General features: G+C 66.0%; 101 protein-coding genes (1 of these 101 running past the window's edge). 67 read left to right on the plus strand and 34 right to left on the minus strand.

All coding sequences use genetic code 11. The annotated features are described in order from the left end of the window. Positions 1-297 precede the first annotated feature (297 nt). A complete protein-coding gene (locus IEY58_RS28735; RefSeq protein WP_189051612.1) occupies positions 298-1,524 on the plus strand; it encodes a molybdopterin molybdotransferase MoeA in 1,227 nt (408 codons plus the stop codon). Between the two features lie 46 nt (positions 1,525-1,570). Here IEY58_RS28735 and IEY58_RS28740 read toward each other — a convergent pair whose 3' ends face one another. Together IEY58_RS28740 and IEY58_RS28745 are read right to left on the minus strand one after the other, a co-directional pair. After that, positions 1,571-2,812: an MgtC/SapB family protein gene (locus IEY58_RS28740; protein WP_189051613.1), complete on the minus strand. Its 1,242-nt coding sequence runs from the start codon at positions 2,810-2,812 to the stop codon at positions 1,571-1,573. A 73-nt stretch (positions 2,813-2,885) separates the two neighbouring features. Further along, complete coding sequence (locus IEY58_RS28745; RefSeq protein ID WP_229744025.1) at positions 2,886-3,608, minus strand: helix-turn-helix domain-containing protein; 723 nt, start codon at positions 3,606-3,608, stop codon at positions 2,886-2,888. 164 nt (positions 3,609-3,772) lie between these two features. On the opposite strand from IEY58_RS28745, the gene IEY58_RS28750 reads away from it, so the two are divergent. The 9 genes from IEY58_RS28750 (at position 3,773) to IEY58_RS28790 (ending at position 16,092) form a co-directional block, all read left to right on the plus strand. After that, positions 3,773-6,517, plus strand: a complete 2,745-nt coding sequence (locus IEY58_RS28750) for a nitrate/nitrite transporter (protein ID WP_308422457.1) — start codon at positions 3,773-3,775, stop codon at positions 6,515-6,517. Beyond that, on the plus strand, positions 6,514-10,254 hold the full coding sequence (locus tag IEY58_RS28755) for a nitrate reductase subunit alpha (RefSeq protein WP_189051615.1): 3,741 nt from the start codon (positions 6,514-6,516) through the stop codon (positions 10,252-10,254). The genes IEY58_RS28750 and IEY58_RS28755 overlap by 4 nt, the downstream gene beginning before the upstream one ends. Before the next feature lie 11 nt (positions 10,255-10,265). Continuing rightward, complete coding sequence (narH, locus tag IEY58_RS28760) at positions 10,266-11,795, plus strand: nitrate reductase subunit beta (protein ID WP_189051616.1); 1,530 nt, start codon at positions 10,266-10,268, stop codon at positions 11,793-11,795. Further along, positions 11,795-12,454 (plus strand): nitrate reductase molybdenum cofactor assembly chaperone, encoded by a 660-nt coding sequence (gene narJ / locus IEY58_RS28765; RefSeq protein WP_229744026.1) that lies wholly within the window; start codon positions 11,795-11,797, stop codon positions 12,452-12,454. The genes narH and narJ overlap by 1 nt, the downstream gene beginning before the upstream one ends. A gap of 4 nt (positions 12,455-12,458) precedes the next feature. Further along, on the plus strand, positions 12,459-13,163 hold the full coding sequence (gene narI, locus IEY58_RS28770) for a respiratory nitrate reductase subunit gamma (RefSeq protein WP_189051618.1): 705 nt from the start codon (positions 12,459-12,461) through the stop codon (positions 13,161-13,163). Further along, complete coding sequence (locus tag IEY58_RS28775; protein WP_189051619.1) at positions 13,163-13,939, plus strand: peptidylprolyl isomerase; 777 nt, start codon at positions 13,163-13,165, stop codon at positions 13,937-13,939. The genes narI and IEY58_RS28775 overlap by 1 nt, the downstream gene beginning before the upstream one ends. A gap of 10 nt (positions 13,940-13,949) precedes the next feature. Beyond that, positions 13,950-14,462: a molybdopterin-guanine dinucleotide biosynthesis protein B gene (mobB, locus tag IEY58_RS28780; RefSeq protein ID WP_189051620.1), complete on the plus strand. Its 513-nt coding sequence runs from the start codon at positions 13,950-13,952 to the stop codon at positions 14,460-14,462. Next, complete coding sequence (locus IEY58_RS28785; protein WP_189051621.1) at positions 14,459-15,649, plus strand: NnrS family protein; 1,191 nt, start codon at positions 14,459-14,461, stop codon at positions 15,647-15,649. The genes mobB and IEY58_RS28785 overlap by 4 nt, the downstream gene beginning before the upstream one ends. 116 nt (positions 15,650-15,765) lie before the next feature. Beyond that, positions 15,766-16,092 carry a DUF1476 domain-containing protein gene (locus IEY58_RS28790; RefSeq protein ID WP_189051622.1) on the plus strand — a complete coding sequence of 109 codons (327 nt, stop codon included), beginning with the start codon at positions 15,766-15,768 and terminating at the stop codon, positions 16,090-16,092. Positions 16,093-16,104: 12 nt separating this feature from the next. Here IEY58_RS28790 and IEY58_RS28795 read toward each other — a convergent pair whose 3' ends face one another. Together IEY58_RS28795 and IEY58_RS28800 are read right to left on the minus strand one after the other, a co-directional pair. Continuing rightward, entirely contained in the window at positions 16,105-16,635 is a 531-nt protein-coding gene (locus IEY58_RS28795; protein ID WP_189051623.1) for a flavin reductase family protein, read from the minus strand. Positions 16,636-16,735: 100 nt separating this feature from the next. Then, on the minus strand, positions 16,736-17,329 hold the full coding sequence (locus IEY58_RS28800) for a 2OG-Fe(II) oxygenase (protein WP_229744027.1): 594 nt from the start codon (positions 17,327-17,329) through the stop codon (positions 16,736-16,738). Positions 17,330-17,668: 339 nt separating this feature from the next. On the opposite strand from IEY58_RS28800, the gene IEY58_RS28805 reads away from it, so the two are divergent. The 12 genes from IEY58_RS28805 to IEY58_RS28860 all read left to right on the plus strand — a co-directional run bounded on the left by IEY58_RS28805 (position 17,669) and on the right by IEY58_RS28860 (position 27,071). Continuing rightward, entirely contained in the window at positions 17,669-18,523 is an 855-nt protein-coding gene (locus tag IEY58_RS28805; RefSeq protein ID WP_189051625.1) for a universal stress protein, read from the plus strand. Between the two features lie 39 nt (positions 18,524-18,562). Continuing rightward, the gene (locus IEY58_RS28810) at positions 18,563-18,847 is read left to right on the plus strand and encodes a hypothetical protein (RefSeq protein WP_189051626.1); all 285 of its coding nucleotides are present in this window, start codon (positions 18,563-18,565) and stop codon (positions 18,845-18,847) included. A gap of 36 nt (positions 18,848-18,883) precedes the next feature. Beyond that, on the plus strand, positions 18,884-19,540 hold the full coding sequence (locus IEY58_RS28815) for an OmpW/AlkL family protein (protein WP_189051627.1): 657 nt from the start codon (positions 18,884-18,886) through the stop codon (positions 19,538-19,540). A 169-nt stretch (positions 19,541-19,709) separates the two neighbouring features. Next, positions 19,710-20,732: an alcohol dehydrogenase AdhP gene (adhP, locus tag IEY58_RS28820; protein ID WP_189051628.1), complete on the plus strand. Its 1,023-nt coding sequence runs from the start codon at positions 19,710-19,712 to the stop codon at positions 20,730-20,732. A gap of 74 nt (positions 20,733-20,806) precedes the next feature. Beyond that, positions 20,807-21,523, plus strand: coding sequence for a CBS domain-containing protein (locus IEY58_RS28825; protein ID WP_189051629.1), 717 nt, complete (start codon positions 20,807-20,809; stop codon positions 21,521-21,523). 51 nt (positions 21,524-21,574) lie between these two features. Then, entirely contained in the window at positions 21,575-21,745 is a 171-nt protein-coding gene (locus tag IEY58_RS28830) for a hypothetical protein (protein ID WP_189051630.1), read from the plus strand. A gap of 5 nt (positions 21,746-21,750) precedes the next feature. After that, positions 21,751-23,313 (plus strand): cytochrome ubiquinol oxidase subunit I, encoded by a 1,563-nt coding sequence (locus IEY58_RS28835; protein ID WP_189051631.1) that lies wholly within the window; start codon positions 21,751-21,753, stop codon positions 23,311-23,313. Between the two features lie 7 nt (positions 23,314-23,320). After that, positions 23,321-24,460, plus strand: a complete 1,140-nt coding sequence (gene cydB, locus IEY58_RS28840; protein WP_189051632.1) for a cytochrome d ubiquinol oxidase subunit II — start codon at positions 23,321-23,323, stop codon at positions 24,458-24,460. Positions 24,461-24,470: 10 nt separating this feature from the next. Continuing rightward, positions 24,471-24,605 (plus strand): cytochrome bd-I oxidase subunit CydX, encoded by a 135-nt coding sequence (gene cydX, locus IEY58_RS28845; RefSeq protein WP_189051633.1) that lies wholly within the window; start codon positions 24,471-24,473, stop codon positions 24,603-24,605. Next, positions 24,605-24,853, plus strand: coding sequence for a cyd operon YbgE family protein (locus IEY58_RS28850; protein ID WP_189051634.1), 249 nt, complete (start codon positions 24,605-24,607; stop codon positions 24,851-24,853). Before cydX ends, IEY58_RS28850 begins: the two co-directional genes overlap by 1 nt. Before the next feature lie 27 nt (positions 24,854-24,880). Further along, complete coding sequence (locus IEY58_RS28855; protein WP_189051635.1) at positions 24,881-25,891, plus strand: CBS domain-containing protein; 1,011 nt, start codon at positions 24,881-24,883, stop codon at positions 25,889-25,891. A gap of 58 nt (positions 25,892-25,949) precedes the next feature. Further along, positions 25,950-27,071 (plus strand): alpha/beta fold hydrolase, encoded by a 1,122-nt coding sequence (locus IEY58_RS28860; RefSeq protein WP_189051636.1) that lies wholly within the window; start codon positions 25,950-25,952, stop codon positions 27,069-27,071. 23 nt (positions 27,072-27,094) lie between these two features. On the opposite strand, the gene IEY58_RS28865 is transcribed toward IEY58_RS28860, so the two are convergent. The 5 genes from IEY58_RS28865 to IEY58_RS28885 all read right to left on the minus strand — a co-directional run bounded on the left by IEY58_RS28865 (position 27,095) and on the right by IEY58_RS28885 (position 31,099). Beyond that, positions 27,095-27,769 (minus strand): helix-turn-helix domain-containing protein, encoded by a 675-nt coding sequence (locus IEY58_RS28865; RefSeq protein ID WP_189051637.1) that lies wholly within the window; start codon positions 27,767-27,769, stop codon positions 27,095-27,097. Between the two features lie 127 nt (positions 27,770-27,896). Then, positions 27,897-28,253: a response regulator transcription factor gene (locus tag IEY58_RS28870; protein WP_189051638.1), complete on the minus strand. Its 357-nt coding sequence runs from the start codon at positions 28,251-28,253 to the stop codon at positions 27,897-27,899. 142 nt (positions 28,254-28,395) lie between these two features. After that, a complete protein-coding gene (fixJ, locus tag IEY58_RS28875) occupies positions 28,396-29,007 on the minus strand; it encodes a response regulator FixJ (protein ID WP_189051639.1) in 612 nt (203 codons plus the stop codon). Beyond that, positions 29,004-30,527, minus strand: coding sequence for a PAS domain-containing sensor histidine kinase (locus IEY58_RS28880; protein WP_229744028.1), 1,524 nt, complete (start codon positions 30,525-30,527; stop codon positions 29,004-29,006). The genes fixJ and IEY58_RS28880 overlap by 4 nt, the downstream gene beginning before the upstream one ends. A 95-nt stretch (positions 30,528-30,622) precedes the next feature. Further along, the gene (locus IEY58_RS28885) at positions 30,623-31,099 is read right to left on the minus strand and encodes a hypothetical protein (RefSeq protein ID WP_189051641.1); all 477 of its coding nucleotides are present in this window, start codon (positions 31,097-31,099) and stop codon (positions 30,623-30,625) included. 107 nt (positions 31,100-31,206) lie between these two features. On the opposite strand from IEY58_RS28885, the gene IEY58_RS28890 reads away from it, so the two are divergent. Next, complete coding sequence (locus IEY58_RS28890) at positions 31,207-31,959, plus strand: Crp/Fnr family transcriptional regulator (protein WP_229744029.1); 753 nt, start codon at positions 31,207-31,209, stop codon at positions 31,957-31,959. Positions 31,960-31,980: 21 nt separating this feature from the next. Here IEY58_RS28890 and IEY58_RS28895 read toward each other — a convergent pair whose 3' ends face one another. After that, positions 31,981-32,892 (minus strand): universal stress protein, encoded by a 912-nt coding sequence (locus IEY58_RS28895; RefSeq protein ID WP_189051642.1) that lies wholly within the window; start codon positions 32,890-32,892, stop codon positions 31,981-31,983. A 148-nt stretch (positions 32,893-33,040) separates the two neighbouring features. Here IEY58_RS28895 and IEY58_RS28900 point away from each other — a divergent pair, with 148 nt between their 5' ends. Genes IEY58_RS28900 through IEY58_RS28915 form a run of 4 tightly spaced genes read left to right on the plus strand, consistent with a single transcriptional unit; the run spans position 33,041 to position 36,522 of the window. Continuing rightward, a complete protein-coding gene (locus tag IEY58_RS28900; RefSeq protein WP_189051643.1) occupies positions 33,041-33,442 on the plus strand; it encodes a hypothetical protein in 402 nt (133 codons plus the stop codon). Between the two features lie 30 nt (positions 33,443-33,472). Beyond that, positions 33,473-34,312, plus strand: a complete 840-nt coding sequence (locus tag IEY58_RS28905) for a universal stress protein (protein ID WP_189051644.1) — start codon at positions 33,473-33,475, stop codon at positions 34,310-34,312. A 55-nt stretch (positions 34,313-34,367) separates the two neighbouring features. Further along, entirely contained in the window at positions 34,368-35,321 is a 954-nt protein-coding gene (locus IEY58_RS28910; protein ID WP_189051645.1) for a phosphate acetyltransferase, read from the plus strand. Beyond that, positions 35,314-36,522, plus strand: a complete 1,209-nt coding sequence (locus tag IEY58_RS28915; RefSeq protein ID WP_189051646.1) for an acetate/propionate family kinase — start codon at positions 35,314-35,316, stop codon at positions 36,520-36,522. The genes IEY58_RS28910 and IEY58_RS28915 overlap by 8 nt, the downstream gene beginning before the upstream one ends. A 37-nt stretch (positions 36,523-36,559) precedes the next feature. On the opposite strand, the gene IEY58_RS28920 is transcribed toward IEY58_RS28915, so the two are convergent. Beyond that, the gene (locus IEY58_RS28920; RefSeq protein ID WP_189051647.1) at positions 36,560-37,843 is read right to left on the minus strand and encodes an NAD(P)/FAD-dependent oxidoreductase; all 1,284 of its coding nucleotides are present in this window, start codon (positions 37,841-37,843) and stop codon (positions 36,560-36,562) included. A gap of 174 nt (positions 37,844-38,017) precedes the next feature. On the opposite strand from IEY58_RS28920, the gene IEY58_RS28925 reads away from it, so the two are divergent. The 3 genes from IEY58_RS28925 to amaB all read left to right on the plus strand — a co-directional run bounded on the left by IEY58_RS28925 (position 38,018) and on the right by amaB (position 42,091). Then, positions 38,018-38,914, plus strand: coding sequence for a LysR family transcriptional regulator (locus IEY58_RS28925; protein WP_189051648.1), 897 nt, complete (start codon positions 38,018-38,020; stop codon positions 38,912-38,914). A gap of 152 nt (positions 38,915-39,066) precedes the next feature. Continuing rightward, on the plus strand, positions 39,067-40,494 hold the full coding sequence (hglS, locus tag IEY58_RS28930; protein WP_189051649.1) for a 2-oxoadipate dioxygenase/decarboxylase HglS: 1,428 nt from the start codon (positions 39,067-39,069) through the stop codon (positions 40,492-40,494). A gap of 28 nt (positions 40,495-40,522) precedes the next feature. Beyond that, complete coding sequence (amaB, locus tag IEY58_RS28935) at positions 40,523-42,091, plus strand: L-piperidine-6-carboxylate dehydrogenase (protein WP_189051650.1); 1,569 nt, start codon at positions 40,523-40,525, stop codon at positions 42,089-42,091. Positions 42,092-42,203: 112 nt separating this feature from the next. On the opposite strand, the gene IEY58_RS28940 is transcribed toward amaB, so the two are convergent. Continuing rightward, a complete protein-coding gene (locus IEY58_RS28940) occupies positions 42,204-43,118 on the minus strand; it encodes a LysR substrate-binding domain-containing protein (RefSeq protein WP_189051651.1) in 915 nt (304 codons plus the stop codon). A 134-nt stretch (positions 43,119-43,252) separates the two neighbouring features. On the opposite strand from IEY58_RS28940, the gene IEY58_RS28945 reads away from it, so the two are divergent. Then, a complete protein-coding gene (locus IEY58_RS28945; RefSeq protein ID WP_189051652.1) occupies positions 43,253-44,509 on the plus strand; it encodes an aromatic ring-hydroxylating oxygenase subunit alpha in 1,257 nt (418 codons plus the stop codon). Continuing rightward, positions 44,499-45,587: a hybrid-cluster NAD(P)-dependent oxidoreductase gene (locus IEY58_RS28950; RefSeq protein ID WP_229744030.1), complete on the plus strand. Its 1,089-nt coding sequence runs from the start codon at positions 44,499-44,501 to the stop codon at positions 45,585-45,587. The genes IEY58_RS28945 and IEY58_RS28950 overlap by 11 nt, the downstream gene beginning before the upstream one ends. A gap of 81 nt (positions 45,588-45,668) precedes the next feature. Here the strand turns inward: IEY58_RS28950 and IEY58_RS28955 are convergent, their stop codons facing one another. After that, positions 45,669-46,133, minus strand: a complete 465-nt coding sequence (locus IEY58_RS28955; protein ID WP_189051654.1) for an Lrp/AsnC family transcriptional regulator — start codon at positions 46,131-46,133, stop codon at positions 45,669-45,671. A 142-nt stretch (positions 46,134-46,275) separates the two neighbouring features. On the opposite strand from IEY58_RS28955, the gene IEY58_RS28960 reads away from it, so the two are divergent. Then, complete coding sequence (locus IEY58_RS28960) at positions 46,276-47,541, plus strand: MalY/PatB family protein (RefSeq protein WP_189051655.1); 1,266 nt, start codon at positions 46,276-46,278, stop codon at positions 47,539-47,541. A 15-nt stretch (positions 47,542-47,556) separates the two neighbouring features. Here the strand turns inward: IEY58_RS28960 and IEY58_RS28965 are convergent, their stop codons facing one another. The 5 genes from IEY58_RS28965 to IEY58_RS28985 form a co-directional block, all read right to left on the minus strand. Beyond that, a complete protein-coding gene (locus IEY58_RS28965; protein ID WP_189051656.1) occupies positions 47,557-48,600 on the minus strand; it encodes a quaternary amine ABC transporter ATP-binding protein in 1,044 nt (347 codons plus the stop codon). Further along, positions 48,593-49,480 (minus strand): ABC transporter permease, encoded by an 888-nt coding sequence (locus tag IEY58_RS28970; protein WP_189051657.1) that lies wholly within the window; start codon positions 49,478-49,480, stop codon positions 48,593-48,595. Before IEY58_RS28970 ends, IEY58_RS28965 begins: the two co-directional genes overlap by 8 nt. Before the next feature lie 94 nt (positions 49,481-49,574). Further along, positions 49,575-50,645, minus strand: coding sequence for an ABC transporter substrate-binding protein (locus IEY58_RS28975; RefSeq protein WP_308422458.1), 1,071 nt, complete (start codon positions 50,643-50,645; stop codon positions 49,575-49,577). A gap of 20 nt (positions 50,646-50,665) precedes the next feature. Next, positions 50,666-51,460, minus strand: a complete 795-nt coding sequence (locus IEY58_RS28980) for a pyrroline-5-carboxylate reductase family protein (RefSeq protein ID WP_189051659.1) — start codon at positions 51,458-51,460, stop codon at positions 50,666-50,668. A gap of 28 nt (positions 51,461-51,488) precedes the next feature. Next, entirely contained in the window at positions 51,489-52,118 is a 630-nt protein-coding gene (locus tag IEY58_RS28985) for a TetR/AcrR family transcriptional regulator (protein ID WP_189051660.1), read from the minus strand. A 144-nt stretch (positions 52,119-52,262) separates the two neighbouring features. Between IEY58_RS28985 and IEY58_RS28990 the strand changes: the two genes are divergently transcribed. The 3 genes from IEY58_RS28990 to IEY58_RS29000 all read left to right on the plus strand — a co-directional run bounded on the left by IEY58_RS28990 (position 52,263) and on the right by IEY58_RS29000 (position 56,352). Further along, positions 52,263-54,299, plus strand: a complete 2,037-nt coding sequence (locus IEY58_RS28990) for an NADH:flavin oxidoreductase (RefSeq protein ID WP_189051661.1) — start codon at positions 52,263-52,265, stop codon at positions 54,297-54,299. A 31-nt stretch (positions 54,300-54,330) separates the two neighbouring features. Continuing rightward, a complete protein-coding gene (locus IEY58_RS28995; protein WP_189051662.1) occupies positions 54,331-54,930 on the plus strand; it encodes a dimethylsulfoniopropionate lyase in 600 nt (199 codons plus the stop codon). A gap of 126 nt (positions 54,931-55,056) precedes the next feature. Further along, a complete protein-coding gene (locus IEY58_RS29000) occupies positions 55,057-56,352 on the plus strand; it encodes a M24 family metallopeptidase (RefSeq protein ID WP_189051663.1) in 1,296 nt (431 codons plus the stop codon). A 163-nt stretch (positions 56,353-56,515) separates the two neighbouring features. Here the strand turns inward: IEY58_RS29000 and IEY58_RS29005 are convergent, their stop codons facing one another. Next, entirely contained in the window at positions 56,516-57,385 is an 870-nt protein-coding gene (locus IEY58_RS29005) for an AraC family transcriptional regulator (protein ID WP_229744032.1), read from the minus strand. Between the two features lie 198 nt (positions 57,386-57,583). On the opposite strand from IEY58_RS29005, the gene IEY58_RS29010 reads away from it, so the two are divergent. Together IEY58_RS29010 and IEY58_RS29015 are read left to right on the plus strand one after the other, a co-directional pair. Continuing rightward, a complete protein-coding gene (locus IEY58_RS29010) occupies positions 57,584-58,375 on the plus strand; it encodes an SDR family NAD(P)-dependent oxidoreductase (RefSeq protein WP_456057535.1) in 792 nt (263 codons plus the stop codon). A gap of 8 nt (positions 58,376-58,383) precedes the next feature. Continuing rightward, complete coding sequence (locus IEY58_RS29015) at positions 58,384-59,343, plus strand: SDR family NAD(P)-dependent oxidoreductase (RefSeq protein WP_189051665.1); 960 nt, start codon at positions 58,384-58,386, stop codon at positions 59,341-59,343. A 77-nt stretch (positions 59,344-59,420) separates the two neighbouring features. On the opposite strand, the gene IEY58_RS29020 is transcribed toward IEY58_RS29015, so the two are convergent. Then, positions 59,421-60,329, minus strand: coding sequence for a LysR family transcriptional regulator (locus IEY58_RS29020; RefSeq protein ID WP_189051666.1), 909 nt, complete (start codon positions 60,327-60,329; stop codon positions 59,421-59,423). A 112-nt stretch (positions 60,330-60,441) separates the two neighbouring features. Between IEY58_RS29020 and IEY58_RS29025 the strand changes: the two genes are divergently transcribed. After that, positions 60,442-61,941, plus strand: a complete 1,500-nt coding sequence (locus IEY58_RS29025; RefSeq protein ID WP_189051667.1) for a CoA-acylating methylmalonate-semialdehyde dehydrogenase — start codon at positions 60,442-60,444, stop codon at positions 61,939-61,941. 132 nt (positions 61,942-62,073) lie between these two features. Here the strand turns inward: IEY58_RS29025 and IEY58_RS29030 are convergent, their stop codons facing one another. Genes IEY58_RS29030 through IEY58_RS29040 form a run of 3 tightly spaced genes read right to left on the minus strand, consistent with a single transcriptional unit; the run spans position 62,074 to position 66,209 of the window. Then, entirely contained in the window at positions 62,074-63,183 is a 1,110-nt protein-coding gene (locus tag IEY58_RS29030) for an NAD(P)-dependent alcohol dehydrogenase (protein WP_189051668.1), read from the minus strand. A gap of 52 nt (positions 63,184-63,235) precedes the next feature. Then, positions 63,236-65,368 (minus strand): acetate--CoA ligase family protein, encoded by a 2,133-nt coding sequence (locus IEY58_RS29035; protein ID WP_189051669.1) that lies wholly within the window; start codon positions 65,366-65,368, stop codon positions 63,236-63,238. 10 nt (positions 65,369-65,378) lie between these two features. Continuing rightward, the gene (locus IEY58_RS29040) at positions 65,379-66,209 is read right to left on the minus strand and encodes a p-hydroxycinnamoyl CoA hydratase/lyase (RefSeq protein WP_189051670.1); all 831 of its coding nucleotides are present in this window, start codon (positions 66,207-66,209) and stop codon (positions 65,379-65,381) included. A 225-nt stretch (positions 66,210-66,434) separates the two neighbouring features. On the opposite strand from IEY58_RS29040, the gene IEY58_RS29045 reads away from it, so the two are divergent. Then, positions 66,435-66,974, plus strand: coding sequence for a MarR family winged helix-turn-helix transcriptional regulator (locus IEY58_RS29045; RefSeq protein ID WP_189051671.1), 540 nt, complete (start codon positions 66,435-66,437; stop codon positions 66,972-66,974). Between the two features lie 4 nt (positions 66,975-66,978). On the opposite strand, the gene IEY58_RS29050 is transcribed toward IEY58_RS29045, so the two are convergent. The 8 genes from IEY58_RS29050 to IEY58_RS29085 all read right to left on the minus strand — a co-directional run bounded on the left by IEY58_RS29050 (position 66,979) and on the right by IEY58_RS29085 (position 78,573). Then, positions 66,979-69,411 carry an efflux RND transporter permease subunit gene (locus tag IEY58_RS29050; protein ID WP_189051672.1) on the minus strand — a complete coding sequence of 811 codons (2,433 nt, stop codon included), beginning with the start codon at positions 69,409-69,411 and terminating at the stop codon, positions 66,979-66,981. Next, positions 69,408-70,520, minus strand: coding sequence for a WD40/YVTN/BNR-like repeat-containing protein (locus tag IEY58_RS29055; protein WP_189051673.1), 1,113 nt, complete (start codon positions 70,518-70,520; stop codon positions 69,408-69,410). The genes IEY58_RS29050 and IEY58_RS29055 overlap by 4 nt, the downstream gene beginning before the upstream one ends. 87 nt (positions 70,521-70,607) lie before the next feature. Next, entirely contained in the window at positions 70,608-71,960 is a 1,353-nt protein-coding gene (locus IEY58_RS29060; protein WP_189051674.1) for a DUF1329 domain-containing protein, read from the minus strand. 14 nt (positions 71,961-71,974) lie between these two features. After that, the gene (locus IEY58_RS29065; protein ID WP_189051675.1) at positions 71,975-73,771 is read right to left on the minus strand and encodes a DUF1302 domain-containing protein; all 1,797 of its coding nucleotides are present in this window, start codon (positions 73,769-73,771) and stop codon (positions 71,975-71,977) included. Between the two features lie 162 nt (positions 73,772-73,933). Further along, the gene (locus IEY58_RS29070; protein ID WP_189051676.1) at positions 73,934-74,662 is read right to left on the minus strand and encodes an alpha/beta fold hydrolase; all 729 of its coding nucleotides are present in this window, start codon (positions 74,660-74,662) and stop codon (positions 73,934-73,936) included. Positions 74,663-74,673: 11 nt separating this feature from the next. Then, the gene (locus IEY58_RS29075; protein ID WP_189051677.1) at positions 74,674-76,146 is read right to left on the minus strand and encodes a benzaldehyde dehydrogenase; all 1,473 of its coding nucleotides are present in this window, start codon (positions 76,144-76,146) and stop codon (positions 74,674-74,676) included. Between the two features lie 429 nt (positions 76,147-76,575). Next, positions 76,576-77,793 carry an NAD(P)/FAD-dependent oxidoreductase gene (locus IEY58_RS29080; RefSeq protein WP_189051678.1) on the minus strand — a complete coding sequence of 406 codons (1,218 nt, stop codon included), beginning with the start codon at positions 77,791-77,793 and terminating at the stop codon, positions 76,576-76,578. Positions 77,794-77,808: 15 nt separating this feature from the next. Then, the gene (locus IEY58_RS29085; RefSeq protein WP_189051679.1) at positions 77,809-78,573 is read right to left on the minus strand and encodes an HpcH/HpaI aldolase family protein; all 765 of its coding nucleotides are present in this window, start codon (positions 78,571-78,573) and stop codon (positions 77,809-77,811) included. Positions 78,574-78,672: 99 nt separating this feature from the next. Here IEY58_RS29085 and IEY58_RS29090 point away from each other — a divergent pair, with 99 nt between their 5' ends. The 18 genes from IEY58_RS29090 to IEY58_RS29175 all read left to right on the plus strand — a co-directional run bounded on the left by IEY58_RS29090 (position 78,673) and on the right by IEY58_RS29175 (position 98,463). Next, a complete protein-coding gene (locus IEY58_RS29090; RefSeq protein WP_189051680.1) occupies positions 78,673-79,563 on the plus strand; it encodes a 2-hydroxy-3-oxopropionate reductase in 891 nt (296 codons plus the stop codon). Positions 79,564-79,567: 4 nt separating this feature from the next. Then, a complete protein-coding gene (locus IEY58_RS29095; RefSeq protein ID WP_189051681.1) occupies positions 79,568-80,374 on the plus strand; it encodes a shikimate dehydrogenase family protein in 807 nt (268 codons plus the stop codon). Beyond that, positions 80,375-81,184, plus strand: a complete 810-nt coding sequence (locus IEY58_RS29100) for an SDR family NAD(P)-dependent oxidoreductase (RefSeq protein ID WP_189051682.1) — start codon at positions 80,375-80,377, stop codon at positions 81,182-81,184. Continuing rightward, a complete protein-coding gene (locus IEY58_RS29105) occupies positions 81,177-81,542 on the plus strand; it encodes a RidA family protein (protein ID WP_229744034.1) in 366 nt (121 codons plus the stop codon). The genes IEY58_RS29100 and IEY58_RS29105 overlap by 8 nt, the downstream gene beginning before the upstream one ends. Positions 81,543-81,602: 60 nt before the next feature. After that, on the plus strand, positions 81,603-82,391 hold the full coding sequence (locus IEY58_RS29110) for a FadR/GntR family transcriptional regulator (RefSeq protein WP_189051683.1): 789 nt from the start codon (positions 81,603-81,605) through the stop codon (positions 82,389-82,391). Positions 82,392-82,695: 304 nt separating this feature from the next. Beyond that, the gene (locus tag IEY58_RS29115; RefSeq protein ID WP_189051684.1) at positions 82,696-83,409 is read left to right on the plus strand and encodes an SDR family oxidoreductase; all 714 of its coding nucleotides are present in this window, start codon (positions 82,696-82,698) and stop codon (positions 83,407-83,409) included. A gap of 10 nt (positions 83,410-83,419) precedes the next feature. Further along, complete coding sequence (locus tag IEY58_RS29120) at positions 83,420-84,169, plus strand: SDR family NAD(P)-dependent oxidoreductase (protein WP_189051685.1); 750 nt, start codon at positions 83,420-83,422, stop codon at positions 84,167-84,169. An 86-nt stretch (positions 84,170-84,255) separates the two neighbouring features. Next, positions 84,256-85,200 (plus strand): LysR substrate-binding domain-containing protein, encoded by a 945-nt coding sequence (locus tag IEY58_RS29125; RefSeq protein ID WP_189051686.1) that lies wholly within the window; start codon positions 84,256-84,258, stop codon positions 85,198-85,200. A gap of 73 nt (positions 85,201-85,273) precedes the next feature. Continuing rightward, the gene (locus tag IEY58_RS29130) at positions 85,274-86,308 is read left to right on the plus strand and encodes an amino acid ABC transporter substrate-binding protein (RefSeq protein ID WP_189051687.1); all 1,035 of its coding nucleotides are present in this window, start codon (positions 85,274-85,276) and stop codon (positions 86,306-86,308) included. 108 nt (positions 86,309-86,416) lie between these two features. Further along, positions 86,417-87,538 carry an ABC transporter permease subunit gene (locus tag IEY58_RS29135; protein WP_229744035.1) on the plus strand — a complete coding sequence of 374 codons (1,122 nt, stop codon included), beginning with the start codon at positions 86,417-86,419 and terminating at the stop codon, positions 87,536-87,538. Positions 87,539-87,541: 3 nt separating this feature from the next. Further along, the gene (locus IEY58_RS29140; protein WP_189051689.1) at positions 87,542-88,615 is read left to right on the plus strand and encodes an amino acid ABC transporter permease; all 1,074 of its coding nucleotides are present in this window, start codon (positions 87,542-87,544) and stop codon (positions 88,613-88,615) included. 10 nt (positions 88,616-88,625) lie between these two features. Next, the gene (locus IEY58_RS29145; RefSeq protein WP_189051690.1) at positions 88,626-89,390 is read left to right on the plus strand and encodes an amino acid ABC transporter ATP-binding protein; all 765 of its coding nucleotides are present in this window, start codon (positions 88,626-88,628) and stop codon (positions 89,388-89,390) included. 60 nt (positions 89,391-89,450) lie between these two features. After that, a complete protein-coding gene (locus IEY58_RS29150) occupies positions 89,451-90,854 on the plus strand; it encodes an FAD-binding oxidoreductase (RefSeq protein ID WP_189051691.1) in 1,404 nt (467 codons plus the stop codon). Positions 90,855-91,074: 220 nt separating this feature from the next. Continuing rightward, positions 91,075-92,742 carry a thiamine pyrophosphate-dependent enzyme gene (locus IEY58_RS29155; protein WP_189051692.1) on the plus strand — a complete coding sequence of 556 codons (1,668 nt, stop codon included), beginning with the start codon at positions 91,075-91,077 and terminating at the stop codon, positions 92,740-92,742. Continuing rightward, positions 92,739-94,835 carry a hydantoinase/oxoprolinase family protein gene (locus IEY58_RS29160; RefSeq protein WP_189051693.1) on the plus strand — a complete coding sequence of 699 codons (2,097 nt, stop codon included), beginning with the start codon at positions 92,739-92,741 and terminating at the stop codon, positions 94,833-94,835. Before IEY58_RS29155 ends, IEY58_RS29160 begins: the two co-directional genes overlap by 4 nt. Continuing rightward, positions 94,832-96,451, plus strand: coding sequence for a hydantoinase B/oxoprolinase family protein (locus tag IEY58_RS29165; RefSeq protein ID WP_189051694.1), 1,620 nt, complete (start codon positions 94,832-94,834; stop codon positions 96,449-96,451). Before IEY58_RS29160 ends, IEY58_RS29165 begins: the two co-directional genes overlap by 4 nt. Then, positions 96,448-97,650: a pyridoxal phosphate-dependent aminotransferase gene (locus IEY58_RS29170; protein ID WP_189051695.1), complete on the plus strand. Its 1,203-nt coding sequence runs from the start codon at positions 96,448-96,450 to the stop codon at positions 97,648-97,650. Before IEY58_RS29165 ends, IEY58_RS29170 begins: the two co-directional genes overlap by 4 nt. Positions 97,651-97,653: 3 nt before the next feature. Next, entirely contained in the window at positions 97,654-98,463 is an 810-nt protein-coding gene (locus tag IEY58_RS29175; RefSeq protein WP_189051696.1) for an NAD-dependent epimerase/dehydratase family protein, read from the plus strand. A gap of 213 nt (positions 98,464-98,676) precedes the next feature. On the opposite strand, the gene IEY58_RS29180 is transcribed toward IEY58_RS29175, so the two are convergent. Together IEY58_RS29180 and IEY58_RS29185 are read right to left on the minus strand one after the other, a co-directional pair. After that, complete coding sequence (locus IEY58_RS29180; RefSeq protein WP_189051697.1) at positions 98,677-100,110, minus strand: NAD-dependent succinate-semialdehyde dehydrogenase; 1,434 nt, start codon at positions 100,108-100,110, stop codon at positions 98,677-98,679. 180 nt (positions 100,111-100,290) lie between these two features. Further along, positions 100,291-101,019: a FadR/GntR family transcriptional regulator gene (locus tag IEY58_RS29185; RefSeq protein ID WP_189051698.1), complete on the minus strand. Its 729-nt coding sequence runs from the start codon at positions 101,017-101,019 to the stop codon at positions 100,291-100,293. Between the two features lie 252 nt (positions 101,020-101,271). Between IEY58_RS29185 and IEY58_RS29190 the strand changes: the two genes are divergently transcribed. Genes IEY58_RS29190 through ggt form a run of 9 tightly spaced genes read left to right on the plus strand, consistent with a single transcriptional unit; the run spans position 101,272 to position 111,151 of the window. Next, positions 101,272-102,408 (plus strand): ABC transporter ATP-binding protein, encoded by a 1,137-nt coding sequence (locus IEY58_RS29190; protein WP_229744036.1) that lies wholly within the window; start codon positions 101,272-101,274, stop codon positions 102,406-102,408. Further along, entirely contained in the window at positions 102,405-103,289 is an 885-nt protein-coding gene (locus IEY58_RS29195) for an ABC transporter permease (protein ID WP_189051699.1), read from the plus strand. Before IEY58_RS29190 ends, IEY58_RS29195 begins: the two co-directional genes overlap by 4 nt. Further along, positions 103,286-104,077 (plus strand): ABC transporter permease, encoded by a 792-nt coding sequence (locus IEY58_RS29200; protein WP_189051700.1) that lies wholly within the window; start codon positions 103,286-103,288, stop codon positions 104,075-104,077. Before IEY58_RS29195 ends, IEY58_RS29200 begins: the two co-directional genes overlap by 4 nt. 24 nt (positions 104,078-104,101) lie before the next feature. Then, entirely contained in the window at positions 104,102-105,154 is a 1,053-nt protein-coding gene (locus IEY58_RS29205) for an extracellular solute-binding protein (protein ID WP_189051701.1), read from the plus strand. 23 nt (positions 105,155-105,177) lie between these two features. Further along, positions 105,178-105,531: a cupin domain-containing protein gene (locus tag IEY58_RS29210; RefSeq protein ID WP_189051702.1), complete on the plus strand. Its 354-nt coding sequence runs from the start codon at positions 105,178-105,180 to the stop codon at positions 105,529-105,531. Between the two features lie 28 nt (positions 105,532-105,559). Then, positions 105,560-106,840 carry an NAD(P)/FAD-dependent oxidoreductase gene (locus IEY58_RS29215; protein WP_189051703.1) on the plus strand — a complete coding sequence of 427 codons (1,281 nt, stop codon included), beginning with the start codon at positions 105,560-105,562 and terminating at the stop codon, positions 106,838-106,840. Further along, positions 106,840-108,153: an NAD(P)/FAD-dependent oxidoreductase gene (locus IEY58_RS29220; protein WP_189051704.1), complete on the plus strand. Its 1,314-nt coding sequence runs from the start codon at positions 106,840-106,842 to the stop codon at positions 108,151-108,153. The genes IEY58_RS29215 and IEY58_RS29220 overlap by 1 nt, the downstream gene beginning before the upstream one ends. Positions 108,154-108,174: 21 nt before the next feature. Continuing rightward, complete coding sequence (locus tag IEY58_RS29225) at positions 108,175-109,554, plus strand: aspartate aminotransferase family protein (RefSeq protein ID WP_189051705.1); 1,380 nt, start codon at positions 108,175-108,177, stop codon at positions 109,552-109,554. A gap of 13 nt (positions 109,555-109,567) precedes the next feature. Beyond that, positions 109,568-111,151 carry a gamma-glutamyltransferase gene (gene ggt / locus IEY58_RS29230; RefSeq protein WP_189051706.1) on the plus strand — a complete coding sequence of 528 codons (1,584 nt, stop codon included), beginning with the start codon at positions 109,568-109,570 and terminating at the stop codon, positions 111,149-111,151. 232 nt (positions 111,152-111,383) lie between these two features. Here ggt and IEY58_RS29235 read toward each other — a convergent pair whose 3' ends face one another. Beyond that, a protein-coding gene (locus IEY58_RS29235) for a molybdopterin guanine dinucleotide-containing S/N-oxide reductase (RefSeq protein ID WP_189051707.1) crosses the window boundary here: on the minus strand, positions 111,384-113,354 show its 3' portion. 348 nt of this gene lie beyond the right edge of the window; 1,971 of the gene's 2,319 nt are visible here — the last part of the coding sequence; the start codon falls outside the window, past its right edge — the gene reads right to left on this strand; its stop codon occupies positions 111,384-111,386.

Raw genomic sequence — 113,354 nt, forward strand, 5'->3', positions numbered from 1 at the left:
CGCGAAGCGTCCTGGACGCGGCGAGCACGGCGCTATCATGGCCCATTCGGGAGACCTTCCGCCGGTTCGTCACGCGGGGTCACAGCCCCTCGCTTCTCTCTTGATCATTGGTGGGGAGTCCCCCCCGCCGGCGGTACAAGCCATCAGGCGTCGGGGGGTTCGAATCGGACATAGAACGGCGGCTCGCCGCGTGATCTTTTCCCGTCGTATAATTGATCCACGTCAACGAGCCTCGGGCCCGAGCTGCGAGTATTGCACCGAGGCGGGCCGTAGCCGCCCCAGGCAAGGTGCATGGCGATGAACGCAATCAACCCGAATTTCGGTTGCGCAACCGGCGGCCTGTCGGTCGAGCACGCGCTCAAACGCGTCCTGGCGCTCGTCGCTCGTCGGCTACCGGTCGAGGAGGTCCCGATCGACGCATGCGCAGGACGGGTCATCGCGGCCGGATTCCGGGCAGTATGCGACCTGCCTCGCTTCGATCAGTCGGCCATGGACGGCTATGCCATCCGATCGGCGGACATGGCGGCGGCAAGCGAGACCGCCGTGATCGGGCGGACGGTCGCCGGTGCGATGCCCGGGTGGCTGGTCTATCAAACGGCGCACCGCATCTTCACGGGTGCGCCACTGCCGCTCGGGGCTGATGCCGTGATCGCGCAGGAAAATGTCGAGCGGATTGGCGCCGCATTGCGCTTGGCGGCGGTCCCGTTGCCCGGCACGAACGTCCGCCGGCGCGGCGAAGACGTAGAGGCCGGGCGGCGGCTGATCCCGGCTGGGACGCGCCTAGATTGGCGACATGTCGGAATGCTGGCGGCGCAGGGGGCGCGCTCGGTCGCAGTACGTCGACGGCCGCGTGTGACGCTTCTCTCAAGCGGCCGAGAGCTTCGTGAGCCGGGACAGACGCTCAGCCCCGGACAAATCTACGATTGCAACCTGCCGATGCTCGCGGCTTTGCTCGCGAACGACGCGGTCGAGTTGCGCACGATGCCGATCGTCGACGATACGGCGGAAACAATGCAGGCCGCCCTGCTCGACGGCGCCGCCAACGCCGATCTCGTATTGACGACCGCAGGCATTTCCGTGGGCGACGAGGATCATGTTCGCCAGGCACTGCAGGAGCTCGGCGGCGCGCTCGCGGTATTCAAGGTCGCCATGAAGCCCGGCAAGCCGCTCGCGGCCGGCCGGCTCGGCCAGGCGATCTTCCTCGGCCTGCCAGGCAATCCGCTGGCGGCGCTTGCCGGGGCGATCACGTTCGTCCGGCCGTTGCTCGCAAAGATGTCCGGGGCGACGCCTCAGCAGCCGCTGGTAGCACACGCGGCCTTCAGCCTCGACCGCAAGGCCGGCCGGAGCGAGTTTCTGCTCGCGCGCCTCCGGCAGCGCGGTGCGTCGCTTTGGGCCGAACGCGTCGGCCCGGACGGGTCGGGCCGGCTCCGGCCGCTGCTGGACGCCGACGGCTTCTGCTGCCTGCCCGAAGATCAGGCGACGGTGCGCGAAGCCGAGCCGATCCGCTTCATCCCGTTCCTTTGAGCGACGGGCTCGCCCGCACCGGCATCGATGAGGGGGCTCGCAGGTTTCAGCCGAGCCTGGTCAATGCCATGGCCCCCCAAGTTGCCCCCATCGCCAGGACGAGACCCGGGATGATGCGCACGGCAAAGCCTCGCGACCCGGCGCCGATGGCCATCGCGGCCTTGGAGACCGTGTTCGTCGTCATGGCCATGAGGATCGGCACCAGCGCGTCGTCGGGCGACAGTCGATCAGAAGCCACCAGAGAAGCGACGGAGATCGCGGCGGAATGGGTGTCGACGAAGCCTGCCAATGCGGCGCCGACGATGATTCCCGTCTCTCCCAAGAATTCCTTCATGGCGGCGGCGACGATGAGCATGACGGCCATGGTCGCCGCAAGCGCCAACGCGCCTTTGAGGCTGATGGCGCGCTTGGGCTCCAGGTCCAGGCCGTTGTCGGCCTTGAGGGCGCGACCGGTGAACACCAACCCATAAATCGCGGCGACGCCGCCGCCGGCGACCAGAGTTGGCACCATCGCGCCGAACGTCGCTCGATTCGTCGCTAACAAGACCAGCGCCATCTGCACGTAGGTTGCCACCGTGGACAAAGCGGCGCCGGCGACCGCGCCCGCCATGACGGTGGGCACCTGCGAAGCCCTGGAGCCCATGGAGCCGATCGTGGCCGTGCTGGACACGAAGCCGGAAGCGAGGCCGGAGAGCGGCAATCCCAAACGTGAACCGAGTGCCCGTCCCGCGATGTGGCCGCCTGCGCCTATGGCGAGCACCAGGATGACGAGCAGCCAGATGCTATGCGGATTGAGTGCCTGCCAGGGCCCCATGTAACGATCTGGAAGCTGCGGCCAGATGACGAGGGAGGCGATGGCGAGGACCAGGCCGTCGGTCACCTCGGCATTGGTCAGCACGCCCGTTACGAAGCGATGGACAGGTTCCTTCGCCGCGAGCACGACCGCAAAGACCACGCCCAGCGCGGCGGCGGTCGCCAGTTCCGACATGGCGAGCGCTCCCAGCAGCGGGGTGCCCAGCAAGGCAATCTCGGTCGTGATACCGGGGTCGCCGTCGCGGGTGTGGATATAGGACACTGTTGCGAGCAGCGTCACGGCGCCGGTGACGATGGCCAAAAACCAAACGCCGCCGAGATGGGTTGCAACCGCACCGACAAGCGCCGCGAGAGCGAACGTTCGGATGCCGGCGGGGTTGCGGGTCGGCCCCTCTCCCTTGCTTCGTTCGCGCTCCAGGCCGATCAGCAATCCAAGCGCCAGAGCGGCAGCGAAGTTAAGCCAAGGCGACGCCATTTATCGCATCCTTGCTGGGCGCTCTTGAGCGACGGCCCTTATGAGCGACGGCCACCAGGGCTTCCACCGGGGCCTATCGCCGCGACGGCTCGCCCGCACCGGCGTCGATGAGGGGGTCGGGCCGGCTGGTTGCGGCGAGCAAGGCCGGATCGTGGATGACGATCGTCTGGGCCTCAACCGTGATGCCCGACCGCTGCAGGGCCGCCAGCGCGCGGGAAAAGCTTTCCCTGGTGATGCCAAGCTCGGACGCGATGAGATGCTTCTCATACGGCAGCACCGCGCGGTTCGGCGTCCCCTGCTTCGCCGCCAGGGCGAGCAGATAGCAGCCGACCCGCTCGGTCGCGGATCTGAGCTTGAGGTTCTTGATCTGCCGCACCATGCGCCGGAACTGGCCGGCGAGGCTGCCGATGGCGGCTTGGGCGAGAGCCGGGTCCCGGCCGACCGCTGCGCGAAACGCCGGGGCATGGATCAGCAGGAACCGCGACGGCTCCGGCACGCGCGCCTGCATGAGGTAAGGCAGATCGGCCAGGACTGCCGCCGGAATGACGAGATCCGGTGGCTCGACCACCTCGATCAGTACCTCGCGGCCCTCGCTCGATCGACCGGACAGCTGGACCGAGCCCGAGATCACGACATGCTGAAAATTCGGGACCTCCCCCTGCTCGAACAGCACCGTGCCGGCGGACACGCCGTGCAGCACCGCGTTCTGGAGCAGCGCGTTCCGGCTCACGGGGGAGAGGTTGCGCAGCAAAGGGACGCTGCCCGCCATGTCCTGGATGGTGAGGTCACCCAACATGCCGCTCCCTATCGATCATGCCTTCTTCGGAGACCATAGATGCGTGATCTCAATCACGCTTGGCATTGACCCAGATCAAAGATCGCCGCCGCCGTCACCCCTAGGCTCCCGTCCGAACACCGCCTGCGCCTTTCCGCCGGCGAGGCCTTCATCGGATGTCGAGCATGCAGCAAACCCTCGATCCGCGCGCCAATCGAACCCTCGGCGTCAGCACACTCGCCTTCACCTTGTGCTTTGCGGTCTGGTCGATCTTCTCGATCATCGGCCTCGGCATCAAACAACAGCTGGCGCTCGACGACACCGAGTTCGGCCTGCTGGTCGGCACGCCGATCCTCAGCGGATCGCTGATCCGTCTGGCACTCGGCGTCTGGGCCGACCGGATCGGCGGCCGGATCGTGTTCACGCTGGTCATGCTGGCCGGGGCGGCCGCAACCTTCCTCCTGTCGTTCGCCCAGACCTACCCGATGATGCTGCTGGCCGCCCTCGGCGTCGGCATTGCCGGCGGCTCCTTCGCAGTCGGCATCACCTATGTGTCGCGCTGGTACCCGAAGGAGCGCCAGGGCACGGCGCTCGGCATCTTCGGCACGGGCAACGTGGGCGCTGCGGTCACGAAGCTGCTGGCGCCCATGGTCATGATCGCATTCGGCTGGACCATGGTCGCCCAGGTCTGGGCGGCAGTGCTGGCCGTGATGGCGATCGTTTTCTGGTTCACCACCACCGAGGACCCGGTCGAGCGCGCGCGCCAGGCAAGCCGCGCCAGGCCGCTGACCTTGGCCCAGCAGCTGGCGCCGCTCGCCGACGCCCGGGTCTGGCGCTTCTCGCTCTACTATTTCTTCGTGTTCGGCGGCTTCGTGGCGCTGGCGCTCTGGCTGCCGCATTTCTACACGGACGCCTACCACCTGAACGTCGCGACGGCCGGCATGCTGGGTGCTGCCTATTCGATCCCCGGCAGCCTGTTCCGGATCTACGGCGGCGTGCTGTCGGACAAGGTCGGCGCGCGGCGCGTCATGTACTGGTCGTTCGGCGCCGCGATCGCCTGCACCTTCGTGCTCTCCTATCCCGCGACCGACTATGTCGTGCACGGCATGCACGGCGACCTGCGCTTCAGCTTCGGCCTCGGGCTCGTCCCCTTCACCGTGATCGCCTTCGTGCTGGGTTTCTTCATGGCGATCGGCAAGGCGGCGGTCTACCGGCACATCCCGGTCTATTACCCGGACCATGTCGGCCCGGTCGGCGGTGCCGTCGGCATGATCGGCGGCCTGGGCGGCTTCGTGCTGCCGATCGCCTTCGGCCTGATGAACGACCTGACCGGGCTCTGGACCAGCTGCTTCATGCTGCTGTTCCTGATCGCGGCGGTGAACCTGCTCTGGATGCACGCCGCCATCCTGCGCATGGAGCGCAGCACGACCGCGAGCGATCGCCGGTTCCTGCCGGAGCTGCAGCCCCAGGGCGGGATGCTGACGGGGGCCCTGCTGACCGAATGGGCGCCCGAGGACGCGACATTCTGGGCCAAGACCGGCCGCGGTACTGCGAACCGCAACCTGTGGATCTCGATCCCGGCGCTGCTCCTGGCGTTCGCCGTTTGGATGGTCTGGTCGGTCGTGGTCGTGAACCTGCCGGCGATCGGCTTCAAGTTCTCGGCCGATGAGCTGTTCTGGCTGGCGGCGCTGCCGGGCCTGTCGGGTGCCGTGCTGCGCGGCTTCTACGCCTTCATGGTGCCGATCTTCGGCGGCCGCACCTGGACGACTTTCTCGACCGCCTCGCTGCTGGTCCCGGCGATCGGCATCGGCCTTGCGGTCCAGCATCCCGAGACGCCCTACAACGTGTTCCTGATCCTGGCGCTGCTCTGCGGGCTCGGCGGCGGCAATTTCGCCTCGTCCATGGCGAACATCAGCTTCTTCTTCCCGAAGTCGGGCAAGGGCCAGGCGCTGGCGCTCAACGCCGGCCTCGGCAACCTCGGCGTCTCGGTCGTGCAGTTCCTGGTGCCGATCGTGATCACCATGGGCGTATTCGGCGCGCTCGGCGGCGCGTCCGAGACCGCGGTCGCGGCCGGCTCGACGAAGCAGCTCTGGCTGCAGAATGCCGGCTTCGTCTGGGTGCCGCTGATCCTGGCCGCGACCGTCGCCGCCTGGTTCGGCATGAACGACATCGCGTCCGCCAAGGCGTCCTTCGCCGACCAGGCCGTCATCTTCAAGCGCAAGCACACCTGGCTCCTGTGCTGGCTCTATACCGGGACCTTCGGCTCCTTCATCGGCTATTCCGCGGGCTTCCCGCTCTTAACCAAGCTGCTGTTTCCAGCGGTGAACCCGGTCGCCTTCGCCTTTCTGGGCCCGCTCGTCGGCGCCGCCAGCCGCTCGCTCACCGGCTGGATGGCCGATCGCTGGGGTGGTGCCCGCGTCACGATCTGGGCCTTTCTTGCCATGACGGCGGCGGTCGGCGGCGTGCTGTTCTTCATCGGCATCAAGGACGAGCCGAACGCCTTCTGGGGCTTCCTCGGCATGTTCCTGCTGCTGTTCGCGGCGAGCGGCGTCGGCAACGCGTCGACCTTCCAGATGATGCCGGCGATCTTCAGCTCGGTCCTGCTGCGCCGGGCCGCGGGCAAGGGTGCGGAGGCGGTCGAGGCCGCGGAGCGCGAGGCCGCCAAGGAGGGCGCCGCCGTGCTGGGCTTCACCTCCGCCGTCGCCGCCATCGGCGCCTTCTTCATCCCGAAGAGCTTCGGCAGCTCGATCGCCGCGACCGGTGGCCCCGCCGCCGCCCTCATCGGCTTCGTCGCCTTCTACGGCAGCTGCCTGGCGCTGACCTGGTGGTTCTACGCCCGCCGCGGCGCCGAGGTGCCGTTGCCCGGCACCGCCGCCCCCAAGTCGCCTGCCGTTCCCACCGCTTCACCCGCCGACAGGATTGCGCCATGAGCCATTTTCTCGATCGCCTGACCTTCTTCCGCAAGACCGTCGGCACCTTCTCGGGCGGCCACGGCGTCGTCACCAACGAGGATCGCCGGTGGGAGGACGGCTATCGCCAGCGCTGGCAGCACGACAAGATCGTCCGCTCGACCCATGGCGTGAACTGCACCGGGTCGTGCAGCTGGAAGATCTACGTCAAGGGCGGCATCGTCACCTGGGAAACGCAGCAGACCGACTATCCGCGCACCCGGCCCGACCTGCCGAACCACGAGCCGCGCGGCTGCGCCCGCGGCGCCAGCTATTCCTGGTATCTCTACAGCGCCAACCGGGTGAAGCATCCGCTGATCCGCCGCAAGCTGCTCGAACTGTGGCGGGCCGAGCGGGCGACCAAGGCTCCGGTCGAGGCCTGGGCTGCGATCGTCGAGGATCCGGCGAAGGCCCGCGCCTACAAGTCGATCCGCGGCCTCGGCGGCTTCGTCCGGGCGAAGTGGGACGAGGTCGAGGAGATCATCGCCGCGGCCAACGTCTATACGGCGAAGCAGTACGGCCCCGACCGGATCGCGGGATTCTCGCCGATCCCGGCCATGTCGATGGTGTCGTACGCCGCCGGCAGCCGCTACCTGTCGCTGATCGGCGGCGTGTGCATGAGCTTCTACGACTGGTACTGCGACCTGCCGCCGTCGAGCCCGCAGACCTGGGGCGAGCAGACCGACGTGCCGGAGAGCGCCGACTGGTACAACTCGACCTATCTGCTGCTCTGGGGCTCGAACGTGCCGCAGACGCGCACGCCCGACGCCCATTTCTATACCGAGGTCCGCTACAAGGGCGCCAAGTCGGTCGTCATCACGCCCGACTACAGCGAGGCGGCCAAGTTCGCCGACCTGTGGCTCCATCCGAAGCAGGGCACCGACGCTGCACTCGCCATGGCGATGGGCCATGTCATCCTGAAGGAGTTCCATCTCGCCGGCCGTAGCGCCTATTTCGAGGATTATTGCCGGCGGCTGACCGACCTGCCGATGCTGGTCGTGCTGGAGCAGCGCGGCGAGGCCTATGTGCCTGGCCGCTTCTTGCGCGCCTCGGACATCGACGGCGCGCTGGATCAGGCGAACAACCCCGCCTGGAAGACGCTCGGCTTCGACCGCAATGACGGATCCCTCGTCGTGCCGAACGGCTCGATCGGCTTTCGCTGGGGCGAGAGCGGCAAGTGGAACGTCGAGGAGAAGGATGCGCGGAGCGGCGAAGCGGCCGAGCTGCAGCTGACGCTCGCCGAGACGGCCGACGAGACCGTGCCGGTCGCCTTCCCCTATTTCGGCGGCCGGGCGCCCGCGACCTTCCATGCGACCGACCATGCCGACATCATCGAGCGCCGGTTGCCGGCGCGCCGCGTGGCGACGGCCCAAGGCGAGGTGCTGGTCGCGACCGTGTTCGACCTCTTGTGCGCCAACTACGGCATCGACCGCGGCTTCGGCGGCGGCAATGTCGCCGCCGGCTATGACGATGACGTGCCCTACACGCCGGCCTGGGCCGAGGCCGTGACCGGCGTGCCGCGCGCGCAGATCATCGCAGTCGCGCGCGAGTTCGCGGAGAACGCGGACAAGACGCGCGGCAAGTCCATGGTCATCCTCGGCGCCGGCCTCAACCACTGGTACCACATGGACATGATCTACCGGGGGATCATCAATCTCCTGGTGATGTGCGGCTGCATCGGCCAGTCGGGCGGCGGCTGGTCGCACTATGTCGGCCAGGAGAAGCTCAGGCCGCAGACCGGCTGGACCGCGCTCGCCTTCGCGCTCGACTGGAACCGCCCGCCGCGGCAGGTGAACTCGACCTCGTTCTTCTATGCCCACAGTTCGCAATGGCGCTACGAGAAGCTAGACGTCGCCGAGATCCTGTCGCCGCTGGCCGATGCCAAGGACCTGCCCCAGAGCCTCATCGACTACAACGTCAAGGCCGAGCGGATGGGCTGGCTGCCGTCGGCGCCACAGCTCTCGACCAACCCGCTGCGCGTCGCAGCCCTGGCCGAGGCAGCGGGCCAGCCGGTGCCAGAGTTCGTCGCCGACCGCCTGAAATCGGGGGCGCTCCGCTTCGCATCGGAGGATCCGGACGCGCCGGAGAACCATCCGCGCAACCTGTTCGTCTGGCGCTCCAACCTGCTCGGCGCCTCGGGCAAGGGCCATGAATATTTCCTGAAGTATCTGCTCGGCACCGATCACGGCGTGCTGGGCAAGGATCTGGGCGAGGAAGGCGGCCGGAGGCCCGAGGAGGTCGCCTGGCACGAGGCCGCGCCAACCGGCAAGCTCGACCTGCTGGTGACGCTCGACTTCCGCATGTCGACCACCTGCGTCTATTCCGACATCGTGCTGCCGACCGCGACCTGGTACGAGAAGCACGACCTCAACACCTCGGACATGCACCCGTTCATCCACCCGCTGTCGGCCGCGGTCGACCCGGCGTGGGAGGCGCGGACTGACTGGGAGATCTACAAGGGCATCGCCCGCAAATTCTCCGAGGTCGCTGAAGGCCATCTAGGCCTCGAGCAGGATGTTGTGCTGACGCCGATCCTGCACGACACGCCGGGCGAGCTCGCCCAGCCGTTCGGCGTCGCCGACTGGAAACGCGGCGAATGCCCGGCCATCCCCGGCCAGACCATGCCGTCGGTCGCCGTGGTCGCCCGCGACTACCCCGAGACCTATGCCAAGTTCACCGCGCTAGGCCCGCTCATGGAGCGGGTCGGCAACGGCGGCAAGGGCATCAGCTGGAAGACCGAGCACGAGGTCGATCTCCTGAAGCGGCTGAACGGCACGGTCGAGACGGCCGGCGCCGCCCAGGGCTGCGCCCGGATCGAGAGCGACATCGACGCGGCCGAAGTGATCCTGAGCCTTGCCCCTGAGACGAACGGCGAGGTCGCGGTCAAGGCGTGGGAGGCGCTCAGCCAAATCACCGGCCGGGAGCACGCGCACCTGGCGCTGCCGCGCGAGGACGACAAGATCCGCTTCCGCGACGTGCAGGCCCAGCCGCGCAAGATCATCTCGTCACCGACCTGGAGCGGGCTCGAGAGCGAGCACGTCAGCTACAACGCCTGCTACACGAACGTCCACGAACTGATCCCCTGGCGGACGCTGACCGGGCGCCAGCAGTTCTATCAGGACCATCCGTGGATGCTGGCGTTCGGCGAGGGCCTGGCCGTCTATCGCCCGCCGATCGACACCAAGACTGTCGGTCCGATCCGGGCCAAGGTCGACGACGGCCGCAAGTCGGTCACCCTCAACTTCATCACACCGCACCAGAAGTGGGGCATCCACAGCACCTATACCGACAACCTGCTCATGCTGACCTTGTCGCGCGGCGGGCCGATCGTCTGGATCAGCGAGGCGGACGCCAAGGCAGCCGGAATCGTCGACAACGACTGGATCGAGGCGTTCAACGCCAACGGCGCGCTCGTGGCGCGTGCGGTGGTGAGCCAGCGCGTGCCCGCCGGCATGTGCATGATGTACCACGCCCAGGAGAAGATCGTGAACGTGCCGGGCAGCGAGATCACCGGCAAGCGCGGCGGCATCCATAACTCGGTCACCCGCGTCTGCCCGAAGCCGACCCACATGATCGGCGGCTATGCCCAGCTCTCCTACGGCTTCAACTACTACGGCACGGTCGGCGCCAACCGCGACGAGTTCGTGGTCATCCGCAAGATGGACAAGATCGACTGGCTCGACGGCCCACGCGCGGCCACTCCAATGGCGGCCGAGTAAGGAGACGCACCATGAAAATCCGTGCCCAGATCGCGATGGTCCTGAACCTGGACAAGTGCATCGGCTGCCATACCTGCTCGGTCACCTGCAAGAACGTCTGGACCAGCCGCGACGGCGTCGAATACGCCTGGTTCAACAATGTCGAGACCAAGCCCGGCATCGGCTATCCCAAGGAGTGGGAAAACCAGAAGAAATGGAACGGCGGCTGGGTGCGCGACGCGAAGGGCCGGCTCCGGCCGCGCCTTGGCGGCAAGTTCCGGGTGCTGGCCAAGATCTTCATGAATCCGGACCTGCCAGAGATCGACGACTATTACGAGCCGTTCACCTACGACTATGCCCATCTGCAGACCGCGGGCCTGAGCCAGGCGGCGCCGACGGCACGGCCGCGCTCGGTCATCACCGGCCAGCAGATGGAAAAGATCGAGTGGGGCCCGAACTGGGAGGAGATCCTGGGCGGCGAGTTCTCGAAGCGCAGCAAGGATCAGAACTTCGAGGCCGTCGAAAAGGAGATCTACGGCCAGTTCGAGAACACCTTCATGATGTACCTGCCGCGGCTCTGCGAGCATTGCCTCAACCCGGCCTGCGTCGCAGCCTGCCCCTCGGGCTCGATCTATAAGCGCGAGGAGGACGGCATCGTTCTCATCGACCAGGACAAGTGCCGCGGCTGGCGCATGTGCGTCAGCGCCTGCCCGTACAAGAAGATCTATTACAACTGGGAGAGCGGGAAGGCTGAGAAGTGCATCTTCTGCTATCCGCGCATCGAGGCGGGCCAGCCGACGGTCTGCTCCGAGACCTGTGTCGGCCGCATCCGCTACCTGGGCGTCATGCTCTATGACGCCGACCGGATCGAGGCTGCGGCAAGCACCCCCAAGGAGACCGACCTCTACCAGGCGCAGCTCGACATCTTCCTCGACCCGCACGACCCGCAGGTGATCGCCCAGGCACGCGCCGACGGCGTACCGGAGGCCTGGCTCGCGGCGGCGCGGCAATCGCCGGTCTACAAGATGGCGATCGACTGGAAGATCGCCTTCCCGCTCCACCCGGAATACCGCACGTTGCCGATGGTCTGGTACGTGCCGCCGCTCTCGCCGATCCAGGCCCAGGCGGAGGCCGGCACGCTCGGCACCAACGGCGTCATTCCCGATGTCAGCAAGCTCCGCATCCCGCTGCGCTATCTCGCCAACCTCTTGACCGCAGGCAACGAGTGGCCGGTCAAGCGGGCGCTTGAACGGCTGCTCGCCATGCGCGCCTTCATGCGCGCCCGCCATGTCGACGGCGTCGAGGCGACCCAGGTGCTGGACCAGGTCGGGCTCGACCGCGCGCTGGTCGAGGACATGTACAAGATCCTGGCGATCGCGAACTACGAGGACCGCTTCGTCATCCCGACGACCCATCGCGAATATGCCGAGAACGCCTTCGACCTCAAGAGCTCGTGCGGCTTCAGCTTCGGCAACGGCTGCTCGAGCGGCACGACCGAGTTCGGCCTGTTCGGCAAGCCGAAGCACGAGCACGGCGTGAAGCAGACGGTGGAGATGCCGTGATGCTGACCTTCAAGGTGCTCTCGGCGTTGCTCGCCTATCCAGAACCCGCGCTCGTGACCGAGGCGGACCGCCTGATTGCCGTTCTGGAACAGGAAGCCCTGCTGCCGCCCGAGCATCGGCAGGCGATCGCCCGGTTCATCGACGGTCTCGCCGGCATGGCTCCGCTCGACGCCGAGGAGCGCTATGTCGCGCTGTTCGACCGGAACCGCTCGCTGTCGCTGCATCTCTACGAGCATGTCCATGGCGAGTCCCGCGACCGCGGCCAGGCCATGGTCCAGCTGGCCGAGCTCTATCGGCTGCACGGCGTCGAGATCGACGCGCGCGAGCTGCCCGATTATCTGCCGCTGTTCCTCGAGTTCCTGTCGATGCTGCCCTTGCCCGCAGCGTCGTCGCTGCTGAGCGAGGCTGTCCATGTCGTGGCGGCACTCACGAAGCGGCTGACGGAGCGCAGCAGCCCCTATGCGGCGGTGACGGCGGCAGTCGCGGCACTCGCCGCCAGGCCTGCCGAGCGCGCGGCGGTCGCCGACGTGCTGGAGATGCTGAAGCCCGAGGCCGACAGCCTCGAGTCGCTCGACCGGCAGTGGGAGGAAGAGGCAGTGCGCTTCAGCGCCGCCGGCGGGCCTGACCGGGCGGCCGTGGCGGCGAGCTGTGGGAGGTAAGGCGATGGCGGCGTTTCTCAATCAGGCCCTGTTCGGCCTCTATCCCTATGTCGCACTGACCGTGTTCCTGGTCGGCAGCGTCGTGCGCTTCGACCGGGAGCAGTACACGTGGCGTTCGGGCTCGAGCCAGCTCTTGCGCCGCAAGCTGCTGTTCGTCGGCAGCAACTGCTTCCACATCGGCGTGCTCGCCATCCTCGGCGGCCACTTCGTCGGCCTGCTGACGCCGCACGAGCTCTATCTCGCGATGGGGCTCTCGGTCGAGGCGAAGCAGCTGATGGCGATGATCGTCGGCGGCGTGTTCGGCGCGCTCTGCTTCCTCGGACTGACCTTGCTGGTCTACCGGCGCCTCGCCGATCCGCGCATCCGGGCGACGAGCAGCCGGATGGATATCGCGATCCTGCTGCTGCTCTATGCGCAATTGACGCTCGGCCTCAGCTCGATCTTCGTGTCCGCCCATCACCTGGACGGCTCGGAGATGCTGAAGCTCGCCGACTGGGCCCAGCACATCGTGACGTTCCAGGCCGGTGCTGCGGATTTCGTGGCCGACGTCCACCCGATCTTCAAGCTGCACATCGTGCTCGGCATGACGATCTTCCTGCTCTTCCCGTTCTCGCGACTGGTCCATATCTGGTCGGCGCCGCTCGGCTACGTCACCCGCCCCTACCAGCTCGTCCGCCGCCGCGGCGGCGCTGCCGCACGGAGGTCGTGATGGAGACTGTCGTCGTCAACGGGATCGAGATCCCGGCCCGCTCGATCGCGAGCGAAATGCAGTTCCATCCGGCGCCAAGCCAGGCGCACGCCTGGACCGCCGCGGCGACGGCGCTCGTCGTCCGCGAGCTCCTGCTGCAGGAAGCCCGTCGCCTCGGTGTCGAGGCCGAACCGGACGCTCCGAACGAGGAGGAGGCGCTGATCGCGGCACTACTCGCGCGGGAGGTCACGACGCCGGAGCCGGACGAGACAGCCTGCCGGCGCTACTGGACGGCCAATCCCGCGAAGTTCCGCGCCCCGGACGTCTATGAGGCGGCCCATATCCTGTTCCCCGCCGCATCGGACGACGAGGCGGCCCGTCTCGAGGCGAAGAAGGCTGCGGCGGAGACGCTGGCACTGCTGCTGAGAGACCCGTCGCGCTTCGCCGCGCTGGCGCGCGAGCGCTCGGCCTGTCCCTCCGGCGCTGCGGGCGGCCTGCTCGGACAGCAGAGCCGCGGCGACCTGGTGCCCGAACTCGAGACCTTCATCCTCGAGCTTCGCGAAGACCAGATCTGCCCGGTACCCGTGGCGACCCGCTACGGCTACCACATCCTCAGGCTCGACCGGCTCGCCCGCGGCACCACCGTGCCGTTCGAGGCGGCGCACGGGCGGATCGAGCGGGAGCTCGCCGGCCGGTCCTGGCAGCGCGCCGTCAGCCAATACATCCGCATCCTGGCCGGCCGGTCGCAGATCGACGGATTGGCGCTCGACGGCGCCCAGACGCCGCTCGTGCAATAGGAGGTTCCCCATGAAGGTCTTCGGCATCATCGGCGGCTGTCGCGGCAAGGCGGGGCTGGTGCAAGGTCTCGTCCGGCATCTGACGGCGAAGGGGCTGACCGTCTCCACGATCAAGCGTGTCGGCGACGACCTCGATCTCGACCGGCCGGGCAAGGATACCTATTGCCAGCGCGAGGCCGGGGCGCGGCAGATCATCGTCGCCAACAGCTTCCGCTGGGCGCTCATGCATGAGCGGACCGACCTGTTCGACGAGCCGGAGGTCGAGCCGCTCGTCGCCCGGCTCGACCCGGTCGACCTGGTCCTGGTCGAAGGCTTCCGCCTGGCGCCCTATCCGAAAATCGAAGTCGTCATGGCGGGCTCGGATCGCCGGCGTCAGCAACTCGATGATCCGACGGTGATCGCGCTCGCCAGCGACTTGCCGCTCGAGCTGCCGAGCGACTGCTTCGACCTTGGCGACATCACCGGGATCGCGCGCTTCATCGAGCGGCATGCCGCCCGGTTCCGCGCCGCGGTGCCGGCATGAGTGCCACCGCCGGTCACGCGGCGGCCGACCGCCGGCCCGTCGTCTGGGCGCAAGGCTTCCGCCCGTTCTTTCTCGCCACGGCGTTCTGGGCCGTCTTCGCCCTTGCGGTCTGGATCGGCATGCTCGAGACGGGGACGGCCCTGCCGAGCCGGTTCGATCCGCTCTCCTGGCACATCCATGAGATGCTGTTCGGCTTCGTGATGGCGGGGGTCGGCGGCTTCCTGCTGACCGCGATTGCCAACTGGACCCATCGGCCGCCGGTCCACGGCCTGGCCTTGGCGCTGCTCGCCCTCGCCTGGCTCATCGGCCGCATCGCCTGCATGGTGTCGAGCCTGCTTCCGTCATGGCAGGCGGTGGCGCTCGACCTCGCCTTTCCCGCGGCCCTGTTGGCGACGGCCGCGCACGAGATCGTGGCAGGCCGGAACTGGCGCAACCTGCCGATGCTCCTGTCGGTCGCCGTCCTGGGCGTCGCCAACCTGCTGATGCATCTCGAGGCGACCGGGGCCGCCGTGCCTGCCGGGATCGGCTGGCGCCTCGGCATCGCCGCGATGGTCGTGCTGGTCTCCGTCATCGCCGGCCGGATCGTGCCGACCTTCACGCGCAATTGGCTGACAAAGCGCGGCGCCACCGTCCTGCCGCCCGAGCGCGGGCTGATCGATCGCTCTGCATTGGGCACGCTGCACGCCGGCCTCATCGGCTGGGCGCTATGGCCCGCGTTTGCGCCGATCGGCGCGCTGCTGCTCGGTGCCGCCGCGCTGAACGCGTGGCGGCTCGCACGCTGGCGCGGCCTTGCGACCCGCGCGGAGCCGTTGCTGCTCATTCTGCACGTCGGCTACGGCTGGATGGTTGCCGGCACCGCCTTGCTCGGCTGCTCGATACTCGCCGATACCGTGCCCGAAACGGCGGCGCTCCACACGCTGACGACCGGCGCCTTCGGCACGATGATCCTCGCGGTCATGACCCGCGCCACGCTCGGCCACACCGGCCGCGCTCTGACGGCCAGCCGCTGGACCGTCGGCATCTATGCCGCCGTCACGCTCGCAGCGCTCTCGCGCATCGCGGCCGCGCTCGGCTGGGGACCGGACCGGGTCGTCCTCGACCTGTCGGCGACCCTGTGGGGGATTGCGTTCTGCCTGTTCCTCGCGTGCTACGGGCCGATGCTGGTTTCCGCCAAGCGGGGAGCTTAGCGTCTGGTCCTGGCATGTGCCGAAGCGGCGCGTGCCCGGCGCTTGATCTGCCTCAAAGCAATGCGAAGGCGGATGGCGTTAGCCTTATTCCGCCCATCGAAGCAGGGAGATCCGTCATGACGATGTTCGAAGACCGCGAACGGGCGGCGGAGAAAGAGTTCGTCCAGCAGCGGGAGCTGCCGTTCAAGATCATCGCGCGGCGCAACAGGCTGCTCGGCCTCTGGGCGGCCGGGCAGTTGGGCCTGACCGGCGAAGCCGCGGCCGCTTATGCCGCGGGCTTGGTCGATGCGGAAGTGACGGCCCCCGGCGACGACGCCATCATCCAAAAGGTCTCGAGCGATCTCAAGGCCCTGGGCGATCCGGCGGTGGCCGAAGTCGCGACGCGCCTTCGGCAATATGCCGCTGAGGCGACCAAGGAGCTGGGTGGCGAGACTGCCTCCTAATACCAAGCCCGCTCAGCGCATGCGCGATTCGAGCCGGATCCGCTCGCCATCGACCGAGAATTCGCCGCAGCCGTGGTGATGGAAGATCCTGGTCTCCGCCACCGCCGGATCGGTCCAGGCCTTGACGACCTCGAGCACGAACAGGTTGAAGCGTTCGGCGAGCGTGGCGTCGACGACGCGGCATTCCAGATTGGCGAAACATTGCGGCAGCAGCGGCGGCGCCACGCGTTCGGCCGCCTGGGTCTCGAGCCCGAACGTCGCGATCTTGTCGACGTCGCGACCGGAGCAATTGCCGATTTGGACCACGAGTGGGGCGAGTTCGACGCCGGGGACGGCGATGACGCATTCGGCCGTCTCGCGCAGGGCCGCGAAACTATGGTCGCCCCAGGTGACGACGCAGGCGAGCCGCGGCGGCTCGAACTCGACCATCATGTGCCAGGAGAGCGTCATGACGTTCGCCCGGCCTTCCATGGCGGTCGTCAGCAGCACGACAGGACCCGGCTCAATCAGCCGGTAAACCTTCGACAGCGAAAGCGGCTTCATCGTCATGATCGCGGCCCCAGCAAGATGTTCGGGGAAAAGTCTCCGGCGCAACGGGGCGGACGGCCATGACCTAGATCAACGGCCGAACGAGGCCGTCGGCTCAGGTCTCGACCGGGCGCTGCGGAAAGGCCAGCTCGTGCCGGGAGCGCCATTCCGGCTTGACGTAGTTGACGATCAGCGTGCGGCGCACGCCCGTGATCGGCCGCGGGGCAAAGCCGTGCCAGGTATCGGTGGCCGGAACGAAGATGAGGCCGCTGTTGGGCACCGCATCGGCACGCGCCGCAAGCGTGCCGTCGGGCCACAAGAGATCGGTGCCCCAGGCACGCGCCTCGGGCCCGGTCGAGAGATAGACGAGATGCGTGAAGAGCTTGGCGCCGATGTCGGTATGCGGCTCGAGCCAGAAGCCTTGCGTGTCGAGGCAGAGCTCGACGCGCAGGAAGCTGCCGGCGAGATCGATCCCGCCGAGCGTCTCGAGCCGCCGCACCACCCGGGCATCCTGGTAGGCCGCAACCAGCGCCGCGCAGACCGGGTGCCGGGCCTGGGCTTCCGCACCGAAGAACAGGCGGCTGCTGTTGTGGGTCTCGCGCCGGCCGGCCGTATCGGCGATCCGCGGCGGCGCGAACGGCAGCGCACGGAGAGCCCGGCAGGTGGCGTCGGGCAGGACGTCACGAAGCAACCAGTGGCGAAAAGGCATCTCTTCCCGGCACGCTCTGTCCGCCATCTGCAACAGATACGTTCGCAGCGATCCCTCATTGAGGGTCGGGACGGACGCGTCGGACGGGATTGTTGCAGGAAAGTCAGGCATTCGCCCCTCGGGAAGAACCGTGCATGCGCGGTCCTAGCGAACGGCGGACGGCCTCGTCCTTGACGCAGATCAACGACGGAGAGCTTCAGGGATAAAGCCGCTCCTGCGGCCAGCCCCGGCCGCCTGGCGAAATCGCGGTTGACGCTTGACCCACGTCAAGGCGGCGGTCCGGGAAGCGCCGAAAATGACGGCCACTTCAGCCCTTATGCGCCTGGGAGTGGCCATTCCATGAGCTTCAAGACCATCCTCGTCCCGCTGTCGGGCGGCCCCGAAGACTGGCGTTGCCTCGATGCCGCCTATCGGGTGGCAAAGGATCACGGCGCCCATGTGACGGCACTGTTCGTCGAGGTCGACCCGGAAGAGGCCATGGCCGCCATGGCGGCAACCGGCTTCTATTTCTCGCAGAGCTATCTCGAGACACTCGAGCAGGCGAACGAGGCCCGCCGCGAGGGTCCGCGCCGGATTTTTGACAGTTGGCGCGCGGCGCACGAGATGGGGGCCGCCGACGCCATGTCCAGCCCCGGCGACGTCACCGCCGAGCTCGTGATCTCGTCGGGCGCGACTGCACGCCGGGACCGGGCGCTGGTCGCGGATCTGGTGGTATGCCCGATTGCACCAAACAACGCGCTCGATGACGCGCCGGCGATCGCCGACGCGCTGTTCGATGCCGGACGGCCCGTGCTGGCAGTGCCGACCGACACGGCACTCGCCGACATGGCAGGCGCGCCGGTCGCCATTGCCTGGGACGGCAGCCGCGAGGCGGCCCGGGCGCTTGCTCTGTCGCTGCCCATTCTGCGCCGTGCCCGCGAACTCGTCCTGCTGCATGTCGGCGCCGACAGCAAGGATCTGCCGATGGTAGAGGTCGAGGCGTTCCTGGCGCGCCATCTCCTGGACGCCCGCAGCGTCCTGCTGCCGACCGACCGGGACACGGCCGAGACCCTGCTCGATGCCGCGGGGAAGATCGGAGCGAGCCTGCTTGTCATGGGCGCCTATTCCCATTCCCGCGCACGCGAGTTCGTGTTCGGCGGTGTCACCCGCCACATGCTGAGCCACGCCGGCATCCCGCTGTTCCTGTCGCACTGATCCTGTTGGTAGTTCCGAAGAAATCGATGTCGATTTGACATGCGTCAAAGCCCGGAAACTCACCCGGCGGTTTTGTATCGACATCGTTTTCCACGAACGATCGAAAAGGCCTTGGCGATGTCGGTCCATTCCATTCTGGTTCCATTGCTGCCGCGCGAAGAGCCGGCGGCCCCGCCGAAGGCCGCGGCTCAGCTTGCCTGCCGGTTCGCCGCGCACCTGGATGGGTTGTTCATCCGGTCGGATCCCGCCTCGGATGCCGGCGTCGGCGGCGCCACCCGGCATCTGCCGCACACGGGCAGCCTGCCGGTGCTCATGGCCCATTGAGCGGCCGTATCCCCTTTCTTCCATCGGAGCCTGATCATGAAGTTCCTCTCGCTCGCCGCGGGCGGCCTCCTGCTGCTCGGCCTCTCCCAGTATGCGCTCGCCGAGGATGCGCTCGCCGAGGATGCAGGCGGCAAGACGGCCGGCAGCGTCATGGTGCGCGTGCGCGCGATCGGTGTGCTGCCCGACACCACGAGCTCGATCTCGCCGATCGGCGGCCAGGTCGACGCCTCGAACACGGTAGATCCGGAAGTCGACGGCACCTATTTCTTCACGGACAATATCGCGGCCGAGCTGATCGCGGCGACGACGCGCCACCGCATCACCGCGCATGGCACGGCAGCGGGCGACATCGATGTCGGCCAGGTCCGGCTGCTGCCGCCGACCCTGACGCTGCAGTACCACTTCATGCCCCACGAGACGATCAGCCCTTATGCGGGCGCCGGCGTCAACTACACCTGGTTCTTTGATCCGACGCCATCGCACGTGGTGGTGCAGCACGTAAGCTACGAGAATAATTTCGGCGCGGCGCTGCAGGCCGGCATCGACTACAACATCGCCGGCCGCTGGTACGCCAATCTGGACGTGAAGCACCTGTTCCTCAGCACGACCGCCCGGATCAACGGCGGGGCGGTGCGCGCCGCCGTCAATCTCGATCCGACCATCGTCGGCGCCGGCATCGGCTATCGGTTCTGATGCCGCCGATGCTGATGCCAGGGCTTTCGATCGTGCCATTTGATGCAGGCCCCATTTGATGCAGGTCCCATTTGATACAGGTCAAGGCGCCACCGGCGCGAAGCCGCTTCGATAGGACGAATAGGGCCCGGCCCGATTAGGGCCACCCGCCCCCTCGGAGATCCCAACCATGCCCCGCACCATGACCGCGGCCGTCGTCCACACACTGGGCATGCCGCTCGAAATCCGCGAAGTGCCGATCCCCGAGGTCGGGCCCGGCCAGATCCTGGTCCGCATTGCCGCGAGCGGCGTCTGTCACACCGACCTGCACGCCGCCGACGGTGACTGGCCGGTCAAGCCCAAGCCACCGTTCATCCCCGGCCACGAAGGGGTCGGCCACGTAGCTGCAGTCGGCAGCGGCGTGCGGTCGGTCAAGGAAGGCGACCGCGTCGGCGTGCCCTGGCTCTACACCGCCTGCGGCTACTGCGAACATTGCCTCTCCGGCTGGGAGACGCTGTGCACGGCGCAGCAGAACACCGGCTATTCAGTCAACGGCGGCTATGCCGAATATGTCCTGGCTGACCCGGACTTCGTCGGCCACCTGCCGAAGAACGTCGACTTTCCGGCGATCGCCCCCATCCTCTGCGCCGGGGTCACCGTCTACAAGGGCCTGAAGGAGACCGAAGCCCGGCCGGGGCAATGGGTTGTGATCTCGGGCATCGGCGGGCTTGGCCATGTCGCCGTCCAATATGCGAAGGCCATGGGCCTGCATGTCGCCGCGGTCGACATCGCCGAGGATAAGCTGGCGCTGGCTCGCAGCCTCGGCGCCGATCTCACCGTCAATGCCGCGCTCGAAGACCCGGCCGCACGCATGCAGCGCGAGATCGGCGGCGCCCACGGCGTGCTGGTGACGGCGGTCTCGCGCCCGGCCTTCGCCCAGGCGATCGGCATGGCGCGGCGGCACGGCACCGTGGCGCTCGTCGGCCTGCCGCCCGGGGATTTCCCCCTGCCGATCTTCGACGTGGTGCTGAACCGCATCACGATCCGCGGCTCGATCGTCGGCACGCGGGCCGATCTTGCCGAGGCGCTTGAATTCGCCGGTGAAGGCAAGGTCAAGGCGACGGTCGAGGTCCAGCCGCTCGAAGCGGTCAATTCGGTGCTCGATCGGCTGCGCCGCGGCCAGATCGACGGCCGCGTCGTCGTGGAACCTTGAGCGACGCGCCGGAACCGCGGCCGGTTTGATGCCAGCGGAGAACGCGGCGTGAGCCGCAGCTTGGGAGACGCATCATGAAGGCAAGCGATGTCATGACCCAGGGGCCGATCGTCACGGTCCATCCCGAAACCTCGCTCGAGGAGGCGGCGGGGCTCATGATCAAGCTCCACATCAGCGGCCTGCCGGTCGTGGATGCCGCCGGCAAGCTGGTCGGCATCCTGACCGAGGGCGATCTGCTGCGCCGGGCCGAGATCGGCACCGCGCCGCATCGGCGCCGCTGGGTCTCGTTCCTGTCGGCACCCGGCCGGCTCGCCGACGAATATGTCCAGACCCATGGCATCAAGGTCGGCGATCTGATGTCGCGCGACGTCGTCATGGCAGCACCGGACACGCCGCTTGAGGCGATCGTGGGCCTGCTGGAGCAGCACTGCATCAAGCGCCTGCCGATCGTCGAGGGCGACCGGCTGCTCGGCATCGTGAGCCGGCTCGATCTCGTTCGCGCCCTGCTCCGTCAGCTGGAGTTGTCGGCGCCGGCCGCACGCTCGGACGACGACATCCTGAGAGATGTCGCCGCCGTGTTCGAGGACGAGGTCTGGGTGCCGCGCGCCGGTGTTCGCGTCGAGGTCCACGATGGCATCGTCGATCTCTGCGGCCTGATCTACGACGAGCGTCAACGCTCGGCCCTGCGGGTCGCGGCGGAAACCGTGGCGGGCGTCAAGCTGGTCCGCGATCACCTGACGTGGGTCAAGCCGGCATCGGACATGACGATCGGGGTTGGCGTACCGCTTTGACCGGGCGCCGTTTGACCTAGGTCAAGGCGGCCAACGCGGACGAACGGTTTGATGCGCATCATGTTTCGCCATCCGCTCGTCCGTGATCTCGCCCGCCTCTCAGTCGCGAAGCTCGCGATCCTCGGCTTGATCTACGCGCTGTTCTTCTCGCCCGCCCACCGCGCGCCGGTCGATCCGGCCGCGCGGATCCTGGGCGCGGCTCCTCTCACCAGCCCCCGGTGACCGCCATGGATCTTGTCGAGCTTTCCCGCCTGCAATTCGGCCTGACGGCTATGTACCACTTCCTGTTCGTGCCGCTGACGCTCGGCCTTTCGGTCCTGCTGGCAATCATGGAGGCGGTCTGGGTCATGACTGGCCGCCCGATCTGGCGCGACATGGTCAAGTTCTGGGGGGTGCTGTTCGGCATCAATTTCGCCATGGGCGTTGCGACCGGCATCACCATGGAATTCCAGTTCGGCACGAACTGGGCCTATTACGCCCACTATGTGGGCGACATCTTCGGCGCCCCGCTCGCGATCGAAGGGCTGATGGCGTTCTTCCTGGAGGCGACCTTCGTCGGGCTGTTCTTCTTCGGCTGGGACCGGCTCGGCCGGGTGCAGCATCTCATCGTCACCTGCCTCCTGGCGCTCGGCACCAATCTCTCCGCCCTCTGGATCCTGATCGCCAACGGCTGGATGCAGCATCCGGTCGGCGCGCGCTTCAATCTCGATACGATGCGCATGGAGGTGACCGACTTCGCCGCGGTGATCTTCAACCCGGTGGCACAGTCGAAGTTCGTCCATACGGTCAGCGCCGGTTATGTCACCGGCGCCGTGTTCGTGCTGGCGATCAGCGCCTGGTATCTGCTGAACGGCCGGCACCGGGCGCTGGCGCTGCGCTCGATGACCGTGGCGGCGAGCTTCGGCCTGGCCTCGGCCCTCTCGGTTGTCGTGCTCGGCGACGAAAGCGGCTACACCGCTGGCGAGAACCAGAAGATGAAGATCGCCGCGATCGAGGCGATGTGGCAGACCGAGCCGGCGCCGGCGAGCTTCACGCTCTTCGGCATGCCCGACCAGGCGGCGCGCCGGACCCGCTACGAGATCCGCATTCCCTGGGTCCTGGGGCTGATCGCGACGCGCTCGGCGGATGGGATCGTCACCGGCATCGACGATCTGGTCGCCCGCGCGGAGGATCGCATCCGCAGCGGCATGATCGGCTACGGCGCGCTTGAGGCGCTCCACAAGACGCCGGACGCCCCGGCACAGCGCCAGTTGTTCGAGGCGCATGTCGATGACCTTGGCTACGCGCTCTTGCTCAAGCGCTACACCGCGCAGCCGGCCCAGGCGACCGACCGGGAAATCAAGGCTGCGGCACTCGACACGGTACCGGCGGTGCTGCCGCTGTTCTGGAGCTTCCGGGTCATGGTGCTGTTGGGCTTCTTCTTTATCGCGCTCTTCGCCAGCGCCTTTGCCTTGGCGGCGACGGACAGGCTCGACCGCTATCGCCCGTTCCTCAGGATCTGCCTTTTGGCGCTGCCTGCGCCATGGATCGCGGCGGAGCTCGGCTGGTACGTGGCGGAGGCCGGCCGGCAACCCTGGACGATCGACGGCGTGCTGCCGACCTTCCTGTCGGTCTCGAGCGTATCGGCCACCAACGTCTGGCTGTCGCTCGGCGGCTTCGTCCTGCTCTACACGGCGCTCGCCGTCGTCGACCTGATGCTCATGGTCCGGGCCGTCCGGCTCGGTCCGTCGGCAGAAGAGGAGCGGACCCCGGCCTTGCATCCCCTCCCCGAGCCCACCGCTGCGGAGTAACCACGATATGCTCGATTATGAAACTTTGCGCCTGCTGTGGTGGGGGATCCTTGGCGTGCTGCTGATCGGCATCGCCGTGATGGACGGGTTCGACATGGGAACGGCGATCCTCCTGCCCTTCGTCGGCCGCAGCGATATCGAACGGCGCGTCGTCATCAACACGGTGGGCCCGGTCTGGGAAGGCAACCAAGTCTGGCTGATCCTGGGCGGCGGCGCGATCTTCGCCGCCTGGCCACCGCTCTACGCCGTCGCCTTCTCCGGTTTTTATCTCGCGATGCTGCTGCTGCTCGCCTCGCTGATCCTGCGGCCGGTCGGATTCAAGTTCCGCAGCAAGATCCAGGATCCGCGCTGGCGCGCCTTCTGGGACTGGTCGCTGTTCGCGGGCGGTCTCGTGCCGGCGCTGGTCTTCGGCGTCGCCTTCGGCAACGTGCTCGAGGGTGTGCCGTTCCGGTTCGACGACAGCCTGCGCATGACCTACGAAGGCACGCTCTGGCAGCTGTTCAATCCCTTCGCGCTCTTGGCCGGCCTCATCAGCGTCACGATGATCACGATGCATGGTGCGGCCTGGCTCGGCTGCAAGACCGAGGGAGAGGTCCAGGCACGCGCGCAGGGGGTCGGGATCGTCGCCGCCCTGGCACTCATCCTGCTGTTCGCGCTCGGCGGCGTCTGGGCGTCCGGTCTCGACGGCTTGCGCATCGTGGCGGGCGCGGGACCCGATGGCCCGTCGAACCCGCTGCGCAAGACGGTGGAGCACGTGCCGGGCATCCTGATGCGGAACTATGCCGTGGAGCCGGGGACCCTGCTGGCACCCGGCCTCACGATCGCGGCCGCCTTCGGCGCCGCCATCCTGACCCTCGTCGGGCGCGCGCCCCGTCTTGCGTTCGTCGCGAGCGGACTTGCCGTTGCCGGCGTGATCGCGACGGCGGGCCTGAGCCTCTTTCCGTTCCTGCTGCCGTCATCGATCGATCCGGCGTCGAGCCTCACGGTCTGGGACGCGTCGTCCAGCCGCGCGACGCTCGGCATCATGATGGTGGCGACGCTGCTGCTGCTACCGATCGTGCTCGGCTACACCGCCTGGGTCTATCGGGTGCTGCGCGGTCCGGTGACGCCCCAGGCGATCCAGCGCGATCCCCACTCATACTATTAAGGACACCGCCATGTGGTACTTCTCCTGGATCCTGGGCCTCGGCTTTGCCTGCGCCTTCGCCGTGCTGAACGCCATGTGGCTCGAGCTCAGGCCGGCCGCGGAAGTGCGACGCGTGGAGGGACGGGGCGCGGACGACGAGCCGTGATGCGCGCCCTGTCGCTGCTGCTGGCGGTGGCGGCGACGGCCCTGCTCATCGCGGCGCCATTCGTCGTGGCGCGGCAGATGAGCCCGGCCACTCACGCGATACTGCCGGTCCTGCTGCTCGGCATCTCCGTCGCGTTCGTCCACGGCCTCGGCTACGTGCCGCGGCTGTTCTTCTTCCGGGCGCTCGCCACCCCGCTCATCGCCTGGTCGCTGATCCTGGGGTCGGCCGCCATGCTGATGATGCGATAGGCGCCGATCAACCCAAGCGAGGATGGCATGCACGCCCGCGACATCATGACGACAGAGGTGATTTCCGTGCCGCCGAGCGAGCGGATCGGGGACATTGCGAAGCTGCTGCTCACGAAGGGCATCAGCGCCGTTCCCGTCGTGGACGGCGACGGCCGGCCGCTCGGCATCGTCAGCGAAGGCGATCTTCTCGGACGCGGCGATGCCGACCGGGAAGCGCGCAGGGACTGGTGGCTGGCGCTGCTCGCCGAGGGAGAGGCGCTGCATCCGGAGTTTCTGGCGAGCATGCGCACCAACGGCCGGACCGCGCACGACGTGATGTCGGCACCGATCGTCGCGGTCGGCGAAGAGACGAGCACCGCCGAAATCGCGCGCCTTTTGACGGCGCACCGCGTGAAGCGCGTCCCCGTCGTCCGGGACGGCCGTATCGTCGGCATCGTCAGCCGCGCCGATCTGCTGCGGATCCTGACGTCCGAGCAGGAAAACAGCAGGCCCGCGCGGAATCATCATGGGCTTCTGGCCGGCGTGCTCGCCAACATCGACGACCAGTTTCTCCACCGTCCGCACCCGGGATCGCACGAGCTGCCGCCCGCGCCCGAGCAGCCCGACGCGCCGGGCCTGCGGGTCGCAGACTTCCAAGACCTGGTGTCGGGCTTCAAGCATCACGAGCGGGAGGAGCGCGCGGCGCTTCAGCAGGTCGAGTTGGACCAGCGGCGCCGGCGGGTCCGCGCGCTTATCGATCAGCATGTCTCCGACGAGGCCTGGCGCACCCTCCTGCACAAGGCCCGCGAGGCGGCCGAACAGGGTCAGGAGCAGCTGATGCTGCTGCGTTTCCCGAGCGAACTGTGCAGCGACGGCGGTCGTGCCATCAATGTCGCGGAGCATGACTGGCCCTCGACGCTCAGGGGCGAGGCGGCGGAGCTCTATCTCAGATGGGACCGCGAGCTGCGGCCGCAGGGTTTCCATCTGACCGCGAGCGTTCTCGAATTTCCGGACGGCAAGCCCGGCGACATCGGCATGTTCCTCGTCTGGAAGGAATAAGTCGGCAGCCGCACCGGGCACGATCCCAGTCCAGCCTCAACGATGAGAGAATTTGGTCATGACCAAGACCTCGAAAGCACCGCATGGGCTCGCCGGGATAGGCGTTCCGCTGTTCTGGCCCCTCGTCGCAACCGCCGAAATGGCGGAGCAAGGCCTCGAGCTCTATGCCAAGAACCTGAAGTTCCTGGCGGAAGAAGCCAAGATCAACCACGAGCTCAGCCCGAAGCTCGCGACGCCTAATCAGGTCCTGCTCGATTTGCGGACGATGGCATTCCGGGACTATTCGCGGCCAGGCGCGGACGGCGTGCCGACGATCGTCGATGCACCCTATGCCGGGCATTCGGCCATGATTGCGGATTATCATCGGGGCCAGAGCCTGATCGAGACGCTGCTGGCCAATGGCATTGAACGGCCCTTCCTGACCGACTGGAAGTCGGCGACCCTGGACATGAAGGATCTCGAGATCGATCAGTATCTGGCCGAGATCAACGTCTGCGTCGACGAACTCGGCGGCCGCGTCAATCTGATCGGCCTGTGCCAGGGCGGCTGGATGTCGGCCATGTACGCCGCCCGCTTTCCCCAGAAAGTGGCGAGCCTTGTCCTGGCGGGATCGCCCATCGACACGAGCGCCGGCGACGGTGCCATCAAGCGGATGGTCCACGCGCTGCCCACCAGCTTCTACGAGGAGCTGGTCGCAGCCGGCGGCGGCCTCATGCGCGGGAAATGCATGCTCGCGGGCTGGAAGAACATGCATCCCGAAGAGCACTACTTCAAACACCACATCGACCTGTACGAGCACATCGACGATCCCGCCTACCTCCGCAAGGAGGAGACGTTCGAGAGCTGGTATGAACACCCGCTCGACCTGCCGGGCCGCTGGTACCTGCAGGCGATCGTCCAGCTGTTCAAGGAGAACCGGCTCGCCAAGGGCGAGTTTGTCGGCCTCGGACGCCGGCTCAGCCTCAAGGCCATCACCTGCCCGGTCTATCTGCTGGCCGGCGAGTCGGATGACATCACGACCAAGGAACAGGTCTTCGATGCGCAGAATTACTTAGGCACCGAGCCCGAGCGGATCGCGAAGAAGCTGGTGCCCGGCGGCCATATCGGTTTGTTCATGGGCTCCCGGACCCTGAAGGAGACCTGGCCCGAGATCGCTCGGTGGGTCAGTCGAAACCGATGATCCGGGTCGCGACACCCGCCGCCTCACGCGTCGCCGTCGCTCAGGCGTTCGAGCTGGTCCCGGTCCATGATGCGCACCGAATGGCTGTCCGGCAGGTCGATGAGGCCGTCACGCCTGAATTTCGAGAGCACGCGGCTCACCGTCTCGACGGTCAGGCCCAGGTAGTCGGCGATGTCGGCGCGCGACATCGGCAGGCTCATGACCTGGCGGCTCGCAGGCAGCCGCTTGGCGCTCGTGACGAGGAACGTCGCGAGCCGTTCTTCGGCGGTCTTGCGGCCGAGCACCGCCATCCGATGGTGCGCCGAAACGAGCCGATCGCACGCGATTGTCAGCAGCTGACGCGAGAATTTCGGATCGGCCAGCAGCGCATCAATCGTCGGGCGCGGGTAGTGGCAGATCACGCTGTCGGTGACCGCTTCCGCGGTGAAGGCATGCTCGGCCGAGAGCTCGATCAGGATCAGGTCGCCGGGGCCGAAGAAGTCGGAGATCTGCCGGCGGCCGTCAGGCATCATCTTGCACAGCCGGACGGCGCCGCTGATGACGCGGTAATAGCCATCGACCGGATCGCCTACCCAGAACAGCGTCTGGTCGCGCTTGACCAGCTGATTGCGGCCCGGCGCCGCAGCGCCGGAGAGGGCAACGAAGATGGACTGCTGGGTCTGAGCGCAGGCGGACGGGGCGAAACCATTGGCGAGCATGTCTTTCTCCGACGAGCGGTGAGCTGCTGACGGCCGAAGTGAAGCGCGAGATGGGGAACCGCAGCTATACGGATTGGTCCGTAAGGGGAACTACCTATGCCGGCTCGGGTGCCGGCTCAGGTACCGGCTAGGGCGAAGGACGGCGCGACGACAGATCCTGGATGGCGGAAACCAGCCGCTCGATATCGAGCGGCTTTTCCATGAAGTCGTCGGCGCCCGCGGCCAGAACCGCGCTCCGGGTCGCCTTGTCGCCGTGCCCGGTGATGACCAGGATGGGCAAAGCGCTTCGCATGCGACGGCGCAGCCAGTCGATCACGACCATGCCGCCTGCGCGCGGCAGGTGGAGGTCGAGCACGAGGCATCCTTCACGGCGACCGTCGTAGCGCTGGATGAATTCGTCGATCGAAGCGAAACCCTCGACGGCGATCGCGTAGGACTCGAGCACGGCGTGCAGGGATTCGCGCACGCCCTCGTCGTCGTCCACCACGTAAACCATCGCACTGTTGCTGCTCACGACCGCCCCGGACGGATCTGGCGCCACGCGGCTGTGTCCGGTGGCCGTCCTGGAGATTAGGCGTCGGCACCGACCCGTCGCTATACGGAGATATCCCTACGCCCCAATCCCCCTACGCTCCTATGCCGGCCGCGAGTGACAGGCGCACCAGTTCCGACAGGCTGCGCGCCTGCATCTTCTCCATGACCCGCGCTCGATGGATCTCGACCGTCCGCGGGCTGATGCCCAGGTCATAGGCGATGGTCTTGTTCGGCAGGCCGGCGACGAGCCCCTGCAGCACCTCGCGCTCGCGGGCCGTCAGCTGCTCGAGCCGTCCGGCGATCTCTCCCCGGTCGGCATGCCTGCTGCGACGATCGGCAGCAAATTGGAGCGCCTTCGCAACCGCCTGGACAATAATGTCCTCGGTGAAGGGCTTCTCGACGAAATCGACCGCGCCCGCCTTCATCGCGCGGACCGCGAGCGGCACGTCGCCGTGGCCGGTGATCACGATCACCGCGAGGTTGGGCCGGCTTTCGGCGGTGCGTTCCTGCAGCTCCAGCCCATCCATATCGGGCATGCGGACGTCGGTCAGGAGGCAGCCTTCGGCACCAGGATCCGAAGCATCGAGAAACGCCCGACCCGAGGCGAAGGTCGCGGTCGCATAGCCGTGGGAGATGAGCAGCGCTTCCAGCGACTCGCGAACCGCCTCGTCATCGTCGACGATATAGACCTTCGCGGCGCTCATTCCGCATCGCCCCCTTCCCCCTCGCCGGCCGCGGTCCGCAGGGTGAAGCTGAAGACGACGCCGCCACCCGGATTGGGCGTCGCCACAAGCCGGCCGCCGTGATTGTCGATGATCGAGCGGCTGATCGACAAGCCGATGCCCATGCCCTTTTCCTTGGTGGTGACGAACGGCTGGAACAGCTGGGCGGCCACTTCCGGCGCCAGACCCGGCCCGCTGTCCGCGACGCGGACCTCGACCGTGTCCTCGTCCACGAGGGCGGTCGAGATGACCAGGACCCGGCGGTCGACCGAGGCCAGCGCCTCGAGCGCATTGCGCACCAGGTTGATGATGACCTGCTGGATCTGCACCTTGTCGATCAGCACGCCCGGCAGGTCACCCGCCAGCTCCAGCGTTGCCCGCACGCCGTGCTCCTGCGCGCCGACCAGCGCCAGGGCGGAGGCTTCCTCGACGACCTTGTTGATGTTCTCGACGCGGTGTTCGCTCTCGCCCTTGCCGATGAAGTCGCGCAGCCGGCGTATGATCTGCCCGGCCCGGTTGGCCTGGCCGATCGCCTTTTCCATGAATTCGAGCGCCTTGGGATTGGCTGAACCGTCCGGCTGATTGAGCAGCCGGAAGGCCGCCTGGGTCCAGTTGATGACGGCGGTCAGCGGCTGGTTCAGCTCGTGGGCCAGAGCCGCCGCCATTTCGCCCATGGCCGAGAGCCGGGAGACATGGAGCAGTTCCGCCTGCAGCGACTGCAGCCGCTTCTCCGCCAGCTGATGCTCGGTCAGGTCGCGCACGAAGCCGGTGAACAGCCGGCGGCCGGCAATCGACATCTCGCCGACCGCGAGCTCCATGGGAAAGGTCGAGCCGTCGCGCCGCTTGCCGACGACGATGCGGCCGATGCCGATGATGCGTTTCTCGCCGGTCTCCCGATAACGCTTCAGGTAGCCGTCGTGCTGTTCATAGTAGGGCGACGGCATCAGCAGGCTGACGTTCCGGCCGCGCACATCCTCCGCCGACCAGCCGAACAGGCGCTCGGCCGCCGCGCCGAAGAAGTCGATCCGGCCCATCTCGTCGATGATCACGATCGCGTCGGGCACGAGCGCCAGGATCGAGCGCAGCCGCTCGGCCGTCTCGCGCAGTTCGTGCTCGACCGCATGCTGCTCCGTCGTGTCGTGGATGATGCCGAGAAACAGGCGTTCGCCACCCTCCGGCGGAACGATCTCGCCGACCGACAGGTACATCGGGAAGACCGAGCCGTCGGCCCGGCGGCCCTGCACATGGCGGCCGATGCCGATGATGCGCTTCTCGCCGGTCTCCCGATAACGCTTCAGGTAGCCATCGTGCTGCTCATGATAGGGCGACGGCATCAGCATATGGACGTTGCGGCCCAGCACTTCCGCCGCGGTATAGCCGAACAGCCGCTCGCAGGCCCGGTTGAAGGACCGGATGAGCCCCGTCTCGTCGATCGTGACGATGCCGTCGACCGCCGTGTCGATGATCGCCTTCCACCAGGCGACGCTCTCTTGCGGGGCCAAGCTGGTCAACTCCCTGACAGGAAACGTCGATCAGTTAGCCATAACGCCCCATGATGTCAAAGCGGCGCATGATCCCCGATGCGGGGCTGGAGACCTCAGGCGGGAATCTGCTCCCCGTCCGGGCGGTTCGCGGCGGCGCGTCGGACCGGCGCCGTCAGCCGGCGGCGCGTCTCGAGATGCGCCGTCCCGGCGAGCATGGGCCAACTCCGTTCGGTTCCTTCGGCCAGATTCATCCGGATCTCGACGCAGTCGATTTCGCGCGCTCTCAGTTCGAGCGCCCGGATCAGCGTCAGCGCCACTTCGCTCGCATCGAGCAGGTCGACGACCAGGACCGGGTCGGCATCGAGTATGGGACCCGCCATGTCGATCTCCCGGCGGAAGATCGCGAGGCCGCGGATGTGGCCCCAGCGGTCCCGCACCGTCAGGATGCCGCGTCGGCCTGAACGCCGCAGGAAGCGCCGCGCAAACTGCTCCCAATGACGGCGATCGACGCCCGGCAGCAGCAGCTGGACGAGCGGAAACGCTTGCCCGACTTCGCGGGGTTGCAGCGGTGATGCGATGAACTGGCTCATGACCGAAGCATGAGCGGCGGTTCGTTTCGGTTCGTTGATTCAGATCAAATGCGGCCCGCGGCGACCGCCCTATGCTCGCGCCGATTCAAACGATCAGGTGCCGAGCCATGGCGGCAATCTCCCTCCCCGACACTATCGGCGCGATGACCGCGGCGGAGCGGCTCGTGAGCCCCTGCGGCCGATGCGACGCCCGTCGCCTCAGCGTCTGCCAGGGCGTCGACGACCGCTGCCTCGACCAGCTGGCGGCCGCAATCACGACCATCCGCCTGCAGGCCCACGCGACCCTGGCGTCGGAAGGGGATGAGGCCAGCCACTTTTTCAACATCACGTCCGGCGCGGTGAAGCTGTTCAAGCTGCTGCCCGACGGACGCCAGCAGATCGTGGGTTTCCTGTTCCCCGGCGATTTCGTCGGCCTCGCCGTGCGCGACACTTACGCTTATACCGTCGAGACGATCGCGCCGGCCACGGCCTGCCGGTTCGACCGGCGGCAGTTCGAGCGGCTGCTCGAACGGTTCCCCAATATGGCGTTCCGCCTGCGCGAGCGCGCGTCGGACGAATTGGCGATCGCCCAGGAGCAGATGCTCTCGCTCGGCCGCAAGTCCGCCAAGGAACGGGTGGCGAGCTTCCTGCTCCAGCTGTCGCGGCGTGCCGTACGGCTCGGCCTGCCCGGCAACCCGGTCACCCTGCCGATGACCCGCGCCGACATCGCCGACTATCTGGGTCTGACGATCGAGACTGTCAGCCGGACGATCACGCGGCTCAAGACCTCGCGCATCATCACGCTCGGCCCCGATCATACCGTGACGCTCCACCGCGAGCGGCTGGAAGAGATCGGCGAAGGCTGGGGCGGAGATATCTGACTCCGCCCGCGCCGCCAGCGGCTAATGGGCGAGCAGGATCGGCAGTGCCGCATGCTTCAGGACATGGCGGGTGACGCCACCCAGCACGACTTCGCGCCAGCGGTTGTGGGTGTAGGCGCCCATCACCAGCAGGCCGGCCCCACGCTTCGCCGCCTCGTCGAGGAGAAGCGCGCCTATACCGCCATCATGGCCCGCAAGCTCGACCCATCGCGCGGCGACGCCATGCCGGGCCAGATAGTCGATGACCGGTGCCAAAGGCCGAGACACATCCCGCTCGATGGCCGTCAACACGATCACCTCGCCGCGGCTGCTGGCAAGGAACGGCAGGGCGCCGGCGAGCGCACGGGCAGCCTCCGGCTTGCCGTTCCAGGCGATGACGATCGGCGCGCCCTGGCTCACGGTCGTGGCTCCGGTCGCGGGGATCGCCAGCGCCGGGCGTCCCGTATCGAACAGGGCCGCCTCGAGCGCCATGTCCCTGCCGATCATGCCAGGGCCGATCATGCCTGGGCCGATCATGCCTGGGCCGACCTCGCCCGGGCCGGGCAGTGCCGTGACGATCAGGTCGGTGACCGGACCGTGCTTCGCCAGGAGATGCGTCGTGCGGCCGGTCTCAACAACGAGCCGAGCCGTCAACCCGGCCGTCTGCTCGACGGCATCACGCAGCCCGCCGCGGTGCTTCCAATCCTCGAAATGCGCGCGCGCCAGCTCTCGCTGCTCGCCGATCTGCACCTCGAGCGCCTCCCAGAGGTCCTGGCTCAGATAGACGCCGGCGCCATCACCGACATAAGCGGCCGGCAGCCCGCTAGGGTCCGTGTCGGCATAGAGTGCCGTGATGCGGGCCTCACAAGGCCGGCCGACGGCCAGTGCCGCCTCCAGCACCCGGTAGTCGTTCACCGTGCCGTCGATGACGGCGAGGATCGTGCGATAGGACATGGCTTGGCTCCGGTATCGAGGATGCCGAGCCTCGCTCGTCGCCCATGCCGCTGCCTTGATTTGGGTCAATGCCGGCCCACGCCGGGCCGTGCTCTTCTGAGCCTGCCCGAGAACGCGAGCGATGGAACGCGAGGGATGGAGGACGACCATGGCCAAGACTGAACCCGCAGCGAACGGCATCCTGCCGGCCGCGATCGATCCGATTCAATTGCTCGATGCCGGCCATCGGTCGGCGAACCTGATCAATGCCGGCACGGGGCTTATGGCGAAAACCATGGGCGACATCGTCGCCCGGCAGGCCGACTTCATCCGGGTCGAGGGCGACGAGATCGCCAAATGCGCAGTGGCACTCGCTCGCGGCAGCGAGCCGGTGCAGACGCTCTACAACCTGGCCGCGGCCCTGCAGAGCGGCGCGGAAGACGCGCTCACGGACTTCCGCCAGATCCAGGACCTGATGCGCGGCTGCGCCTGGGGCCTGTTCGGTCTCTATATCGAATCCATTGGTGTCGCGGCCGGCCTGGGCCGGTTGCCCGAGAGCCAGGCCGCCTGAACGAGCAAAACGCCAACAGGAGAAACGTCGATGAGCCTCAAGGATCTGCTGCTCGTGCTCGATGCCGGGCCCGCGAACGACGACCGCCTGGCGCTCGCGATCGGGCTCGCCAAGCGGTTCGACGCCCATTTGGTCGGGTTGCATCCCTCGTCGACCGCCGAGGGCAGTCTTTCGTCGATCGGCTTCGATTCCGCGCTGTTCGACGCGGCCATGCGCGAGACGCTCGCGCGGCTCGAAGCCCGCTCGGCCAAGGTGCGCGCCGCGTTCGAGGCCGCGACCCAGCGCGAGGCCGTCTCGGCCGAATGGCGCGTGGCGCGCGGCTATCCGGGGCCGGAGACCGTGCTCAATGCCCGCTACGCCGACCTGGTGATCCTCGGCCAGCGCCGGCCGGACGATAGTCCGCTCGACACCCCCGACCCGGCCGACGTGGTGCTCGATGCCGGCTGCCCGGCGCTGATCGTGCCCTATGCCGGCCGGTTCGAGCGGATCGAGCGGCACGCGCTCATCGCCTGGAACGCCAGCAGCCAGGCGGCGCGCGCCGTGCGCGACGCGCTGCCGCTCTTGAAGGCCTGCCGGGCGGTCACCGTGCTCGCGGTCAATCCGAAGCAGGGCGTGGATGCGCACGGCCAGGAGCCGGGCGCCGACATCGCGCGGCATCTGGCGCGCCACGGCATCCCGGTCGAGACCGACCGCAGCTTCACGGCGGCAACCGATCCGGCCGACGAGATCCTGTCGCGCGCCGCGGACTACGGCAGCGATCTCATCGTCATGGGCGGCTACGGCCATTCCCGCGTGCGCGAAATGGTGCTGGGCGGCGTCACCCGATCGATCCTGCAGCAGATGACCGTGCCCGTCCTGATGTCGCACTGAGGGTGTCGCACTGAGGGTGTCGCACTGACCTGGACCGTCACGAGAGGAGATCGACATGCAGGCGCCCTCACCAGAAGGACAGAGGCACCAGAAGTACGAGGCGCTGATCTACCGGTGCCATGCCCTGGCACCGGTCGCGACCGCGGTCGTCTATCCGACGGACGAGAGCGCGCTCCGCGCGGCGCTCGACGCTGCCGAGCTCAAGATCATCCAGCCGGTGCTCGTCGGGCCTCAGGCCGCGATCCGCGATCTCGCGGCTTCACTCGACCTGGACCTCGGATCCTGCCGCGTGATCGACCAGCCGGATGCGCGCGCGGCCGCGGAGGCGGCGGTGGCGCTTGCACGAACCGGCGAGGTGCGCGCGCTCATGAAGGGCAGCCTCCACACCGACGCGCTCATGGCACCGGTGGTCGATTCCGCGACCGGCATCCGGACCGGGCGGCGGATGAGCCACGTCTTCATCATGGACGTGCCGACCTATCCGAAGCCGCTGTTCCTGACCGATGCCGCGATCAACATCTTTCCGACGCTCGAGGACAAGGCCGACATCCTCCGCAACGCGATCGACCTTGCCCATGCGCTCGACATTCCGCGGCCGAAGATCGCGGTGCTGTCGGCCGTCGAGACGGTCAATCCCAAGATCCCGTCGACGATCGACGCAGCCGCGCTGTGCAAGATGGCCGAGCGCGGGCAGATCGAAGGCGCCGTGATCGACGGGCCGCTGGCGCTCGACAACGCGATCAATCGCGAGGCGGCGACGATCAAGCACATCCAGTCGCCGGTCGCCGGCGACGCCGACATCCTGCTGGTCCCGGACCTCGAGGCGGGCAACATGCTGGCGAAGGAATTGACCTTCCTCGCCGATGCGGACGCGGCCGGCCTCGTGCTGGGCGCGCGCGTCCCGATCATGCTCACGAGCCGGGCGGACAATGTCCGAACCCGCATGGCGAGCTGCGCCGTGGCCGCGCTCTACGCCCACGCGCTCCGGTCGGCCCATCAATATGCGTGAACCGATCCTGGTGCTGAACGCGGGCTCCTCCAGCCTGAAGTTCGCGGTCTTCGAGACGGCGCCCGACCGATCGCTGAACCTCGGCGTCCATGGCGCGGTCAGCGAGATCGATAGCCGGCCGCGGCTCCGGGTTATGGACGCCGACGACGCCGTGATCGCCGACCGTCCAGTCGGTGCGCTCGGCCACGAGGGTGCGGTCGCGGCGATCCACGAATGGTTTGCGGGCCACGTCGGGCGCGAGGCGGATTTCTCGGGCATCGGCCATCGCGTCGTTCATGGCGGGACCGCCTATGCGGCGCCGGTCCGCATCGACGAGACCGTGCTGTGTGCAATCGAGGCGCTGATCCCGCTCGCGCCGCTGCACCAGCCCCACCACGTCGCGGCGATCCGCGCGGTGACGGCGGTGGCGCCGCTCGTGCCACAGGTCGCCTGCTTCGACACGGCCTTCCACCAAGGGCAGCCGGCGGTGGCCCAGAGTTTCGCGCTGCCCCGGGCGCTCACGGCCAAGGGCATCCGGCGCTTCGGGTTCCACGGCCTGTCCTACGAATATATCAGCCAGGCCCTGCCTGAGGTCGCGCCGGCCGCGGCGCGTGGCCGGGTCGTGGTGGCACATCTCGGCAACGGCGCCAGCATGTGCGCGATCGAGAACGGCCTGAGCCGAGCCAGCACCATGGGCTTCACCGCGGTCGACGGCCTGCCGATGGGCACCCGGACCGGCGCGCTCGACCCGGGCGTCCTGCTCTACCTGATGCAGCAGGAGGGCATGAGTGCGGCAGCGGTCCAGACGCTGATCTACGAGCAGTCCGGCCTCTTGGGCGTCTCCGGCCTGTCGAGCGACATGCGCACGCTCTTGGCGAGCGACCTGCCGGCGGCGCGCGAGGCGATCGATCTGTTCGTCTACCGGATCGGCCGCGAACTGGGCTCGCTCGCGGCGGCGCTCGGCGGGCTCGACGCGTTGGTGTTCACCGGCGGCATCGGCGAGAACGCGGCCCCCATCCGCGCGCGCGTCTGCCGCGACGCGCGCTGGCTCGGCGTCCGGCTGGACGAGGCGACGAACGCGCGGAACGGGCCGTGCATCAGCGAACCCGGATCGGCGGTGCCGGTGTGGGTCGTGCCAACGAACGAGAACCTGATGATCGCCCGGCATACGCAGCGGGTCGTCGAGCGCCTCCGAAGCGGACATCCCCGAGAGGCACGCTGATTTGGCGGAGATGGGTGGCTTGCTCTCCGCCTGTCGCTCACCAACGTGCAGCGGTCATGTGAACGATCTGCGCGCCGGCCTCGTAGAATGCCTCCTTCGCCCACGCAAACCGCGGCTGCGACACGTCCGATACCGGCAGAGGCAGCTCGCGCTCGGACAACTTGCCAAGGATGTAGTTCGCCGCGGTCTTGCCGAAGACGGTGCCCGGCGCGATGCCGCGACCGTTATAGCCGCTGAAGCTGATCACGTTCTGGGCCAGCCGATGGAAGCGCGGCAGGTTGTCGGCAGTCATCCCAATCAGGCCATACCACTCGGCCTCGAAGCTGATGTCGCCGACTTGCGGAAACAGCTTGCGCAGCGCGCGCCTCGCCCAAGACCGGTGGATCGACGCACCGGCGCCGCGGAGAGCGCCGACGCTGCCGAACACCAGGCGCCCGGCCTTGTCGAGCCGGAACGAGGTCAAGACTTCATTGGTATCCCATCCGCCCTGCCGTTCCGGGAGGATGGATGCGCGAACATTGGAGCCGAGCGGGGTGGTCGCGAAGTTGAAATAGGGCAGATGGACCTGCTCGGTTTTGACTTCGGACCATGGTCCGTTGGCATAGGCGTCGGTCGCGACCAGGACCCAATCGGCTGTGACGGAGCCGAGCTTCGTTGACAGCGTCCAGCGCCCGCCGCTCTGCCGGGCATCGATGACCGGGCTTCCGGTGAATATCCTGGCACCCGCGCCGACCGCGGCTTTGGCAAGGCCGCGCACATAGGCAAGCGGCTGGATCGTGCCGGCCCGATGGTCGAGCAGGGAGGCGGCATAGGCCGAGGATCCGACCTTCCGCCGCGTGTCGTCGGCATTCAGCAGTTCCACGCGCGCGCCGCGCCGCGACCATTGCTCGGCGCGCTGCTCGAGCTCCCGCAGCCCTTTCTGGCCGACCGCACAATGGAGCGTGCCCGCCCTGACGAGCTCGCAGTCGATCTGATGTTTTTCTACGAGATCGAAGACGGTGCTGGGGGCGTTGCCCAGCAGGCTCAGCAACCGCTCGCCATATTCGTCGCCGAGCGTGCCGGCGAGATAGTCCGGCATGACCCACATGCCGGCATTCACCAGCCCGACATTCCGGCCGGCGCCGCCGTAGCCGACGTCGACGGCCTCCAGCACGGCGACGGTGGCGCCGCCCTCAGCCAGGTGCAGCGCCGCGGAGATCCCGGTATAGCCGCCACCGATGATCGCGACGTCGACCTGCTGCGGCTCAGCCAGCGGGCCGAGGTCGGGCGCTGGCGGTGCGGTCAGCTCCCAGAGGCCGTGAGACCTGTCGTTTCCCAACATTCGTGGTCCATCCCCATCGGCATCATTCGGCAAATGGCCGGTTGCTCTGGTGCGATTGTCATTCCATAACGTCAAGACGTCCAGAGGGCAGCCACCGCGGCTTGCGATGTTGGATCGGTATTCCGCTTTCAGCTATCAACGTTCGCTCAACAGGTAATTCTGCGACGGAATGAGATGCAGACCCCGCGCCGCTTTTTGCCGTCGCTTTCGCTCTTGAGCGCGTTCGAGGCCGCGTCGCGCACCGGCAGCATCACGGCGGCGGCGAGAGAGCTCGCCCTGACGCAGAGCGCAGTCAGCCGTCAGATCAAGGCGCTCGAGGACCAGCTCGAAGTCGAGCTCTTCCATCGGGAGCGCCAGACGATCCGCCTGACGGCGGCCGGCGACATCTATGCGCGCGAGATCCGGGATGCCCTGCGCAAGATCAGCACCGCTTCCCTCAATCTGCGCGCAAACCCGTTCGGCGGAACCCTCAATCTCGCCATTCTGCCGACGTTCGGGACGCGATGGCTGGCGCCCCGGCTGCCCAAATTCCTGGCCCGCAATCCCGGGATCACGATCAATCTCGTGACGCGCCTCACCCAGTTCGATTTTCGCCTCGAGGCGGTCGATGCCGCGATCCATTTCGGGCCGGCGGAATGGCCGGGCGGCGCCCTTGCCCTGCTACGCTCCGAGACGGTTGTTCCGGCTTGCAGCCCGGACCTCAGGGACCGCTTCAGATTTGAAACGGCGGCCGATATCCGGATGGCGCCGCTCCTCCACCTCACCAGCCGGCCCGACGCCTGGGAGCGCTGGCTCGCCGCGCACGATGTCCCCGCCCACGCCGTCCACGGCATGCTGTTCGACCAGTTCGCGACAGCCGCCCAAGCGGCCATCGCCGGCCTGGGCGTGGCGCTGCTTCCGGAATTTCTGGTGGAGGAGGAATTGCGCTCGGGCCAGCTCGTCCGCGCGCTCGATCTGCCGATGACGAGCGCGGAGGCCTACTACTTGGCCTGGCCGCACGACCGCGCCAACCATCCGCCGCTCATTGCTTTTCGCGAATGGCTCCTGGCGGAGACGCAGGCGGACCGTTGATTGATGGTCGGCCACAGATCATTCTCCTTAGGAATGACTTCTTGAGAAACGATTGCTTGGCCTCTAGCTAAGCCGCCCACTACCTTCCGCCAAATCATTACAGGAACGAATGATCGGCTCGTTCGCTGCTTGCCTTGGTGAAGGAAATCCAGATGCCCGCGTCCGCACACGTGGCGCCCGATGAAATCCGGGATTTGTTCTCTCGCGCCCTGTCGGAAATGTACCGCGCCGAGGTGCCGCAGTACGGCGCGCTCCTGGATCTCGTGGCACAGGTGAACGCCGGCGCGCTCGCCGAAGACCCGGCGCTGCGGTCGGCGCTGGCGTGCCGCGGCGAGCTCGATCGCTTGAGCGTCGAACGCCATGGCGCCATCCGGCTCGGAACCGCGGCGGAGCTCTTCACCATCCGCCGGCTGTTCGCGGTCATGGGCATGCATCCGGTCGGCTACTATGATCTATCCGTCGCCGGCGTGCCGGTGCACTCGACCGCCTTCCGCCCGGTCGAGGACGCGGCGCTCGGCCGCAATCCGTTCCGCGTCTTCACCTCGGTCCTGCGCCTCGAGCTGATCGAGGATGCGGCGCTCAGGGCCGAAGTCGCGCGCATCCTGTCGGCGCGCCGGATCTTTACACCCCGTGCGCTCGCGCTCACCCAGGGGGCAGAGACGGCCGGCGGCCTCGACCACGCCCAAGCGGAAGAATTCGTGCGCGAGGCGCTCGAGACCTTCCGCTGGCACCGGGACGCGACCGTCACGTTGTCGACCTACAAGGCGCTCCATGACGCCCACCGGCTGGTCGCAGACATTGCGAGCTTCAAAGGACCGCACATCAACCATCTGACCCCGCGGACGCTCGATATCGACGCGGTCCAGGCCGGAATGCCGAAGCATGGCATCGCCCCGAAGGCCGTCATCGAAGGGCCGCCGCGGCGGAAATGCGCGATCCTGTTGCGCCAGACCAGTTTCAAGGCGCTGGACGAGCCGATCGTCTTCAAGGCCGAGGAACATGGATCTGGCGACGGCACGCACACGGCGCGTTTCGGCGAGATCGAGCAGCGCGGCGTCGCGCTGACGCGCAAGGGCCGCAAGCTCTACGACACGCTGCTCGCGACCGCACGACGTGATGCCCAATCCATGGCGAGCGACTATGACACCGTGCTGGCCGAGGCGTTCCAGGCGTTCCCGGACAACTGGCGGGACCTGCGGGAACAGGGGCTGGCCTTCTTCCGCTACTCCCCGACCGAGGCCGGGCTCGCGGCGGCCGCTTCAGGCCAGATGCTGGCGCCCACGGTCGACGGCCTCGTCGCGCAAGGCTATCTGCGGTTCGATCCCATCATCTACGAGGACTTCCTGCCGGTGAGCGCCGCGGGGATCTTCCAGTCCAATCTCGGCACGGACGAACAGCGGAACTACAGGGCGCGCTCGAACCGCGAGGCGTTCGAGGACGCCCTCGGCGCGAAGGTTCACGACGAGCTCGAGCTTTACGCGCAGGCCGAGGCGCTCTCCCTTCACCAGGCCTGGGCGCAGCTCGGCATCGGGCACGGTTCTTCGCTGAACCGGCACGGCATGATCCCGACGGCCCACTGAGCCGTCCTTCACCATGAGGACTCCGACTATGTCCGCAATCCACGCCGAGCGCGCAGCATCGGGCGCGCCGTTCTCCCTCGTCTCCGAGGCCTCCGCTCTCTTGAGCAATCTGGGTGTCGCGAGCGCCCGCTATACCGGCGGCACGCTCAAGGCCCGCTCGCCCATCACCGGCGAGACGATCGCGACGGTCGTCGAGGTCGGCGAGGCCGAGGCCAGGCGCGCCATCGACGAGGCGCATGCGGCGTTCCTCAAATGGCGCCTGGTGCCGGCGCCGAAGCGCGGCGAGCTCGTGCGCCTGCTGGGCGACGAACTGCGGGCACACAAGCAGGCACTCGGCCGGCTCGTGTCGATCGAGGTCGGCAAGAGCCTCTCGGAGGGCTTGGGCGAGGTCCAGGAGATGATCGACATCTGCGACTACGCCGTCGGCCTGTCGCGCCAGCTCTATGGGCTCACGATCGCGACTGAACGCAGCGAGCACCGCATGATGGAAACCTGGCATCCCCTGGGTGTCACCGGCATCATCTCCGCCTTCAACTTCCCCGTCGCCGTCTGGTCGTGGAATGCGGCGCTCGCCCTCGTCTGCGGCAACGCGATCGTGTGGAAGCCATCGGAGAAGACGCCGCTGACGGCGCTCGCGACCGAAGCGCTGTTCGACCGGGCGCTCGCGCGCTTCAAGCAAGAAGGCGGGACCGCCCCCGATGGCCTGTCGGCCGTCCTCATTGCCGGTCGTTCTGTCGGCCAACTGCTCGTCGGCCATCCCAAGGTGCCGCTCGTCTCCGCCACCGGGTCGACCGCGATGGGGCGTGCCGTCGGCCCGCGGCTGGCCCAGCGCTTTGCGCGCGCCATCCTCGAACTCGGCGGCAACAACGCGGCGATCGTCACGCCCACGGCGGATCTCGAGCTGACGCTCCGCGGCGTGGCCTTCGCCGCCATGGGCACCGCCGGCCAGCGCTGCACGACGCTGCGCCGTCTCTTCGTCCATGAGAGCGTCTATGACAGCCTGGTGCCGCGGCTGAAGCAGGCCTACACGTCCGTCACGGTCGGCAACCCGCTCGAGGCGGGCAACCTGGTCGGGCCGCTGATCGACCAGGCCGCCTTCGCCGCCATGCAGACGGCGCTTGGCGCGGCGAAGGAGGCCGGTGCGTCCGTGCTTGGCGGCGAGCGCATCGGCGTCGGCGCGATGGATGAGGCCTATTACGTCCGCCCGGCGCTCGTCGAGATCGCAGAGCAAGCCGGTCCCGTGATGCAGGAGACGTTCGCGCCGATCCTCTATGTCATGCGCTACAGCGATTTCGACGCGGTGCTCGACCTGCACAATGCCGTGCCGCAGGGCCTGTCCTCGTCGATTTTCACCAATGACCTGCGCGAGGCCGAGGCGTTCCTCTCCGCGCGCGGCTCCGACTGCGGCATCGCCAACGTGAATATCGGGCCGTCGGGTGCCGAGATCGGCGGCGCGTTCGGTGGGGAAAAGGAGACGGGCGGCGGCCGCGAATCCGGCTCCGACGCCTGGAAGGCCTACATGCGCCGGGCGACGAACACGATCAACTATGGCCGGACGCTGCCGCTCGCCCAGGGCGTCAAGTTCGACGTGGCATGAGAGGGAAGCCACGAGCGAGCGCCGTGCCACGCCTTCCAGGCGCGGCACGACCTCGTGGCCTCCGCCCTCAACCGGATCAACGGCATCCGCTGCCCTGTGCCTGAGGGGGCGTTCAGCCGTCCGCCTCCTTGGACACATCCTTCAGCCACTGGATGAATTGTTCCACGCCTGCTTTTTTCCGGCGACGCCTCGGAACGACGACGAAGTAGGCGTTGCGCGTGCTTATCGACGCGTTGGTAAGTCGAACCAGGCGATTTTGCGCCAACAGGTCCTCGACAAGGCGCTTCCATCCGAGCGCGATGCCCTCGCCACTGAGGGCGACATGGATAGCCTCCGTATAGAAGCTGCAATGCATGCCCCGCGGCCGCTGCGGGGCCTCGACCGAAAACGCCGCAAGCCATTCGTTCCATCCGGTCCAGGTCGGATCGGTGACGTCATAGGTGATGAGGGGGTAGCGGATCAGTTCCTCAGGCGTCTCGACCTTGCCAACCTCGCGAGCAAACTCCGGGCTGCAGATCGGAAAGATCTCGTCGTCGAATAGAAACTCGGCCACGCCATCGGGCCAGACGCCGCTGCCGAACCTGATGGTCAGGTCCGCGTCCCCGCTGTCGATGTTGACCGCCATATCCTGGCTCACGATCCGCAGCTTGATCTGCGGATGCAGGCGCGAAAACCTGGATATCCGCGGCAGCAGCCAGAACTGGGTGAAGGCCACGGTCGCCGAAATCGTGACTTCGTCCCCGGACGAGCCCTTCGCGATTTCGGCGACCGTGTCGGCGATCTGATTGAACGCGTTCGAGGTGGAGGAAGCGAGCAGCTTGCCGCTCTCCGTCAGCTCGACCCTGCGATGAAGGCGCCGGAACAAGGGGGAGCCGAGGATCTCTTCGAGCGCGTGGATCTGCCGGCTGATGGCCGCCTGGGTAATGCCTAGTTCATGCGCAGCATTGGTGAAGCTGGCCAGGCGAGCTGCCGCTTCAAACGCGGTGAGCGCCGTCAGGGGCGGCAGCTTCCGTCTCAGGCTTGCCAAGAGGCGGCGTCCTTCTGTTCCAAGCACGTCGTGCGAGGATTGACATTACACCAAATTATGTCAAGGCGGCACATTTGTGGCGTTGAGCAGGGAGCGCTTGAGGCTCAATGATCTTGTGACAATCGATGAGGCAAATGATGTCCCAGGTCGCTTCGCCCTCCATTTCCGCCCTGCTCGACGCCCGTTTGGCCGGTCATTCGCTGCCGCAGGGTCTCTATACGCGCCCGGATGTGTTCGAAGCCGATCTTGACGTGCTGTTCCGCAAGCACTGGATCTATGTCGGCCTGGAGTGCGACGTGCCCGAGCCGGGCGATGCGAGCGTGGTCGAGCTCGGAACGTCCAGCATCATTCTGCTGCGCGATGACGACGGCCAGATCCGGGTCGTGCACAACGTCTGCCGGCACCGCGGATCCCGGCTGCTGCCGCCCGGACCGTCGGTCGTATCGAAGCTCGTCTGCCCTTACCACCAGTGGACCTACGAGTTGAACGGCGAGCTCGTGCACGCGCCGCACATGGGCATCGACTTCGACAAAAGCTGCCGGAACCTGAAGCCGGTCACCTTCAGGTCGATCGGCGGCTTGATCTACGTATGCCTCTCCGACAATCCGCCGGACGACATCGATCGCCTGGTCGAGGTGATGGAACGGCGCCTCGCCCCCTACGACATCCGCAATACCAAGATCGCGTTCCAGACCGAGGTCATCGAACAGGGCAATTGGAAGCTGACGCTCGAGAATAATCGGGAGTGCTACCATTGCTCGTCGAACCACCCTGAACTTTGCGTGTCGTTCATCGACCTTGATTTCGGCTACGATCCGCAAAGCTTGAGCGAGGAAGACCGGGCAGATGCCGAAAGGCATCAGGCGCTTTATGCCGAGCGCACCGAGCGCTGGGAGGCCGAAGGCTACCCATCCGCCGCGGTCGAGCAATTGGTCGACTGCGCCACCAATTTCCGCACGCAGCGGCTGATCATCGCCGGCAACGGTGAGTCCCAGACGCCGGACGCGACGGCGGCTTCGGCGAAGTTGCTGGGCTCGATGACGCGCAAGGATCTCGGCGACACCCACCTCTGGGGCCACAATTGCTGGAACCACTTCATGGGCGACCACGCGGTGACATCGCTGGTCATTCCGCTGTCGGCCGACCGGACGCTGGTCCGCACCAAGTGGCTGGTCCACAAGGACGCCGTCGAAGGCGTCGACTACGATCTTGAGAAGCTGACGAACGTCTGGATCGCCACGACCGACCAGGATTCCGAGCTGGTCGCGAGATCGCACGCCGGCATTACGGACCCCGCCTATGAGCCGGGGTGCTACTCGGCCTTCACGGAGGGGCATCTCGACAAGTTCTCGACCTGGTACATCGAGCGGATGCGCGCCCATGGCTATTGATGATCATCGGCCGGTCGACGCAACACGGCTGAAGGAGAACTGGGATCCGGAGCTCGACGATCGGCTATTGTGCGTCGACATCCACCAGGAGACGCACGACGTGAAGACGTTCACGTTCGTCTCCCCGGCCGGCAAGCATTTCGACTTCCACGCCGGTCAATACTTCCTGTTCGACCTTGACCTTGGCGACGCGGTGGAGAGCCGGTGCTACAGCATCTCCTCTTCGCCCCATCGCAAGAACGCGATCTCGATCACGGTCAAGCGCGTGGCCGGCGGCAGGATCTCCAACTGGCTGCACGACACTCTCACGCCGAACGCCACGGTGCAGGCGAAGGGGCCGCTCGGCGCTTTCCTCCGGCCGAGCGGCGCCGGCCGAAAATTTCTGTTCCTGTCCGGCGGTTCGGGCATAACGCCCGTGATGTCGATCGCGCGCGACCTGGCCGACCTGGCCGAGCCCGCCGACGTGGTGTTCGTCCATGCGGCGCGGTCGCCGCGCGACATCATCTTCCGGGACGAGCTCGCGCTGCTGGCGAACCGGGTCAAGGGATTTCGCCTGTTCCTGCTGCCGGAAGACATCGTCGGCGAACGGTCCTGGCCGGGGCTCTCGGGCCGGATCTCGAAATCGTACGTCTCCCTTGCGGTTCCCGACGTCGCCGAACGGATCGTCATGTGCTGCGGACCGGCACCGTTCATGAAGGCCGCGCGCGACATCGTCGCGGAATTAGGCGTGCCGGCAGCGAATTATCTTCAGGAGAGCTTCGACGAGCCGCCGCTCGAGGACGCCCCCATCAAGGATGATGGGGGGCCGGAGACGCAATCGTTCCGGGTCGATTTCGCGAAGCAGGCCCGCACGATCGAGGTCCCCGCCGGGCAGACCGTGCTCTCCCACGCGAAACGGCAGGGGATCAGACTTCCGTCGTCCTGCGCGAACGGGCTGTGCGGCACGTGCAAGTCAAAGCTGGTCAGCGGCACCGTCGATATGCACCACAACGGCGGCATACGGCAGCGGGAAATCGATGCCGGATGGTTCCTGCCCTGCTGCTCGAAACCCTTGAGCGACCTGGTAGTCGACCGGTAGCAGCCGCGTGCCCGTCATAAACCGCGCTCGGCGCCGGACGCCCTAGCCGCCGATCCGTTGGATAAGGTCACGCTTCGTTCCTCATTTGATGAGGCGCGGATCGGGAACGAGCCCGCCCTTTTTGATCTCGCCGAAAACGAAATGCGTTTCCCAACCGCCGATTCCCGGCAATTCCGATAGTTTTTCACGCACGAATTGCTCGTAAGTGTCGAGCGAGATGCTGAAGACCTGAAGGATATAATCCTGTGCGCCGGACATCAGGTAGCAGGCCGTAATTTCCTCTGTGCGCCGCACGGCTTCCTCGAAAAGCGTCATCGAATTCTTCTGCGAAGCCAGGCGGACCGTAATGAAAGCCATGATCGGCATGCCGAGCGCGCGGTGGCTGATGCGCGCTGAATAGCCGTCGATGATGCCTGAAGCTTCGAGCATCCGCACGCGCCGATGGCATGGCGACGGCGAAAGGTTGACCTTTTCGCTCAGCTCCTGATTGGTCAGGCGGCCATCGGCCTGCAAGGCTCGAATGATCTTGGAATCTATTCCATCCATTTCTGTTATCCTTAGCAAACCCTGCTAATGATAACAGAAATTGGCTCAAACATTGGCAAGTTTTGCAGCCATTTTGTTGATATATACCAGCCGCTTCTTTGGTGCCTAACGGCACAACGCATCAGGCAGAGGGCGGCAACCAATGGTCCATGATTTCGATCGCAAGATCGATCGACGCACGACGAATGCCCTGGCTATCGAGGGCTATCAGGCTTACCTGTTCGGCGCGGATGCGCCGAGCGAGGTTCGCGAAGATCTCGTCTCCATGTGGGTCGCCGACATGCAGTTCGCCGCCCCGCCTTCGGCGATAGAGGCGATGGCCGCGCGGCTGGAGCATCCGATCTTCGGCTACACGATGAATTTCGACGATGCGCTCTTCAATGCGTTCGGCGCATGGTGCGCCCGGCGCTATGACTGGGTCATCAGGCGCGAAGAGATGGAGCTGTCGCTCGGGGTGATTCCAGCGCTGTTCGACCTCATCGATTGCGCCTGTGCGCCCGACGAGAAAGTGCTAACCCTCACCCCCGCCTACGGCTATTTCAGACGCGCGGCCGACCATCACGGGCGTGAGTTCGTGACCTCGAAGCTCTTGAGGGACGGGGTCGACGTCCGCGTCGATTTCGCGGATTTCGAGGCGAAGGCTCGCGATCCCAAGGTACGCCTGTTCTTCCTGTGCCATCCGCACAACCCGACCGGCCGCATCTGGGGCGAGGACGAACTGCGGCGAATGGGCGAGATCTGCCTCGCCAACGATGTCTTGATCGTTTCGGACGAGATCCATTGTGATCTGCTGCGCAGCGGGCTGCGCCATGTGCCGATCGCGAAGCTTTTCCCGGGCGCGAAGGGGATCGTTACCTGCATGGCCGCGAGCAAGACGTTCAATCTCGCGGGAATGATGATGGCAACGATCATCATTCCTGACCCCGATCTGCGCGCGATTTGGCGCAAGCGCCACTATCCCCTGGTCAGTCCGATGGGGCTTGCTGCCGCGACCGGCGCCTATCGCGGCGGCGGCGAATGGCTCGATCAGCTGCGTCTCTATCTCGACGAAAACTTCTCGCTGCTCTCGCGGGTCCTGGCCGAGCGCCTGCCCCGCGCCCGTTTCCGGATTCCGGGAGCGACCTATCTCGCCTGGGTCGATCTGTCCGCCTACTTCCCGGCTGAAATAAATCTCACGCGCCTTTTCCTCGACGAGGCCGGCGTGATCCTCGAAGGCGGCGAGATGTTCATCGAGAATGGCGAAGGCATGGTTCGCCTCAATCTGGCCTGTCCTCGCGCCGAGCTGAAAGTTGCGCTCGACAGGATCTGCACGGCGGTCGCGTCGAAATATACCGGCTCTCCCGAAGAGCCGACCGATGAACCGTTGGCACCCCTGCGGCTCGACCGAAGCGTGCTCGACATGGCTTGACCGTCGGCTGCACCCTCAAGGCCGCGTGACGACGGCGCCGGCAAGCTGGCGCAGATTGACGGTCCCCACGGCTTCGCCTGACGGGCTGACGACCGCTACGTCCGTGACGGGCTCGTAGGCTGCCACACGGATGGCGTCCTCGAGCGTCGTGCCGCATGCGATACTCGCGCCGTTGGGCCGGTAGCCGGGCTCAACCGGCGACATGACGGCATCGACGCGGATGACGCGGCCGCGGTTCACCTCCTTGACGAAGTTGGCGATATAGTCGTCGGCCGGGTTCAGGACGATGTCCTGGCTGGTGCCCTGCTGGATGACCTCGCCGTCGCGCAGGATGGCGATCTTGTCCCCGAGCCTCAGCGCCTCGTCGAGGTCGTGCGTGATGAAGACGATGGTCTTCCTGATCTCCTTCTGGAGGCCGAGGAGAACCTGCTGCATGTCCATGCGGATCAACGGATCGAGCGCCGAGAAGGCCTCGTCCATCAACAGGATCGGCGCATCGTTGGCGAGAGCCCGCGCCAGGCCGACGCGCTGCTGCATGCCGCCGGACAGCTGGTTCGGATAGCTGCGCTCGAAGCCGGTGAGGCCGACCCGCTCGATCCAGTGCATGGCCGCCTCGACCTGCTTGGCGCGCGGCACGCCCTGCATTTCGAGGCCGTAGACGGCGTTGTCCAGCACATTGCGGTGGGGCAGCAGCGCAAACTTCTGGAACACCATGGCCGTCTTGTGGCGGCGGAACTCGCGCAACTCGCGCGGCCCCATCTTCACGACATCCTCCCCGCCGATCAGGACCTCGCCGGCCGTCGGGTCGATGAGCCGATTGATATGGCGGATCAGTGTCGACTTGCCCGAGCCGGACAGGCCCATGATGACCTGAATGTCCCCCGCCGCCATGGAGATGTTGATGTTGCGCAGGCCAAGCACGTGGCCATGGCGCTGGAGCATCTCAGTTTTCGACATGCCCTGCTCGGCGAGTGCCACCATGCCCCGGGCGTCGGGCCCGAAGATCTTCGAGAGATGCCTGATCTCGATACCATGGTGATTAGTGCGTCCGTCAACCATGGACGACCTCCCGGTGCTTCTGGAGCCGGCGGCCGTAGGCCTGGCTCACGCGATCGAAGATGATGGCGATGCCGACGATGGCGAGGCCGTTGAAGACACCGAGCGTGAAGTACTGGTTGGCGATGGCCTTCAGCACCGGTTGTCCCAGTCCCTGGACGCCGATCATCGAGGCAACCACGACCATCGCGAGCGCCATCATGATCGTCTGGTTGATCCCCGCCATGATCGTGGGCAGGGCGAGCGGCAGCTGGACGTTCAGAAGCTTCTGCCAGCTCGAGGAGCCAAAGGCGTCGGAAGCCTCGAGGATGTCTCTGTCGACCAGACGGATGCCGAGGTTCGTCAACCGGATCATCGGCGGCACGGCATAGATCACGACGGCGATCAGGCCTGGGACCTTGCCGATGCCGAGCAGCATGACGACCGGTATCAGATAGACGAAGCTCGGCATGGTCTGCATGACGTCGAGGATCGGATTGACGAGCTTCTGAAAGCGGTCGGACCGGGACATCAGGATGCCGATCGGCAGGCCCAACACGATCGACAGCACGGTGCAGACGAAGATCATCGAGATCGTCCGCATCGTGTCGTCCCACATGTCGAAGAAGCCGATGGTCAGCAACGTGATGAGGCACCCCAGCACCACCTTCAGGCTTCGGCTCGCCAGCCACGCGATCGCGAGGATGATGAGCGTAATGATCGGCCAGGGCGTCTGCGTCATGAACTGGTCGGCCAGTATCAGGAACTTCTGCAATGGCGAAAAGAAGCCGTCGATTGCATCGCCATTTGCGCGCGTGAACGCGCGGAACCCTGCGTCGATCATCTTCTTCAGATTGCGAAGAGCGTCGTCGTCCATATGCGGAAACTTGAAAAACCAGTCCATGCCGCGCCCCTGTTGAGAGAAGCCGACCCATCCGCAATTATTTTATTTTTTTGCTGTCGCGGCGCGTTTCCGGCGCGCCGCGACTTGGATTGGGTCAGAGTGCCGCTTTGATCTTCTTTGCCGCGTCCGGGGAAACCCATTTCGCCCAGATGTCGGGATTTTCCTTGAAGAAGTGTTTGGCACCTTCTTCGCCGCTCGCCTGATTGTCCGTCATCCAGGACATCAGCGCGTTGACGGTGGCATTGCTCCAGGCCCGCTTCTTCAGGTAGTCCATGACCGACGGGTTGACGCGCTCCGAGAAGGTCTTGGAAACCAGCGTATAGACATGGTCGACGGGCCAGGCATTCGGCTTCGGATCCGGGCAGCTGGCGACGGTGTTGCAGCGCTTCCACTCGGCAGCGTCGTGGGGCACGCCGGCGTCAAGTTTCACCATCGGATATTTGCCGAGCAGTGCCGTCGGCGACCAGTAGTATCCGACCCAGGCCTGCTTGCGTTCGTAGGCCTTCGCAATGGAGCCGTCGAGGCCGGCGGCGGAGCCCGTATCGACCAGGTCGAAGCCGGCGTTCTCGGCGGCGAAGGCCTTGTACAATTGTGCCGTCACCACGGTCCCGCCCCAGCCCTGCGGGCCGTTGAAGATGGCGCCCTTGCCGGCGTGTTCGGGATCCGGGAAAAGCTCCGGGTGCTTCAGCACGTCGCCGATCGTCTTCAGATCCGGATGTGCGTCGGCGACATATTTGGGGATCCACCAGCCTTGGACACCGCCGTCAGGCAGGGCTGTCGCGGCCGTGACCAGCTTGCCTTCGTCCATGCCGTGCTTGACGACGTCCGGCAGCAGGTCGATCCAAGCCTCGGGTGCGACATCAGGCTGGCCCTTCTCGGCCATGGAGGTAATCGTCGGCACGGTATCGCCGATGGTGACTTCGGCATCGCAGCCGTAGCCGTTGCTGAGGACGAACTTGTCGATGGCCGACAGGACTTCGGCACTTTGCCAATTCATGCTGGCGATTGTGACGTGACCACAGTCAGCGGCATGAGCGGCGGATGTACCGACCAGGAATGCGGACGCCAGACAAGTCGACGCAATTAGTCGCTTCATTCTAACTCTCCCTGTTGGGCTAACTCTCCCTGTTGGGCGGCATATTCTGCTTGGGCTGGGCACCGCCATTGCCAGCTTCGAGCGGTCGGTCAGGAGCTGTGCCCCAAAACCACCGATTTCTTGAGTGCCGCGGCAAGGCCTGCGGACACAGCCGCGTCGAAGCCGCCGGTTCGCATCGCTTCAATGGCGGCCGCGGTCGTTCCCCTGTAGTCGACAAAGCGGCCGACCGTTTCGGCGGGCTCCTCGCCGATTTGCTCGAAGAGATGCCCGGCCCCGATCACGATGGCGGTGACGCCTCGCCGGGCGACATCGGGGCTGATGCCGTGCGCGACGGCATCTTCGATCATGGCTGCGGCAAGGAGAGCCGGAAACGCGGGGCCCGAACCGGTGAGTCCGGTCAGATAGTCGAGATCAGCCTCATTCACGACCTCATCCTCGGTCCCGCAAGCGTCGAAGATGCTGCGCACGATGGAGCGGTCGTGGCCGCTCACGCCAACCGAAGCAACCCACGGCGTATAGGATTTTCCGACTTCGGCTGCCGCGTTCGGCAAGGCGCGAACGACACGGTTCGCCTTGAATTGCTCGGACAATTGCCCGAGCCGGATGCCGGCCATGACGGATATGACGAGCCTATCGCCGGCAACGACGGCCAGGGCCGGCCAGTCGGCCGGGCGCACCGAAACGATGACCACGTCCGAGCGGTCGACAAGCTCCTGATTGTCCCCTGTCCAGACGGCGCCTGGGAAACGCGCCGGCGGATCTCGCCGATAGGACAGCGTAAGCTGTTGCGGCGACGTGAGTTTTGCATTGAGGATCGACCGGACGATGGCACCGCCGAGCCATCCGCCTCCACCGATCACGCCGATCCGCAATGCGCCGTTCATCGCCGGAATCCTCGTCACTCAATCCTCGTCACTGCGGCGAATAGCCGTGTCTCGCAAAGAAGCGATCCAGCTCTCTTTGCTGCGGCGCCTGGCCCGTAAAAATCGCGACATATTCCGGAATCCGCTTCATGCGGACCGCGATATCTTCCTTGGCCTGCATCGTGATGTAGCCGATCTGGATAAGATAGGTCGTGCGTGCGCGGGCATCGGCCGACACAGCATTTTGGCCAAAGCGCACGAACATCTTGGTCAAGGCATCGAGCCTTATACGGTCCGCCTGCTGTACTTCGGACAGGATGTCTTGAGACTGCAGCGCCCAGCTCCGCACCGCGAACTCCAGCGGGGAATCGAATAATCTCCGATCGAGCCAGCAATCGAACAAATTGAGCATCGCCTCCGCGATGGTCTCGGCATAGGCCTCCGTTTGCTTGACGATATTTCCCGTATTCTTTTCTCGCCAGCGCGTGATCAGCGCTTGGAGAAGCGCCTCTCTATCCTCGAAGAACCAGTAGAAACTGGTGCGCGACAGATTCAGCTTCTTGGCGAGTGGCTGAATTTTCACGGCTTCAACGCCGGATTCGAGTAGCGACTCGTAGGCGGCCTCGAGCCAGACCTCTGGCGAGCCGCGCCAACCGCTATCGTTCAATGCTTGTTCCATAGGCTCTCCTACCAGATTACGAATGTCTGCACCAGAAAAATGTACACACATGTACTTTAGTAGTACGCACATGTCGTTGACATTGACACGTGTGTACATTTTCGATTAACCATCAGAGAAAATCCCCCGCTTGGAATCCGGCCGATGTCGAACGACCCCCTTCTGCAGCCTTTCCAACTCAAGCACCTGACGCTGCGCAACCGCATCATCGTGACCTCGCATGAGCCGGCCTATCCCGAGGACGGCATGCCCAAGGCGCGCTATCGGGCCTACCATGTGGAGAGGGCCAAGGGCGGCGTCGCAATGACGATGACGGCGGGCTCGGCCGCCGTTTCGAAGGACAGCCCTCCGGTGTTCAACAACCTGCTCGTCTACAAGGACGAGGTTGTTCCCTGGATCAAGGATCTGACGGACGCCGTGCACGAGCAGGGTGCGGCGGTGATGATCCAGCTCACGCATCTCGGCCGCCGGACACGCTGGGACAAGGCGTTCTGGCTTCCGGTCGTCTCGCCCTCCCATAACCGGGAGGCCGCCCACCGCTCTTTCCCGAAGAAGCTGGAAGACTGGGATATCGAGCGGATCATCAAGGACTATGCCGATGCGGCCGAGCGCATGAAAGCCGGCGGCATGGACGGCATCGAGCTGCAGGCCTACGGCCATCTGATGGACCAGTTCTGGTCTCCGCTGACGAACGAGCTCGATGGCCCTTACGGCGGCTCTCTCGATAACCGGCTGCGCTTCACCTTCGACGTGCTGAAGGAAATCCGCCGGCGTGTCGGCCCCGACTACATCGTGGGCGTCCGCTATACGGGCGATGAGACCCTGGAGGGCGGCCTCACCAAAGAGGACGGCATCGAAATCTCGAAGCGCCTCAAGGCGAGCGGCCTCGTCGACTTCCTGAATGTCGTCCGGGGGCACATCGATACGGATGCCGGCCTGACGGATGTCATTCCGATCCAGGGCATGGCCAATTCGCCGCATCTCGACTTCGCCGGCGAAATTCGCGCCGCCACCAACTTCCCGACTTTCCATGCCGCCAAGATCCCGGATGTCGCGACAGCGCGCCATGCGATCGCCGCCGGCAAAGTCGACATGGTGGGCATGACGCGCGCCCATATGACCGACCCGCACATCGTCCGGAAGATCATCGAAAAGCGCGAGGATGACATTCGGCCCTGCGTCGGGGCGAACTATTGCCTCGACCGCATCTACCAGGGCGGCTCGGCCTATTGCATCCACAACGCCGCGACCGGCCGCGAACTCACCATGCCGCACACGATCCCGAAGGCGGACGTGCGCAAGAAGGTCGTGATCGTCGGCGCTGGCCCCGCCGGCCTCGAGGCCGCGCGCGTCGCGGGCGAGCGCGGCCACGAGGTCGTCGTTTTCGAGGCGGCGGCCAACCCGGGCGGCCAAATCCGCCTTACCGCCCAAAATCATCGGCGTCGGGAGATGATCAGCATCATCGACTGGCGCATGGGCCAGTGCGAGAAGCTCGGCGTCGCCTTCCGTTTCAACACCTGGGCGGATGCCGCGACCGTCCAGGCGGAGAACCCGGACGTCGTGATCGTGGCTACGGGCGGGCTTCCCCATACCGAGGTCCTGACGCAGGGGAATGACCTCGTTGTCTCCTCCTGGGACATCATTTCCGGCGATGTGAAGCCGGGCAGCAACGTGCTCATTTTCGACGATGCCGGGGACCATGCCGGCCTCCAGGCGGCCGAGGTCATCGCCAACGCAGGTTCGAGAGTTGAAATCATGACGCCTGACCGGTCGTTTGCGCCGGAAGTCATGGCGATGAATCTCGTCCCCTACATGCGTTCCCTGCAGAAGCTCGATGTGACCTTCACCGTCACCTTCCGGCTCGGCGCCGTCGAAAAGAACGGCAACCAGCTGATCGCCCATGTCGGCAGCGACTACGGCGGTGTCGCAAAACAACGGCTTGTGGACCAGGTGGTCATCAACCACGGCACCATACCGCTGGACGAGCTCTACTTCGACCTGAAGCCGGCTTCGAGCAACCTCGGGGAGCTGTCGCACGATCATCTCATCGCCGGCGAGGCGCAGTCCGTCGTGCGCAACCCGGATGGCAAGTTCCAGCTGTTCCGCATCGGCGACGCGGTCGCCGCTCGAAACACGCATGCCGCGATCTACGACGCGCTGCGCCTGTTGAAGGACATCTAGCCGCCCCGCTCCTGAACTCGGGAATCGTGCCATGATCCATCGAAGCGAGGGCCTGCAACGGCTCGTCGATGCGGCGTTCAATGGGTTTGATCTCTGCGCCGGAGCCCCTGCCTCCCGCCGCTCGATCGCGAACATCTTCTCGGCGCTCGAAACGCCGGCTGCCGAGGCTACAGGCCAAGAAGGGCGCCTCCCTGTTTGCTCCTACCTTGATCAAGCCCTTGAGGTACGCACCTCCAATCCCGTTCTGCTGGACCTCGTCGCGGCATTCAGAGCCGTCGAGCCGTCGCTGCGATGGCGCCGGCGAGCCTCGAATGCGACCGCGAGCGAAAATTTTCCCGACGGACATGGGAACGCGATGATCCTTGGGCCCGGGGGGCTCGAGGATCGCCGGGATGCCTGGCTGGGCGTGACGCTCATGGCGCCCTGCGTTCGCTACCCCGATCACGATCATGCGCCGGAAGAGACCTATCTCGTCTTGTCGGAGGGCGAATTCCGGCACGGCGACAGCTCGTGGTTTGCGCCGGGTATCGGCGGCTCGTTCTTCAACCCGCCAGGCATCAGACACGCGATGCGATCGGGCGATCGCCCCTTGTTTGCATTCTGGGCGCTGTGGGCCGGCAGCCCGGCTTGACGATCATCGAATGGCGGCCGCCGGCCCGCGATGCGGGGAACGACCGCGTGATCCACAGCCATCTCCGGCTGGAACGCCTGCACCACACCCAGCCGCTGTTCCATCACCCATTCCGGAAGTGCCGCCATGCTTGAGGAAACGCCCCGTCATACCAGCCGACTGCTGAACATGGCCGTGCCGATGCAGGACACGGCCCCGCGCCAGGCGGTGCCGATCGATCCCGGCATCCTGGCCCGCATGGAAAAGATCGATCAGACCGCCCTGCTCCGCTATCGGCTGCAACGGCTGCGCGCCGAGTTGCGCAAGCGCGACTATGCCGGCGCCGTCCTCTTCGACCCGATGAACCTGCGTTATGCGACCGGCACGCGCAACATGGCGGTCTGGACCGCGCACGCCCCCAGCCGCTACGCCTTCGTCGCGACCGACGGGCCGGTGATCCTGTTCGAATTCACCTCCTCGCGCCACGTCACGGATGGCTCACCGATCGTGGACGAGGTGCGGCCCTGCACGCCCTGGATCTATTTTCTCGCGGGGGCCCGCACGGAGGAAAAGGCCCATCTCTGGGCCGATGAGATCGACAGCCTGCTTCGCCAGTATGGCGGCAGCAACCGCCGCCTTGCCGTCGACCGCTGCGATCCGCTGGGCGCCATGCGGTTGCAGAGCCATGGCGTGCAGCTGTTCGATGTGCAGGAAGCGGTCGAGCAGGCGCGCATGGTGAAATCGGCAGAAGAGATCGCCTGCGTGCAGTCCGCGATCGAGGTCTGCGACCTCGCCGTCGGCCGCATGCGGCAGGCGCTGGTGCCCGGCATCACCGAAAACCAGCTCTGGTCACTGCTGCACGAGACGAATATCGCGCACGGCGGCGAATGGATCGAATGCCGCCTGCTCGCCTCCGGGCCGCGCACCAATCCCTGGTTCCAGGAATCCGGCAATCGGGTGATCGAGGCGGGCGACATCGTGGGCTTCGACACGGATCTCGTCGGCCCCTTCGGCTATCTCGCCGATATCTCCCGCAGCTGGATCTGCCCGGACCGCAAGCCGAGCGATCGGCAGAAGCGGCTCTATGATCTCGCGACTGAGCAGGTCCTGTTCAACATGGAGCTGCTGCGTCCGGGCCTGACGTTCCGCGAGTTCGCGGAGAAATCCTGGTCAGTGCCGGATGAATACGTGCCGAACCGCTACATGATGATGCTGCACGGCTGCGGCTTCGTCGATGAATACCCGTCCATCGCCTATGTCGCCGACTGGCAGGACTGGGGCTACGACGGCGTGTTCGCGGAGAACATGGTCGTCTCCGTCGAAAGCTATCTCGGCGAGGTCGGCGGCCCGGACGGGATCAAGCTCGAACAGCAGGTCGTGATCGGCGCCGAGGGTGCGCGCGTCCTTTCGAAAACGCCGCTGATCGACGCGCTCGCAACGTGATCCGTAGTCGAGAGCCGAGCCGGGTGGGCCAAGTGATCGACAAGGGCACAACCCGGAACGGAAGGCAGGCTCCGGCGATCTGGCGAGGATCGCCTGGGCTTTGGCATTCGATTGGCAAAGTCGGAGCAATCAGGACGAATCGTCGCTCTCCGACCGGAACTCCTTACGCCCGTCCAGCGATCAATTCCACGCTCTCGGCAGCGCGGCCTTGCCGGAAGATGGTCTGCATTTGCGTCACGTCACGCTTTGGCGGTGCGCCAAACATGCGGGCGTATTCTCGGCTGAACTGCGAGGGGCTTTCGTAGCCGACCTCGAAAGCAGCCGCTTCGACGTTGAACGCACGGGAGACCATTAAGCGGCGTGCCTCGAGCAGGCGAAGTTGCTTCTGATATTGCAGTGGCGTCAGCGACGTCAGCGCTTTGAACTGACGATGGAAGGCGGAGGTGCTCAGCCGGGCGATCGCGGCCAACTCATCGATCCGAACGGTTTCCCTGAAGCGGCATCGCAAGCTGTGCATGGCGCTGATCACGCGCTGCGATGGGCTGTTCGCCAGCGCCATCCTGGCGACATCGCCGCCGTGAGGGCCGGTCAGAAGCCAATAGCAAATCTCACGCATGATGATGGGATAGAGCGTCGGTATCGCGCCCGGCGTATCAAGCAGGCGGACCAGGCGCAGCGCGCAGTCGGCCAGCGGGCCCTGAAAGTCCGTGACGAAGACGCCGCGGCCGGGCTCCCCACTCACCTTCGGCGGCGCATCCAGCCCCTCTGCGACGCTCCGCATGATCGCGAGATCCAACTCGATCGCGAGGACAAGACAGGGCTCGTCGGGGTTCGCTTCGACGACCCGGCCGATCGAGGGTGTCTCAACGCCGACCACGAGCGCCTGCCCCGCCCTGTACTCGAGGCGGTTGCCGCCGAACGTCGCCCATTTGGCACCTTGCGCCACGATGCACATGGCCGGCCTGGAGATCATGTGGCTCGGCGGCTTCGGGTGATCCGACCGCATCACGGCCAGCCCATCGATGGCCGTCATGAACGGACTCTCACCGGACTGACTATCGGTGTAGCGCAGGAGTGCTTCCGCCAACTGACCGGGCACGTTCGACCGTTCCTTTCACACTGAAACAACGAGGGAAAATATCTCGTCGAACAGGATCAGGCAAGAAAATGGAGAGTTCCGGCATTCCGCTCCCTGGCCTTCGGTCAGCATAATCAACCGAAGCAGGCAGCTTTGAAATGCCAACTCTTCGCGGAAAGTGTAATTATGTCAAATAGTAAGATCGCGATCGTCACCGGCGGCAGCCGGGGGATTGGTCGCAACACGGTCCTCTGCCTCGCCAAGCGCGGGGCCTCCTCGATATTCACCTACCACTCCAATCGGGCAGAAGCCGATAAGGTCGTAGCGCTTGCCGCGGACGCGGGCGCGCGGGCGATCGCCTTGCAGCTCGACACGGGCAATACGACCATGTTCGACGGCTTTGCCGGGCAGGTTCGGGAAGCCCTCGCCGAAATGGGCGCCCGGCGTTTCGATTATCTCGTCAACAATGCCGGCACATCATCGAACGCGAGCTTGGAGTCGATAACCGAGCCGGAGATGGACGCGCTCTACAGCGTCCATTTCAAGGGCGTGCTGTTCCTGACGCAAAAGCTGCTGCCTCTCATGAACGACGGCGGCCGCATCGTGAATATTTCCTCAGGCCTGGCCCGCATCGCCTCGCCCAATCGCATCGGATACGGACCGATGAAGGCGGCCGTCGAAGCGCTGACCCGGTATATGGCCCTCGAATTGGGGCCGCGCCGGATCACCGCCAACGTCGTTGCGCCTGGCGCAATCGCCACGGATTTCAGCGGCGGCATCGTTCGGGACAATCCGCAGGTCAACAAGCGGATCGCCGACCATACGGCGCTCGGCCGCGCCGGCCTGCCGGAGGATGTCGGGCCGGTGATCGCGGCGCTGCTGTCAGACGACTTCGGCTGGGTCAACGCCCAGCGGATCGAAGTCGCGGGCGGCATACAGATCTAGGGGGCTTCATGTCAGAAGCCGCCACGCAAGCCCCCGCCGATCGCAAGGCGTACATCGTCACCGGCCCGACCTCGGGCATCGGCCGGGCGACGGCCCTGGAACTGGCCAAGCATGGCACGATCGTGCTGGTCAGCCGCGACCGCCAGAGGCTCGACGACGTCCAGAAGACGATCGAGCAAAGCGGGCGGAGCGCGGTGTCGATCGTGTGCGATCTGTCGGATATCGCCAGCGTTCGGCGTGCGGCCTCAGAGATCATCGCGCTCGATCTGCCGATCGCCGGCTTGCTCAACAATGCGGGCATAATGCAGATGCGCCCGACGAGGAATGCGCTGGGCTGGGATATGTCGTTCGCAACGAACCACCTCGGCCCGTTCGCGCTGACCGAGGCGCTCGCGCCGCATCTCCCTGACGGCGCTCATGTCGTCTTCGTCGCGTCCGCAGTGGAAGACCCGGAGCGCAAGCCGGCTGTGGCCGCGGGTTTTCGGGGTGGTCGCTATATCTCCGCCGAGGCGAGCGCGCGCGGCGAATGGAAACCCGGCGGCGCCAAGCGGCCGGGCTTCGACGCCTACGCAACGTCCAAGCAAGCCGTCCTCGCCGCGGCGATGGCCTTCGCCCGCGAGACGCCGCGTCTGCGCTTCAACGCGGTCGAGCCGGGCGTCAATCCGACCACCGCTCTCGCGCGCGACGTCGGCGTCTTCGTGCGCATTCTGTCGAAATACATCATCCCAGCGCTCGTGCCGCTGCTCATACCCTTCATCAAGGTCTTGAGCACCCCGGAGCGAGCTGCGCGTGTGATTACCAAAATAATGATCGATGGCTCCAAGCAGACCGGCGTCTATTACGACGAGGGCGGTCATCCGATGTCTGGCTCCGCGCGCGTGTGCGACCCGAAGTTCCAAGACCGCGTCGTCGCGGAGACGCGCGCTTTGCTGTCGTCGGTTCGAGCCTCACGCGCCGAAACGGCATGAGCGGCGGAACATCCACGGCGCAGAGGGACACGGCCGGCGTGGCACTCGATCCGATGCACGCCGCTTATTGATGCGGCTCAGACGCCGGCCCCCGCGGGTCCGAACGGTAGGAACCGTTCCCGTTCCTCGGCAAAGCGCCGGGTAAGGAAGGCCCGGCAGGTCGCGACGCGCTTCACCGCATGCGTGTCCGGGTGCGACAGCATCCAGTATGTCCGCACGAACGCCACGTCCGGCATGATGCGGACGAGGTCCGGCTGATCCACCGTCGTGAAGTCGTGCAGCACGCCGAGGCCGACGCCCGAGCGGATCGCCTCCAGCTGCCCCATGACGCTGGCGCAGCGGAACAGGCTGGCGCCGGGCACTTCGAGCGCCGTCGCATAGTCGAGCGCGGCCGCATAGGCGAAGTCTTCGACCCCGGTCACGACGACGTGGCCGGCCAGTTCCTCCTTCGACCGTGGCGCCCCGGCCCGCTCGAGATACCGGCGCGACGCATAGACGCCGAGACTGTAGTCGAGCAGCTTCGAGACGATCAGCCGGCCATGGCTCGGGCGATCCAGCACGATCGCGATGTCGGCCTCCCGCCGCGATAGCGAGAAGGCGCGCGGCAGCGGCACGAGCTCGATCGTCAGGCCCGGGTGGCGGGCCGCGAGCACGCCCAATTCCCGCGCCAGAAACCGATTGCCGAGCCCATCGGGCGCGCCGATGCGCACGGTACCGGAGACGTCGGCCTCGTCGGCGCGCAAGCCCTCGAACGCCACCAGGACCTCCGCCTCGACCCGCTCGGCGACGGGCAGCAGCTGCTCGCCCGCCTGGGTCAGCACCGATCCCGCCGGCCGCCGGACGAACAGCGCCGTGCCGAGGCTCGCCTCGAGCGCATCGAGGCGGCGCGCCACCGTCGCATGGTTGAGGCCGAGCTTGCGCGCCGCCGACAGCAATTGGCCGTCCCGCGCGACCGCCAGGAAGACCCGCAGGTGATCCCAATCCATATGACATCAATTTCCGCACATCTATTGCTGAATACTCGGCATTGATGCGCATTTTATCAAGCAAGAAGATCGGCCACGGCAGGCGTAATGCCGCGTAGCAGGGAGGAATGGGATGTCTCAAGAGATCCACCACTTCATCGGCGGGCGCCGGGTCGCGGGCCGACGCGTGCGGACGTCGAGCGTGTTCAACCCGGCGACCGGCGAAGAGACGGGCAGCCTGTCGCTCGCCAGTGCGGACGAGGTGCGCGAAGCAGTCGCCATTGCCCGGCAGGCATTCCCCGCCTGGGCCGACACGACGCCGCTGCGCCGCGCCCGCATCCTCAACCGCTTTCTCCATATCCTCGAAAGCCGGACGGACGAGCTGGCCGCCGTCATCACGGCCGAGCACGGCAAGGTCTTGAGCGACGCCAAGGGCGAGATCCAGCGCGGCATGGAAGTGGTCGAGTTCGCGACCGCGGCGCCGCAGCTGCTCAAGGGCGAATACACCGCGGATGTCGGCACCGCCGTCGACAGCTACGGCGTGCGCCAGCCGCTCGGCGTCGTGGCCGGCATCACGCCGTTCAATTTCCCGGCCATGGTGCCGATGTGGATGTTCCCGGTGGCGCTCGCCTCAGGCAACTGCTTCATCCTGAAGCCGTCCGAGCGCGATCCGTCCGCGAGCCTGCTGCTGGCCGAATGGCTGAAGGAAGCGGGCCTGCCGGACGGCGTGTTCAGTGTCGTCCAGGGCGACAAGGAAGCGGTCGACGCCTTGCTGATCGACCCCGGCATCGCCGCGGTGAGCTTCGTCGGATCGACGCCGATCGCCCGCTACATCTACGAGACCGCGGCCCGCACCGGCAAGCGCTGCCAGGCGCTGGGCGGCGCCAAGAACCATATGGTGGTCATGCCCGACGCCGACCTCGACCAGGCGGTCGACGCGCTGATGGGCGCCGCCTACGGCTCGGCCGGCGAGCGCTGCATGGCGGTTTCGGTCGCGGTCCCGGTCGGCGAGCGCACCGCCGACGCGCTCATCGAACGCCTGATCCCCAAGGTGCAGGCCCTCAAGATCGGCCCGGGGACCGACCCGGAGGCCGAGATGGGGCCGCTCGTCACTCGGCAGCATCTCGCCAAGGTGCGCGGCTACATCGATGCCGGCGTTGCCGAGGGCGCCAAGCTGCTGGTCGACGGTCGGGACTTCCGCCGCCAGGGCTACGAGGACGGCTATTTCATCGGCGGCACGCTGTTCGACCATGTCACGACCGACATGACGATCTACAAGGAAGAGATCTTCGGGCCGGTGCTGTCGGTCGCCCGTGCCCCGGACTACGCCACCGCGGCGCGCTGGATCAACGAGCACGAGTTCGGCAACGGCACCGCGATCTTCACCCGCGACGGCGATACGGCGCGCGAGTTCGCTCACCGCATCCAGGTCGGCATGGTCGGCGTCAATGTGCCGATCCCCGTGCCCATGGCCTTTCACTCCTTCGGCGGCTGGAAGGCGTCGCTGTTCGGCGACCATCACATGCACGGGCCCGAGGGCGTGCGCTTCTATACCAAGCTCAAGACCGTCACCGGCCGCTGGCCGACCGGCATCCGCGCCGGCGCCGAGTTCGTCATGCCGACGATGAAGTAGGTGGCACTGTTCCGGGTCGCTTCGCGGCGGCCCGGAACGTCTCATTTCGGAAGCGGAAAGGTCGCTTTCAGGGGGGGGATCGTCGCCTCTGTGGAGTGGCGCCCGCCAAGGTCCTGACGCGCAGGGACTTCGTCAGGCCACCGGCGATCCGTGTCGAACGATCGGCTTGATCGTGCAGCCGCTTTCCGAATCCACGACTGCCTGGTTGATGTCGTCGAAATCGTAGAAGCGGACGAGGCGGTCGAACGGAAATTCGCCGCGGCGATGGAGCTCGATCAGATAGGGAATAAACAGGTCCGGCCGGCTGTCGCCCTCGACGATGCCCCGGATATGGCGGCCGCCACTCAGGAGATGGGTGAGATCGGCACTGAGCCGCGCGCCGGCCGGCGACGCGCCGACGATGCCGCAGGCGCCGCGTGGTGCCAGCACGCTCACCGCCTGCTCGATCACGGCCGGCACGCCGGTCGCGTCGATCGCGAAATCGACGCCGCAGCCGGTGAGTTCGAGGATCCGGGCGGCCGCATCCGAACCGCCGGCAATCAGGTCCGTCGCCCCCAGTTCCTGGGCGAGATCCAGCCGGCCCGGGTGCAGGTCGATCGCGATGATCCGGGCAGCGCCGACGATGCGCGCCGCCATGACGGCGCTGAGGCCGACCGAGCCCAGGCCGAACACGGCAAGGCTCTGCCCCGCCCCGACCTTGAGCGCGTTCATGACCGCGCCGGCGCCGGTCTGCAGGCCGCAGGCAAGCGGCCCCAGGAGCTCGAGCGGCGCCTCCTTCGGCACCGGCACGACATTGCGCTCGTGGCAGAGCGCATGGCTCGCGAAGGATGACTGGCCGAAGATGTTGCCGTGGATCGTCTCGTCCCGGCGCGACAGGCCGCTGCTGCCGTCGGGCCGAGCGCCCAGGAAGTTCCGGCCGAAGAAATCATGGCAATAGGCCTCGGCTTCCGCCTGGCAGCTCGGGCATTCGCCGCACGAATTGAAGCTCATCACGACCGGGTCGCCCGGCGCGACCTTGGTGACGCCGGCACCGACGCGCTCGACGATGCCGGCACCCTCGTGGCCCAGCACGACCGGCTGCGGCACCGGCAGATGCTGGTCGCGCATCACCATGTCCGTGTGACACACGCCCGTCGCCACCACGCGGACCAGCACCTCGCCTGGCCGCGGCTCCTCGAGCTCGAGCAGCTCGACCGAAAAGGGAGCACCGGGCTCACGCGCCACCGCTGCCTTGATCCTCATCGCACCTCCCCTGGGCGCCGCGTGGAAACGCGGCTGCTTGTTCCTGTCTCGATTATTCGACGGAGATCAGCGCATCGAGCGCCAGCGCGCCCTCTCCGGCCGGAAGCAGCACCACCGGATTGATGTCGACTTCGGCAACGGCCGGATTGGCCAGCATGAAGGCGCCGAGCCGGGCCGCGATCCGGGCGGCGGCGTCGACGTCGAGCGGCGGGCTGCCGCGGAAGCCGCGCAGCAGCGCCCCCGCCTTCAGCCGATGGAGCTCTTGGACGATGGCCTCGTGGCTGAGGTCGGGCGGCAGCAGGCGGACGTCGCCCAGCGCTTCGGCCAGCACGCCACCCAGGCCCACCAGCAGCACCGGCCCCCAATCAGGATCGTTGCGGGCGCCGACGATCAGTTCCGTGCCCTTGCGTCCCATTGCTTCGACCAGTACGCCGTCGAGCGCCAGTCCGGGCCGCGCGGCGCCGATTGCCCGATGCAGCCGATCCCAGCCCTCGGCGAGCGCCACCGCCGTGGCGAGGCCCAGCACGACGCCGCCGACGTCGCTCTTGTGCGAGAGGGCCTGCGACTGCGCCTTCAGCGCCACCGGATATCCCACGCGCTCCGCGATCGCCTGCGCCTCGGCGAGCGTGCCGGCGAGAGCGCCCTCCGGGACGGGAATCCCGAGCGTCTGCAGGATCGCCTTCGCGCGATATTCCGGAATGACGCCGGGCGAGAGCACGAGCGGCACCACGGGTTCGACCGGCACCGCCCGCTCCGCCTGCCCGGCGCGAGCAAGGCAGGCGCGGGCCAGGCAGGCGATCGCGGCGAGCGCCCGTTCCGCGGTCGGGAAGAATGGCACACCGAGCGCACGCAGTTCGTCGACATAGGCGGACGGCACCTCGGCACCCTCGTCCAGGCCCGCGAAGATCAGCGGTTTCTCCGGCCGGAGCCGCTGGATCGCCGAGAGGATGGCCGGGAATTTGAGCGCGCAGGTTTCCGGATCGGACAGGATGATGCCCATCAGCACGGCGCCGTAGGCAGCGTCACCCAGCAGCGCCGGCAGCGTGCGGTTATAGAGATCGGGGTCGACCAGCGCCTGTGCCGTCAGGTCGAGCGGGTTGGTCGGCGGGATGAAATCGGGCAGCGCCGCGCGGAGCAGGGCGGCGGTCTCGGCACCGATCGGCGGCAGGTCGAGCCCGACCTCCTCTGAGAGATCAAGCGTCACGGCCTTGAAGGCACCGGACTCCGTCATCACCGCAGCACCACCCTGCGGCAGGGTCGGGCAGCGCGCCATGATCTCCGCGACGTCGAGCAGCATTTCCAGCCGATCGACGACGACGACGCCGGCATGGCCGACCTTGGTGCGCATGACCTGATAGTCGCCGACCATGGCACCGGTGTGGGTCGCGGCCGAGGCGCGGGCGGCACTGCTGCGCCCCGGATGCAGCAGGACGAGACGCTTGCCTCGGCGCCGCGCCTCCCCCGCAAGATCGAGAAAGCGGCCCGGCTCGCGGAACTGCTCGACGATCATGGCGATGACCGGCACCTGCGGATCGTCGAGCAGCTCTTCGAGATAGTCCTCGATGCCGCTCGCCGCCTCGTTGCCGGTCGAGACCGAATAGGCGAGGTTGAGGCCGCGGTGCCGCAGCCCGACGGTCAGCACCGCCGCCATGGCGCCGCTCTGCGACAGGATCGCGATGCCAGCGCCGTCGGAGGGCCGGTGCTGGGGAATATCGACGAAGGTCAGCGGCGCGCCGTCGACGTAATTCACCATGCCGAGGCAGTTCGGCCCTTCGACGGCCATGCCGTGGGTCCGCGCGATCTCGGCGATCCTGGCCTGATCGGCGCGCCCGCTCTCGCCGGCCTCGGCAAAGCCGGCAGAGAACACGATGGCACCGCCGATGCCCTTGCGGCCGCACGCCGCGAGCACTTCCAGGACCGCCGCGCGCGGAATGGCGAGCACGACGCAGTCGACGCCGTCGGGCAGATCGTCGACCGACCTGAGGCAGGGTCGGCCGTACAGCTCGGTATATTTCGGGTTGATGAGATGGATCTCGCCGGCATAGCCCGCCCGGTCGAGATTGCGCAGCACCGCCGAGCCGAGCGCGGTCGGCGTCGCCGAGACACCCAGGATCGCGACGGAGCGCGGCCGCAACAGGCGTCGGATGGCCGTGGGATCGGCCCTCCGCGGATGAACGCGCGTCATGGCCGGCCCCTCACTTCTTGTAGCTGGCGAGGCCGGGCTTGAAACTCTTGTCGTCCAGGAACTGCTTCATGCCCTTCTCCCGGCCCCCGTCCGGATCGCGATGGAGCGCCTGGTCGAGCTTGGCATAGAGATAATCCTCGTTCTGCTCCCACGTGAGCTCGCGGCAGCGCTTGAAGCCGTTCTTGGCCGCGCGCAGCACGACCGGGTTCTTGTCGAGCAGCTTCAGCGCGAGCTCGATCGTCTCCTCGCGGAGCGACGCGAGCGGCACGGCCTTGTTGACCAGGCCCATCGCCGCCGCCTCGGCCCCGCTGAACGTGTCGCCGGTCATGATGTAGTGCAGTGCCGCGCGGTGCCCGATCGTGTCGGCGAGCGCCTTGCTCACCAGATTGCCGGGCGGGATGCCCCAGTTGATCTCGGACAGGCCGAAGACCGCCTCATCGGCCGCGATCGCGAGGTCGCAGGCGACGAGCGGCGAGAAGGCGCCGCCGAAGCACCAGCCGTTGACCATGGCGATGGTCGGCTTGCTGTAGGTCCTGAGCACGCGCCATTGCCAGGTCGAAGCGTCGCGTCGCACGCGCTCCTGCATGATTTCCGGCTGCCCGTCAGTCTCGCGGAAATATTCCTTGAGATCCATGCCGGCCGACCAGGCAGCCCCCTCGCCGGTCAGCACGACCACGCCGGCGTCACCGTCGAGCTCCAGGTCCTCGAGCGCCTCGAGCATCTCCTTGTTGAGCGTCGGGCTCATGCAGTTCCGCTTGTCCGGCCGGTTGAAATACAGCCAGGCGATGCCGTCCGCGATTTCGACTTTGACGGTTTTCCATCGGCCTTCGTAGGACGCCATGACATGCTCCTTGGGTGAGATTTTCCCCATGCGACGAGTGTCTTCCATGGGTTCGATTAGTTTGTTATGATAGATAACAATTATGCACGATGTCAATTGACGCCGCAGGCTGAACAGCGGCAAATCGCGCGAATGGGATGAACCGAACGCAGTGGCGGAGGGCCGGCAAACTGCGGAAGATGAGGGTGGAATTCATTGCCGAACAAACGACTAGAGGAGACGCGCGTGCGTCGTGCTGCCGGTGGCCGCAAGTCGGCCGAGACGGCGCCGTCCGTCGAGAACGGCAACCTGAACACGATCGAAACGGTCGATGTCGGTCCGCTCCCCACGATCCTGGGCTATGCGCTCCGGCGCGCGCAGCTCGCCGTATTCAAGGAGTTCCAGGCGCGGTTCGAAGCGATCAACATCCGGCCGTCGCAGTTCGGCATCCTGACGGTCATCGCGCGCAATCCGGGCATCAAGCAGACCCAGGTGAGCGAGGCGCTCTACATCAAGCGCGCCAATCTCGTCCGGCTGCTCGACGAGCTCGAGGCGCGCGACCTCATCCGCCGCGACGCCTCCGTGCACGACCGGCGCTCCCACTCGCTCAACCTGACCGCCTACGGCACGCTCTTCGTCGCCCAGATGGAGGAGATCCATCGTCAGCTCGAAGACCATCTGGCCGACCTGCTGGGCAAGGAGGCGAAGGCCTCGCTCCTGAAGATGCTGCATCTGCTGATCGCCAGCGCGCCGGGTGCCGACGATCTCGCGGCCGACTACGACTGACAGCTCAGCCATCGATCTCGGCCTGGCAGACGCCCAGCGGCACGGCGCGGCTGCGCCGGCCGCCGTTCAGGAGGAAGCAGGCGAGCGCTGGCAGCAGGACAAGCGCGCCCAGCATGTTCCAGATGAACATGAAGGCGAGCAGGATGCCCATGTCGGCCTGGAACTTGATCGGCGAGAACGCCCAGGTCGCAACCGCGAGGCCGAGCGTGCAGCCGGTCAGCACCACGACCCGCCCGGTGAACAGCAGCGCCCGGTAATAGGCTTGGGACAGGGACATGCCCTGGCGCAGATGGGCCTGGGTCACGGTCAGCACATAGAGCGCGTAATCGACGCCGATGCCGACGCCGAGGGCGATCACCGGCAGGGTCGCGACCTTGACGCCGATGCCGAGCGAGACCATCAGCGCCTCGCACAGCGTCGAGGTGAGGATGAGCGGCAGCACCGCGCAGACGACGGCGCGCCAGGAGCGAAACGCGATGAAGGACAGCACGACGACTGCGCCGTAGACCAGCACCAGCATCTCGGAATTGGCCTGCTTCACGACGATGTTCGTCGCGGCGTCGATGCCGGCATTACCGGCCGCGCGCAGGAAATGCGCGTCGGCTCTGTCGTTCTTCTGGGCGAACTGGCCGACCGCGTCACTGACCGCGGTCAGCGTGTCGGCCTTGTGGTCCTTGAGATAGGCGTAGACCGCAAGGAAGTCGCAATTGACGTTGAACACGTCGCGCGGCGCCCGGTTGACGACGAAATTGAGCGTGTCCTGGTTGCGCGGCACGTCGTACCAGCGGGCGTTGCCCTCGTTCATGCCCATGCCCATGCGCTTCGCGACGGTGGCGAGCGATAGGGTGCCCTCGACACCCGGCAGCTGGGCCAGGTCCCATTCGAGCGCATCCACCCGCATGAGCGTGTCGTAGCGCGCGCATTGCCCGGGCGGCGTCGTGACCATGGTCACGAAGATGTCGCTGCTCGCGGCGTAGTTGGCCGTGATGTAGGCGTCGTCGCGGTTATAGACCGAGTCCTGGCGCAGCTCCGGGGCACCCTGCTCGAGATCGCCGATCTTCAAGTGATGGCCGACGGCAGCCGCGCCGAGGCCAAGCAGCACGGCGCCCGCGACCGCCGCACCGGCGACGCGCGGCTCGGTAAAGCGGTCGAGGAAGTGCCAGAACGGGTGCCGCGCCTCATCCGCCGCGAGCGCGCGCTCGGCCGCGGCCAAGCTGCGCCGGGCAGCCATGGCGCTGACGCCCAGATATGACAGGAGGATCGGCAGCAGCACGAGGTTGGTGAAGATCAGCACGGCAACGCCGATGCTGGCGGCGATCGCCAACTCCTGGATCACCCGGATCTGGATCAGCATCAGCACGGCGAAGCCCACGGCATCGGCCAGCAGCGCGGTCAGGCCCGCGACGAACAGGCGGCGGAACGTATAGCGGGCGGCGATAAGCCGGTGCGTGCCGCGGCCGATGTCCTGGGTGATGCCGTTCATCTTCTGCGCGCCATGGCTCATGCCGATGGCGAACACCAGGAACGGCACCAGGATCGAATAGGGATCGAGCTCGTAGCCAAGGCTCGGCAGCAGCCCCAGAAGCCACACGACCGCGATTGAGGAGCAGGCCATCACCACGATCGTGCTGCGCAGGCAGCGCGTATACCAGAACAAGAGGCCCGAGCAGATCAGGATCGCGATCAGGAAGAACGCCAGCACCTCGTGCATGCCGATGATGAGGTCGCCGACCATCTTGGCGAAGCCATTGATGTGGATGGCGATCTTGTCCGACTGATGGGCCTGCCGCAGCGCCTCCAGGCGCTGGCTGAACGCGCGGTAGTCGAGCCGCTGGCCGGTCTCGGCATTGCGCTCCATGAGCGGCACCAGCACGATGCTCGACTTGAAGTCGGATGCCACGATCTGGCCGATCTCGCCGGAGCGCTCGACGTTGCGCCGCACCGCGTCCAAGGCCGCCGGCGAGCCGTCGTAGGTGTCGTCGATGACCGGCCCGCCGTCGAGCCCGTCCTCGGTGACACCGGTCCAGCGCGTCGCCGGCGTCCAGAGCGACTTCATATACGGCCGCTCGACGCCGGGGATCAGGAACACCTCGTCGTTGATCTGGCGCAGCGTCTCCAGGTAGTCCTTGTCGAAGATCGTGCCGCTCCGGTTCTCGACCGCGATGCGCACGACGTTGCCGAGCGCCGCCAGATCGTTCTTGTGCTCGAAGTAATTGACGATGAACGGCTGCTTCGTCGGGATCATCTTCTCGAAGCTGGCCGCGAGCTCGAGCTTCGTCGCCTGGTAGCCGAGGACGAGCGTCGCCAGCACGCAGACAAGAACGATCGCCAGGCGATTGTTGAACAGGATGCGTTCGAGCAGGCTGCCGGACGACCGGTCGAAATCCTTGAGATCCCGGATGGCGGGCGGCTCGATCGGCGAGATGTCTCTATTCACTGTGCGATTCCCTGTGCGTTAGCCCCGCGGACGAGCGCCGCCGGGACGCGGACATTGCCGCCGGGCCCCGCGACGACGAGCGCGTCGCTGCCGGCCGCGGCAAGGCCGAAGCAGGGGGTGGGGTCGGGCAGCCGCATATCCTCGAAGCTGCGGCCGTCGTCCCGGCTGCGCGCGAGCGTGCCGGTCTCGTCTGCCAGCAGGACCGTGCCGTCCGCGAGCACGGCGCCGGCATTGATGCTGGCCGACCGGCTGCCGATGCGTGCCCAGTTCACCCCATCCTCGCTGCGGAACAGCGCCCCGCGCAGGCCGAAGGCGACGAGCGCGCCCGATCGGGTGGTCACCGCGCCGAACAGGCTGCCTCGGCCGACCGGCTTTTCGGCCTGGAAGCTCTGGCCGCCGTCGGTCGAGCGGAACACGGCGCCCTGCTCGCCGACCAGCACGAGAGCATCGGGCGTCGCGGCGATGCCGTAGAGGTGATGGCCCGCCGGATTGTCGATCTCGCCCATGATCGAGCGCCAATGCCGGCCGCCGTCGTCGGTCCGGAACGCAAGCCCGTAGGCGCCGACGACCAGCCCCCGGGTCTCGTCGAGGAAGCGGACGTCGAGCAGCGGCTTGTCCGGGCCGTCGGCGACCAGGCCTTCCGCCTCACGCATCCGACGCTGGACTGCGGCGTCGCCTGGCGCCCGCTCGAGCGCCGCCTTGGCCGCCGCAAGCTCGATCGCCGCGGCCTCGACGCCGTCGAACGCCTTCGCCCAGGTCTCGCCGCCGTCGCGGGTCTGGAGCAGCACGCCGCCATTGCCGACGACCCAACCGGTTTGGGGCGCCGGGAACGTCGCCGCCGTCAAGGTCGCGCGGACCGGCGAGCGCACCTGGCGCCAGGATGCCCCCTGATCGTCCGACAGCAGGATCGTGCCGCGTTCGCCGACGGAGACCAGCCGCTCGCCGGTCCAGGCGACCGCGGTCATCAGCAGGTGGAGGCTGTGCGGCGACAGGGCCGACGGGTTCTTCAGCGGATCGGCCGTGCCGCCGGAGAGGTCGGCGAGCGACGCGGCCGAGGCCGTCGCCGCCAGCAGCAGCATGGATGCGCCGAGGAAGGTTGCTCGCAGCATGGCGACGCCCTGGAAATTGAAAATCTGAAGAAGCCCGAAAAATTGGGAGCGGCCTTTCCCCCCGCCGCTCCCCAAGGCTCAGGGGAACTAGCGGACGCCTTCCGAGGCGAGCGAGTCGCCGGTGAAGAAGCTGTCGGGACGCGGCGCCACGTTCTTGTAGTAGCCGTCGTTGAAGACCTCGATCGCGCTGTAGGTGCCGGCCTGCAGGTTGTGGACGATCGTGGTGTCGATGAAATCGTAGCCACCGTCGGCGACGTTGAGCGGCAGCATGTAGGCCGTGCGCCACAGCTTGCCGTCGGCGTCATAGCCGTCGGTCATGAGCGCCGCATAGCTGTCCTCGTCGAAATAGACCCGCTTCTTCGGCACGACATGGCGCTTGCCGGACGCGAGCGAGAGCTCGACGACCCAGACCCGGTGCAACTCCCAGCGCAGCTTGTCCGCGTTCGGGAAGTGGGCCGTGAGCGCCTGCGCCGACGGCAGCTGGAAGAATGCGTTGTCGTTGTAGGGGACGTAGATTTCCTGCTTGCCGATCAGCTTCCAGTCATAGCGGTCGGGCGCACCCCAGAAGCCGAACACTTCGTCGAAATAATTGGCGCCGGAAGCCACGAAGTCGGGCGTGTCGTACCCCACGGTCGGCGCCCGGCGCACCCGGCGCTGGCCGACCAGGTACTGCCAGGCCTGGCGCGGCGTCGAAGGATCGACGCTGTCGCGGATCACCAGCATCTCGCCCGCCTTGAACGCCGGCCCCACGTTCTGCAGCCGGCCGAAGGCATATTCGCCGTCCCATTTGTCGGCCGAGCCGTCCTGCTCGTAATAAGGCGACTGATGATTGTCGATGGCGCTCACCGTCATGGTGACCGAGCCGTCGGAATTGCCGGTGAAATTCTGGATCCGGTAGCTGTTCGACGGCGACACGTAGCGCAGCGTGTGGTTCCAATAGAGTTCGATGCCGGATTTCGGCATCGGGAACGGCGTACCGCCGTAGACGCCCTTGACCGACTGGCCGTTGTCGCCAAGCTGGCCGTTCACCGCGTTCTTCAGGTCATTGTCATAGACCCATTGCGGGGCCGCGAACGTCCGGTGCGACGGATAGACCGTCAGGTGATAGTCCGGATACTTGGCAATCAGCGCCTTCTGGCCTTCGCTGAGCTTGCCGGCATATTGCGCCACGTTCTTCTGATCGATGACAAAGAGCGGCTTCTCGTTCGGGTATTGATCGGCCGGCAGCGGGCCCGTGCTGGGGACCAGCGCCTTGGTGAGGCCGCCGTCCCAGGCCGGGATGGAGCCGTCCTTGTTGCCGGCCTTCTCGGCGCCGAACGGCGTCAGCTCGTGCCCGAGCTTCGCCGCCTCCTGCGGCGAGATGCCGGCCTCGGCGGCACCTGCGAGCAGGAGCGTCGCCGTGAGCGCCGCGCCGAGCGCGGCCGTGCTGTTCTTCCTCATGTTTCCTCCCCGGCTCAGAACGTGCGCGACAGCGAGAACGCGATGAAATCGCGGTCATGCAGATCCTGCGCATAGGACAGGTAGCGCGCCGCACCGCCTGCCGTTGGTTGCCCCTTCGGGCCGAAGTAGCTCGTGTAGGTGAGCGAGACGTTCCAGACGTTGTCGTACTTGCCCTTCACGCCGAGGCTGAGGTCGCCGACGTTCTGGGCGTTGAAGTTGCCGATGTGCGAGCCCAGTGCGGAACGGCCGTAGAGGCCGTAGCCGAGGCCGATCGGCGTCGTGACGTCGAGGTTCGGCATCACCTGGAAGAACGACGGTTCGAACACCGCCCGAGCTGCCAACGCGCTACGGGTGCTGGTCGGGTTCAGCGACATGGTGCTGTCGGCGAAGAGCACGCCGCCTGGCCCCAGCACCGTCGCCTTGTCGCCCTTGTTCAGGATGTCGAGCAGATGGTTGAAACCCAGCTCGCCGACGATCGAGGCGCCGTCCCAGATGCCGTTTTCGGTCAGGAGCGAGATGGCCGAGATGTTGGCGTGCAGCGTGTCGCCGCGCAGGTAGCGGGTGCTCGAGAGATTGTCGCTCGAGCCATTGGCGAAGATGATGCCGCCGTTGCCGCCGGCGCTGTCGGCAGTCGCGAGCGACTGGTTGTGGCGGAACGAGATCTCGCCCGAGACATTCGTGTCGCCGACCGCGGTCGCGAAGCTGGCGCCGTAGGTCTGGACGTTCTGGTTATAGGCGGTGCGGAAATTGCCGATGCGCAGCGCGCTTACGCCGTCGCCGAAGGTGACGGGCGCGACGCCGGTCTCGATCAGATAGTCGGCCGCCGGATCCTTTTCGTGATAGTTCGCGAAATAGAGGCCGAACTCCCAGTTCTTGGTCGCCTTCCAGCGCAGCTCGGCGCCGCCCTGCCCCTGGCTGTCGGGCATCAGGTCCTTGCCGTGGGCGAAATAGAGGCCCGGCACGGCGCCGGCGAATTGCCCGGGCGGCCACAACGTCTCGGCGCCGGCGCCGAACACGTCGGCATCGCTGAAATAGCTGCCGACGCCCGGCAAGCGGTCCGGCCGATATTCGAACTGGTAATACCCGCCGAGCAGCAGGCCGTGGCCGAGCTCCCAATTGAACGACGCCTGGCCGACCGGCAGCATGATCTCCTTGAACTGCGAGTTCGGCACGGAGAGTGCCTTGACGACGTCGATCGGCGCCTGGGCGGCGGCGATGCCGTTGGCGCCCATGAACAGCGTCTCGCCATAGAGCTGGGAGAAGCGCCCGACACGGACGGTGAGCGCCTGCTCGCTCGGCAGCTCGAACGTGTGGAACACCAGCGCGTCGAGCACCTCGACGTCCTTGCCGTGCAGCACGCGCGTCCCTTGCGGGAACTGGTTGACACCCTCGAACGCGTTGTTGGTGCTCGTCGGGTCGTGGTTGGTCGTCGACTGGTTGTAGACCGTGTCGTACCAGGCGGCGGCCGACAGGCGGAAGCCGGTGTGCTCCTGATAGACGGCGTCGAACTCGGACAGGATGTCGACGCGGTTCGAGATCAGGCCCTTGCGGAAGTTCCGGTCGCCGTCGTTGACGTTGCTGTTGAGCGGCTGGAAATTGCCACCCACGGCCGGATCGAAACTGCCGACGCGGAAGGCGTTCGAATATTTGAGCGTATTGTCCCAGCGCAGCGACCAGTCGGGATCGCCGGCGTCGATCTGGTCGGCCCATGCCGTGCCCGTGCCCGCCGTGCCCGCCACCGCCAGTACGCCGAGGGCGATGCCCGACAACAAACGGGCCCTGGATATGCTGCGCCCCGTAAGCGGAACCATGCTTGCCTCCCGAATTTTCTTTGTCGGCGCCCCGTCTTGGCGGGCTTGACCGTTGCGCGTCCCGACGGCCGCTCTGGACCGCTGATCGCCGATCTTCAATACCACACATAATTGTTATATTCAATAACAATTATGTGTGAAAACTACCGTTGACAGACGATTTCAGGGAGCGGCGCTTTCGCCGGCGATCAGGTGGTCGACCAGCCGCTCGGGTGCGGAGAAGAACGGCGAATGCGATGTCGGCAGCTGGAACACCCGCGCGCAGGGCCAGGCCGCTTGCATGCGGCGCTGGGACGAGAGCGTGATGGCGCGGTCGTCCAGGCATTCGATGAAATGCCTCGGTACCTGCCCGAAGCGCTCCGCCGTGACGCGGACCGGCGTGTGGATCGAGAACAGCGGCTCAGGCCTGAGGCGCTGAAAGGTGAAATCGAGATCCTCGGGCGAGCAATCGCCATAGAAGCCGCCGACCACGACTTCCTTGCGCACGGTCCAGGTGCCGGCGCGCTCGTCCGGCACGAGGTTGGTCGGGATCACCGAGGCCGTGTCGGCGACCGCCTCCTGCCACAGGGTCTGGCCGTCCTTGAGCAGGAAGGCGGTGAGATAAACGGCGCGCTTGACCAGTTCCGGCGCCCGTTCGGCGACAGCGCTCACCAGAATGCCGCCGCGGCTGTGGCCGACGAGGACGACCGGCTCGGGCTGGGCGCGGGCGAGATCGACCAGATGGTCGACCCAGAGATCGAGGCTGAGTGCCGCGATCGGCGTCGGGTCGGCGCCCAGGCCCGGCAGGTCGGGCGCCAGCACATGATGGCCGGCGGCCTCCAGCAGCGGCACGACCTTGTGCCAGCACCAGCCGCCGTGGGCAGCACCATGGATCAGCATGAAATGCGCCATCGCGGCCTCCCTCAGTACGGCTTCCGGGTCGGCCGGCTCTCGATGGTGATCCAGCGCCATTGGGTGAACAGGTCCCAGTTCGCCGGGCCGCCGATATTGCCGCCGTTGCCGGAGGCACCCCGGCCGCCGAACGGGTTGGCGACCTCGTCGGCAATCGTCTGGTCGTTGATGTGCAGGAGGCCCGAATTGATCCGCTCGCCCAGTGCCAGCGCACGGCCGATGTCGGGCGAGATAACGGCGCCCGACAGGCCGTAGTCCGTGTCGTTGGCGATCGCGATCGCCTCGTCGTCCGACCCGAACGGGATGATGCTGGCGACCGGGCCGAACACCTCGTCGCGATAGGCGCGCATGCCGCGCTTGACGCCGCTCAGCACGGTCGGGCGGTAGAACAGCCCCTCGTAGGTGCCGCCGGCCGCGAGCACGGCGCCCTCCGCCACCGTGTCCTGGACGATCTCGTGGATCCGGTTGCGCTGCGCCTCGCTGATGATCGGGCCCAGCGCCACGTTCTCGGTCGCCGGATTGCCGACGGGCAGGTGCCGGGCCCGTTCGGCCAGCAGCTTCGCGAAGGGCTGTGCGACCTGTTCCTGTACCAGGATGCGGCCCGACGCCATGCAGACCTGGCCCTGGTGGAAATAGGCGCCGAACGCCGCGTTCGACGCCGCCAGCTCCAGATCGGCATCCTCGAGCACGATCAGCGGGCTCTTGCCGCCCAGTTCGAGCGACATGCGCTTCAAGAGCCGCCCGCAGGTCTCGCCGATCGCCCGGCCCGCAGCGGTCGAGCCGGTGAAGGCGATGAGCCGTGTGTCGGGATGCTCGACCAGCGCCTGGCCGACCTCGGCACCGCCCGGCAGCATGTGGAAGACGTCGGTCGGAAAACCGGCCTCATCGAGCGCCCGCGCCATGAGCACGCCGCCGGTGACCGGCGTGCGCGGATCGGGCTTGAGCACGACCGTGTTGCCGGTGGCGAGCGCCGGCGCCACGGCGCGGGCACCCAGGATCATCGGGAAATTGAACGGCGAGATGACGCCGACGACGCCATGCGGCACGCGCTGGCCGTAACTCAGGCGCCCCGCCCGGGACGGCAGCACCGCCCCATGCGCCTCGGTCAGCATGCCGGCCGCCTGGCGGAACAGCGCCACCGTCTCCGCGACCTCGACCTGCGCCTTCGGCCGGATGGCGCCGTTCTCGCGCACGATCCACTCGACGAGCTCGTCGCCATGGCTCTCGAGAACGGCGGCGGCCTTCAGCAGCAGCTTCATGCGCGTCCGGTGGTCGAGCCCGGCCCAGGCCGGCTGCGCCGCCTTGGCGCGCGCAACCGCGACCGCCACGTCGGCCGGCGTGGCAACGCCGATGAGCGCCAGCTCGGCGCCCGTCGCCGGCTCCCGGACCGCAGCGGTCCCCGCGGTCGGCGACTGCCATCCGCCAAGCCAGAGCCTGCCGCTCCAGCGCTTCGCATCGAGAAAATGGTAGCTGGACAGATCCATGACGCACGCCCTCCCCTTCGCGTTCGCTCGCTCCGCGCCATTCCAGTTGCGGGTGACGCAAATCGATCAGATTGTTCTTCATAATTGTTATTATATATAATTGTTATTGGCGCAAGCCATGATGCGCAACGCGGCGCGAGCGGTCGGGTACGATCGATTGACGATTGCAAGCCCGAGAGTTACGCGAGAGCCCCGCGGCACGATCCGGATTACGGACGCCCCGGATCACGGATGTCAGGGCATGCAGCCAATACGGCTATCTGCCTGAAGCACCGTGCAACTCTGGGCGTGGCCTCTGGCGCGGGACGGCCTTGCGGGGCTGCTGCGGCTCAGTGCGGCTGCGCCAATGCAAAAAACCCGGCGCGCTTTTGGCTGCCGGGTTTGATGTTGGGCTGCAGAGATCGTTGGTTGCGGCGGCTCACTCCGGGCTCAGATGACCGCTTCCTCAAGGAAGGGCTCGTTGCGCGGAATCCGCTCGTAGCAGAAGGGCGAGAGATCAAGCGTCTGGAAGGCTCCATGAACGATCAGCTCGCTTACGGCCCGGCCCACGGCCGGCGATTGCTGCAACCCATGCCCCGAGAAGCCGTTGGCGAACATGAAGTTCGTCACTTCCGGGTGGAAGCCGACAATGCCGTTATGATCCAGCGTGTTGTATTCATAGTGGCCGGTCCAGCTTTGCTGCACCTTCAGCGCGTCGAAGCAGGGAATCCGGTGCCAGAGTGCCGGCCAGATGCGGTCGTCGAACTCCAAGTAATCGGTCTCGAAGTCGTCGTAGTCGGCTGGACCGTCATTGAGCGGCGTGTTTCCAGTCAGGAACAGCTCGCCTTCGGGACGAACGAACGTGCCTGAGAGGTCGATCACGTTGGGCATCCGACCGGGGATCGGGTTGGCGCTGGAGAAGACGAAGCTGTGCCGCTTGCGCGGCTCCACCGGGATCGACAGGCCTGCCATCGCCGCCACCTGCTGGGCGCGCGGGCCGGCGGCATTGACGAGTGTTCCACACGAAACAGACTGGCCGGTCGAGAGCTTCGCGCTGATCACGCGGCCGCCTGAAAGCTCGAGGCCGGTCACGGCATTGTCGATGTACTCGACACCCGAGGCGCGGGCACCGCGGCGGAAACCGTTGAGCAGGCCCATGGAATCGAACCAGCCCTCTTCGCGGGCACCCCAGGCGCCGCCGCCGAGATCCTCCACATTGAGCCAAGGGAACCGATCCTTAAGTGGCCCCGGCTCGAGGAAGACAGTATGGGCGCCCAGGCTGCGCTGCAGATCGACGCGGGCGCGCGCCGCCTCCACGCCGTCGACCGAGCAGCAATAGAGGTAGCCATGCTCGCGGAAGCCGAGGTCCGGCGCCAGCTCGTCCTTGTAGAAGGGCGCCATGCGCTCCTGGAAGCTTTGTATGATCCGGATGCCGAACTGGCTGATCTTCACGTTGATCGGGTTCGAGTATTGCTGCCGGATCGCGCTGGTCGAAAGCGCGGTCGACGAGAATTCGTAGCTGCTGTCGCGTTCGACCACGAGGATCGATGCGCTCGTGCCGACCGCCTGGCTCAGCCAATAGGCGGTCGAGGATCCAACGGCCGCGCCACCGACGATGACGATGTCATAGGAGGTACGGCTCGGGGCTTTATACGGGGGAATGGCCATCACGAAGGCTCCGCATCAACGATTGAATGAGGCGATCAACGCATCCGCCCCACGGGCGAGCAGGCCGAGGTCGGATCCCACCGCCACCATGGTGAAGCCGTCTGCGAGATAGCGGTCCGCGTCAGCTTTCACCGGTGCCAGAATCCCGCTTGCCTTGCCGGCCTTGGCGGCAGCCACACGTACTGCCGAGATCGCCTTCTGCACATGTTCGGCCGCGGGATTGCCCATGGCCCCCATGTTCGTTGAAAGGTCCCCGGGGCCAACGAAGAGGACGTCGACCCCGTCGACTGCCGCAATTTCCGCCGCATTCGCGAGCCCGGTCTCGCACTCGATCTGCGCCACGAGGAGCTGCTGCGCACGAGCATTGGCGTGATAGCCGGCAATGCGGCCAAAGGCATTGGCGCGATGCGCCACCGAGAAACCGCGGAAGCCGCGCGGGGCGTAGTTCATCGCCGCCACGATCGCACGCGCCTGATCCGCCGATCGCACATTGGGGATCATCAGGCTGCGCGCGCCGATATCCATCGCCTGCTTGATGAGCGTCGGATCGTCCGACGGCAGACGGACGACAGGCTCGCTGGTGAAGCCGCCAAGCACCTGAAGCTGAGCCATCACGCTCCGCAGGTCGTTGGGGCTGTGCTCGCCATCGATCAGAAGCCAGCCCGCCCCTGAGCCGGCGACGACCTCGGTCGTCAAGGCCGAAGCGAGAGAACACCAGAGACCAACACAGGGACGCCCTGCGGCAATCGCAGCCTTCAGGAGATTTGGACGCTCTTGCATCCCGTCGCCTCCAAAACTTGAGCACTTGAAATTTGTCTGACATCAGATAGCATATAGCATATGTCCATCGCAAGCAGCGTCGTGGCAATGAGGTGCGGGATGCGGATCGGCTTTATCGGGCTGGGCGTCATGGGGGCGCCGATGGCAAGGCATCTGGCCGATGCCGGGCATCAGATCGTGACAGTCTTGAACCGATCGCCGCTTCCGGCCGGCCTCGACGCCGCAATCGTCGGATCCTCGGCCGAGGTCGCGCGTCAGTCGGAAGTCGTGATCACCATGTTGCCAGACACGCCGGATGTCGAACGCGTGCTCGTCGGGCAGCAGGGAGTGATCGAAGGCATCGCCCCCGGCACCTTGGTCATCGACATGAGCTCGATCAGCCCGATCGCGACGGCCAGGCTCGCTGACACGCTCCGAAAGAGCGGCGCCGGCTATCTGGACGCACCGGTTTCCGGCGGCGAGGTCGGCGCCAAGGCCGCGAGCCTCACCATCATGGTCGGCGGCCCCAAGGCCGAGTTCGAAGCGGCGCTTCCGCTGTTCTCGAAACTGGGCAAGAACATCACGCTGATCGGCGAGCGCAATGGTGCCGGTCAAATTTGCAAGATCGCCAATCAGATCATCGTCGCGCTGAATATCGAGGCTGTCGCCGAGGCACTCGTTTTTGCGAGCAAGGCCGGCTGCGATCCGGCCACCGTTCGAACGGCATTGATGGGCGGGTTCGCCGCGTCCCGCGTGCTCGAGGTGCATGGCGAGCGGATGATAGCGCGCGCCTTCGCACCCGGCTTCCGCATCCGCCTGCACCAGAAGGATCTCGGCCTCGCGTTGGAAAGCGCGCGCGCCCTCGGCGTCTCGCTCCCGAACACGGCAACCGCACAGGAACTGATGAACGCCTGCTCGGCAGTGGACGGCGGTGCCGAGGCCGATCACTCCAGCCTGGTGCGGGCCTTGGAGCGGTTAAGCGGTCACCAGCTGTCGACTGAAGGGGTATGAACAGATGCGCGGAACAGGCAAGGCGAACGTATTCGGGATGCTGGCCCACCCGATCGAGCACACGAAGAGCCCGGGCATTTTCAACGAGATCTTCGAGCAGAGCGGCCTCGACAGCCTGATGGTGCCGCTGACCTGTCGGCCAGACGATTTCGATACGTTCTGGGCCGGCATCACGGCCGCCGAGAACATCCGCGGCCTGATCATCTCGGTGCCGTACAAGACGGCGGTCTATCACAAATGCTCGGGCGCCCACGACCGTGCCGCGCGCGTGCAAAGCGCCAACTCGGTCAGGCGGCAGGCCGACGGGACCTGGTATGCCGACAATTTCGACGGCGTCGGCTTCATTGATGCGCTGAAAGCGGGTGCGCACCAGATCGCCGGGCAGCGCATTCTCCAGGTGGGTGCCGGCGGTGCCGGGGCATCGCTCGCCTACTGCCTCGCGGAAGCAGGCGCCGCGGAAATCCGCTTGACCGACATCGATACCGGCCGTGCGGAGCAGCTGGCGTCCCTGGTCGCAAAGGCGTTCCCCGGAACCCGCATTGCGGTTGGCGCGCCCGATCCCTCCGGCATGCACATGGCGATCAACGCGACCCCGGTCGGAATGCGGGCGAGCGATCCGCTGCCGATGGACGCGAGCAAACTGACGCCGGACATGACGGTCGTCGACATCATCATGGAGCCGGCGAAAACGGCGCTTTTGCGCGCGGCGCGGGAGATCGGCTGCCGCGTCCAGCCGGGCCGCCCCATGATGGACTTCCAGGTCCAGGCAATGTCCGAGTTCTTCAACATCGAGCGGCGGGGAGCGGCATAGATGTCTGAACCGCAGACGGTGGTCGTCATCGGCGGCACCGCGGGGATCGGCCGCGCGATCGCGCTGCGCTTTGCCGAGGAAGGAATGCGTGTGGTCGTGGCAGGGCGAGACGTCGTGCGCGGACGCGCAGCCGCCGCTGCTTGCGAGGCGGCCGGTGCGTCCGCCGCCCGGTTTGTCGAAACCGACGTCGGCAGCGAGAAGTCCGTTCAATCCCTGGGAGGAGAAGTGACGGTCGCCTTCGGGACGCCGCATGTTGTCGTGAACTGTGCGGGTATCCTGCAGAGCGGCAAGCGCGTGCTCGATCAGGATCTGGACGAGGACGAAAAGCTTTGGCGGGTGAACTATCGCGGCACGCTGCTCGGCTGCCAGGTCTTCGGCCGGATCATGGCGGCCGCCGGCCGAGGCGCCATCCTCAATGTCGGCTCGCTGGCGTCCTTCGCGCCGCTGTCGCTGCCGGCCTACACGCCCGGCAAGCACGCTGTCCTCGCCCTGACCCAGATGCTGGCCGCCGAGCTCGGTCCGCAGGGCGTGCGGGTCAACGCTGTCGCGCCCGGCTATACGCTCTCCGACGGCTTGAAGGCCAAGATCGCGAGCGGCGAGCGCAATCCGGAGGCGATCATTGCGACGACCGCCCTTCAGCGTTTCGTCGAGCCGCGCGACGTGGCGGAGGCGGCGCTGTTCCTCTGCTCGGACCGCGCCGCATCAATTACCGGCGTGACGCTGCCGGTCGACGCCGGCTGGCTCGTCCAGGCGCCCTACGCCCAGTACCTGCAAGGCAACCCGATCCGCCCTCGCCCGGCGCATGACTGAGGACAAGCGAATGAGCGATATACGGCGCTTCGATTTCGACACCCGCATCCACCACGGCGTCATCCACAATGGCACGGTATATCTGACCGGTCAGGTCGCTCGCCCTGGGCAGTCGGCAGGCGACCAGATGCGCGAGGTGCTGGGCAAGATCGACGCCCTCCTCGCGAAGGCGGGCACCGACAAGACGCGGATCCTGCACGTCCAGATGTGGCTCGACGACATCCGAGATTTTGACGAGGTCAATGTCGTGTGGGACGCCTGGATGCCGAAGGAACATGCGCCCGCACGGTCTTCGGGCGAAGGCCGCATGGCCAGGCCCGGCATGCTGGTCGAGCTGATCGTCACAGCCGCGGTTTGAAAATCCGGCCGGCCGGAGCAATAACCTCTCGAGGACGAAGACCAGGTTGGCAAGAGACTGATGACCAAACGCAAGCCGCTTTCCACGATTGTCTACGAAGGCCTGTCCGAAAGGATACGCTCGGGCCAACTGCCGCCGGGGGTTCAGCTGCCGACCGAAGCGGAGCTCTGCGTTGAATTCGACGTGAGCCGCAGCGTCTTGCGGGAGGCGATGGCGCGGCTGCGGTCCGAGGGCATGGTCATTCCTCAGCAGGGCAAGGGCATGTTCGTCAGCGAGGCGCCGGCCCCGCGAAACTTTTCGATCGCGGACGAGGCATTGAAGACGCTGCCGGAGACCATTGCCCTTCTCGAACTCCGATTGAGCGTCGAAGTCGAGGCAGCCGGGCTCTGTGCCGAGCGTCGGACCGACGCGGAAGCCGATGCCATCCGCGGCTTGATAGAGCAGATCGACGCCCTGCATGAGGATCCGACCGCAGTGCAGATCCACTATGACTATGATTTCCACCTGGCCATCGCCAAGGCGACGCGCAACGAATTCATCCACGGGTTCCTCAGCTACCTTCGCCCCTTCATTGTGCCGCGCTTCCGGCTCGGTCACGTGGTAGCGCCCGATGTCAAAGAGCCCTACTACGCGAGAATTCACGCCGAACACATGGCTATCGTCGGTGCCATCGAGAGGCGGGACAGTCGCGCTGCCCGGGAGGCGATGCGCGCCCACCTCTGCAACAGCCTCGAGCGCGTTCGCGCGCTCGCATTTGCATCGGGCGTCGAAATGACGGGCTCGGACCAAACAGTTGCTGCCGCCAAACTCTTCGCCGAACTAAAAGGGCGAGCTACCGCTGGCAAATAAAGTGGCAGCGCAGGCCGCCTCTTCAATAAGTGGAAAACTCCCCGCTTCGGTTGCCGGGCCGCCGTCGCGAAAGCCGGCGTTGTCGCTCGCTTGAGCCACGTTGGGCGAACACCGAACATTGCCCGTCGCCGTAGATGCCCGAGCCTTTCTCGGGTTCGGCACGCCCCTGCCTCAGTGAACCGCGCGTTTGGCGGGCTCTTTCGGCGGCCGGATACAAAAGCTGCACTTTCCTATTTACCGGTTTTCTTGGTTTCCACGCGCCAAATAACGTCACACACTCAATGAAGTAATCAGCGAGGTTGACGTGACAACAGCCTTCATCACAGGTGCGACGAGCGGCATTGGGCGCGCCATGGCGGTGGAGCTCAGCGCGGCCGGCTATGAGGTCTACGCCGTCGGGCGCAGCAAAACGGCGCTCGAGGAATTGCGGGCGCTACGGGCCGAGATCACGCCGATCGCCGTCGATATTACCGACCGCGATGCTCTCGAGGCGATCGTGAGCGATCTGCAGATCGACGTGCTGATCAACAACGCCGGCATGATGCCGCCGCTCGGCAATTTTGCCGACATGAGAGTGTCGGACATCGACGCCACGCTCGAGGTCAACCTCAGTGCGGCCATCCTGCTCACCCGGCTGGTCGTGCCCCAGATGCGCGAGCGAGGAGCCGGGCACATCATCTTCACCGGTTCTGCCGCAGCTCATACGGCATTTCCGAATATCGCCGTCTATTCCGCGGCCAAGGCAGGCATCGCCGGGTTCGCGGCAGCTCTGCGGGCGGATCTCTCACAGCACGGCATCCGCGTCACGGAGATCGTGCCCGGTCGCGTCGAGACGCAACTCTACAAGGACATCCTCGACGCCGAGGCGCGCGCCGCCATGTACGCCGGGAACGTCGCGGTGCAGCCGATCGACGTGGCCAGGATGGTGGTGGCCGTCCTTGGCTTGCCGGCTTCAGCGGACGTTACCCGCTTCGACATCATGCCAACCCGCCCGACCAGCCCCAGCGGCACCAAATGAGGAGTGAGCCATGAAGGATCTTTCGGTTCTGATCGTCGGCGGTGGCGCCGGGCTTGGTGCGCTTTTGGCCCGCATGGCCGTTGAAAACGGCGCGTCGAAGCTCGGCATCATCGACATCAACCAGGAGGCGGCCGAAGCGGCGCTCGAGCCGGCGCGGACCAAGGGGCTGCCGACGGCCGCTGCCAGATGCGACATCCAGGTGGGCCCCCAGTGCCACGCGGCTTTTGACGCGGTGGCGGCAGAGCTCGGCCGGGTCGACACGCTGATCAATTGCGCCGCGATCTATCCGCGCCGCCCGCTGCTCGAAATCACCGATGCCGAATGGGATGCCTCCAACGGCATCAACATCAAGGGCACGTACCACATGATGGTCGCCGCCGTTCGGCACATGCAGGACCAGGCGCCGAAAGGCGAGGTGCGCGGGCGCATCGTGAACCTGACCTCGGTCGATGCCTTCAAGGCACATCCGCAGAATGCCCACTACGCGGCAACGAAGGCTGCGGTGGTCAGCCTGACGCGGTCTTTTGCCCATCATGTGGCGAAGGACGGCATCCTGGTGAATTCCGTGGCACCCGCCGGCATGGCCACCGAGCGTGCGAAGGCCCTCGGATTTCTCGAAGAACTCGCCAAAGCGAGCCCGCTCGGCCGCGGCGCGAAGCCGACCGAAATCGCCGAATGGGTCCTGATGGCCGGCAGCGAGAAGAATACCTACATGACCGGCGAAAACATCATCGTTTCAGGCGGTTACATCTATGCGTGAGGTCTGAGGAGCGGTCGTCCGGCGGCCGGGAAGGCGATGTGCGGGTCAGTCCATGAGGGCCAATTTTCGAGGGAGCGGCAGTGACGATGTCTCGTGAGCCGCGCCTTCCCCCTCTGAACGCCTTGCGCGTCTTTCACGCGGTCGCACGGCACAAGAGCTTTCGGCAGGCAGCCGACGAACTGCTGGTAACACCGCAGGCCGTCGGCCAGCAGATCAAGCTGCTGGAGGACACGCTCCAGGTCACGTTGTTCGAGCGCAAGGGGCGGTCCATCGAGTTGACGGAGTCGGCGATCCTGCTCTCGCACTATGTGAAGGCAGGATTTGACGAGTTCGCGGAGGGTGTCCGACGGGTCACGAAATCAACCTATCGCGACCGGATCAATCTGAATGCGAGCCCGTATTTCGCGACCCACTACCTGATGCCGCGCCTCTCGCTGTTCCGCGAGATGCTGCCGGGTGTCGACCTTCGGCTGACGACCATCGTCGACTTGCCGGACTTCGGTCGCGACGACATCGATATGGCGGTCCAATGGGGCTACGGAAACTGGGGTGACTACGAGACAGCACTCCTTGTTCGCGACCCAAAGATTATTTGCTGCACGCCGGCGATCGCCGAGAAGATTGCATCGGCCCAAGACTTGACGAGCTTTACGTTGCTCGACTTGGTCAAGTCGAAGCACCTGTGGTCCAACATCTTGCGGCATCTTGGTGTTGAGCAGTCCGACGGCGACCGCAGCATTGGTTTCGACGATGCCGCCACGATGCGACGCGCCACGCTGCAAGGGATCGGTGTCGGCCTGGTCTCGGTCATTGATGCCGAGGAAGACTTTCGGTCCGGCGCGCTCGTCGCTCCGCTCGGCCGTGACGCCCTTGTCGAGATGAAGCCGGAGGAAATTCCCGGCTTCTACTTGATCGTACCGCGCGGCCATTTGCGCGTGAAAGCCGTAGCCGCGTTCCATCGCTGGCTGATCCAACAGGATTGGGCACGCGACCTGAAATTTGCCGAGTTACCAAAGCCAATGCCTCTTTGAAGGCTGCTTTGCAAGGAGGGCATCAATAGCCCCCAAGAACAAAACCAAACAACTTCAACAGTGGAGAAAGAACATGAAGCTTCTCAAATGGGGCGCTGCTGTGTTGGCGCTCAGCCTGACGCATTTTTCGTCGCCCGCGGCAGCGGCCGGCGGAAAAACACTCGACGCCGTCAAGTCACGCGGCGTGCTCCAATGCACCGGCCACGACGGCTCGTACCTGGGCTTTGCCGAGGTTGACGCCAAGGGCAACTGGAAGGGCATGGACATCGACCTTTGCCGGGCGATGGCCACCGCCGTATTCGGCGACCCTTCGAAGCTGAAGATCGTCCCCATCAGCTGGGCGCAACGGTGGCCGGCGCTCCAGTCCAGTGAGGTCGACATCGTCATCAAGGCATCCGGCGGCACGCTCAGCCGCAATACTGAACTGAACCTCCAGTTCTCGGACTCCTACTACCTCGGCACGACGAAGGTAATGGCGCATAAGAAGCTCGGCCTGAAGTCGCTCAAGGACGCGGCGGGCGGCACGATCTGCATTCCGGCGGGGACCACCCAGGAGCAGCAGGTCGCAGCCTATACCCAGAAAATCGGCATCAAGCTCGAGCCGGTCGTGATCGAGAAGACGGAGGAGCTCGAGCAGGCTTACTTCTCCGGCCGCTGCGATCTCTATGCGCAATGGGGCCCGGTGCTGGCCATCGCGCGCGCCGCGAAGGGCAATGTCAACGACGAGGTCATCCTGCCCGACGTGCTCGCCGTCGAACCTGAAGTCATGATCGTGCGCCAGGGTGACGACAACTGGCTCAACATTGCGAATTGGATGCTGACCACGCTGCTCTTTGCCGAGCAGGAGGGCATCAACTCCAAGAACGTCGATGAGATCCATGCCAAGCCCACGTCGCCCCAGGTCGCGAAGTTCCTCGGCGTCACGCCCGGCATGGGCAAGGGCCTCGGCCTGTCCGACGACTGGGCCTACAACGTGATCAAGAAGGTCGGGAACTACTCGGAAATCTTCGAGCGCAATCTCGGCAAGGAGTCGCCCTACAAGATGGATCGAGAGCTCACCGCTCTCTGGAACGCGGGCGGCGTCCTGTTCCCGCTGGTGATCGACTGAGGCGTAGGGGCTCCACCAGGCGCCTACCCGGCGGAGCCCCACCTCGCTCTCGCGAAAGGCCGGACGATGCTTAGTCTGCTGAGAAATCAGAAGGTCCGAGACGCACTGTTGCAAGCGCTCTACGTCGGCACGCTTGGGGCAATCGTCATCAGTGGCGCCCTGATCGCCCGACAGAATCTCGCGGCGCAGGGCATTACCTCCGGATTCGACTTTCTCTTCAAGTCGACCGGCTGGGATGTGAACTTCTCGCTGCTGCCGAGCTCGGCGAACGATCCCTATTGGTGGTTTTTCGTCATCGGCATCGCCAACACACTGTTCCTCGGCTCCTTCGGCCTCTTCTTTGCGACCGTCGTCGGAACCATCATTGGCCTCGCCCGAACCTCGTCAAACCTGATGGCTCAGCTGCTCGGGCGGGCCTACGTCGACTTCTTTCGAAACATTCCGCTGATTCTTCAGGTTTTTTTCTGGTACGCGGTCATTACGCATTTGCCGACGCCGCGCAATGCCCAGGAATTCCTGGGCGCGACGCTGACCAATCGCGGCTTCTACGTCCCCGCCTTGAACGTCGGGGCCTGGCCGCTGGCAGCCGCTGTGCTGGCCGCGATCGGCGCCATCGTGGCGCCGCTCTGGCTGGGGCGAACGGCCTATCTCGACCGTCCCGTGGGCGAACGGCGCACATTCCAACTGCTTGCCTTGGCCGCAGGCCTCGCGCTCGTCCTGCTGTTCCTGCTTGTGGGTCGCGCGCCGAATGCACCGATGCTCGACATCCCAACCTTGCAGGGGCTGAACCTGCGCGGCGGCCTTCGCGTTTCATCGGAATTCTCAGCACTCGTCATAGCGATTGCCATCTATGGCGGCGCCTACATCGGCGAAATCGTTCGAGGCGGGTTCAAGGCCGTCGGGCGCGGCCAGCTCGAGGCGGCCCAATCGCTGGGCCTCGCCCCATTGAAGATCTTCGTGCTCGTGAGACTGCCGCTGGCGCTCCGAGCGATGCTGCCGATCCTCGCCAACCAGTATGTCTGGCTGATCAAGGCGACGACGATGGGCATCGCCGTCGGCTTCTCCGACTTTTTCATGATCGTGGCGCTCGCGATCAACCATTCGGGCCAGACGCTGGAAGCGATCGGCATTCTGATGGCCGGGTTCCTGACGATCAACCTGAGCCTGGCGGCGATCTTCAACCGGATCAACAAGGCGATTGCGCTCAAAGGCAATCAACTTCGGGGCTGAGTCATGGCGATATCCGCACCATCCTATCCCGAAAAGCCGCCGGCATTGGAATTGCGCTTCTCTGCGACGCCAGTCCAAGCGGTCGTGTCTCTGTGCTGCCTGGCGATCCTCGTCTTCGTCGCCTGGAAGCTTTTGAACTGGGCGGTCTTCTCGGCAGTCTTCGGCACAAGCGGCGGCCCCGCTGCTTGCAAGGCAGCGGCAGGCGCCTGCTGGTCGGTGATTACGGCGCGCTGGCGCATCATCCTCTTCGGATTGTATCCCTACGACGAGCAGTGGCGGTCGGCGCTCGCCTGCCTGACGGTCGTCGTCATCACGGTGTTGAGCTGTATGCCGACCTTCTGGACCGGGCGACGCATCGCGACCGTGTGGGTCGTCGGCGCCACGCTTTACTACGGGCTGATGAAGGGCGGGATCCTCGGTCTTCCCCGCGTGGGCGAAGAGGCCTGGGGCGGCCTGGCGCTGACGTTGTTCATCTTCGTTGCAACCTGCCTCATCGGCTTTCCGCTGGCGCTTTGCCTTTGCCTGTTGCGGCGGTCGAAGCTGCCGTGGATCTCGCGCACGACCGGCCTCATCATTGACACCGTCCGATCCCTCCCGCTCATTTCGATCCTCTTCACCTTCGCCGTCGTCCTGCCGTTTGCGCTGCCTCAATGGCTCCAGGGAGACAAGCTCTACCGAGTCATGCTGGGTTCAGCGCTCTTCTTCTCGGCCTATCAGGCTGAGATCATCCGGGGTGGCATGCAGGGCGTGCCCGCCGGCCAGGAAGAGGCGGCCCTGGCCCTCGGCCTCAGCTATCGGCAGCGGATCGGCCATATCCTGCTGCCTCAGGCGATGCGCAATGCTCTGCCGGCAACGATCAATCAGTTCGTGATTTCCTTCAAGGAAACCTCGCTGGTCATCATTGTCGGACTCTTTGAAATCCTGGCCTCAGGCAATGCTGCCTACGGGACCGGCGAGTGGACCTTCGCCTATGTCGAAGTCTACGCGTTCATCGCCTTCATCTACTTTGTTTTCGTCTTCAGCCTGTCGCGATATGGCGCGTATCTCGAACGACGCACGTCGATAGGCCCTCGGTAAGGAGCCGCCTATGACCACCCAGACCCCGGCGACATCTTGCGCAACGGCCATCCAAATCGAGGGCATGAACAAGTTTTACGGGAGCTTTCAGGCGCTCCGGAATATCAACCTGGCGGTTTCCCGAGGCGAGAGGATCGTCGTCTGCGGCCCGTCCGGTTCGGGAAAGTCGACGATGATCCGGTGTGTCAATCGGCTCGAGAGCCATAGCACCGGCAAGATCGTGGTCCTCGGGACGGAGCTCAATGACGACGTGCGCGGGATCGACGAAATCCGCCGGGAAGTCGGCATGGTCTTCCAGCATTTCAATCTGTTCCCGCACAAGACAGTGCTCGAGAACTGCATGCTGGCACCGATGCTCGTACGCAAAATTTCCCGCGCGGAAGCAGAAGCGACCGCCCGGCAGTATCTGGAAAAGGTCCGTATTCCGGACCAAGCCGCGAAATACCCGGGCCAGCTCTCGGGCGGTCAGCAGCAGCGCGTTGCCATCGCGCGCTCCCTCTGCATGCGGCCGCAGATCCTGCTGTTCGACGAGCCGACGTCGGCGCTCGATCCGGAAATGATCGCAGAAGTGCTCGACGTCATGGTGACGCTCGCGTCCGAAGGCATGACGATGATCTGCGTCACCCACGAGATGGGGTTCGCCCGACGCGTGGCGGACCGGGTGATCTTCATGGATCAGGGAGAAATCGTCGAAGAGGCGTCGCCGGAGCGCTTCTTCACGTCTCCCCGGAACGAGCGCACCCGGCTGTTCTTGTCCCAGGTGCTCCATCACTGAGTGACGCACTCGAGCCCGAACCCCATTGAAAGCGACACCTATTCCCGCGCAGGCCAAGTCATGATTGATCCTTCCGCGTCGCTGTTCCAGCTGCTGGGAGCGAAAGGCTGGCTTTCTGGAGACGACACCAAGCCGTATCGGCGCGATTGGCTCGATCGATACGGTATCGCGCCGTTGGGCGTCGCGCGGCCGGCGAATACCGCGGAGGTCGCAGGCATCCTCAGGCTCTGTTCCGGCGCCGGCCTGGCCGTCGTGCCGCAAGGCGGCAATACGAGCCTGTGCGGTGGCGCGGTCTCCGACCAACCTCGGGCCGTCATCCTTTCTCTCGCCCGGATGGCGGCAATCGGACAGCCGGACCGAGACAGCGGAACGATCCTTGTGGAGGCCGGTGTCGTTCTGGCCGCACTCCACGAGGCGTTGGAGCCGCACGGTCTGATCTTCCCGATGCATCTCGGCGCCGAGGGCAGCGCCTGCATCGGCGGTCTCATCGGGACGAACGCGGGCGGAAGCCAGGCTTTTCGCTATGGCATGATGCAGGATCTCGTCCAAGGGCTGGAGGTCGTGACCGCCGACGGGACGGTCTGGAACGGCCTCAGGGCCGTACAGAAGGACAACGCGGGCTATCAGTTGCGCAAGCTCTTCTGCGGGTCCGAGGGCTCGCTGGGCGTCATCACCCGTGCGGTGCTGAGGCTCTATCCGGCACCCAAGCAGCGCGGAAGTGCTCTCGTCGCGGTACCTGATTTCGCAGCGGCCGTTGCACTCGGCACTTACTTACGCGAGGAGGCCGGCGAATTCCTGTCCGGCCTCGAGTTCTTCTCGGAACTGGGGTTGGCCCTCACCCTCAAACACCTGCCGGACCTCAGTTTTCCCCTGGCGGCCCGCGCACCGTTGTACCTTTTGATCGAGCTCGGGTCCGGTTCGCGACAAGTACCCCTTGACGATATTCTTGCCGGCGCGCTCGAGCAGGGCATGGAGCGGGGGCTGATCATCGATGGCGCTCTCGCGAGCTCCGATGCGCAACGAGCCCACTTCTGGCGCTTGCGGGAGGAACAGCCGGAGGGACAACGCCTCGAGGGCGCCCAGTTGAAGCATGACTTGTCCGTGCCCCCAGGAAAAATCGCGCACTTCATCGAGGCGGCTGCCAGAATTTGCGACGAGATTCTTCCTGGCGTGCGCGTCAATCCCTTCGGCCATCTCGCCGATGGCAATATCCACTACAATCTTTCTCCCCCTGTGGGCGCTATGGACTTCAGCGACAAGGCTCCGGTCCTCGCGCAGGCATTGGCGTCGCTCGCTGGCGAGATGGGTGGGAGCTTCGCAGCCGAACATGGGCTTGGCCGCGCCAAGATTGCTCTCGCGGAGAGGAACAGAAGCGCCGCCGAGCGAACGTTGATGGCCCGACTGAAGGCGGCGTTCGACCCAAAGGGGACAATGAATCCGGGCGTCTTGATTCACGCGCCATAGCAAAGAAGAACTTTCCAATAGACCGGTTTTCTTGGTTACGCCTCGGCTCGCCAACGGGCATCTTGGATCAGGAAAGAAGAGATGCGACAACGCGCGATTAGAAGCCAGTGCTTGCGAATATGCCGACCGAGCTAACGTTGTTCGCAGCTCCGCTTACGCAGATCTTCCATCAACGATAAATCACGTCGATTCGACTTTAGCTTGAGGGTGTCGACCGTTTATGCGTACCGGAGGAAAACTTCTTGTCGAATGCCTGATCGCGCTAGGCGCGACCAAGAGCTTCGGTGTTCCGGGCGAGAGCTACCTCGCGGTGCTCGACGCGCTCCACGATACCGCTGGCCGCCTCGACTACATCCTGTGCCGCAACGAGGGCGGTGCCGCGTTCATGGCGTCGGCCTACGGCAAGCTCACAGGCACGCCCGGCATCTGCTTTGTTACCCGTGGCCCCGGCGTCGCCAACGCCACGATCGGCGTGCATACGGCGATGCAGGACAGCTCGCCCATGATCCTGTTCGTGGGTCAGGTCGGCACCGACATGAAGGGACGCGAAGCGTTTCAGGAGGTCGACTACCGGGCCGCATTTGGGACGCTCGCGAAATGGGCGGTCGAGATCGACGACGTTTCGCGTCTGCCCGAAATCGTCGCCAGGGCATGGACCACGGCGCTGACCGGCCGTGCCGGGCCCGTCGTCGTGGCACTGCCTGAGGACATGCTTGCCAGCGTCACGACCGCCTCCCCTCTTCGCGGGCCGGCGACGACCTTCGAGCCTGCCGCCGACGCAAAGGCCGTTGCCGCCACCCGCGCAATGCTCGCCGCGGCGCAAAGGCCGGTCATCCTCGTCGGCGGGACGAACTGGTCCGAAGAGGGGCGCACGGCGCTTCAGGCGTTCGCCGAGGCGTCGGACATTCCGGTGGTCGCAGCTTTCCGGTTCCAGGATCAGTTCGACAACCACTCGTCGGTATTCGCCGGCGAGGCCGGCGTCGGCATGGCGCCTCACGTCAAGGCCCTGATCCGGAACGCTGATGTGATCCTGGCCATCAACGTGCGGTTCGGCGAGATGACGACCGACGGATACAGCTTGCTGGCCGTGCCCGAACCGATCCAGAAGCTGATCCACGTCCACGGGTCGGATCGCGAAATCGGCAAGATCTATGTGCCCTGGATTGGTATCCACGCCGGCCCGAATGCATTTGCCGCGGCACTGACACCGGTCGCGGGCAACTGGGCCGAATGGCGGGCCCAGGCGCGCCAGGACTATGCGGCGACGTTCAACGCCCCGGTCCAGCCGGGGCCGGTCGACATGGTCGCGGTCACGGCGTGGCTCCGGGAACACCTGCCGGAGGACGTCATCCTCACCAACGGCGCCGGCAATTTCACGGTCTGGCCGAACAAGTTCTTTCAATTCGGCCCCAAGGCGCGGCTGCTGGCGCCGCAGTCGGGCGCCATGGGCTACGGCCTGCCCGCGGCCATTGCCGCCAAGGTGGCCTTCCCCGACCGCACCGTCGTCTGCTTCGCCGGAGACGGCGACTTTCAGATGACCTGCCAGGAACTCGGGACCGCGATGCAGGCCGGCGCCCAGCCGATCGTGCTCATCCTCAACAACGGCATTTACGGCACGATCCGCGCGCATCAGGAGCGGACATATCCCGGCCGAGTGTCGGGGACTGCGCTCGAAAACCCCGACTTCGTGGCCATCGCCCAGGCCTATGGCTTCCATGCCGAGCGGATCGCTTCGACTGAAGACTTCGCCGCGGCATTTCGGCGGGCGCTCGCATCGGCGACCGGCGCCGTGCTCGACCTCGACATTTCCCCGGAGGCTTTGACGCCTCGCCAAACCCTTTCCCAGATGCGTGATGCCGCGCTCGCCTCGCAGAGGGCCAAGTCATGAGCTTCAACAAGGACACTATTCGTCTGGGTGCAGACATTGGTGGCACGTTCACCGACATCGCCCTGGACCTGCGTGGAAAGATCTTCTCGACCAAGGTCTTGACCAACTATTCCGCCCCCGAGCAGGCGATCCTCGACGGCATCGCGATCGTGGCCCGCGATGCCGGGATCTCGCCGGCGGACATCGACATCGTCATTCACGGCACGACGCTCGCGACCAACGCGCTGATCGAGCGTCGCGGCGCCAAGACCGCGCTGGTGACGACTGAAGGGTTCCGCGACGTCATCGAGATGCGAACCGAGAACCGGTTCGAGCAATATGATCTGAACCTGCAGCTGCCGACCCCGCTGATCCCGCGAGAGCACCGCTTCGCCGTCAAGGGCCGGATCGGCGCCGAGGGACAGGAGCTGCAGCCGCTGGACGAGGCGGCACTCGAGGAGATTGCCGACACGATCGCCGCCGGCGGCTTCGGCGCCATCGCGATCGGCTTCATCCACTCCTATGTGAACCCGTCGCATGAACGGCGGGCCCGCGAGATTCTCCGCAAGAAGCTGAACATTCCCATTTCCATCAGTGCGGAGGTCTCTCCGCAGATGCGGGAGTTCGAGCGCTTCAACACGGTCTGTGCGAACGCCTATGTTCGCCCGCAAATGGCGACTTACCTCGCCCGGTTCGAGACGCGCCTGAAGGAGCTGGGTGCCGACTGCCCGATCTTCATGATCCATTCCGGCGGCGGCATCATCTCGGTTGAAACGGCGTCGGAATTTCCGGTCCGGCTGGTGGAGTCCGGGCCCGCCGGCGGTGCCATCTTCGCGGCCGACATCGCCCAGCGCTTCGGCCTCGACAAGGTCGTGTCGTACGACATGGGCGGCACGACCGCGAAGATCTGCCTCATCGAAGACTATGCGCCGCGCACGGCCAGAACCTTCGAGGTCGCGCGGACCTATCGGTTCTGCAAGGGCTCCGGCATGCCGATCTCCATCCCGGTGATCGAGATGATCGAGATCGGCGCGGGCGGCGGCTCCATCGCATGGGTCGATGCGATGGGCCGCATCCAGACGGGCCCGGAAAGCGCCGGGTCCGAGCCAGGGCCGGCTTGCTACGGACGCGGCGGCAAACGACCGGCCATTACCGATGCCGATCTGATGCTGGGCAAGCTTGATCCGCATAATTTTGCCGGGGGCGCGATCACGCTCGACACATCCGCCGCCAAAGAGGCCATCCTGAACGATGTCGGCGAGCGCCTTTCGCTCGATGCGATGTCCACCGCCTTCGGCATCTGCGAGGTCGTGGACGAGAACATGGCGAACGCCGCCCGCGTCCATGCGGTCGAGAACGGCAAGAACATCTCCGACAACATCATGATCGCCTTCGGTGGTGCGGCTCCTCTTCATGCTGCCCGCCTTTGCGAGAAGCTCAGCATCGATCGGTGCCTCGTGCCGCAGGGCGCCGGTGTCGGATCGGCGATCGGTTTCCTCAAGGCGCCGTTCGGCTACGAGGCGGTCGCGTCCCGGCTCACGCGCCTGTCGCAATTCAACGCCGCGGAAGTGAACGCTCTTCTCGACGACCTGACGGCTTCGGCAGAGCGCTTCGTGCGAGCGGGGACCAGCGGCGCCATCGTCCGCGAGATCACCGCGTTCATGCGCTATTCCGGCCAAGGTTGGGAGATCCCCGTGCCCTTGCCCGACGAGCCGTTCGGCGACGATGCCGCCGGCAAGCTCACGGACTGGTTCCAAACCCACTACCAGCGCTTTTTTGGTCGCGCCATCGACGGGCTCGACGGGCTGGAGATCGAGGTCGTTACCTGGTCCGTGAAGGCCAGAGACAATCGGCCGGCGCCTGCACATCACGAGCTCTGTGCGGGGACCACGACCCTTCCCGCGGATTTGTGCCGCGCGGTGTTCGACCCGGCCAAGGGCTCGCTGCAGACCTACGCAATCTTCGAGCGCGATGCGCTCTCGACCGGCGACCGCGTCAGCGGCCCGGCGGTGATCGTGGAGCGCGAGACCTCGACGGTCGTCACCACCTCCTTCGATGCCGCCATCCAGAGCGACGGCGCTATTCTTCTGATCCGCAAGGGCAGCCAGGCATGAGCGACATTGGCGAAATCCGCATGCAGGTCATGTGGAACCGGTTGATCTCGGTTGTCGAGGAACAGGCACTCACCCTGTTGCGCACGGCCTTCTCGACCTCGGTGCGCGAGTCCGGCGACCTCTCGGCCGGCGTCTTCGACACCCGGGGCCAGATGCTGGCGCAGGCGGTGACCGGCACGCCCGGCCACGTGAACACCATGGCCGAGGCCGTGCTGCAGTTCATGCGCGAGATCCCGCGCGAGAACATGTTCGAGGGCGACACCTACGTCACCAACGATCCCTGGCAAGGCACCGGTCACCTGCACGACATCACGATGGTGTCGCCGTCGTTCCTTGACGGCGAGCTCGTGGCCTTCTTTGCCTGCACCGCCCACGTGGTGGATGTCGGCGGGCGCGGCTTCGGCGCCGACGGCAAGTCGGTGTACGAGGAAGGCCTCCAGATCCCGATCATGAAGTTCGCGGAGAAGGGTAAGGTCAATCTCGACCTTGTGAAGATCCTGCGCTGCAACGTCCGCGAGCCCAACCAGGTCGTCGGCGACTTCTATTCTCTGGCCGCCTGCAATGACGTCGGCCATCGCCGGCTCGTCGACATGATGACGGAGATCGGGCTGACATCGCTCGATGGCCTCGGCGAGTTCATCTTCTCACGCACACGCGCGGCGATGCTCGAGCGGATCCAGGCCCTGCCGAAGGGCAGCTGGTCCAACGAGCTCGTCACGGACGGCTATGACGAGCCGGTAAAACTCGTGGCGACCGTCTCTGCCCGCGACGACCACGTGCATGTCGATTTCTCAGGCAGCGCGCCCATGAGCCGCTGGGGCATCAACGTGCCCATCATCTACAGCAAGGCCTACGCCTGCTTCGCGCTCAAATGCGTCGTGGCACCCGACATCCCGAACAACGCCGCCTCGTTGGACTTCTTCACGGTATCGTCGCCGACGAACATCGTTAACGCGGTGCGCCCGGCGCCGGTGGCGCTCAGGCATGTCATCGGTCACATGGTCCCCGACCTCGTGCTGGGGGCGATGGCCAAGGCACTGCCCGGGAAAATCCTGGCGGAGGGAGCGGCGGCACTCTGGAACATCCACATCTCGGCCCGACCGGTGGACGGTGCCGCGGGACGCCGCGCCGAGGTGCTGATGTTCAATTCGGGCGGCATGGGCGCGCGACCGGGGCTCGACGGGCTCTCCGCCACGGCCTTCCCATCGGGCGTCCACACGATGCCGATCGAGGCGACGGAGCATACCGGCCCGATCGTGATCTGGCGCAAGGAGCTGCGCCCGGATTCCGGCGGCGACGGCGAGTTCCGCGGCGGCCTCGGACAGGTTCTCGAAATCGCAGCAACGGACGGCCACGAGTTCGATTTCTCGGCGATGTTCGATCGGGTCGGCCATCCGGCCAAGGGACGGCTCGGCGGCAAGGATGGCGCGCCAGGCGTCGTGAGGCTCGACGACGGCACACGCATGCGGCCCAAGGGCTGGCAACACGTCCCCGCCGGCCGCCGGTTGGTTCTGGAACTGCCGGGCGGTGGCGGCTATGGCGATCCGTCGAAGCGCGACCCCGCCGCCAGAGCCCATGACAATTCCAAAGGCTACGTTTCGGAGACACAGTCATGAGCTATCTCGCGTCCCGCCTCTCGGCGGTGAAGCCTTCAGCCTCCATGGCGGCGTCACAGGCTGCCAAGGCACTGCGGGCGAAGGGCGCCGACGTCATCGACCTCGGCCTCGGCGAGCCAGACTTCCCGACACCGGAACATATCGTCGAAGCCGCCCATGCCGCCGCGAAGACTGGCCTGACCCTCTATACCGGTGCTGCGGGCACGCCCGAGGTGCGCGAGGCCGTGGCCGGCAAGTTCAGGCGCGAAAACGGGCTGGACTACACGGCTGACGAGACCATCGTCGCCAACGGCGCGAAGCAGATCATCTTCAACGCGTTGATGGCGACGCTGGAACCCGGCGACGAAGTCATCCTGCCCGCCCCCTATTTCGTCTCTTATCCAGAGATGGCAAAGCTGCTGGGGGGCACGCCGGTCGTCGTTGAATGCCTGGAAACGACAGGGTTCAGGCTCACGCCCGAGCGGCTCGAGCAGGCGATCACGCCGAAAACCAAGTGGCTGTTTCTGAACACGCCCGGCAATCCGTCCGGCGCCGTCTATTCCGAGGCGGACCTGCGGGCGCTCGGCACGATCCTGGCCAAACACCCCCAAGTGCTCGTGCTCTCTGACGAGATCTATGAGCACATCATTTTCGACGGCCGCGAATTCGTATCCTTCGGCAAGGCATGTCCTGAGCTCCGGGATCGGAGCCTGATCGTCAACGGCGCTTCCAAGGCCTATGCGATGACGGGCTGGCGCGTCGGCTATGCCGCGGGCCCGCTGCCGCTCATCAAGGCCATGGCGACGATTCAGAGCCAGTCGGTCACGTCGGTCTGTTCGATCGCGCAGGCGGCCGCCCTCGCTGCATTGAACGGCCCGCAAGACAACGTGGCCCGGTTCAGGAAAGCCTTCGAAGATCGCAGAAATCTCGTCGTCGACGGCATCAGGCGGGCAAACGACCTGACGCTCGCACCCCCTGAAGGTGCCTTCTACGCGTATATCGGCTGCGCCAACCTGATCGGCCGCAGGACGTCCAAAGGTGTCGAGCTCACGGACGATGCCACCGTCGCGACATATCTCCTGACCGAGGGCCGCGTGGCGTCGGTGCCGGGTGTCGCCTACGGTCTATCGCCCTATTTCCGCATCTCCACGGCCGCCAGTGCGGAGGTGCTTACCGAGGCCGTCGCACGGATCAATGCCGCCGTGGCGCAAGTGGAGTAGATCATGCCGCACTACGAACGCATCCTGATCACTGGTGCCGCTGGCCGCTTAGGGTCGGAGCTGCGAAAGGGCCTGGCGCCGCTGACCAAGACGGTCCGCCTCGCCGGTCGCACGCCCTTCGGGGAACTGGCACCGCACGAGGAAGAAGCGGTCTTCGACCTCGCCGACATGGATGCGACGATCGCCGCCACTGAGGGCTGCGACGCCATCGTCCACTTCGGCGGTGCTGCCCTTGAATCCCCTTGGCAGGCCGTCCTCGATTCCAATATCCGCGGCTCGTACCACATCTACGAAGGTGCCAGGAAACATGGGGTCAGGCGGGTCATCTACGCCTCCTCGGTTCACGCGATCGGCTTTCACGGGATCGAAGACCATATCGGCGTCGACGCGCCGGTTCGCCCTGACAGCCTCTACGGGGTCTCCAAGAACTTCGTCGAGAGCCTGAGCCGGCTCTATTGGGACAAGTTCGGCATCGAGTCGGTTTGTCTTCGGATCTTCTCGTCCTTCCCGGAACCGAAGGACCGGCGCATGCTGTGGTCCTATCTTTCGTTTGCCGACTGCGTGCGGCTGGTCGAGGCGTCGCTGACGGCACCATGGGTGGGGCACACCATTTCCTTCGGCCTGTCCGACAACAAGGTCAAAACCGTCGACAACAGCGGTGCCGACCACCTCGGCTACATTCCCCGAGATAGCTCCGAGCCGTTTCGTGCCGCGGTCGAGGCGAACACGCCTACGCCCGATCCCAAATCGCCGTCGGTCAAATACCTGGGCGGATGGTTCTGCGAACTCGGCCACCCCGACGACCCGAAGTAGGCGGCCCGAACGTCCAAAACGGAGGGACGATACAAGGTGGCCGTGACCAGTCTCCATTCGGAGCCCTGAAGCACAGCCACACTTCGCTCCGGATCAAATCATCGCACTCTAGCTATTTGATTAGAGACGGATTCACGGAATGAGCGGATCGCCAAGCGATTCCACTCATTCCGATCCGGCTCTAGTGGCGGCGACTGGCCTGCAGGCCCCGGCCTAAAGTGCCGCGGCCGACACCATCTTGGTGTTCAGGTAGGCCTCGATCGCCTCGGTACCGCCCTCTGAGCCATAGCCGCTGTCCTTGACGCCGCCGAACGGCACTTCGGGCAGGGCGATGCCATGATGATTGACCGACAGCATGCCGACCTCGACCCGGCTCGTCAGCGTCTGAAGCGTCTTCTGCGACGAGGTGTAAGCGTAGGCCGCCAGGCCGTAATCGAGCCGGTTGGCCTCGGCAATCACCTCGTCGATGGTCGAGAACCGGCCGACGAGCGCCAACGGACCGAACGGCTCCTCGTTCATCGCGCGCATGTCGGTGGTCATGCCGGTCAGCACGGTCGGCTCGAAGAAATTGCCGACATTGCCGATCCGCTTGCCGCCGGCGGCAATGGTCGCACCCTTGGCAACAGCATCGTTGATCAGCGTCTCCATCGCCGGGATGCGCCGGGCGTTGGCGAGTGGGCCCATTGTGGTGCCTTGCTCGAGGCCGTTGCCGACCTTGATCTTCTTGGCATGGGCGACAAGCTTCTCGACGAATTCGTCATGGACCGCGTCCTGCACGAGGAAGCGGGTCGGAGCGACGCAGACCTGGCCGGCATTGCGGAACTTGTTGGTGCCCAGAATGGTGGCTGCGGTGTCGATATTGGCGTCGTCGAACACCATCGACGGCGCATGGCCGCCGAGCTCCATTGTCACCCGCTTCATGTGGGCGCCGGCGAGGGCGGCCAGATGTTTGCCGACCGGGGTCGAGCCGGTGAACGAGATCTTCTTGATGATCGGATGCGGGATCAGATACTCGCTGATCGTCGCCGGCACGCCGAAGACAAGGTTGATGACGCCCGCCGGCAAGCCGGCATCAAGCCAGCACTGGGCATAGGCCGCGAGTGAACCCGGCGTCTCTTCCGGACCCTTGACGATGATGGAGCAGCCGGCCGCAAGCGCGCCGCAGATCTTGCGGTTGGCCTGGTTGATCGGGAAATTCCACGGCGTGAAGGCGGCGACCGGGCCGACCGGCTCCTTGATCACCAGCTGCATCACGTTCTCGGCCCGGCTCGGCACGACGCGGCCGTATGCGCGTCGGGCTTCCTCGGCGAACCATTCGATGATGTCGGCCGAGAACGCCGTCTCGATCTTCGCCTCGCCGAAGGGCTTGCCCTGCTCGAGCGTCATGATACGGGCGATCTCGTCGACGCGGGTGCGCAGGGTCTCGGCCGCCTTGCGCATGATCTTGCTGCGATCGTAAGCCGACATGCGGCGCCAGGTCTCGAACCCCTTTTGCGCGGCCGCGAGCGCCCGGTCGAGGTCGGGGATGTCGGCATGGGCCACGGTGCCGTTCACCTCCCCGGTCGCGGGGTTCAGAACGTCGAGGGTCTTGCCCGATTGACTCGGCCCCCAATTGCCGTCGATGAGAAGCTGGACGGTTGGATACATGACACCTTCCTTGAGTTGTAAAGCTGCGTTATCGAGCGATCGTCGGGCGACGGCCGTGCCGACACATGGGCACGACGCGATGGAAACCCAATGACGCAGGCATCCGGGGGCGGCCGCGGCATTTTGGTCGACAACAGACCGTACGGGTGAAGAGCGCCATCCCTGATACAGATCTCCGGCTCAACTTTCGGCGAAGCCGAGCATCTTGGTGCGCACTTTCAGCAGGTGGTCCCGGATGGCGTGGGCTGCGGCACTTGCATCCCGCGAAGCGATCGCATCAACGATCCGGCGATGCTGCGCCTGGTAGTATTGCCAGAGCACGGTATCGGTGTGGCCTTGTTTGATATGTAGCCAAGGACGCTCATGGCGAATGCTGATGACAGCATCGTAAACGCCGATTGCGAGGCGATTGTGGGTCGCAGCGACCAGGCTGAGGTGGAAGGAACGATCCCATCGCTCCCACTCCTCCCAGCCGTCGGCTCCATCGCCGCCGTCAAGGCAGTCCCGGATTGCCTGAATGTCGCGCTCACTCGCATTCAGCACGATTGCCTCAGCCAGACTGGGCTCCAGGGCGACACGAAATTCCATCAGCTCGGCCGGACTCGTGTCGAGCAGCGAGGCCGACAGCGGCGCCCCCTGCCGATCGTTCGCGGCCCGCACGATCGTACCATGTCCAACCCGACGCTCGATCTTGCCCGCCTCGTGCAACAACGCCAGCGCCCGGCGCACGACAGTACGCGACGCGCCGAATTGAGCGGCGAGCTCGCGCTCCGTCGCGATCTTCTCGCCGGGCTTCAGACGCCCCTGATCGATATGCCGTTCGATCGTCGCGTGCAGATCTGCGGCCTGCCGCCGCGCCTTCTCCCTGCTGCTGCGGCTCACAACGAGCGCGTCGACCTGTTTTTTCATCACACGAAACCTTCCACCGCTCAGCGCGACCGAGCTTACAGCACCAAGCAATAATTCATTTTAAGAACCAATTCAATACCAATATAGCCGCAGCCTGCCGCATCATATTGCCTTTATGTGCACGAATTTTCCGCAGCATTGCTCAATCACAGTCTTCCAGCAACCAAGATTCCGCTTTCATCATTCTGACGCCTGTGCCACCATCAGAACCATTAAAAGCCATTTTCCACCAAAATACCCCCGGGGGAAGCATTGAGGCCAGCGCAGCCGATCGCCATCGAGCCCCTTGTCGCAGGCCAGCTGGCTGCGCGTTCCAGCAGCGCGGCGGCCCCGAGCGAGGGCGTGGCGGTCAGCTGCCGAAACCTCCTGAAGACCTACGGCACCCTGGCGGCACTCAATGACGTCTCGCTGGCGATCCGGCCCAACGAGTTCTTCACGCTGCTGGGTCCGTCGGGCTGCGGCAAGACCACGCTGCTGCGCGCGATCGCCGGGTTCGTCAGCCTGGACGGCGGCAGCATCACCGTCCATGGCCAGCGGCTGGACGGGCTGCCACCGCACAAGCGCCCGGTCAATACCGTGTTCCAGAGCTACGCCGTATTCCCGCACATGACGGTCGCCGACAACATCGCATTCGGGCTCGAGATGGAGCGCTGGCCGAAGCGCAGGATCACCACTCGCGTTGAAGAAATGCTGCGGCTCGTGCAGCTCGACGGCATGGCCGCGCGCAAGCCGGCGCAGCTTTCGGGCGGCCAGCAACAGCGCGTCGCCGTCGCCCGGGCGCTTGCCAAAGGCCCGCGCGTCCTGCTGCTCGACGAGCCGCTCTCGGCACTGGACCAGAAGCTGCGCACTGGAATGCAGCTCGAGCTGAAGCGCCTGCAGCGCGAGACCGGCATCACGTTCGTCTTCGTCACGCACGACCAGCGCGAAGCGCTCACCATGTCGGACCGCATCGCGGTCATGAACGCCGGCAACGTGCTGCAGATCGGCTCTCCGGAGGAGATTTACGAGCGACCGGCCGCGCGGTTCGTCGCCGACTTCATCGGCGAGATGAATTTCATTCCGGCCGAGGCGGCGGGCGGCTGCCGCTACCGCCTCGCAACAGGCCTGGAACTGGACGCGTCGGAGCCGGCGTCGACCGGGACACCCGTGACGTTGGCCATCCGCCCCGAACGGTTGAGGCTCGGACCGATTTCCGCCGACAGCTTGGCCGCGACGGTCCAGGAAACCGTCTACGAAGGCACGGATACGATCTATTACCTGGCCATGACCAATGGTGACCGGCTTCGGGCGCGCGAGCAGAATCGCAGCGGCTCGCTGCCGCAGTTCGGCGTCGGTGACAAGGTCGGCCTTACGCTGCCGGCCTGCTCCATCCGGGTATTGACCGCATGATCGCGGCAGGGCGTCGCCTTTCCCTCATCGGGCCGGCAATCCTGGTGATCGGCGTGCTTCTGGTCGTGCCGCTGGCTCTCATGGCCTACGTCTCGACCCTGCAGCGCGGCGACGACGGTGGCGTGATCTGGAACCTGCACACCGCCGACGCCTACGTGCAGTTCCTTTACGAGCGCGACCTGTTCGACCAGTTGGCGCTCAATTCCGACTACATTCGGATCTTCCTGCGCTCAATCACGCTATCCGCCGTCACGGCTGTGGTGACCTTGGCGCTCGCCTTCCCGACGGCCCTCTGGATGGCGTTTCAGCCCGAGAACCGCCGACCGCTTCTGCTCCTGGTCGTAACCGTGCCGTTCTGGACCAACCTGCTGGTCCGCAACTACGCCTGGGTGCTGATGCTGCGCAACGGCGGGTTCGTCGACTGGGTCTGCCAGCATGTCGGCCTGGCCAGCGCACCGATCGACATTCTCTATACGCCCGTCGCGACCGGCATCGGCCTCGTCTATTCGTTCCTGCCCTTCATGATCCTGCCGATCTACGTCAGCATGGAGAAGATCGACCGGCGCTATATCGAGGCGGCCTACGATCTCGGGGCCGACCGCTGGCGTGCGATCCGCCGGGTGATCCTGCCGCTCTCGATTCCAGGTATCGTAGGCGGCCTCATCCTTGTGTTCGTGCCATGCCTCGGGGCCTTCGTCAGTCCCGAACTGCTCGGTGGCGCCAAGTCCATGATGATTGGCAGCCTGATCCAGCAGCAGTTCGGCCAAGCCCGCAACTGGCCGTTCGGCTCGGCACTCGCCTTCGTGCTGCTGGGCCTCATCCTGGTCGCCCTTTGGCTTCATGCGGTGCGCTTCCGTCGTGCCTCGAGTGCGCAACCGTGAGCCGGGACCTCAGCCTCTTCCGCTTCCCGCTCGTCGGGCCGGCCGCCTGGGCAGTCATCACCTATCTCTACCTGCCGATCGTGGTGCTCGTGGCCTTGTCGTTCAACGCGGGCGATTCGGCCCTGTCGGGGTGGAACGGCTTCAGCCTCCGCTGGTACGCCGCCGTCGCCGAAGACCACGATATGCTGCGCGCGCTCGCCAATTCGCTGATCGTCGCCTCCGTTGCGACGACGGCCGGCACGGCTGTCGCGGTGCTGGCGGCACTTGGCACGTCGGGCGCCCGCTTTCGCCGGCAGAGTGCGTTCGAGGCGATGATCGGCCTCCCGCTCATCGTGCCGGATGTGGTGGCTGCCATCGCCATGCTGCTGTTGTTCGTGGCGCTCGGCCTGCCGCTCGGCCTCGCGAGCCTGATGCTGGCGCACACGGTCTTTGCCGTGCCGGTCGCCTATCTGCCGATCCAGGCCCGCCTCCAGGGGCTCGACCCGTCGCTCGGCGAGGCCGCGGCAGACCTTGGTGCCGGCCCCGCGACGAGCTTCCGGCGGATCGTGCTGCCGCTGATCTGGCCGGGCATCGTCGCGGGCGCGATGCTCGCCTTCATCGGGTCTCTGGGCGACGTGGTCGTCAGCTACTTCGTGTCAGGACCGGGTGCCACGACCCTGCCCGTCTATGTCTTCAGCATGGTCCGCATGGGCATCACGCCCGCCGTCAACGCCGTTTCGACGCTGCTGGTCGCGGTCTCGGTGACGCTGCTTCTGATTTCGTACCTGCTCGGCCGCCGTTTCCGGTAGCCGGGCGCAAACCAGGGGGATGGGATGAAAAGCCGGGCTCTCGCGGGATTGGTCTCTGTACTTTCCATCGTCGTCGCGGCGGCGCCGGCTCATGCCGAGACGAAGGAGCTCTTCCTCTACAATTGGTCCAACTACATGCCGCCGGACCTCTTGAAGCGCTTCGAGGCCGAGACCGGCATCAAGGTCACGCTCGACACCTATGATTCGAACGAGACCATGCTGGCCAAGATCCAGGCCGGCGGTGGCGGCTACGACGTGGTCGTGCCGTCCGGCCCGACACTCCAGACCATGATCCGCGACAAGCTGCTGATCGAGATCGACGCAAGCAAGCTCGCGAACTTCAAGAACGTGCGCGAGCCGTTCAACCACCCCGACTACGACCCGGCCCGCGCCTATTCCGTGCCCTACATGTGGGGCATCACGGCAATCGCCTACGACACCGCCAAGGTCGCGGGCGGCGCCAAGCTCGAGAACAGCTGGAAGGAGCTGTTCGAGCCGCGGCCGGAATTCGTCGGCAAAATCGGCATGCTGAAGGACGTGGGCGAGGTGATCGGCGCCGCGGCGCACTACCTCGGCTACGACTATTGCACCGCCAAGCCGGAGGAAGGCCAGAAGATCCTGGAACTGCTGGAAAAGCAGAAGCCGGCGGTGAAGCTCTACAATTCCGAAGGCACGGTCGACCGCGTCGCGAGCGGCGAAGTCGCCATGGAGCTGATGTGGAACGGCTCGTTTCACCGCGCCCACAAGAAGCTCGCGACCACCGCCTACATCTTCCCCAAGGAGGGCATGAACCTGTGGGGCGACAGTCTGGCCGTGCCGAAGGGCGCCAAGAACGTCGAGAACGCCAAGATCTTCATCAACTGGATGATGGACCCGAAGAACGCGGCCGAGGCTTCGAATTTCACCGGCTACAACAACGCGATCACTGGCGCAGACGCCTATCTCACGCCCGAGCTCAAGGCCGACCCGGCGATCAATGTCTCGCCGGAAGTGACGGCGCTGTTCCGGCCGACCAAGGACTGTCCGAAGGCAGCGCTCGACATGGACGACAAGATCTGGACGCGGCTGCTGCGCTGAAGCCTTTCATCCCCGGAGGAACCATGTCTCAGACACCCCCTGCGACCACAACGGTCGTGAAGACCATTCGTTTCGACCCGGCGAGCGCTGCCGACCCGTCGATGCCGACCACGACACGCGAATGGTATGCCGACCCGACCGGCTGCTTTAAGAGCGGCTTTTGGGCGAGCGCACCCGGCCGCGCCGAGATCCGCTACGACAAGGACGAGCTCTGCGTCATTCTCGAAGGCGTGGTGCGCCTGACAGACGGTGCCGGCGACAGCCAGACCTATCGCGCCGGCGACACGTTCGTGATCCCACGCGGGTTCACCGGCATCTGGGAAACCATTGAACCGACGCGTAAATTCTACGCGATCCATCGCAACGGCGGGAATTGAGCCGGCCGACGGCCGGTGGAATGCCGCGATGGATTACATCGACAGCTACTATGCACGAACGCTCGAGGAGCGATCGGACTACCCGATCCTCTCGAGCGGCCTCGACGTCGAAACCCTGGTGGTCGGCGGCGGTCTTGCCGGGACCGCCACGGCTCTCGACCTGGCGGAGCGCGGTCGCAACGTCGCGCTCGTCGAGGCCAACCGGATCGGCTGGGGCGCTTCCGGCCGCAACGGCGGCTTCGCCTCGGAGGGCTTCCCTCAGGGCTACATGGCGCTGGTCAAACGCGTCGGCCGCGAACGGGCACGTGAGATCCATCAGGTCGCACGCATGGGCCTCAAGCTGGTACGCGACCGCATCGACGCCTATGGGATCGCCTGCGGGCCACTCCAGCAGGGCGCCCTCCGCTGCAACATCGCGGGGCATGGCGACGACCTTCTCACCTTCCGCGACTTCATGGCCGGCACATTTGACACCGTCATGGAGTACTGGCCGCGAGCGCGCGTGGAAGACGCGCTATCAACGACCCGCTACGCCGACGCGCTTTTCGTGCCGAGCACGATTGCCGTTCATCCGCTCAATCTCAACCTGGGCCTGGCCCGCGCCTGTACCGAACGCGGCGGCAAGGTCTTCCAGGAAACGCCGGCGCTGTCGATAGACCGGCGTGGCGATCGCGTGGTCGTGCGCACGCCCGGTGGCCGCATCACTGCCAATCAGCTGGTTCTGACCTGCGGCGGCTACATCGATGGGCTGCACGGTCCGCTGTCCCGCGCGACCATCCCGATCGCGACCTTCGTAATGGCGACGGAACCGCTCGGCGATCGGCTGGCACGGGCCATCCGCGTGCCCTACGCGATCTTCGACAATCAGGTCGGTGTCAACTACTACCGCCCGCTTGCCGACGGGCGCGTGCTCTGGGGCGGGCGGGTGCTCGCCTGGGAACCGCCGGTCGACCGTATCGCCGCCTTGCTGAAGCATGACATTGCCAGCTTCTATCCGGACCTGGCCGACGCACGGGTCGAGGTCGCCTGGGGCGGCGCCATGCCGATGACCCGTCATAAGCTCCCCGTCATCGGCCGGACCGCGCCGAATGTCTGGTACGCGACCGGCTTCGGCGGCCTCGGGGTCACGCTCACCTCGGCATTTGGTCGCCTCATCGGACAGGCGATCGCCGAGGGCGACGAAACCTGGCGCCTGTTCGAGGCATTTGGCCTGCCCTTCGCCGGCGGCAAGCTCGGCCGCATCCCGGCCCAACTCGTCTACTGGTCGCACAAACTGCGCGCCAGGCTCGGCCCGGCGGGCGCGCACTGATGGCGCCCGTGCTGGACCAAGCATCGCCGCCCCAGGGCCTGTGGGCCGCGACCGGCCTTGCGGCCCGTCCGGCCGAAGCGGCGCGCTCGGACATCTCGACCGAGGTCGCCATCATCGGCGGCGGCTTCTGCGGGCTCTCGGCCGCCCTTCACCTTGCGGAACGCGGCATCGAGGCGACGGTCCTCGAAGCCGAGGCGGCGGGCTGGGGTGCGTCGGGCCGAAACGGCGGCCAGGTCATTGCCGGCCTGAAGCTTGATCCGCGGGAGATGGTCGCGAAGTTCGGGCGGGAGCAGGGCCAAGCGCTGCACCGCTTCGGCGCCGCCACCGCCGACCTTGTGTTCTCAATCGTCGAGCGGTTCCAGATCCGCTGCGAGGCTCATCGCGACGGCTGGATTCAGGCGGCCCGCTCTGAGCCCGTGCTGGCGGCGATCCAGGCGCGCGCCGCCGACCTTGCGCACCAAGGCGAGGCGGTCGAGCTCATCGGGGCCGAACAAATCGCCGATCTGACCGGGACGCGTTTCTTCGCCGGCGGCATGCTCGACCGTCGGTCCGGCACCGTGCAGCCGCTGAGCTACGCCCGCGGCCTCGCCGCCGGCGCCGTCGCCACGGGCGCGCGCCTCGTGCACGGCTGCCGGGTCACGGGCCTCGCGCGCGAAGGCGGTCGCTGGCGGCTGGAGACCAGCGGCCCGAAAGCCAATGGCCCCACGGTGCGCGCCCGCCACGTGCTGATCGCGACCAACGCCTACCTGGGCGACCTCTATCCCGTGCTCAAAACCGCAATGATTGTGGTCGAGAGCATCCAGATCGCGACCGAGCCGCTCTCCGCCGCACTCGACCGGGCAGTTCTGCCGAGCCGCCTGCCGGTGTCTGACCTCATGGATCTTGGCGTCTATTTTCGCCGCGATGACGCAGGCCGCTTCGTGATCGGCGGCAGCGGCAGCCTGACCGGCCGGACTTCGCCCGCGCTTTTCACCGCCCTTGCCCGCTCAGCCGGCGTGCTTTATCCGGCGCTCCGGCCCGAGCATTTCACCAGCCGCTGGGGCGGCAAACTGACGCTGACACCCGACCATCTGCCGCGCCTTGTCTCGCCCGAGCCCGGCCTCCATGTCGCCTACGGCTGCAACGGGCGCGGCGTGGCACTCATGACCATGATGGGCAAGCTCGCAGCCGCACGAATCGCCGGCGATGTTTCAGACGACCTGCCGATCGCGACCCTGCCGCCGGCCCGCTACCCGCTCCACACTCTGCGCCTGCCCGTGATGATGGCCGTGCGGCGTGTCCGACGCCTGCGCCGCACCTTCGCCCGCGGCTAGTGCCGCCCGAGGAGATCTTGAATGGACCTGCCGAACTCGCTTCACGCCCGCGACATCGCGCACGTGCTGCATCCCTATACCAATCTCAGCCTGCATCGGACCGAAGGGCCGCTCATCATCGAGCGCGGCGACGGCATCCATGTCGTAGACGACCAGGGCAACCGCTACATCGAGGCGATGAGCGGCCTGTTTTGCGCCTCGCTGGGCTTTAGCGAGCAGCGCCTCGTCGAGGCAGCGGTCCGGCAGATGAGCGCACTGCCGTTCTACCATTCGTTCGGGCACAAATCGAACCAGCCGGTCGTCGAGTTGGCCGAACGGCTGCTCGCAATGGCGCCGGTGCCGATGTCCAAGGTGTTCTTCGCCAATTCCGGCTCGGAGGCGAACGACACGGCGGTCAAGCTCGTCTGGTACTATCACAACGCCATCGGCAAGCCCGACAAGAAGAAGATCATCTCGCGCATCAAGGCCTATCACGGCGTCACGGTCGCAACCGCGAGCCTGACGGGCCTTCCGAACAATCATCGCGACTTCGACCTGCCGATCGCGCGCATCCTGCACACGGACTGCCCCGGCTATTATCGATTTGGCCGGCCGGGCGAGAGCGAAGAGGAGTTCGCGACCCGCTGCGCCCAGTCGCTGGAGGATCTCATCCTGCGCGAAGGGCCGGACACGGTCGGTGCCTTCATCGCCGAGCCGGTGATGGTGTCCGGCGGCTGCATCGTGCCACCGGCAACGTATTTCGCGAAGGTCCAGGCCGTCCTGAAGAAATACGACGTGCTGCTGATCGCCGACGAGGTCATCTGCGGCTTCGGCCGGACCGGCAACATGTTCGGCAGCGAGACCTTCGGGCTCGAGCCCGACATGATGACGATGGCGAAGCAGCTCTCGGCCGCCTATCAGCCGATCTCGGCGCTCATGGTCAACGCCAGGATCTTCGAGGCGATGGTGGCGGAAAGCGAGAAGATCGGCACGTTCGGCCACGGCTTCACCTATAGCGGCCACCCGGTCGCCGCGGCGGTGGCACTCGAGACGCTCAAGATCTATGAGGAGCGCGACATCCTCGGCCATGTGCGCGCCATAGCGCCTCGCTTCCAGGCGGCGCTCCGGCGGCTCGGCGAACATCCACTGGTCGGCGAGGCACGCGGCGTCGGGCTCGTCGGCACGCTCGAGCTGGTGCAGGACAAGCAGACCCGCGAGAATTTCCCGCCAGCCATGGCGGTCGCAGCCCAAGCCGGCAAGCTCGCCCAAGCCCACGGCGTCATCACCCGTGGCATGGGCGACAATTTCAATCTTTGTCCGCCGCTCATCATCACCGAGCGGGAACTCGACGACCTGATGGTCCGTGTCGAGCGGACGCTTGACGATACAGCCCGTTGGCTCGACGCCAGCGCGCACCGGTAAGAGGTCGCGCACCATGCGAAATTTCGAGAACTCGGGACGGTCGCTCGCGGCGGGCCGGCACGGAATGGCGGCGACCTCTCATCCAACGGCGACCCTGGCGGCACTCGATATTCTTCGCGACGGCGGGAACGCGATGGACGCCGCCGTCGCTGCCTGCGCCGTGCAATCGGTCGTCGAAGCCGGGTCGACGGGCATTGGCGGGGACTGCTTCGTCCTGCTGTCCAGAGAGGGTTCGGAGGATATCGTCGCCTACAACGGCTCCGGCCGCAGTCCAGCAGCGGCAACGGCAGCCTGGTATCGCGACCGAGGGATGACCGCGCTGCCCCGTCAGTCGCCACATGCCGTGACCGTGCCGGGCGCGGTCGAGGCCTGGGCTCGGCTCGTTCATGACCATGGACGCTTGGACCTGGGCCGGCTTCTGAAGCCGGCCATTGAGCTCGCCCGTGACGGATATGTCCTGACACCGCGCGTCGCGCGCGATCTCTCGCTGCAGGCGGAACTGCTGTCACGCAATCCGGCGGCGGCCGCTACATTCCTGGCCGGGGAAAGCGCGCCCGAAATGGGCAGCACCCAGCGCCAACCGGCGCTTGCCGAGACTTTGACTGCGATCAGCCGCCATGGACCGAGCGCGTTCTACACAGGTGCCGTGGCCGAGGACATGGTCGAAACCCTGCGGGATCTGGGCGGGCTCCACACCCTGGCAGACTTCGCCGCCGCCGCGGGAGAATATGTAACGCCGATCTCCGCCGACTACCGCGGCCACACGGTCTACGAATGCCCGCCGAACGGCCAGGGCGTCGTGGCGCTGATGATCCTCAAGATCCTGTCACGCTTCCGGCCGTCGGGCGATCCACTCGCCGTCGAAAACCTCCACCGCGAGATCGAGGCGACCCGGCTTGCCTATGCCGCCCGGGATGCCTTTGTTGCCGATGGCACGGTTCCGGTCCAGCACCTGCTGTCGGACAGATTTGCCGCGGATCTCGCGGACCGCATCGATCCGGAGCGGGCGCTCGACCCGTTGCCGGCTTTCGACACGGTCGAGCACAAGGACACGGTCTACATCGCCGTGGTCGACAAGGACCGAAACGCGGTCAGCTTCATCAACTCGATCTTCCACCCGTACGGTAGCGGGATCATGAGCCGACGCTCGGGCGTGCTATTCCACAACCGAGGCCAGAGTTTCTCGCTTGAGAGAGGTCATCCGAACGAACTCGCGCCGAGGAAGCGCCCCATGCATACGATCATCCCTGGGATGGTCGCGAAGAATGGCCGCGTCGTCATGCCGTTCGGCGTCATGGGCGGCCACTACCAAGCTATGGGCCATGCCCATCTGCTGTCGAAGATCTTTGATTTCGGCATGGATTTGCAGAGCGCCATTGAATTGCCGCGGCTCTTTCCCCTGCCCGGAGGCAAGAGCGTCGAAGCGGAGGAGCGGCTGCGCAACAGCATCGGTGGCGAATTGGAGCGTCGGGGATTCAAGGTCCAGCCGCCAAATTGGGCCATTGGCGGCGCGCAGGCGATCTGGATTGACTGGGAGCGCGGCACATTGCTCGGCGGCTCCGACCCGAGGAAGGATGGTTGTGCACTGGGCCTCTAGAGCCGGATCGGAATGAGTGGAATCGCTTGGCGATCCACTCATTTCGTGAATCCGTCTCTAATCAAATAGTTAGAGCGCGATTCACGCATTGGCTGGTTCCAGCCAATGCGACCGCGCTCTAGCCCAAAGGGAGCGTTCACGCGGCGCGAAGCAGCGAGCTGATGGAATACTCTCGGCGCCGCTCGTGCCCGCTCCCGTTTGTTCAGGGATGACCGCCCAATCGGCCGCGGGATCAGAGCGGATCGAAGGCGCGGATCGGCGGCAGGTTGCCGGTGAACCGCTCCACCTCGACTGTCGTGAGCTGCCCGGTGCAGCCCTGGGCCAGGTTTGATGTGCCGACGTCCTGCGTCAGGACATTCGGATTGCCGTGCACGCACATGGGCTTGCCCTCGACGGGATCGACCGGGTCATACCATGCCCCCGTCGGGAGCTGGATCACGCCCTGCCGGATATCCTCGGTCAGATGCACGCCAGCGAGGCAGGCGCCGCGCTCGTTGAACAGGCGAATGATGTCGCCGTCCGCGATCCCGCGTACCGCCGCATCAGCCGGATGCATCCGGGCCACTTCCCGGTCCCGGTGCTTCGCGTCCATGCTGTGCCCGCCGAAATCGAGCTGGCTGTGCAGGCGCGTGGCCGGCTGATTGGCAACCAGGTGCAACGGCGCCGGGGCGCTCGGGCAGTTGGCCGGGCCAAGCCAGGCCGCATGGCCCGGGCAGGTGGCCTCGCCGAAGCTTGCGATGGTCTCGGAGAAGATTTCGATCCGCCCGCTCGGCGTCACCAGCGGGGCCTGGTCCGGATCTGCCCTGAACGCACGCAGCCGGCCGCCGTCATCTGCCTGCTGCGGCAGGTCGAAGCCATCCCCCGCCCAGAAAGTCTCGAAATCCGGTGCGGGAAGGCCTTGTTCTTTCAGGGCCGCGCGGGTCGGCTCGTAGAGATGCTCGAGCCATTGGCGCGTCGTGCGGCCCTCCGTGAAGGCTTCCCGCCTGCCGAGCCGTTCTGCCAGATCGGCAAAGATGGCGTAGTCGTCGCGGGCCTCTCCGAACGGTTCCGCGACCGGCCGCATCGGCACGAGCAGCGGGTCGTGCGTGTTGCCGCCGATATCTTCCCGCTCCAGGGTCATGGTGCAGGGCAGGATGAAATCCGCGTGTCGTGCCGTCGCGGTCAGGCCGAGCTCATGCACCACCAGCGTATCGACGCGCGCGAACGCCTGGCGCAACCGGTCCAGGTCCTGGTGATGATGGAAGGGATTGCCGCCGGCCCAATAGACCAGCCGGATGTCCGGGTAAGTCCGGGTCTCGCCGTTGTAGCGATACGGGGCACCGGGGTGGAGCAGCATATCGGCGATGCGGGCGACCGGGATGTAGTCGCGGATGCCGTTTCGCCCCTGCGGCAAGGTCGGCATCGGCACCGCATTGGTGCGCCGCCCATAATAGGCGATGGCACCGAGCGCATAGCCGAAGCCGCCGCCCGGCAGCCCGATCTGGCCGAGTGCCGAGGCGAGCACCGCGCCCATCCAGACCGGCTGTTCGCCGAACCGTGCCCGCTGCAGGGAATGCGACACGACGACCAGGACGCGCTTCCCAGCCAACCGCCGGGCCAGGTCGACGATGGTTTCGGCCGGCACGCCGGTCAGCGGTGCTGCCCAGGCGGCATCCTTGGGCTGGTTGTCGGTCTCGCCGAGGAGGTAGCGCTCGAACATTGCCCAGCCGACGGTGTAGCGGTCGAGGAACGCCCGGTCATGCAGCCCCTCGGCGACCAGCGTATGGACCAGGGCCAGCATCAGTGCCGTGTCCGTGCCCGGCTCGCTGCTGATCCATTCCGCACCCGCCTCGTCCGGCAAATCGGCCCGCAGCGGGCCGACGAGGACAAACTCGCACCCGCGCGCCCGGGCGCGCGCCATCGCACCGCGCTCGACATGGCGGCTGATGCCGCCGCCCGCGATCATGCTGTTCTTGAGCGCCATGCCGCCGAAGGCGAGGACGAGGTCGCTGTGCTCGGCGACCTGCTCCCAGGACACGTTGCGCTTGGTCAGGTCCTCATAGTCACCGATGATATGCGGCACCAGGACGGAGGATGCGCCGGAGCTGTAGCTGTTGACCGAGCGGACATAGCCGCCCATGGCGGTGTTGAGGAAACGATGCACCTGGCTCTGGGCGTGATGGAACCGCCCGGCGCTCGACCAGCCGTAGGAGCCGCCGAACAC

Source organism: Aliidongia dinghuensis (assembly GCF_014643535.1).
Taxonomy (GTDB): domain Bacteria; phylum Pseudomonadota; class Alphaproteobacteria; order ATCC43930; family CGMCC-115725; genus Aliidongia; species Aliidongia dinghuensis.

What these genes read in the sequence shown, in the direction of transcription:
- IEY58_RS29070 (WP_189051676.1), bottom strand. Translation starts at nt 74,662, where the DNA reads ATGGCGCATTTCATGCTGATCCATGGTGCTGCCCACGGCGGCTGGTGC.
- IEY58_RS28835 (WP_189051631.1), top strand. Translation starts at nt 21,751, where the DNA reads ATGGATCTTGTCGAGCTTTCCCGCCTGCAATTCGGCCTGACGGCTATG.
- IEY58_RS28745 (WP_229744025.1), bottom strand. Translation starts at nt 3,608, where the DNA reads ATGTTGGGTGACCTCACCATCCAGGACATGGCGGGCAGCGTCCCTTTG.
- IEY58_RS29015 (WP_189051665.1), top strand. Translation starts at nt 58,384, where the DNA reads ATGTCAGAAGCCGCCACGCAAGCCCCCGCCGATCGCAAGGCGTACATC.
- IEY58_RS29065 (WP_189051675.1), bottom strand. Translation starts at nt 73,771, where the DNA reads ATGGTTCCGCTTACGGGGCGCAGCATATCCAGGGCCCGTTTGTTGTCG.
- IEY58_RS28795 (WP_189051623.1), bottom strand. Translation starts at nt 16,635, where the DNA reads ATGAAGCCGCTTTCGCTGTCGAAGGTTTACCGGCTGATTGAGCCGGGT.
- IEY58_RS28855 (WP_189051635.1), top strand. Translation starts at nt 24,881, where the DNA reads ATGCACGCCCGCGACATCATGACGACAGAGGTGATTTCCGTGCCGCCG.
- narH (WP_189051616.1), top strand. Translation starts at nt 10,266, where the DNA reads ATGAAAATCCGTGCCCAGATCGCGATGGTCCTGAACCTGGACAAGTGC.
- IEY58_RS28995 (WP_189051662.1), top strand. Translation starts at nt 54,331, where the DNA reads ATGATCCATCGAAGCGAGGGCCTGCAACGGCTCGTCGATGCGGCGTTC.
- IEY58_RS29225 (WP_189051705.1), top strand. Translation starts at nt 108,175, where the DNA reads ATGGACCTGCCGAACTCGCTTCACGCCCGCGACATCGCGCACGTGCTG.
- cydB (WP_189051632.1), top strand. Translation starts at nt 23,321, where the DNA reads ATGCTCGATTATGAAACTTTGCGCCTGCTGTGGTGGGGGATCCTTGGC.
- IEY58_RS28965 (WP_189051656.1), bottom strand. Translation starts at nt 48,600, where the DNA reads ATGGTTGACGGACGCACTAATCACCATGGTATCGAGATCAGGCATCTC.
- IEY58_RS29095 (WP_189051681.1), top strand. Translation starts at nt 79,568, where the DNA reads ATGCGCGGAACAGGCAAGGCGAACGTATTCGGGATGCTGGCCCACCCG.
- IEY58_RS29170 (WP_189051695.1), top strand. Translation starts at nt 96,448, where the DNA reads ATGAGCTATCTCGCGTCCCGCCTCTCGGCGGTGAAGCCTTCAGCCTCC.
- IEY58_RS29105 (WP_229744034.1), top strand. Translation starts at nt 81,177, where the DNA reads ATGACTGAGGACAAGCGAATGAGCGATATACGGCGCTTCGATTTCGAC.
- IEY58_RS29195 (WP_189051699.1), top strand. Translation starts at nt 102,405, where the DNA reads ATGATCGCGGCAGGGCGTCGCCTTTCCCTCATCGGGCCGGCAATCCTG.
- IEY58_RS29140 (WP_189051689.1), top strand. Translation starts at nt 87,542, where the DNA reads ATGGCGATATCCGCACCATCCTATCCCGAAAAGCCGCCGGCATTGGAA.
- IEY58_RS28985 (WP_189051660.1), bottom strand. Translation starts at nt 52,118, where the DNA reads ATGGAACAAGCATTGAACGATAGCGGTTGGCGCGGCTCGCCAGAGGTC.
- narI (WP_189051618.1), top strand. Translation starts at nt 12,459, where the DNA reads ATGGCGGCGTTTCTCAATCAGGCCCTGTTCGGCCTCTATCCCTATGTC.
- IEY58_RS28885 (WP_189051641.1), bottom strand. Translation starts at nt 31,099, where the DNA reads ATGAGCCAGTTCATCGCATCACCGCTGCAACCCCGCGAAGTCGGGCAA.
- IEY58_RS29035 (WP_189051669.1), bottom strand. Translation starts at nt 65,368, where the DNA reads ATGACGCGCGTTCATCCGCGGAGGGCCGATCCCACGGCCATCCGACGC.
- IEY58_RS29055 (WP_189051673.1), bottom strand. Translation starts at nt 70,520, where the DNA reads ATGCTGCGAGCAACCTTCCTCGGCGCATCCATGCTGCTGCTGGCGGCG.
- IEY58_RS28775 (WP_189051619.1), top strand. Translation starts at nt 13,163, where the DNA reads ATGGAGACTGTCGTCGTCAACGGGATCGAGATCCCGGCCCGCTCGATC.
- IEY58_RS28950 (WP_229744030.1), top strand. Translation starts at nt 44,499, where the DNA reads ATGGCTATTGATGATCATCGGCCGGTCGACGCAACACGGCTGAAGGAG.
- adhP (WP_189051628.1), top strand. Translation starts at nt 19,710, where the DNA reads ATGCCCCGCACCATGACCGCGGCCGTCGTCCACACACTGGGCATGCCG.
- IEY58_RS28945 (WP_189051652.1), top strand. Translation starts at nt 43,253, where the DNA reads ATGATGTCCCAGGTCGCTTCGCCCTCCATTTCCGCCCTGCTCGACGCC.
- IEY58_RS29145 (WP_189051690.1), top strand. Translation starts at nt 88,626, where the DNA reads ATGACCACCCAGACCCCGGCGACATCTTGCGCAACGGCCATCCAAATC.
- ggt (WP_189051706.1), top strand. Translation starts at nt 109,568, where the DNA reads ATGCGAAATTTCGAGAACTCGGGACGGTCGCTCGCGGCGGGCCGGCAC.
- IEY58_RS29180 (WP_189051697.1), bottom strand. Translation starts at nt 100,110, where the DNA reads ATGTATCCAACCGTCCAGCTTCTCATCGACGGCAATTGGGGGCCGAGT.
- IEY58_RS29030 (WP_189051668.1), bottom strand. Translation starts at nt 63,183, where the DNA reads ATGAGGATCAAGGCAGCGGTGGCGCGTGAGCCCGGTGCTCCCTTTTCG.
- IEY58_RS29100 (WP_189051682.1), top strand. Translation starts at nt 80,375, where the DNA reads ATGTCTGAACCGCAGACGGTGGTCGTCATCGGCGGCACCGCGGGGATC.
- IEY58_RS29125 (WP_189051686.1), top strand. Translation starts at nt 84,256, where the DNA reads ATGTCTCGTGAGCCGCGCCTTCCCCCTCTGAACGCCTTGCGCGTCTTT.
- IEY58_RS29165 (WP_189051694.1), top strand. Translation starts at nt 94,832, where the DNA reads ATGAGCGACATTGGCGAAATCCGCATGCAGGTCATGTGGAACCGGTTG.
- IEY58_RS28735 (WP_189051612.1), top strand. Translation starts at nt 298, where the DNA reads ATGAACGCAATCAACCCGAATTTCGGTTGCGCAACCGGCGGCCTGTCG.
- IEY58_RS29220 (WP_189051704.1), top strand. Translation starts at nt 106,840, where the DNA reads ATGGCGCCCGTGCTGGACCAAGCATCGCCGCCCCAGGGCCTGTGGGCC.
- IEY58_RS28790 (WP_189051622.1), top strand. Translation starts at nt 15,766, where the DNA reads ATGACGATGTTCGAAGACCGCGAACGGGCGGCGGAGAAAGAGTTCGTC.
- IEY58_RS28865 (WP_189051637.1), bottom strand. Translation starts at nt 27,769, where the DNA reads ATGCTCGCCAATGGTTTCGCCCCGTCCGCCTGCGCTCAGACCCAGCAG.
- IEY58_RS28920 (WP_189051647.1), bottom strand. Translation starts at nt 37,843, where the DNA reads ATGTTGGGAAACGACAGGTCTCACGGCCTCTGGGAGCTGACCGCACCG.
- IEY58_RS28750 (WP_308422457.1), top strand. Translation starts at nt 3,773, where the DNA reads ATGCAGCAAACCCTCGATCCGCGCGCCAATCGAACCCTCGGCGTCAGC.
- IEY58_RS28970 (WP_189051657.1), bottom strand. Translation starts at nt 49,480, where the DNA reads ATGGACTGGTTTTTCAAGTTTCCGCATATGGACGACGACGCTCTTCGC.
- IEY58_RS29005 (WP_229744032.1), bottom strand. Translation starts at nt 57,385, where the DNA reads ATGACGGCCATCGATGGGCTGGCCGTGATGCGGTCGGATCACCCGAAG.
- IEY58_RS28925 (WP_189051648.1), top strand. Translation starts at nt 38,018, where the DNA reads ATGCAGACCCCGCGCCGCTTTTTGCCGTCGCTTTCGCTCTTGAGCGCG.
- IEY58_RS29040 (WP_189051670.1), bottom strand. Translation starts at nt 66,209, where the DNA reads ATGGCGTCCTACGAAGGCCGATGGAAAACCGTCAAAGTCGAAATCGCG.
- IEY58_RS28785 (WP_189051621.1), top strand. Translation starts at nt 14,459, where the DNA reads ATGAGTGCCACCGCCGGTCACGCGGCGGCCGACCGCCGGCCCGTCGTC.
- IEY58_RS28895 (WP_189051642.1), bottom strand. Translation starts at nt 32,892, where the DNA reads ATGTCCTATCGCACGATCCTCGCCGTCATCGACGGCACGGTGAACGAC.
- IEY58_RS29130 (WP_189051687.1), top strand. Translation starts at nt 85,274, where the DNA reads ATGAAGCTTCTCAAATGGGGCGCTGCTGTGTTGGCGCTCAGCCTGACG.
- IEY58_RS29025 (WP_189051667.1), top strand. Translation starts at nt 60,442, where the DNA reads ATGTCTCAAGAGATCCACCACTTCATCGGCGGGCGCCGGGTCGCGGGC.
- IEY58_RS29150 (WP_189051691.1), top strand. Translation starts at nt 89,451, where the DNA reads ATGATTGATCCTTCCGCGTCGCTGTTCCAGCTGCTGGGAGCGAAAGGC.
- amaB (WP_189051650.1), top strand. Translation starts at nt 40,523, where the DNA reads ATGTCCGCAATCCACGCCGAGCGCGCAGCATCGGGCGCGCCGTTCTCC.
- IEY58_RS28755 (WP_189051615.1), top strand. Translation starts at nt 6,514, where the DNA reads ATGAGCCATTTTCTCGATCGCCTGACCTTCTTCCGCAAGACCGTCGGC.
- IEY58_RS29185 (WP_189051698.1), bottom strand. Translation starts at nt 101,019, where the DNA reads ATGAAAAAACAGGTCGACGCGCTCGTTGTGAGCCGCAGCAGCAGGGAG.
- IEY58_RS28740 (WP_189051613.1), bottom strand. Translation starts at nt 2,812, where the DNA reads ATGGCGTCGCCTTGGCTTAACTTCGCTGCCGCTCTGGCGCTTGGATTG.
- IEY58_RS28915 (WP_189051646.1), top strand. Translation starts at nt 35,314, where the DNA reads ATGCGTGAACCGATCCTGGTGCTGAACGCGGGCTCCTCCAGCCTGAAG.
- IEY58_RS28850 (WP_189051634.1), top strand. Translation starts at nt 24,605, where the DNA reads ATGCGCGCCCTGTCGCTGCTGCTGGCGGTGGCGGCGACGGCCCTGCTC.
- IEY58_RS28960 (WP_189051655.1), top strand. Translation starts at nt 46,276, where the DNA reads ATGGTCCATGATTTCGATCGCAAGATCGATCGACGCACGACGAATGCC.
- IEY58_RS28900 (WP_189051643.1), top strand. Translation starts at nt 33,041, where the DNA reads ATGGCCAAGACTGAACCCGCAGCGAACGGCATCCTGCCGGCCGCGATC.
- IEY58_RS28825 (WP_189051629.1), top strand. Translation starts at nt 20,807, where the DNA reads ATGAAGGCAAGCGATGTCATGACCCAGGGGCCGATCGTCACGGTCCAT.
- hglS (WP_189051649.1), top strand. Translation starts at nt 39,067, where the DNA reads ATGCCCGCGTCCGCACACGTGGCGCCCGATGAAATCCGGGATTTGTTC.
- cydX (WP_189051633.1), top strand. Translation starts at nt 24,471, where the DNA reads ATGTGGTACTTCTCCTGGATCCTGGGCCTCGGCTTTGCCTGCGCCTTC.
- IEY58_RS29075 (WP_189051677.1), bottom strand. Translation starts at nt 76,146, where the DNA reads ATGGATCTGTCCAGCTACCATTTTCTCGATGCGAAGCGCTGGAGCGGC.
- IEY58_RS29210 (WP_189051702.1), top strand. Translation starts at nt 105,178, where the DNA reads ATGTCTCAGACACCCCCTGCGACCACAACGGTCGTGAAGACCATTCGT.
- mobB (WP_189051620.1), top strand. Translation starts at nt 13,950, where the DNA reads ATGAAGGTCTTCGGCATCATCGGCGGCTGTCGCGGCAAGGCGGGGCTG.
- IEY58_RS28910 (WP_189051645.1), top strand. Translation starts at nt 34,368, where the DNA reads ATGCAGGCGCCCTCACCAGAAGGACAGAGGCACCAGAAGTACGAGGCG.
- IEY58_RS28980 (WP_189051659.1), bottom strand. Translation starts at nt 51,460, where the DNA reads ATGAACGGCGCATTGCGGATCGGCGTGATCGGTGGAGGCGGATGGCTC.
- IEY58_RS28830 (WP_189051630.1), top strand. Translation starts at nt 21,575, where the DNA reads ATGCGCATCATGTTTCGCCATCCGCTCGTCCGTGATCTCGCCCGCCTC.
- IEY58_RS29080 (WP_189051678.1), bottom strand. Translation starts at nt 77,793, where the DNA reads ATGGCCATTCCCCCGTATAAAGCCCCGAGCCGTACCTCCTATGACATC.
- IEY58_RS28815 (WP_189051627.1), top strand. Translation starts at nt 18,884, where the DNA reads ATGAAGTTCCTCTCGCTCGCCGCGGGCGGCCTCCTGCTGCTCGGCCTC.
- IEY58_RS29215 (WP_189051703.1), top strand. Translation starts at nt 105,560, where the DNA reads ATGGATTACATCGACAGCTACTATGCACGAACGCTCGAGGAGCGATCG.
- IEY58_RS29020 (WP_189051666.1), bottom strand. Translation starts at nt 60,329, where the DNA reads ATGGATTGGGATCACCTGCGGGTCTTCCTGGCGGTCGCGCGGGACGGC.
- IEY58_RS29175 (WP_189051696.1), top strand. Translation starts at nt 97,654, where the DNA reads ATGCCGCACTACGAACGCATCCTGATCACTGGTGCCGCTGGCCGCTTA.
- narJ (WP_229744026.1), top strand. Translation starts at nt 11,795, where the DNA reads ATGCTGACCTTCAAGGTGCTCTCGGCGTTGCTCGCCTATCCAGAACCC.
- IEY58_RS28905 (WP_189051644.1), top strand. Translation starts at nt 33,473, where the DNA reads ATGAGCCTCAAGGATCTGCTGCTCGTGCTCGATGCCGGGCCCGCGAAC.
- IEY58_RS29110 (WP_189051683.1), top strand. Translation starts at nt 81,603, where the DNA reads ATGACCAAACGCAAGCCGCTTTCCACGATTGTCTACGAAGGCCTGTCC.
- IEY58_RS29205 (WP_189051701.1), top strand. Translation starts at nt 104,102, where the DNA reads ATGAAAAGCCGGGCTCTCGCGGGATTGGTCTCTGTACTTTCCATCGTC.
- IEY58_RS29060 (WP_189051674.1), bottom strand. Translation starts at nt 71,960, where the DNA reads ATGAGGAAGAACAGCACGGCCGCGCTCGGCGCGGCGCTCACGGCGACG.
- IEY58_RS28990 (WP_189051661.1), top strand. Translation starts at nt 52,263, where the DNA reads ATGTCGAACGACCCCCTTCTGCAGCCTTTCCAACTCAAGCACCTGACG.
- IEY58_RS29155 (WP_189051692.1), top strand. Translation starts at nt 91,075, where the DNA reads ATGCGTACCGGAGGAAAACTTCTTGTCGAATGCCTGATCGCGCTAGGC.
- IEY58_RS28890 (WP_229744029.1), top strand. Translation starts at nt 31,207, where the DNA reads ATGGCGGCAATCTCCCTCCCCGACACTATCGGCGCGATGACCGCGGCG.
- IEY58_RS29000 (WP_189051663.1), top strand. Translation starts at nt 55,057, where the DNA reads ATGCTTGAGGAAACGCCCCGTCATACCAGCCGACTGCTGAACATGGCC.
- IEY58_RS29090 (WP_189051680.1), top strand. Translation starts at nt 78,673, where the DNA reads ATGCGGATCGGCTTTATCGGGCTGGGCGTCATGGGGGCGCCGATGGCA.
- IEY58_RS29120 (WP_189051685.1), top strand. Translation starts at nt 83,420, where the DNA reads ATGAAGGATCTTTCGGTTCTGATCGTCGGCGGTGGCGCCGGGCTTGGT.
- IEY58_RS28805 (WP_189051625.1), top strand. Translation starts at nt 17,669, where the DNA reads ATGAGCTTCAAGACCATCCTCGTCCCGCTGTCGGGCGGCCCCGAAGAC.
- IEY58_RS28955 (WP_189051654.1), bottom strand. Translation starts at nt 46,133, where the DNA reads ATGGATGGAATAGATTCCAAGATCATTCGAGCCTTGCAGGCCGATGGC.
- IEY58_RS28810 (WP_189051626.1), top strand. Translation starts at nt 18,563, where the DNA reads ATGCGTCAAAGCCCGGAAACTCACCCGGCGGTTTTGTATCGACATCGT.
- IEY58_RS28800 (WP_229744027.1), bottom strand. Translation starts at nt 17,329, where the DNA reads ATGCCTTTTCGCCACTGGTTGCTTCGTGACGTCCTGCCCGACGCCACC.
- IEY58_RS28975 (WP_308422458.1), bottom strand. Translation starts at nt 50,645, where the DNA reads ATGGCGGTGCCCAGCCCAAGCAGAATATGCCGCCCAACAGGGAGAGTT.
- IEY58_RS28860 (WP_189051636.1), top strand. Translation starts at nt 25,950, where the DNA reads ATGACCAAGACCTCGAAAGCACCGCATGGGCTCGCCGGGATAGGCGTT.
- fixJ (WP_189051639.1), bottom strand. Translation starts at nt 29,007, where the DNA reads ATGAGCGCCGCGAAGGTCTATATCGTCGACGATGACGAGGCGGTTCGC.
- IEY58_RS29085 (WP_189051679.1), bottom strand. Translation starts at nt 78,573, where the DNA reads ATGCAAGAGCGTCCAAATCTCCTGAAGGCTGCGATTGCCGCAGGGCGT.
- IEY58_RS29160 (WP_189051693.1), top strand. Translation starts at nt 92,739, where the DNA reads ATGAGCTTCAACAAGGACACTATTCGTCTGGGTGCAGACATTGGTGGC.